Genomic DNA, 111,797 nt, shown 5'->3' with positions numbered 1-111,797 from the left:
TTCTTGACCTCGACGATGGCGCCGGCGGGCTTTTGCCACTGGGTGCAGGCATCGGGGATGGTGCCGAAGTCGAACGTGCCGGTGTAGCGCAGCACCAGGCCGGAACTGCCGTCGTAGGCGTTGAGGGCGGCCTGCATCGCCGCGGCGGTGCTGACGGTCACGGGCGTCTTGCTGCCGCCGCCGGTCACGGTGCCGGCATAGCCTCCGCTGGCGCCGGCCGGGGCGGGGGCGGGGCTCGGTGCGGGCGAAGGTGCCGGCGTGGGGGCCGGGGTGGGCGCTGGCGTGGGGGCGGGTGTCGGGGCCGGGGAAGGCGCCGGGCTGCCGACCGGGCCGACGGCGCACTTCTTGGTGATACCCGGATTGGGGTCGGAGCCAAAGGTGGCCACCGTGCAGGCGATGTCGCCGCTGAGGTTCTTGATGACCCATTTGTCCTTGATGCCGAAGGACACGGGACGGGTGGCGGTGCCGGCCTTGCAGGTCTCGCCTTCGTCGGCGCATTTGGAATAGCCCGAGGGCCAGTCGACGGCCTGGGCGGCCGTGGCGGCCAGCAGCAGCGACATGGCGGCGCCGGCGGAGCGCACGGCGGGCAGGGGCGGGGGGGTGAGTTTCTTCGTGATCACGGTTGTCTCCGGTCGTTGTGGGGCGCGCGGTTTCCTTCCGGATGCGCGCAGCTGTCCGTCGCAGGGCCGGGGAGTGGCCGCCACGAAGGCTGTCGGGGCAAGGGAGAAGAAAACCGGTGGAGACGTCAGGCCGCTACCGGTCGATCCGCGCGCATCGGCGCGGCGACTGCAGGTCGGTGCGGCATCGCCGCCGCACATCGCGAATCAATGATGGAACATCGTTCCGATTTAATGGATGCGTGGTTTCACGTAGCCGATGGCTGCGACGCCACAGCGTTCAGAGTTGCAGGGCCCGCTCCAGGAAACCGGTCATGCCCAGGCGCTCGAACTCGCGGCCGGCGCGGTCGCGGGCGGCCTGCCAGTGGTCGTCCAGGCGCAGCTCCGCTTCCAGCAGGGCCGTGACGGCGGCCTCGTGCAGGGAGTTGCGTTGCTCGCCGGCGCCGCGGGCCAGGCCCAGATAGCGCTTGGCGCGCCCGATGTCGCCCATCCGCGCCGCCAGGCGGGCCGCGGCGCGGTAGGCCATGGCGCCGCCAATCCAGTCATGCTGACGGCCACGCCGGAGGGCCTTGGCCACATGGTGGCGCGCCGCGCCGGCGTCGCCCTGGGTGGCCAGGATGTCGGCCAGCCAGCCATGCTGGAAGCTGCTGTACAGGCCGCCACCGCGCGGCGCCAGCCAGGCGGTGGCGTCCAGGATGTGCTGGCGGGCCGTGGGGTCGGCCTCCTGCATCCAGGCGCCGTAGGCGCCGGCCGCATGGCCCATGGCGCAGGTGAACATGCTGCGCACCTGGGCGCCGACGCGGTGGGCGACGAGGGCGGCCTCGCGGGCCTCGGCCCAGCGGCCCTGCCACAGCAGCACGGCGGCGCGCCAGCCCTGGATGCTGGCCTCGACCGCGTGCCCGCTGCCGTCGAAGGGCGCAAGGGCCTCGGCGAAGATCTCGTGGGCCTGGTCGAAATGGCCCTGGTCGCCCAGCACATAGGCGCGGCAGCACAGCGAGAAGGACAGGCCGATCTGGTTGACCGCGCTCTTGCGGGCGCGGGCGCGCTGGCGGGCGATGGCCAGGTCCAGCATGGGCAGGGCGTTGACGTAGTCGGCCGCGGCGGCCTGCAGCTGGCCAACGGTGCCGGGCAGCTGGGCCAGCAGGGCGTTGTCGCCGCAGTCCTGGGCCATCTCGACGGCGGCGCGGGCGTGGCGCAGGCTGTCGCGCGTCTCGCCCAGCGCGTAGCCGACATAGGACAGCCAGTATTCGGTGCGGGCGATGAGGCCGGTGTCACCGCTGGCCTTGGCCAGGTCGGCGGCATGCTTGAGCACGCGCAGGTCGTCCTGCGAAGCGTCGAAGACGCAGGCCATGCCCAGGCGCTGGGCGATGGCCACCCAGCGGCGGCGGCGCTCGCGTCCCTGGTCGTCCCCGTCGGGCAGGAACTCCAGCGCCGCCAGGGCGGCGCGAAACTGTTTCTTGGCGCGGTCCAGGGCCGAGGCGGCCAGGGCCTGGTCGCCGGCGGCCTCGGCATGGTGGGCCGCGGCGGGCCAGTCGTTGGCGGCGGCGTCGTGATAGGCCAGCTGTTCGTGCAGCTCGTTGCCGCCGTGGGCAGCCAGCTCGGCGCTGATGCGGCGGTGCAGGGCCTGGCGCTCGTGCAGGCCGGTGGCCTCGTAGACGACGTCGCGCGTGATGCCGTGCTTGAAGCGCAGATGGCCGGGTCGCTGGTCGGGGAAGATGAAGTCCTGGGCCGCCAGGGCCTGCACGGCCGGGTGCTGCTCACCGCAGCCGGCCAGGGCCTGCAGCAGCCAGACCGGAATGACATTGCCGATGACGGCGGCCACGCGCACCAGCTGGGCCTGTTCGGGCGGCAGGCGGCCGACGCGGGACTCCACCAGGGCGGCCAGCCAGGCCGAGCTGCTCTGGCCGGCGACCAGGCCTTCGCCGGTGTCGGCCGCGGCGTGGCAGAGCTCCTCGATGAAGAGGGGGTTGCCGCCGGCGTGGCGCTGCACTTCGGCGGCGATGAAAGGGTCGATCTGCGGCAGCAGCTGCTGCACGGCGCGGGCGGCCTCGGTCTCGGTCAGCGGCGGCAGCTCGATGAGGTCGGCGTCGCTGTCGTTGGCCCCAGGCAGACTCTGCAGGGCCGCGCTGGTGGGCAAGGGGCGGCTGGCGGTCAGCAGCAGCAGCGGCAGGCCCTCGCGCTCGGCGCCGGCACGCAGGCGGTGCAGCAGGCGCAGCGAGGCGTCGTCGGCCCATTGCAGGTCATCGATGAAGACGAGCTGGGGCGTGCGCCGCGCCAGCGCCAGCAGCAGGGTCAGCAGGGCGTCGGCGCGCTGGCCGGCCTGGCTGTGCTGGGCGGCGAAGAGCTCGGGCGGTGCGTCGTGCAGGCCGTCCAGGGCGCGCAACATCTGCAAAAAGGGCTGCAGGGGCTCGGCGCTGAGATAGCTCTCGCAATAGCCGCGGTGGACCTGGACGGGCCTCTCGGCCTGGTCGGCCGCGTGGCGCAGGAATTCCTCGGTGAGCCGGGTCTTGCCCACGCCGGCACCGGCGCGTATGCCCAGCCACAGCGTGCGGCCGTACAGGGTGCGGGCCAGGGCGGCGTCCAGCGTGGCCAGCTCGTGGCCGCGGCCGACGAAGGGGGCGAGGCCGCGGCGCATGCTGGCCTCGTAGCGCCGGCCCACCGGTGCGCGGCCGAACACGCGGTAGGCCGCCAGCGGCGTGGCGCGGCCGCGCAGCTGCAGCGAGAAGCGCGGGCCGGTGTCGAAGAACTGGCTCTGCAGGCCCAGGCTTTCCTCGCTGGCAATGATCTCGTCACGCTTGGCGGCTTCGGACAGGCGGGCGGCGATATTGGGCGCATTGCCCAGCAACTCGAAGCGGCCGCGCATCTGATCACCCTCGTTGACGAGGACGATGCCGGCGTGGATGCCGCTGTGCAGGGCCAGGCCGGGGAAGTCGGCGGGGCGGGGGCCGGGGGGCTGCAGTTCGCGCACGGCGGCGTGCAGCTCCAGCGCGGCCTCGGTGGCACGGCGGCCATCGTCCTCGCGCACTTCGGGGTGGCCGAAGACGGCCAGCATGCCGTCGCCCTGGATGCGCGCGATGACGCCGCCATGGTGGGGCACGATGCGCTCGTACAGCGCGCGCAGGCCGGCCAGCATGGCCGCGTAATGCTCGGCCTCCATCCATTCGGCCATCGCGGTGGAGCCGCTGAGGTCGACGAAAAGCAGGGTCAGCAGCCGGCGCTGGCCGACGGGGGCAGGTGTTGCAGCGATGGGAGCGGAGGACTCGGTCACGGCGCCGTCGATCCTAGCCGCTGCGCCTGGGCGGTAACCGCATGAACTGCCCGTTTTGGAGATCCGGCTCTAGCGCCTTGTAACCTGTTGACCTTCGTCAACCTTGCAGCGGCTGGAAATCGGTGTCCGCCACGGTGCGCGGTGCGTCGGGGGGCAGGTCTTCCTCGCGCAGGCCGAGATAGATGGGCTCGCCATTGCGGCGATGGATGTTGATCTTGGCGTTGTAGACGCGGTGGATCAGCCCATGCTTGTCGGCCATCTGGTATTCGCTGATGCCCCACAGGCCGGTGCTGTCGCGCCGGCCGGTCAGGTAGCAGGCGATCTCGTCGACCTCGGAGCCGGCGAGCTTCAAGCCGTTGAGGCTGCGCAGCGGGGCACGGGTGCGCTCGACGAAGTCCAGGCTGTCGATGCGCACGTCCTCGCCGCTGGCCTCGTCGTGCATCAGCGTGTTGAACTTGCCGACCAGGATCTGGCCCGGTTCGGCGCGCTCGATCATGCGGGCGAGCTCGATGGTGACCTGGCCGACCAAATAGCTGAACGAGGTCGGGTTCAGGCCTTCGGATTGGTAGAACTCGTAGTGCGAGCCGACGTGGAAGCACGCGCGCAGCTTGGGCACGGACTCGGGCCGCGTGGCGCGCTCGCGGGCCAGGGCGTTGTCGGCCAGGATGAATTGCATCAGCTGGTAGAGCTCGACATTGGCCTCGACGCCGCGCATGCGGTTCCAGATGTAGAAGCCATCGCCCGTCGTCGTGCGAGCGAAGTTGATGTTGATCTCGCGGTCCAGCAGCTTGGCATAGGCCGCATTGACCGAACAGGACAGGCTGTTGAGCTGCACCACCTGCTGCAGAGGCGTCAGCAGCGAGAAGCCGACGGCGTCGAACAGGATGACGGCGCGGTCCTCGACAAGGCGGATGCCGTAGCGCGCAGCGATGGCAGCGATCAGCGGCAGCCCCAGGCCCCGTTCGGGGTTGAAGGGCAGCTCGATGACCTTGGGCGTGACGCCCAGGGCGGCGGCCACGCTGTCGAAGGCCTGCTTGTCCAGGTGCTCCTGGTTGGACAGCAGCTTGTCCAGCAGCCGCGTGCGCCGCGTCACCTCGGTCAGCGGCGAGGTGCCGTCGCCCAGCGTGTACTCGGTCAGCATCTGGTGCGGCGCGACCAGCACGCGCAGGCCGCGGCTCTCTGGCGTCCAGGCGTAGATCAGGTTGTCGCCCAGGCTCCACAGCGTGTAGAGGGCCTGGTCGAGCAGGATGATGTTCTCGCGCAGGGCGGTTTCGCTCAGGCCGGCGGGGGCCGGATAAGCCATGAAGCCATCCAGCCAGGACCGGCGTTTGCGCAGCTCTTCTTTCACAAGCGGGCTCCAATCAGAAGCCCGGATTGTCTTTCAGAGCTGCGTGATTTTTTCACGCCAAGCCGACTCGTCGGCACAGCACCGGCCACCGGCCTGCTGCGCCGGCGACTCGGCTCGGGTGTCGGGGGTCATCTGAATCGTCATGCGAGGACTCAGGCGCGGCGTGCGGTGATGGTCACGCGGGGCAGTTGCTGCACTTGGGCGACTTCGCGGACGGCATAACCGGTGACGACGACACGCGGCAATTGAGCGACCTGAGGGGCGACTTCCTTGACGGCCTTGCCGGTGATGACGACGCGGGGCAGCTTCTGCACTTCCTGGGGAGCGGCGCTGGCGGCGAAGGCGGTGAACGCGAAGGCGGCGACGGCGGCGGCTTGGATCAGGACGGTGGCGGTGGTCTTCATGATGCTTCCTTTCGGGCTTGTCACAGCGGGATTGCTGTGTCGATGGAAGCAGTTTCGTCACTGGACCCCGGCGCCGCCACGCCGCTGCGATGAATCGCCAGACGCGGGCCGCGAGCTGCATGCGGCCGCGATGGACGGTCAGTTCCTGAGCGCCCGATGCATGGCCAGGAAGGCTTGAATCAGGGTTTGGCGCCGCTGCCGATGTTGCGATCCAGGAAGCGCTCGACGCGGCCCCAGAAGTCCTCGTTGGTCTTGAGGTTGAACCAGCCATGTCCCTCCTCGGTGTAGACGACCCATTCCAGGTCCTGGTCGGGGCGCAGCGAGGCTTTGAACTCGTCGCCATGCTTGAGGGGAACGCGCCTATCCATACCGCCATAGGCCACCAGCAGCGGCATCTTGATCTCGCGCGCGCGGGCCTTGGGTGAGGTGGCCTTGAAGCGCTCGGCGTCCGCCACCGGATCGCCAATGAGACGCTTCATGCCGAACTGCTTCCATTCTTCCGAGCTGTCGCTCCAGTTGATGCTGGACAGCAGGCCCAGATCGGTGACGCCGACCCAGGAGACGGCGCAGCGGAACAGGTCTGCCTGCTTGACGGCTCCCATCAGCGCTGCATAGCCGCCGTAGCTGGCGCCGGCGATGCAGACGCGCTTGGGGTCTACCCAGCCCTGCTTGACGGCCCAGGCCAGGGTGTCGGCGAGATCGTCCTGCATGGCCAGGCCCCACTGCTGCCAGCCGGCGCGAAACAGCCCCCAGCCGTAGCCCGTGCTGCCGCGGAACTCGGGCTCCAGCACGACATAGCCGCGCGTTGCGAGGAACTGGGCCTGCGCCTCCCACGTCCAATGGGTGCCCCGCACATTGGGGCCGCCATGCACCAGCACGACGGCAGGCCGCGGTCCCTGCGCCTGGCCGGGCGGCTGGGTCACGAGGACGGGCAGCTGCAGCTTGTCGCGCGCGGGAATTCGGTAGACGTCTCTCTGGCCCATCTCGGAGGCCTTGATCTCGGGGCGCAACGAGGCGATCAGGCGCAGGCTCTTGTCCGCGGGCTTGTAGAGGTAGTACTGCGGCGGCTGTTGGTCGGACAGCGCCGTGACGATGATGTGCTTGGCGTCCAGGCAGCGCTGGCATTCGATCCGGTTGACAGTGGACTGCAGGCGGGCGTCGATGTCGGCCTGCATGGCCTTCATCGCGGGGTCGAACCACACGCTGCCCGGCGCGTCGGTCTCGAACTGAGCGCCCAACAGGCGCTGCGACGGCGCATCGACGACCATGTGGCCGTCGAAGTCGTAGCCTTTCAGGTTCAGCAGCGGCTGGGCCTCGGGCTCCAGCGTGCCGGGGTCGATCTTGAACAGGGCGCCGTAGCCCTGATGGCTCTTTACCGCCAGGATTTCTCCCTGCGTACCGAACCATACGGGCGCGGCATGGGGGTCGTAGTAGTTCTTGACCTCCTGCCACAGCTTCCAGCGACCGTCGGCTTGACGCAGATAGATCTTGCTGCCGCCGCCGTGGCTGGCCGTGACGGCGCGCGGTTCTCCCTTGCCGTCGATGACCCAGCTGCCGACATAGTCGGGAATGCCTGTGCTGAGATTGCGAAGCTGGCCGTTGCGGGTGTTGAGACGGGCCAGCTGCAGGCCCACGGAGTCCGGCTCGTCGCCGTAGGGGACGCGCATGACCAGCACTTCATCTCCCCCCAGGGAGCCGGCGTCGTAGAGGCGCCAGTTGGCTTCCAGCATGCGTTCCATGCGGCTCGTCCCCGAGCTGCCGGCGCCGCCGAACTGGCTGCTGATCAGCTGGCGGCTGTCGCCACCGTCCCGGTTGACGGCCCACAAGCCGGGAGCCGCGACGGTCTGCGTGCCGTCCTGCGGACTGCGGACCTGGTAGACCAGTCGGTCTTCGCTGAGCCATTGGTGGCCCGTGATGTCGGAGTCCCTGAAGCCGGCCACGATCTTGCCCTGCTCCATCGTCTCCAGGTCGATGACGGCAAGCCGCAAGCGGCTGCCTTCGGCGGCCGCCTGGATGGCGAGGTAGCGGCCACTGGGGCTGAGCTTGGGCGCCTGCATGGCAGGCGTCTTGAAGAAATCGCGGATCGGTGGCGGGGCGGCCTGGGCGACGGAGGCGGCGGCCAACAGGGCGAGGGTCAGGGCTTTCATCATCATGGTTTTGTCGTGGCGCCGATGTGGCGGGCGAGGAAGCGTTCGACGCGCCCCCAGAAATCTTCATTCGTCTTCAGGTTGAACCAGCCATGGCCTTCTTCCGGGTAGATGACCCATTCGACGGGCTGGTCGGCGCGCAATGCGGCCTTCATGGCGCTGCCGTGCTTCAAGGGCACGCGCCGGTCCTCGCCGCCATAGGCCATCAGCAGCGGGATGCGGATCTCACCGGCGCGGGCCAGCGGCGAGGTCTTGCGCATCTGCTCGGCGTCGCTGTCCGGGTCGGCCACGAGCTGCTTCATGCCGTAGTTTTTCCATTCGTCGGACATGTCGCTCCAGTTGATGCTGCTCATCAGGCCGATGTCGGTGACGCCCACCCAGTTGACGGCGCACTTGAAGATGTCGCCCTGCGTGACCGCCCCCATCAGAGCTGCATAGCCGCCATAGCTGGCACCCATGATGCAGGCGCGCTTGGGGTCGGACCAGCCTTGCTTGACCGCCCAGGCCAGGGTGTCGGCGAGGTCGTCCTGCATGGCCAGGCCCCACTGTTTCCAGCCGGCGCGGAAGTGCTTGAAGCCGTAGCCCGTGCTGCCGCGGTACTCGGGCTCCAGCACGACATAGCCCCGGTTGGCGAGGAACTGGGCCATCGGCTCCCAGCGCCAATGCGTGCCACGCACATAGGGGCCGCCGTGCACGAGCACCACGGTCGGGCGCGGCGCCGGCTTGCCGGGCGGCTGCGTGACCAGCAGCGGGATCTCCAGGCCATCGCGGGCCTTGAATCGCACGACGTCGCGCTGGCCCATCTCGCGCAGCGGCAGGTCGGGCCGGGTGCCGGCCAGCGGCTGGATGCTCTTGTCGGCCGGCTTGTAGATCCAGTAGCGCGGCGGAATCTGGTCGGAGATGGAGGTGACGACGAGGTGGGTGGCATCCAGGCAGCGCTCGCATTCGATGCGATTGACGGCACCGGGCAGCTTGGCATCGATGTCGGCCTGCCTGGCCTTCATCGTGGCGTCCAGCCATACGCTGCCGGGCGCATCGGTCTCGAAGTGCAGGCCTAGCAGGCGCTTGGCCACGGGGTCGAAGATCAGCTCACCCTGGAAGTCATAGCCCTTGAAGCTGATCAGCGGCTCTTTCTCGGGCTTGTCGGTCTTGGGGTCGAGCCGGAACAGCGCCGAGTAGCCGTCATGGGAGGCTTCGACCAGGGTCTGGCCATCGGGCCCGAACCAGTAGGCGCTGAAACCCTTGCGCTCGTGGGCGCCGTCCTCGTACCAGAGCTTCCAGTTGCCGTCGGCCTCGCGCAGGTAAGCCTTGACGCGCCCCTTGGAAAGGGCTTCGACGGCGCGCGGCTCGCCGCGCCAGTCCACGGTCCAGTCGATGACGCCGTCCGGCAGGCCGCGGTTGAGGTTGCGTGTCAGACCGGTGCGGGTGTCCAGGCGCACCAGTTGAACGCCGGTGGACTCGCTTTCCTCGGACCAGGGCAGGCGCTTGACGAGGATTTCGTCTCCGCCATCCGGCAGCGTGGCGAAGAAGCGCCAGTTCGCCTCGAGCCGCCGGTCATTGATGAGGCTGCTGCTGTTGCTGATCCACTGCTTGTCGCTGTTGATCAGCTGGCGGTATTTGCTGCCGTCGCGGTCCACGGCCCACAGGCCCGGCTGGAAGATGCGGGTGCTGCCGTCGGGCGAATTGCTGACCTGAAAGACCAGACGGTCCTCGTTGACCCAGTGGTGGTTGCCGATGTCGGCGTCATGAAAGCCCGCGACGATCTTGGGCGTGGTCAAGTCCTGCAGGTCCATGACGGCCAGCCAGATGCGGTCGTCCCTGCCCGCGGCCAGCACGGCCAGGTAGCGGCCGCTCGGGCTGAGCTTGGGCTGGCTGACGGCCGGGCGCTTGAAAAAGGCGGTGATCGTCGGCGGATCGGCGGCGGCCGGTGCGGTGGCAAAGCCCAGAGCGGCGGCCAGCGCAAAGGCAAGCCCGCCGAGCAACGTCCTCATCGGGACCTCCCTGTCGGTGTTTGGACGCGGGCGATTGTGGCGACCTATCATGGCCGGTTCGCTCGTGAAAACTCCCATGTCGCCCCCTGAGTCGAAATTCATCCGCGTGCGCGGCGCGCGCACCCACAACCTGAAGAACATCGACGTCGACCTGCCGCGGCACGCGCTGGTCGTCATCACCGGGCTGTCGGGCTCCGGCAAGTCCTCGCTCGCCTTCGACACCCTGTATGCCGAGGGGCAGCGGCGTTATGTCGAAAGCCTGTCCAGCTACGCGCGGCAGTTCCTGCAGCTGATGGACAAGCCCGACGTGGACATCATCGAGGGCCTGTCCCCCGCGATTTCCATCGAACAGAAGGCAACGTCCCACAACCCGCGCTCAACCGTCGGCACGGTCACCGAGATCCACGACTATCTGCGCCTGCTCTATGCCCGCGCCGGCACGCCCTTCTGCCCCGACCACGACCTGCCGCTGGAGGCGCAGTCGGTCAGCCAGATGGTGGACGCCGTGCTGGCCATGGCCGACGAGTCCAGGCTGATGCTGCTGGCGCCGGTGGTGCGTGACCGCAAGGGCGAGTTCGTCGAGCTCTTCCAGGACCTGCAGGCTCAGGGTTATGTGCGCTTCCGTGTCGACGGCGCCACGGTGGAGGCTCCCGACGTCCCGGCCCTGAAGAAGGCCGAGAAGCACGACATCGACGTCGTCATCGACCGCATCAAGCTGCGCCACGACGCGGCGGATTCGCTGCGGCAGCGCCTGGCCGAAAGCTTCGAGGCGGCCCTGCGCCTGGCCGACGGGCGCGCCCTGGTCATGAATATGGACAACGAGCAGACGACGCTGTTTTCCAGCAAGTTCGCCTGCCCGGTCTGCTCCTACTCCCTGCCCGAACTGGAGCCGCGCCTCTTTTCCTTCAACTCGCCGGTGGGCGCCTGCCCGAGCTGCGAGGGCCTGGGCCAGGTCACCGTTTTCGACGCCGATCGTGTCGTGGCCTTCCCGACGCTGAGCCTCGCCAGCGGTGCCGTCAAGGGCTGGGACCGCCGCAACCCCTACACCTTCTCGCTGCTGGAGTCGGTGGCGGCCCACTACAAGTTCGACGTCGAGGCGCCCTGGGAGAGCCTCCCGGCCACGGCGCAGGAGGTGCTGCTGCGCGGCTCGGGCACCGAGGACATCAGCTTCGTCTACCAGGCCGAGACGGCCTCGGGCAAGAAGCGCTCGGTCAAGCGCCAGCATCCCTTCGAAGGCATCCTGCCCAATCTGCAGCGGCGCTACAAGGAGACCGATTCGGCCGCCGTGCGTGAGGACCTGGCCCGCTATATGGCGGCCAAGCCCTGCCCGTCCTGCGAGGGTTCGCGGCTGCGGCGCGAGGCGCGCAACGTCGTGCTGCAGCCGGCCGATGCACCCGCCGGCGTCAAGGGCCGGCCCATCTACGAGGTCGAGCATTCGACGCTGCGCGAATGCCTGGACTATTTCGAAGGGCTGAAGCTCAAGGGCAACAAGGCCGAGATCGGTGACAAGGTCGTGCGCGAGATCGCCTCGCGGCTGCGCTTCTTGAACGATGTCGGCCTGAACTACCTGAGCCTGGACCGCAGCGCCGAGACCCTGTCCGGCGGCGAGGCCCAGCGCATCCGCCTGGCTTCGCAGATCGGCTCCGGGCTGACCGGCGTCATGTATGTGCTGGACGAGCCCAGCATCGGCCTGCACCAGCGCGACAACGACCGCCTCATCGCCACGCTGCGGCGGCTGCGCGACCTCGGCAATTCGGTGCTGGTGGTGGAGCATGACGAGGACGCCATCCGCGCCGCCGACTGGGTGCTGGACCTTGGCCCCGGTGCCGGCGTGCATGGCGGCCAGGTCATGGCCCAGGGCACGCCCGACCAGGTGGCAGCCAACCCGAACTCATTGACGGGCCAATACCTCAGCGGCGCGGCCCGCATCGAGGTGCCGGTCAAGCGGCACCCGGCGACCGAGGCGGTGATGCGCATCGTCAACGCGCGCGGCAACAACCTCAAGGGCGTGACGGTCGAGATCCCGGTCGGCCTCTTCACCTGCGTGACCGGCGTGTCCGGCTCGGGCAAGAGCACCCTGGTCAACGACACGCTGTATGCCGCCGTCGCCAAGAAGCTCTACCAGAGCCATGCCGACCCGGCGGCGCATGACGAGATCGAGGGCCTGGACGCCTTCGACAAGGTCATCAACGTCGACCAGTCGCCCATCGGCCGCACGCCGCGCTCCAACCCGGCCACCTACACCGGCCTGTTCACGCCCATCCGCGAGCTGTTCGCCGAGATGCCGACGGCGCGTGAGCGCGGCTACGGCGCCGGCCGTTTCAGCTTCAACGTCGCCGGCGGCCGCTGCGAGGCCTGCCAGGGCGACGGCGTGCTGAAGGTGGAGATGCATTTCCTGCCCGACGTCTATGTGCCTTGCGACGTCTGCCAGGGCCGGCGCTACAACCGCGAGACGCTGGAGGTGCTCTACAAGGGCAAGAACATCACCCAGGTGCTGAACATGACGGTGGAGGACGCCTTCGAGCTGTTCAACGCCGTGCCCACGCTGGCGCGCAAGCTGCAGACGCTTTTGGACGTGGGCCTGGGCTATGTGAAGCTGGGGCAGAGCGCGACGACGCTGTCCGGCGGCGAGGCCCAGCGGGTCAAGCTGGCGCTGGAGCTGAGCAAGCGCGACACCGGCCGGACGCTCTACATCCTGGACGAGCCGACCACCGGCCTGCACTTCGCCGACATCGCCTTGCTGATGAAGGTGCTGCACCAGCTGCGCGACGCCGGCAACACCATCGTCGTCATCGAGCACAACCTGGACGTCATCAAGACGGCCGACTGGCTCATCGACATGGGCCCGGAAGGTGGTTCGGGCGGCGGCACCCTGCTGGTGGCCGGCACGCCCGAGGACGTGGCGGCCTGCGAGGCCAGCCACACGGGACGCTATCTGGCGCCTTTGTTGAGACGCTAACTCAGCGCCCTGGCTTTGCGGGCCGAGCGCCGGGCCTGCCACGGGCCAGAGGCCCATGGCCTTCCGTAGGCACAAGCAGTCCGCAGGGACTGCTTGTGTCCGACTCCAGTTCACCTAGCCGGCCCGCGTGGGGCGATGTGCTTGCGACTCGATGCCGCGAGCATCGCCGTCCCCTCGGGGGACCGGCTGGACTCGCCTGCGTTCAGCAGGGCAAGTCCGGACGAGGGGTTTCAACGCCTTTGGCGTGCGCGGTAGATGACGACCAGCACGCCCATGCAGATCATGGTCCAGGTGCCGGGCTCGGGCACGGCCGGCGTGTGGGGCAGGTCGATGGGACCGTCGGCCGGGCGCACGGTGCCGGGTGGCAGCGCGGGCATGCCGATGCTGCCCAGGCTCGGCCCGGGTGGCGTCGTGGGGCCGGGCGTGCTGCCGCCTGCCAGGATGCCGCCACCCTGGGCGGGCGAGCCGGTCAGCGCCGGCACGCCGGAGGTGGCGGCAAAGCTGTCAGGGGCCGCGGCGGCCGTCGGGCCGGCGGCCGGGGCTTCAAATTCCAGCGGCGTGGTGTCCTCGCCCTCGCGCGTCGACGAGGCGACGTTGGCGGCATGGGCCGGGGCCACCGCCGCGGGCTTGTCCAGGCGGCGGATGCGGCTGACGTTGCGGCAGACGGTCGGCACCAGGATGCACTGGCCATCCTCGCAATAGACCAGGCCGCGCTCCTGGGTCGTGGCTGTCCACTTCGTGCGCGTCACCGTGCGGCAGACGGCGCCGGGGCCGAAGTGCATGTCGCGGATCTCGGGCGCGTAGGTCGCCTGGCCCTTGATGGCGTCGCGCTCGATGACGGCGATGTCGTCATAGCTGCGCGCCTTCATGCGGGCCTTGAGCTTCTCGCGGGTGGCTGACGGGATGTCCTGGTAGCGATCGACGGCCGCCACCACGTCACCCATGAAAGGGTTGACGCCCGGGCGGTCCCAGCTGCACTGAGGCAGGGTGGCGCCGGCGGAGACGGCAAGAGCGAGGCTGGCGATCAGGGACATGACGGGCCCGGAAAAAAGAAGGCGCCCGAACCAGGGCGCATGCCCCTAGTATTAGGGAATGCAAGGGTTTGTACGCGTTGAAGACCCGCAAAGCGGGGGTGCGTGCGGAGTGCCATAAATCACGCAAATCCTTGAAAACGATTGGCAGTGGCACGCCGTCGGGCGAGGCGGCCATTGCTGCTATCGTGCCGACCGCTTCCTGCTGTCCCCCGAGTCCGCCATGCCCGACCGCGCCGCGCCGCTGGTGCTTTACGTCGAAGACGACCGCATCCACCTGATCCTGATGGAGGAGGTGTTCCGGCTGCTGCCGGATTGGGAGTTGCGCATGGTGGAGACCGGCGCCGAGGCGCTGGCGGCCCTGGCGGAATGTCCGCCGGCCCTGGTGCTGGTGGACATGAATCTGCCCGACATGACGGGCCTGGAGTTGCGCGAGCGCGTGGCCGCCGATGCTGGCCTGGCCGCTGCGCTGCAGGGTGTGCGTTGGGTCGCGCTGTCGGCCGACAACCCCGGCGCCGTCGTGCGCGCCGCCCGCGCCGCGGGTTTCGACGACTACTGGCTCAAGCCCATCGACGTGCCCGTCCTGCAGGCGGGGCTGCGCAAGCTGATCGGCTGAACTGGACGACCCCTTACCCATTCCGGCTTCGCTGAACGCGGGCCGGCGCCCCACCCGGGATGCGAGTCCGCTGCGGCTGATGGGGACGAAAAAAAGCCCGGCAGAACCGGGCTTGCGTTGACGAGGCCGCGGCAAGCGCGGCGTCGCTTCACTTCAGGTGGCTGTTGATCAGCTTGGTCATCTCGAACATGTCGGCCTTGGCCTTGCCGAAGATTTCCTTCAGCTTGGCGTCGGCGTTGATGACACGCTTCTGCAGCTCGTCCTGGAGCTTGTTCTTCTTGATGTATTCCCAGACCTTCTTGGTCACGTCGGTGCGCGGCAGGGGTGCCGAGCCGACGATGGCGGCCAGGGCCGCGCTGGGGGTCAGTGCCTTCATGAAGGCGGCGTTGGGCGTGCGCTTCTTGGCGGGAGCAGCGGCCTTCTTGGCCGGAGCTGCCTTCTTCGCAGGCGCGGCCTTCTTGGCCGGAGCTGCTGCCTTCTTCGCAGGCGCCTTGGCGGGCGCCGCCTTCTTCGCCGGGGCGGCCTTCTTGGCCGGTGCCGCCTTCTTCGCGGGCGCGGCCTTCTTCGCAGTTGCCATGTCGATTCACTCCATCAAAGGTTGTTGATGTGCCGGGTCCGGGTGAAGGCCGCGTAAGCCTTCAATACTCTCTAGCACCCTGCGGCGGCGATGGTACTGCTCTCCCTAGGGGAAGAGAAGGCTTTCATAGAGGGGATGACCCGCAGAGGCCCATGAAATCGGCCCTTTGGGGCCCTGCTTGTCGCTAGGCCGCATCACTTGGGCCTTCGCGAGGCTTGCAGTCAGTCAATGTCATCGCCTTCGGGAGCGCGCTTCTTGCCGCTGAACATGGCGCCGACGAGGTTCTCGCGATGCCGCCAGATGGTCACGCCGACGCCGCCGAGATGGCCGATGACGAGGATCGCGATGCCCCAGGCCAGCCAGGCATGCAGGTCCGACAGCCACTCATAGCCCCACAGCCAGTCGGTCGTGTAGAGCCAGCCGGTCAGGGTCAGGGCGGCCGCGGTGGACCACAGCGCCAGCACCATCCAACCACCCAAAGGGTTATGGCCGACATAGCGTGGCTCATGGCCGGCGCGCATCGCGCGGGCATAGGCCAGCACGGCGCGCGGGCCGCGCACGAACTGCGCAAAGCGCGCATAGCCACCACCGGCAAAGCCCCAGATCAGCCGCAGCGCCACGGCCGCGCCGGCCACATAGCCGGCGGTGTGGTGCCATGCGTCGAAATGGCTGGGCGGCCGGTGGCCGCTGATCCAGCTGGTGGCCACCGCGGCGGCCAGCGTCCAGTGCAGCAGGCGGACGAGGCCGTCCCAGACGCGGATGCGCATGTCGGTTTACTTCTTGTCGGCGGGCTGCTCGCCTTCCGGATAGACGCGCTCGAAGGTCTTGGGGTTGAAGAAGGCCTCGGCCTTCTTGCCGGCGCCGTCGAAGCCATAGACCTCGTAGCAGCCGTTGTAGTTCTGGACCTTGCGGACCTTCCAGCCTTCGCCCTCGAGTTTCTTTTGCAGTTCCATCTGCGGCTTCTTCTCTTCCTTGGGCATGGCCGGGCAGGAGACGTTGCCATGGGCGAAGGCCGCGCTGGCGCTGAAAGCGAGGAGCAGGGGGGCGAGGAATTTCATCTTGAGTCCTTCAACGGGGAGTTGCCAGGCCAGAGCAGCGCCGGGCCGGCGTCGGCGAGAGTCTTGCAGCCCGAGAGCGCCATGGCGATCTCGAGCTCGTCGCGCAGCAGGCGCAGCGCATGGGCCACGCCGAGGGCGCCGCTGGCGGCCAGCGCATGCACATAGGGTCGGCCCAGCAGCACGGCGTTGGCGCCGAGGGCCATGGCCTTGAGCACGTCGGTGCCGCGGCGGATGCCGCCGTCGACGAGCAGGGGTATGTCGGAGCCGAGGGCCGCGCGCAGCGGCGGCAGCAGCTCGGCGGTGGCGGGCAGGGTGTCCAGGGCGCGGCCGCCGTGGTTGCTGACGATGAAGCCGGTCACGCCACGGGCCAGGGCCTCGCGTGCATCGTCCGCGTGCGTGACGCCTTTCAGCAGCAGCGGCAACTTGCTTTCTGAACGCAGCCAGTCGATTTCACGCCAAGTGGCGGCGCGCGGCATCAGGCCGTCGAACAGGGCGCTCTGGCCAGGCTGCAGGTCCAGCGGCTTCTTGACGCCGCCGAGATTCACGGCACGGATGTCGTCTGGCAGCTTGAAGCCGATGCGGCGTTCGCGGTCGCGCGCACCATGCACGGGCGCGTCGACGGTCAGCACCAGGGCTTCAAAGCTGGCGGCCTCGATGCGGCGCAGCAGGGCGCGCATGAAGTCGCGGTCGTCGCGCCAGTAGAGCTGGAACCACAGCGGGCCGGCAGCGGCGTCGGCCAGCATGGGTGCGGCGACCGCCTCCATGTCGACACTGGCCTGGGCGCTGAGGATCAGCCCGGCCTCCTGGGCCGCGGCGGCATGGGCAGTCGCCAGCTCGCCGTCGGCATGGAAGAGGCGCTGGTAGGCGATGGGCGCGAGCAGGAGGGGATGGCGCAGCTCGCGGCCGAGCAGGGGCACGCGGGTGTGGCCGCCGGACAGGTCGCGCAGCACGCGCGGCTGCAGCTGGATGGCGTCCCAGGCGGTGCGGTTGGCGCGCAGCGTCAGTTCGTCGGCCGCGCCGCCGTTCAGATAAGCCCAGGCGGCGGCGTCGACGCGGGCCTGGGCGGACGCTTCGAAATCGGCCAGGTTGGCCAGGCCTTCCGGCAGGGCTTCGATGCGAGGGGCCGTCACGTGTCGGCCCACATGCGCAGGAGGTTGTGATATGTCCCGGTCAGCTGCACCAGCTCGTCGGTCTCGCCCCATTCGCCGCGCAGCTTCATCAGGCTCATGTCCATCTCGTAGAGCAGGCGGCGCTGCTCGTCGGAGCGCACCATGCTCTCGATCCAGAAGAAGCTGGCCAGCCGCGCGCCGCGCGTGACCGCCTCGACACGGTGCACGCTGCTGCCGGGGTAGACGACGAGGTCGCCGGCCGCGAGCTTGACGCGCTGCTCGCCGAAGGTGTCGGCAATGACGAGCTCGCCGCCGTCGTAGTCGGCAGGCTCGCTCAAGAACAGGGTGCAGGAGACGTCGGTGCGCACGCGCTGCACACCGCCGGGCAGATAGCGCACGGCCTGGTCGACATGGCTGCCGTAGGCGTTGGTGGCGCCGCTGTAGCGGTTGAACAGCGGCGGCAGCACACGCTTGGGGAGTGTGGCGGAGAAGAACAGCGGGTGCTTCTCCAGCGCCTGCAGCACCAGGGCCTGCAGCTCGCGGTGCTGCTCGCTGCCGGGTTGCAGCTGTTCGTTGTTCTTGACCTGGGCGGCCTGGCGGCCGGCGGTCGTGCGGCCGTCCGCCCAGGGCGCGATGGCCAGCAGTTCGCGGGCCCGAGCCAGGCCGGCAGCGTCGAGGATCTGGGAGATCTTCAGCAGCATGGCGTGGCGCGGGCCTTTCGAGGTCAGAACTTGTAGGTGCCCGTCAGCGCGACGATGCGACCCTTGCCCGGCACGTAGTGGCCGGTGTAGAGGGTGTCGGCATAGAGCTTGTTGGTCACATTGTCGACGTTGAGGCGGAACAGCAGCGTGTCCTCGACGACGGCGTATTCGGCCATCAGGTTGGCGATGACGAACTTGGGCGCGTAGAAGCCGGGGTTGCGGTTGGGCTGCTGGCCGCTGCGGGCGTTGAGGCCGCCGCCGACGCGCCATTGCGGCGTGATCTTGTAGGTCGTCCACAGGCTGCCGGAGTAGCGCGGCGTCAGCGACGGACGCGCGCCCTGGCCTTCGGCACCTTCGGCGCCGATGTCGATGATGGCCGTCGGCATCCAGGTGAAGGTGCCGAAGACTTCCCAGTCCGCCGTGATGCGGCCGGTGATATCGATGTCGATGCCCTGGGCGTGGCGCTTGCCGGACAGTTCGACCAACTGGGTCAGCGGGTCGGTGTTGCGCTCATGCAGCTTGGTGGCGCGGAAGATGCCGAAGCGCGTCGTCAGCTTGCCGTCGGCTGAGTCGTACTGGCCGCCGAACTCGAGGTTGACCGACTTCTCGGGCGGGATGTTGGCGTTGGCGGCGCTCAGGGAATAGGTATCGCCCGAGGTGTTGAAGGACGTCGCGGCCATCAGGTGCAGGGACAGCTGGGCGCTCGGCTGGAACAGCACGGCGGCGCGCTTGCTCCATTCCGAGACATTCATCTGGTAGCTGTCGGTCGTCGTGCGGCTGATCTTGTCGTAGCCCGGCGTGCCGGTGGCGTTGTAGCTGTAGTTGAAGTTGTCGTAGTCGCCCTTGAGCTTGTCGTAGCGCAGGCCGGCGACCAGCTTCCATTCCGGCGTGATCGACACCATGTCTTGCACATAGGCACCGGCGGAGCGCGAGGTGTATTCGCTGGCCTTGAGCGGCTGGCGGCGTGACTCGTCGATGCTGGCGCCGTCGTCGGGCCGCCCCACCAGGGTGTTGGGCTTGGTCAAGCCGAGCGCGGCATAGAAGCTCGCACGCTGCTGGGCGGTCAGGCCCGGGGTGTCGTTGTAGACCTGCTTTTTCTCCTGGGCGAAGTCCACGCCGGTCATGACATGGTGCTCCATGCCGGCGGCCTTGAGCTTGGCGCTCAGATCGCTCTGCACGGTGAGGGTCTGCAGGTCCTGGATCTTCAGCTGCGTGCCGCGCGTCAGTACGGTGTTCGGGCCGAAGGTGGCCAGCGACGCGGCGATGCCGCCGGGCTGCAGCGCGGCCGCCGCGAAGCGCACCGTGCCGGCGCGTTGGTCACGCGTGTAGGACGCATAGCGGGCCTTGGTGACCAGCTCGACGTCGGGGCTGAAGCGATGGGTGTGCGTGCCCATCACGTAGTTGGCTGAGCCCTTGTTGCGGTCGCTGGCCATGCCGTAATAGGCCGTCGGTTCCACTGGGATCAGCGTGGTGCTGCTGACGGGCGCGGTCGGCGTCGGCCGGACCCAAGGCATGCCGTAGTTCATGCCGTTGCCGTTCTGCAGCGCGTACAGCGTCAGACCGAACTCGTCGGTCTCGCCGATGCCGGTGCGCAGCGAGCCGGCGATGCCGGACTTGTTGATCATGTTGCCCGAGCCGTCGTTGTCGGCGCGGTTGACCATGGCGCCGATGCGCCAGGCCGTCGTCTCGCCGGAGCGGGTGTTGAAGTCACCGACGGCCCGCAGGCCGCCGTGGCTGGCGACGGTCACGTCGATCTGGTTCTGGTCGGCCAGCACGGCCTGCTTGGTGACCTGGTTGACGGCGCCGCCGCTGGAGCCGCGGCCGAACATCAGCGCACCGGACCCGCGCAGCAGTTCGATCTTGTCGAGGAAGAAGGTGTCGCGGTCGTAGAAGGCCGGGTCGCGCATGCCGTCGATGAAGATGTCACCGGTGCTCTGCAGCGAGATGCCGTGGATCTTGATGTCTTCCTCACCGCCCTCGGCGGCCTGGAAGGTGATGCCGGCGGTGTTCTTCAGCACTTCCTTGACGTTGTCGAGGTTGCGGTCATCGATGAGCTTCTCGGTGACGACGGTCAGCGATTGCGGGATGTCGCGGATGTCCTGCTTGCCCTTGCCGATGCGGGTCTCGGTGGCCTGGTAGCCGTCCTTGCCCTGGGGCTCGGCGCTGGCCTTGGCGCGCACGGTGGGCAGCACACTTTCTTCCTTGGCGGGCGCCTTTTGGGCAGGAGCGGCGGTCTGGGCCAGTGCGGCCGTGCTCAGACCGAAGCCGGCAGCCAAGGCCCCCAGGGGCAGTAGCAGCGGGGCCTTGTTCGACTTGTTCTTGCGGGACATGGATTTCTCCGATGGATCGTGATGAATGGGCATGGCTTTGCCCCCGACGGCGCAAAAGCGCCGCCCACGGCATGGCTACTCAGGGGGAAAAGGAGAGGGTCAGCGGTCGAGCTCGTAGGACACGGGCGCGATGACCTCCCACTCGACGGCTTGACCGTTTTCCATATAGGGCACGAAGCGGGCCGCACGCATGTCCTGCAGCGCCTGCTCATCCAGGCGGGCGAAGCCCGAGGATTTGGCCAGGGTGATCTCGCGCGGCTGGCCGCGCACGTCGACGACGATTCGCAAGTGCACGATGCCCGACTCGCGCAGCCGCCTGGACATCAGCGGCACCGCCGTGCGCGGCTCCTTCAGATAGCGCACGGCGCTGGCCGGGATCTGCTTGATCTGGGGCGCGGGCGGTGGCGTGACCGGGATGACGGGCGTCGGCGAGGTCTGCACCGGCACGGGGGCCGGCGGCGGCGTGGGGATGGCCGCGAACACCGGCGACGGCGCGGGAGCGGTGGCCACGGCGATCAGCGGCGGGTCGATCATGGTCAGCGCAGGCGCCTTCAGCTGCGGCATCGCGACCGGCGGGGGCGGCAGCGGCTTGGGCGGCTCAGCCGGTGCCACCAGCCGCACGACGACGGGCGCGACGCGGGCCACGGCGCGACGCACATCCTGCACCTGACTCAGGCCCCACAGCAGCAGCAGGTGCAGCCCGACGATGCCGGCCAGCAGCAGGCGGCGGCCGGCTGGCGGGCGCGACATCTCGGCAAAGCTCGGTCGCGGCTGATGCAGCTGCACCACCACAGCAGACCGCTGTGGGACAGCGACCGGCGCGGGAGCGGCCGACGTAGAGGCAACAAAGGCGAGAGCGGGCTTCACGAGCAAAGACAACAGGACCTGTTCGATCGAAAAATCTTAACACGAATGCGAACAATTCCTATTTGCGAGTCCGCCGCGGTGAGGCCGCAGCGCGACACCGTCGTGCCGGGCGCCCGATATGCTCGCGGCCATGACCAAGGTTCTCGTCCGTTGGCTGCTGCTCGCCGGCGCCCTGCTGCTGGTGGCCCACCTCTATCCCGGCGTCATCGTCAAGAGCTTCACGTCGGCATTGATCGCCGCCTTCGTGCTCGGCCTGCTGAACACGCTGTTGCGGCCGGTGCTCGTGTTGCTGACGCTGCCGGTGACCGTGCTGAGCCTGGGCCTCTTCCTCTTCATCATCAATGCGCTGATGTTCTGGATGGCCGCCACGGTGCTCGATGGCCTGGCCGTGACCGGTTTCGCTGCCGCGCTGATCGGCTCGCTGATCTACAGCCTGTGTGGCATGGTCATCGATGTCGTGATGGAACGCGTCTTCCCGAGCGACTGAAGCCCCTCGTCCAGCCTTGCATGGCTGAACGCCAGCAAGTCTGACCGGTCTTGCAGACCGCGCTGCGGCAGTGCCGCAGCTCTTCGGCAGGCACATGCCGCCCACTGGGCGCCATGTGTCCGGCCTCAGCCCCCGAGGGGACGGCGATGCTTGCGGCATTGAGCCGCAAGCACTTCGCCACGGCGGGCCGGCTCGGGAGCGGCCCAGCGCTCGGCCCGAAAACTGAGGCGTCAAGCGCAGACGAAGTGCAAGCTCGCGGTCGCAAAGGCGGCCACGTCCTCGCGGGCATCGCCGGCGCGGGCACGCAGCGCCATCGAGTGCAATACGGCCGAAGCGAGCTGGGCGCGCATCGCCACATCGGTGCCGGACGGCAGCTCGCCGCTGTCGACCGCCTGCTGCAGCCGCGCCTGGAAGGCGGCGTTGAAACCGCGCAGTGAGTCGCCGAGCTGCTCGCGTATGGCCTCGTCCCGCGGTGCCTCGGTGGCCGCCGTGCCGATCAGCAGGCAGCCGCGCGCCGCCTCTTCGGCCGGGTAGTAGAGCTGCAGGGCCAGTTCGTAGACGCGCAGCAGGCCGTCGCTCAGCGGGCGGTCATTGAACGCGGCGGCGATGGCGGCGTTGGACTGCTCGGTATACAGGCGCAGCACCCGCAGATAGAGCTCGTGCTTGTCGCCGAAGGCGCCGTAGAGGCTGGGCCGGTTCAGGCCCGTGGCCGCGCTGAGGTCATCCATCGACGTCGACGCATAGCCGCGCTGCCAGAACGCCAGCGTCGCCTGAGCCAGCGTGGTTTCGACATCGAAGCTGCGCGGACGCCCGCGCGGGCGCGGTGCCGGTTGGGCTGGGTCTTCAGATTTTTGTACCACGATGAATGAAATTCATTGACGACAATGAATTCTATTCAATACAGTACAAAAACACTGTTGGAGACCGAGATGGAGTTGTTCTTTTCCCCCATGGCCTGTTCGCTGGCGAGCCGCACCGTGCTCTATGAAGCCGGCGCCGATGCCCGCTTCACGCAGGTGGACGGCAAGGCCAAGCGAACCCTGGATGGGCGCGACTATTGGCAGATCAATCCCATGGGCCAGGTGCCCGCGCTGCGTACGGCCCAGGGCTGGCTGCTGACCGAGAACGCCGCCGTGCTGCAGTACCTGGCCGAGGCCTTCCCCGCCGCCGGGCTGCTGCCCCCCGACGCGGATGCGCGCGCCCGCGTGCGCCAGTGGCTGGGCTTCATCGGCACCGAGCTGCACAAGGCCGTCTTCGTGCCGCTGCTGGACCCCAAGGCCAGTACTGACGTGAAGGCCTATGCCATGGACAAGGCGGCGCTGCGCCTGGACACGCTGCAGGCGCATCTGCAGCAGCACGACCACCTCGAGGGTGGCTACGGCATCGCCGACATCTACCTCGCCGTCGTGCTGAACTGGGCGCCCTATGCGGGCGTGGACCTGGACGCCTGGCCGGCGGTGAAGGCCTACCACCGGCGCATCAGCCAGCGCGAGGCCGTGGCGCGCGCGCTGCGCGAGGAGTTCGCCCTCTACCAGGAGGAGCAGCGCCTGCGCGCCGCTTAGTTCGGCAGTTCGACGTCGGGCGGGATGTAGCGGCCCCTGTACATCTCGGCCAGGATGGACTGACGCTCGTAGACCAGGGTGCGCAGCCGGGCGTCGATGACCGAGGCTTCGACCTGGTCGGCGTCCGCGCCGCGTGACTGGCGCAGGCCGGAACGCAGGCGGTCGATGGCGCCATTGAGATCGCCGGCGGCGGCACGGGTCTCGGCCTGGGCGCGCACGGCGCGCAGGGGTTGGCCGAGCTTTTCCCAGACCAGCGAGAGCTCGTGCCAAGCCAGCGCATCGGTGGGTTCCAGGCTGACGTGGGTCTGCAGCGCATCCGCCGCCTCGCGCAGTGCCGGGCCGGAGGTGGATGCCGGGCCCGAGGCCAGGGCCAGGCCGACGCGCTGCATCAGCATCGGGCGGGACCTTTCGCCCTGCAGGGAGTCCAGCGCGGCGATGCCGTCCAGGGGGCGCCCGCGCGCCTCGGCCAGTTCGGCGCGCAGATAGGTCAGCAGCCGGCTGGCCGCGGCGGTCTCGGCGGGGCTGGGCTTGACCAGTTGCAGCGTCACCTCGGCGCTGCGCAGCGTGGCCTCGGCGCGGTCGAAATTGCGCAGCTTGATGGAGGCCAGGGCCGCGGCATAGCGGGCGCCCAGCTGCTCATAGCCACCGCTCTCGCGGATGTTGCGCGCGCCGGCGTCGTAGTTCTCCAGCACCTTCCAGGCGTCCACGCGCGGGTCCATCAGCACGCGGGCGCGCGCCGCCATCAGTGCATGCTCGGCCAGGCCGCGCGGGCGCTCGAAGGGCAGCAGAGCGAGCTTGGTGCGGGCGTCACCGATGCGCTCGCTGGTCAGCGGGTGGGAGCGCAGATACGGGTAGGCGCCGTTGTCCATCAGGTGGTAGGCCTGCTCCATGCGCTCGAACATGCTGACCATGCCGCTGGGCGCGAAGCCGGCCTCGGTCATCACGTTGAAACCGACGCGGTCGGCCTCGCGCTCCATGTCGCGCGAGAAGTTCAGCGACAGCTGCGTCGCCGCGGCCTGGCCGCCGACGATGCCGGCATTGGCCATCTCGATATTGCCGCGCGAGGCGGCCAGCACGCCCAGCAGCAGGCCGGCGATGGCGACCATGCTGTTGCGCGAGTCGCCGGCGATGCGCCGGGCGATGTGGCGCTGGGTGATGTGGGAGAGCTCGTGGGCGAGGACCGAGGCGAGCTCGTCGCGCGACACCGTCATCTGGATCAGCCCGAGATGGGTGCCGACGAAACCGCCCGGCAGCGCAAAGGCGTTGACGCTGCGGTCGCGCACGAGGAAGGGCTCCCAGGCGAAGCGGGCCTGGGTTTCGTCGCCGATATTGCCCAGCTTGCGCGCGGCCTTGACGAGGGGATCCCAGATGCTGTCCAGGTATTCCTGCAGCAGCGGGTCGAGCACATAGTCAGGGTCGATGCGGATCTGGCGCATGACCTGGTCGCCCAGGCGGCGCTCGGCACCGACGTCGAGGTCCTGCGAGACCGAATCGCCCAGGGCGGGCAGGTTGACCTGGGCACTCAAGGGGGCTCCGGGCAGGGCCAGCACGGCGGCCGCGAGCAGCGTGAGCAGAGGGCGGGTGGCGAGAGACTTCTTCATCAGGCAGGAACTCCGGCCGGCGCTGGCCGGCTGTCTATGATGCCTGCAACTCGGTTTCGTATTTGTTTCTCGGCATGACAACCCCCTTGACCCACTTCGACGCCCAGGGCCAGGCCCATATGGTGGACGTGTCGGCCAAGGCCGAGACCCACCGTGTCGCCGTCGCGGCCGGCGAGATCCGCATGCAGCCGCAAACCTTCGCGCTGATCGCCAGCGGCACGGCCAGGAAGGGCGATGTGCTGGGCGTGGCGCGCATCGCGGCCATCCAGGGCGCGAAGCGCTGCTCCGACCTGGTGCCGCTGTGCCACCCGCTGCCCATCACGCGCGTCAAGGTCGAGTTCGACCTCGACGAGGCCGGCAGCCGCGTGCTGTGCCGCGCCCAGGTCGAGACCCTGGGCCGCACCGGCGTCGAGATGGAAGCGCTGTGTGCCGTGCAGGTCGGGCTGCTCACGATTTACGACATGTGCAAGGCGGCCGACCGCGGCATGGTCATTGACCGCGTGCGCGTGCTCGAGAAGCAGGGCGGCAAGAGCGGCGACTGGCGCGCCGCCGTGTGATCAGCGCAGCGTGCGCCAGTCGACGACGCCGGAAGCCGGCTGGCATTGCGGCATGGCCGGTGCCGAGGCGGCGTCCTCGCAGCTGGCGAACCAGTTGTCGCCGGTCGGGTTGCGGAACTCGCGCAGGCGGTCGGCGAGAAAGCGCGCACCTTGCGTGTCGCCGGTCTTCTCCAGCGACTGCGACCAGTGCATCAGCAGCCGTGCATCGATGAGGTTGAAGGCGGTGCGGCGCGCGGCCTCCAGCGCGAGCGGCCCGGGCGGCTGGCTGGTGGCGGCGGCGTAGTCGGCCTGATGGCTGAAGAACACCGAGTGCTGACCGGTGGCGATACGCTGGCCCAGGGGGGCAGCGTCTTCGGCGGGGGCGTAGATGACGACGATGCGGTGGTAGTCCCACAGCGCGAAGGCGCAGCCGGTGATCAGCAGGCCGCCGAGGATCTCCCACAGCGCCGGGCCGGCCGGCCTGGCCGGCGCGTCCGCCGGCAGCGTGAGGCCAAAGGCAAAGCAGGCCGGCAGCAGGAAGTAGGCATACCAGAGCGGGTACTCGAGCAGGCTGTGCAGGCCGATGGTCAGCACGATCATCAATGCGGCGCGGCGCAGCGGCGTGTCTTCGTCATCACGCAGGGCGCCGCGCCAGGCCTTCCACAGCGCCCAGCCCAGCAGGGCCAGCACGGCGCCGGCCCAGGGCAGGCCGAGTTCGACGGCCAGCTGCGAGGGCAGGTTGTGGGTGTGGTCGAAGAAGGCGATGGGTCGGGTCGGGAAGGGGCTCAGGCTCCAGGCGAAATTGAATTCGCCCCAGCCGACGCCGAAGATCGGATTCGCCAGCGTCAGCGCCCAGGCGTCGCGCAGGATGGCCAGGCGCGACGGCGAACCGGCACCCTCGGACAGGCGTGACGCCGCGCCGAAGGCATGGCCGCTCTCGGCCGACCACAGCGAGATCAGCAGCCAGCTGACGCCCAGCATCAGCGGCGTGGCCAGCAGCGACAGGCGTGCACCGCGCGACAGCTTGCGGTCGATGATGCCCCACAGGGCCAGCATGCCGATGCCGATGAAGCCGGTGCGCGAGGCGCTCAGCACGACGGTGAAGACGCAGGCGAACAGCAGCGCCGGCAGGGCCTGGCGCCACTGGCGTTTCTCGGTGATGAAGACCGCGGCGACGGCGGCCCACATCATCAGGCTGGCGAGGTGGTTGGGCTGGCGCAGATTGCTGACGGCGCGACCCGGGATGCCCGAGCGCGCGATGACATCACCATCGGCCAGGCCGGGGATGAAGACCTGGACGAGGCTGACGACGATATTGAGCAGGCCCGCCACCAGCAGGCCCCAGCACAGGGCTTCGGCGGCGTGGCTGCGCAGCTCGCGCGGCAGGCCCTGCGCGATGAGCAGGACGGCCAGGCCGGTGCCGATGACCGCCGTGGCGCTGAAGCCCAGCGAGGCGGGCAGGTGGCGCCAGACCACCGACACCATGGGCGCCGCCAGCAGCAGGGCCAGGGCCGAGGCGGCGGGGCTTTTCAGGCCGGCGCGCCAACCGGGCGTGTGGCGCGCCCACAGCAGCAGGGCAGCGCCCCAGCCGGCGATGGCGAGCAACTGGTTGTAGAGCGTGGCCGCCGGCGTCTGGTTGAAGGCCAGCAGCATCGGCAGGGCCGCGGCCAGCGCGATGCCGGCAAAGGCGGGGGTCACAGGGGTAGAAGGAGATGTCGCGGCAGACATGGGCGCGCATGATGGCATGTGCGGGACCTCGCTGACCTTCAGTTCTTCTTCTCCGCTTCCTCGTGATAGTCGTCGTCGATGTTGACGGCCCAGATCGCTTCGCGACCCGCGCCGCCGTTCAGGATGGCCTGGGCGGCCAGGCGCGCCGACAGCATGGAATGGTCCTGGTTGTTGTAGCGGTGCATGCCGTTGCGGCCGCACAGATAGAGGTTGTCCAGGCCGTCCAGCCAGGCGCGCAGTTCGTCGAAGCGCTGGAAGGCCGCGCCGAAATAGCCCGGGTAGGCCTTGGGCTGGCGCAGCACGGTGGCGTCCAGCAGCTCGGCCTCGTCGGCCAGGCCCAGTTGCTGCATCTCGCGCACGGCCAGCTGCTTCAACGCGTCCTCGCTCATGGCCCACAGGTCGTCGTCATCGCGGGCGAAGAACTCCAGGCCGAGCCAGACGGTGTCCGGATCGGCCACCATATAGGGGCTCCAGTTGTTGAAGACCTGCACGCGGCCCACCTTCACACCGGGCTCCTGGATGTAGATCCAGTTGTCGTTGACATGGCGGGCCTTGCCGGACACCTTGGGGCTCATGCGGCGGTAGAGCAGGCCGACGGTGATGAAGTCGCGGTACTCCAGGCCCGAGGCAATGGCCAGGGCGGGCGCGTCGGGGGCCGGGCGCAGGGCCTGGGCGAGCTCGCGGATGGGCATGGTCGAGACGACGGCGCTGGCGTCAAAGCTCTGGCGCTGGCCGGCGGCATCACGGGCGACGACGCGCTCGACGCGGTTGTCCTGGCGATGGATCTCGTCCACTGCCCAGCCACGCAGCAGCCGCCCGCCGCGGCGCTCGAACTCGGCGGCCGCCGTCTCCCACATCTGGCCGGGGCCGTACTTGGGATAGAGGAAGCTCTCGATCAGCGAGGTGTGCTGGGTGTCGGTCTTGCCGGTGACGATCTTCTTCAGCGCCTGCTTGGCGGCGCTGCCGATGGACAGGCTCTTGATGCGCTGGGCGCCCCAGTCCGCGCTGATGTCGCGGCAGGGCACGCCCCAGACCTTCTCGGTGTAGTCCTTGAAGAACTGCAGATAGAGCTGGCGGCCGAAGCGGTTGATGAAGAAGTCTTCCAGTGTCTGCTCGGGCTGGATGGGGCGGGCCGCGGCGGCCATATAGCTGCCGGCGAATTGCAGGCAGCGCGCCAGGCCCATATTGCGCACCAGGCCCATGCCGGGCTTGAGCGGGTAGTCGAAGAACTTGCCGCCGAAATAGATGCGCGACTGGCGACTGCGGATCAGCATGACCGCGTCGTCGGCCTCGCGGGCGGTTGCTTCGTGGCTGCCGAGCAGGCGCTGCTGGCCCTGGTAGCCCAGGGGCATGTCGCCGTCATGCATGGGCCTGGCGACGGGCAGCACGTCGCGCCACCAGTCCATGACCCAGTCGGACTTGGAGAAGAAGCGATGGCCGCCGATATCGATGCGGTTGCCCTTGTAGGCCACCGTCTTGGAGATGCCGCCTATGGCATCCGTGGCTTCGAGGATGGTGACTTGCGGGTAGCCGGCGCGCAGCAACTCGAGGCCCGCGGTGAGGCCGGCAGGGCCGGCGCCGATGATGAGAGTGGGAGCTGGTGTCATCGTGACGTACTGATTGCCGCCTGGCGGGTTGTGAACAACAAGTTCTTGCGCAGGCCGAAATTGAACAGGAACACGCCGCAGGCGCTGCCCAGCTTGGCCGGCAGCGGCGCGACGCTCAGCTGCTTGACCAGCAGCCACAGCAGCACCTCGGTCAACAGCAGGCCAGCCACGCCGATCAGCGCGAAGAGGGCGAACTCGTTGCGGCGGTCGGCTACGCGATGCTGGGAGAACGCGTGCCGCGTGCTGATCGTATAGATCAACATGAGTCCGAGGCTGAAGCCCAGGCAGGCGGACAAGGGCAGGTTGACGCCCAGGCGCAGGCTCAGGTTGAACACGGCGGTGTCCAATGTCAGCGCCGCGGCACTGGCCGCGAGGTAGAGCAGGAATTCGCGCAACGTCGATGGCATGGCTAGTTTTCTAACGCGGTCAGCTGAGAACAGGCGTAGAGGGCAAAGGTGCTAGGCAGATCCCGCCTAGCGGGAGGCTGCCAGGTGGCCAGTGGCTGCAGCTTGAGCTGGTCGGGAAGCACGAGAAAGTCCGGTGAATCGGGTTGGCTGCACAGGGTTGCCAGGCGCGCCTGAGCGGGCATTTCGCACTGGGCCAGTGCGATGCGGTCCCGGCTGAGCAAGGCACCGTTGATGCATCGCTCGCGATCCTCGCCGATCAGGCGGTACGACTCCTTGCGGGGACCGAAGATCAGCGCGGTATGGCGGTTAAATACCACGCCTGCACCCTGTTGCTGCGAGAAGTGGCTGATGCGCCCGAGCAGGCCCCAGGTGGGCACCAACTGATGAGCCCAGTAGACCGACGCGTTTGCGGGTACATGAGCGACAAAGGGATGATCCGCTCCCGAAGAGGACTCCACGACCCGCGCAAAGTCGGAACGTTGGTCCCAGTTGGCCAGGGCGCCAAACAGCAACAGCGCGCTCAGCGGCACTGCGAGCCACGCGCCGACGCGGTGCCGGTGGCTGATGCACAGCAGCGCCGCAAAGCCGGCGACTGCCACCGTCGGGAAGGCTGCGACCTTGATGAAGCGGGCGCCCCACTCGGCGCTCTGAGACTTCCAGCCCTGCAGCTGCAGCAGGCCGTCGAGTTGATAGGCAGAGAGTCCGATGATGCAAAGCAGGATGCCAGCGCAGCTCAGCCACACCGTAGGACGGGAAGCATGACGAATGCGCGAGGCCGCCAGCGACGTGACCGCCCACAGCAGCAGTGTCGGCACGCCATGGTCCATGCCGATATGAAAGTTCAGCAGTGCCAGCCCCAGTGCGCAGGCACTGGCTCTCCAAAGCCCGTTCAGTCTCCAGAGCTGGGCGATCAGCCATGGTGCCAGCGCCATGGCCAACAGATGCGAGATCCAATGCGCGCGCCACAACTGCAGCTGCGTCAACAGCACTGAGTGAAAGACATCGGCACCGATCGCGGTCAGCCCAATCAGCGCCGCGGTTGTGGTGACGGCGGCAAGGACCAGGCGCGTCCACGCGTCCGACGGGCGTATGCGCGTCACGGTCAGCAGGATGGCGAGATCCAGTACCACCATCAGATGATCTTCAAGAGTCCAGTTCTCTAGCAGGAGATGATGGCTGCCGGTCTCGAAGACGGACCACCAGTACGGGTCATAGGTCTTCAGCAAGCCATTCCAGGGCGGCGCACCCGTCGCCGCCGCTACCAGGGCCAGAGGAACCGCAGCGAGCAGCCAGAGCCAGCGGCGGTCGGCTTGCACCAGATAGCACCAGCTCAATGACATGACAGGCAAAGCCATCAGCGGATGAAATAGCGCCGCAACAACCTGCAGGGCCCCAGTTGCAAGCGGCCGTCCGTCAAGCAGTGTCACCAGGCTCCACAGCAGCAGGGGCTCCGCAAAACTGCGCGCGGTGATGAAGGCTTCGCAGTAGCCGAACACCCAACTGCCACCGTAGATCGGTGACATCACGGCGAATGCCAGCAGGCCCCAACCGATGGACTGCCACGAGGCCTCGAAGCGCCTCAGCAACGCTGCCACGCCGCCAAGCATGAGAAGCCAACTGATCGTCAGCAAGGCGATGTGCGTAGTCAGTCGGCCCAGGTGCTCATACAAGGGCACCATCAGATGGGCGTAGATGGAATAGCGATCCTGCGAGCCGCTGGAAAAAAAGACATCCTGGCTCAGTTGGGGTGCGGTGGAATGAAGCAGCGCCTGCCCGAGGTAGAGAACGCCGTCGTGACGAAGACCTTCATATGGATGCGCCATGACCAGCCAGGCCAGGATGGACAACAAGGCGGCGAGACGACGCGATAGGGAAGAAGCGTGCATGCGTACAGGGCTGTTCCAACAAAAAGGTGCCGAAGCCCCTTCTCGAATCAAGGCGGCGAGCCGTCCCAAGGTGTCAGGAGGACACGTTGTTCTTCATTGCCGCGTCGGGCAGCGGGCCGGCGGCGACGATGCGGGCGGTCAAAGGCTGGGTTCCAAGCGGCTGTCGGTCGCGGGGCGACGGCGCGCAGGGTTGAACAGCAGCGCCTTGCGAACGCCGAAGTTGAAGAAGAACACCAGGCAGGCCGTGATCAGCTTGGCGTTGACGGGCGCCACATGCAGTCGCAGGACGAGCAGCCACAGCAGGGCCTCCGTCAGCATGAGGCCGGCGAGGCCGATCGCCACGAAGGCGGCGAACTCGCTGGAGCGATCCTGCAGGCGGCGCACGCGGAAGACGAATTTCACGCTGCACAGGTAGGCGCAGCTGACACCGGCAATGAATCCCAGCGCGGCTGCGGCTGCCAAGGGCAAGCCGAGAGCGAGGGCGCCGGCGTAGACGGCGGTGTCCAACAGCAGCGCCAGGGCGCTGCAGCCGAGATAGCCCGCCAGCTCACGGGCGGCGCGGGCTTGCATCCAGTGCTTAACGGAATGAAGAGCAGGCATAGAGGTATTGGGTCTTCAACGGTCCATGACCTTGGGGAATGTTCCAGACGGCCAGGGGGCTGTGCGAATAGGGCTCGGCGGAAACGACGAATTGCAGATCTGCCGCCATCTGACAGATGCCCTGGATCTCATGTTCCGCCAATGAATAGCAAGGCGCGGACCCGTTCGGCAATTTGCCCAGCAGCATCGTGAATACCTCGCAACTCGTGCGACGTCGGCCGAGGGCGCGAAAGGCCTGATGCCGTTGATCCCAGGCGCGAGCGGTGGCTTCGTTGAAAAGTGCGCCGGCGCCCTGGGCCGGCGAGTAGTAGCTTGGACGCTTGAGCAGGAACCACGCGGCGGCGAGGCTGTTGTCCCAGTACACCTCGGTGCCTTCGGGAACAAAGGCCTCGAAGGGATGGGGGGTGTGGAGATGACTCTCGAGATAGCGCTCGAGCGGCGGGCGCCGATCCCAGAGCAGGGCCCCCGTCAGCGCCAACGCGATCGCGGACGCGGGCAGGCCGTAAGCCAGGGCCTTGCGGATGAGCGGCGCCCTGGCGCGCCAGTGTGCTTGCCAGAGCCAGGCCAGGGCGGCGAGGGCGGGCAGGGCGGAGACGATGAGCGCGATGCCCAGCGGGCTGAAATCCAGGAAGATGGCGTCGTCGACGGGGATGGCGCGCTGGTGGAAGTAGTCGCTGACGCCGATGGCCAGGATGGCGAGCACTGACGTCGCGACGCTCACCCGCAGCATGAGGGTGCTGACGCTGCGCTGCGTGCGCCAGATCCACAAGTGCAGTGCGGGCCAGAGCATGCCGATCCACGCGGAGTCCCACTGCAGATTGGCCATGCTGACCACGGTCGCCATGCTGGCCGCGGTGGCCGGGCCCGAGCGGCCTTTGCGTGCGATGGCGAGCAGCAGGGTAGGCGTCAGAGCGACGGCCAAGGCCCTGACGAGCCACAGACCACGCCACAGCTGCAGTTGCGTGATCAGGACGTTGCGATAGATCTGCGAGCCCAGGACGACCAGTGCCAGCAACACGCCAACGCTGACCAGCAGCGCAGGAATCAGGCTCTTGTGCCGGTCGCGGTACAAGGGCCAAGCGCCCAACAGGATCGCGAAGCTGACGGCAATGGCGGCCCAGTTGCTGCTCCTCCAGTTCTTGACCAGCACCTGGTCGTTGGTGGCTACGAGCTTCCACCAGTCATCCGGGTACTGTTTCAGGAGGCCGTCGAAAGGCGGCTTGCCGAGAAGCGTCAGCGCGGCGACGACACCGCCCGCCAGCGGCAACAGGATCAGCCAGCGCCGGTCTCTGACGCAGCACATCAGCCAAAGACAGCCAGCGATCGGCAACGACATCAAAGGGTGTATCAGCGTTGCCAGCACCATCAGCAACCAGGCCGTCCATGGCCGGTCCTGTTGGTGCAAGCAGACCAGGCTCCAGAGCGCCAGAGGTTCCGCAAGGGTGCGTGCCGTCAAGAAGGGCTCGCAGTAGCTGAAGATGCTCAGGCCGCCGTAGAGCGGGCGCAGAAGCACCAGGGCAGCGAGGCAGAGCCAGCGTTGCCGCAAGCCCAACTGGTCGGGCAGCAGGCGCCAGATGGCGGCCAGGAAGGCCGCGTGGCAGGCTCCAAAGACAAGGGGTTGAACGAGCTGGACTTCGGCCTGCTCGAAGATGGGGCCAAAGATCAGCGCATAGATCGAGTAGCGATCCTGGGAGCCAAAGGCGAAGAAGATGTCTTGATTGAACTGGTCGGGCCGCGACCACTTGAGAGCCTGCGCCAGGTAGAGGATGGCGTCATGTCGCAAGCCCGAATAGGGCTGGGTGAGCATCCACAGGCCGATGACCGTTGCAGCGGCGCAGGTGTGGAAGACCCATCTGGTTTGCGAGGAAAGCATGTCCTGCGGAAATGAAAAAAGAGAGTTCCCGAAGGAACTCTCTTTGTGGCTCAGGCTGGCTGAAGGATCAGGAGGCCGTGTTCTTCGTGATGGCGTCGTAGACGGCCTTGTAGGCGGTGCTGTCGACGTCCGTGGAGATGGCCCAGGTCAGCGTGGTCGCCGAGGTGGAGATGTTGGGCGTGAAGGTGATGTGCTTGCCGGAGCCGACGCCAACGGTGTCAGCCAGGGTGGCCACGATGGCGCCGGTGGAGGCGGTGATCGCCACGCTAGTCACTTCCTTCGTCGCGTTGAAGTTCGGAATCGGGCCGCTGTTCAGGGTGGTGCACTGGGTCAGGTCGTTGCCGTTTTCCTGCAGGCAGACGGCCATGGCCGTCTTCAGCGAATCGACCGAGGCGAGGGCGTTGCCGACCTTGGCCTTGGCGGTGTAGTCCTTGTACTGCGGGATCGCCACAGCGGCCAGGATGCCGATGATGGCCACGACGATCATCAGTTCGATCAGGGTGAAGCCTTGTTGGGCGCGTGCTTTCAGGTTCATGTCAGTACTCCAGCGAAAGTGAGTGGTGGGAGGAGGGCACACCCCCTGAATGCAGGGGGCGTGCCAGCTTTTCGGACCGTCCAGACCGTGCAAAAGCACACGGATGGACGGCTTGAGCCCTTGATCTGACAAAAAACGTCACTTCGGGCTGACGCGTTCTGTCATTGCGCCACCCCGGGCCGCGAAACGTCAGGCAAGAAAATGGCGCCCCAAGGCGCCAGCTCCGATCTAAATTGGGGTCAGAGTGCCATTTCCTGGCCGGCCTGCAGGGCGCTGATGCGGTGCGGGCTGTTCAAGGCCTGCACGCCTTGCATGACGGCCTCGATCTCACCGGGCTTGATGTGGGTGATGCGCACATCGACGCTGCCGGCCAGCTGGGCCAATTCGTGGCCGAGGTCGGCGGGGCACAGATGCTGGCTGACATGCGCCACTTCGGCCTCGTCATCGCTGAAGGCGGTCTCGATGACGAGGTGGGACAGGCGCAGGCCGGCCAGGCGCTGCCACAGCGCCGGGTTGGGGCCGGTATCGCCGGTGAAGACCCAATGGGCATGGCCGCTGGCTGCGCCGGCATCCACGGCGAAGCCGACGGCGGGCACGGTGTGGGCGGCCGGCAGCACTTCGATGAAGCGGCCGCCGAGGTCGACGCGGTCGCCGATCTGGAAGGGATGCAGGCTCAGCACGGGCGCGTCGCGGCTGGGCAGGGCGGTGAAATCGGGCCAGATCACGCCATTGAAGATGTGCTGGCGCAGGGCGGCCAGCGTCTCGGGCAGGGCATGGACCTGGATGGGCGGGCGGCCGGCGGCGGCGCGCATGCGCAGCACGGCATCGGCCAGCAGCGGGATGCCCAGCACATGGTCCAGATGGGAGTGGCTGAGCAGGATATGGTCGATGGCCGCCAGGGCGTCCAGGGGCAGGTCGCCCACGCCGGTGCCGGCGTCGATGAGGACATCGGCGTCGAGCAGGAATGCGGTGGTCTTGTAGCCGGCGGCAATGGCGCCGGAGCAGCCCAGGACGCGGATATTCATGCGGGTGCGTGACTTGGATTGGGTGCCACGCGTCAGGCGAGGCAGAGCCAAGAATGTACGCACCCGCCCAGGCGGTCGGACGGTCGGATTACCGAGTTGGGGGTGTCGCTATCGTGAGGAAGTCACAGCAGCCGCGAAGCCCCGCGGCCGGCTTGCTCGACGGCGCCTAACCCTGGATGAACTGCATCTGCGTGCCGGCGAGTTCGATCAGGTCGCCGGTGCGCAATGCAATCGATTCGCCCGTCAGCGGGATGCCGTTGACGCTGGGGCGATGAGCGCCCTCGACGTGAGCGAAGACATAGCCGGTGGGCCGCTTGGTGATGGAGGCGACCTGCACGCCGGGCTTGCCCAGCGTCGTGACGACCTTGGTCAGCGCGACTTCGCGACCGGCGGCGGCGCCGGTCAGCACCTTGATGGAGGCCGGGCCGATGGCGGCGGCACCCAGCGCACCGAAGGAAGAGCCCAGGCCCAGGTTCGGCGGTGCGCCGGAACCGGGCTTGAGGATCATGGTCTTCTCGTAGTCGCCGCCGTCGTTGAGCAGGAACTTGATCTTGTACTTGCCGATCTCAACGGTGTCGTTGTCCGCCAGCAGCTGCTTCTTGATGGCCTTGCCGTTGATATAGGTGCCGTTGGTGGAGTTGAGGTCTTCGATGAAGACGTCAGCGCCGACCATCTGCAGCACGGCGTGCTCGCCGCTGACCGCGAGATTGTCGATGACGATGTCGTTGTAGGGACGGCGCCCGAGCGTCGTCTTGTCCTTGGTGATCTGCACTTCCTTGATCACGACGCCGTCGAGCGAAACCACCAGTTTGCCCATTTATGACCTCAAGTTCTGTTGTTCGTGCCGTGACTCAGTGCAGGAGCAAATCAATTGCCGCCTCGTCGACCGAAGGGCCACCAGCCCCGCCCCTCGGCTCGCTGGCGGCCTTCTGCGCGGGCCAGGATGAGCGCGATGTTATCGCGCCCGCCACTGTCATTGGCCGCGTTGATCAGAGCGCGTGCGGCTTCGGGCAAGGCCGGATTGCCGTTGAGCAGGTTCGCAAGGCTGTCGTCGTCGAGCATGTCGGACAGGCCATCGGAGCAAAGTAAGTAAGTGTCGCCGGGCTGGACCTCGTGCAGATGCAGCTCCATCAGCACCGTGTCCTCGACCCCGACGGCGCGCGTGACCAGGTTCTTGTTGCTGGAAAACGCCGCTTCCTCGACGGTCAGCAGACCGGCGTCGATCTGCTCCTGCAGCAGTGAGTGGTCGCGGGTGATCTGCATCAGGCGGCCGGCGCGCAGGCGGTAGGCGCGCGAGTCGCCGACGTGGCCGAGCAGCAGGCCTTCGGGGCGGAAGACGCCCAGCACCAGCGTCGTGCCCATGCCGGCATAGCGCGGATTGGTGTTGGCGGCATTGAAGATGGCGCGGTTGGCGTTGTCCACGCAGATGTCCATCGCGCGCTTGACTTCACCGGCCCGGGCCTCGCGGCCGGCGTCCTTGAGCCAGCGGCCCAGCTCGGAACTGACGAAGCTGGTCAGCATCTGGCTGGCGACTTCGCCGGCGTTGTAGCCGCCCATGCCGTCAGCCAGCACGGCCAGGCCCGCGGCCTCGTCCAGGGCGACGGAATCTTCGTTGTTGTCGCGCGCACGTCCCACGTCGGTGGCGCTGAAGAACTCCAGGGTCATGGGGTTTGCGGGGGCTCGTGGGGCTCGGCGGAGGAGCGGGGATTCTGCCCTGCTTCCCCGGGCGCCAAGCGCAGTGTTTGTGCGAAGGCCGCATCCTGGGGGGTGGCGGCCTCGGGCGGGGCGGGTTCCTCGGCCTGCATGCCCAGCACCAGGATGGCTTCCAGGTCGCGGGCCATCTGCTCGCCGCTGGGATAGCGCAACTCCGGGCGCTTTTCCAGGGCCAGGGCCAGCACCAGGGCGAGGGGCTCGGGCAGGCTGGGGCGGTAGGTGCGGATGTCGGGAGCGGGCTCGGTCGCAATTTGTTGCATCAATCGCGCCATCGACTCGCTCTGGTGCGGCAGGGTGCCGCACAGCAGCTGGTAGAGCAGCACGCCCAGGGAATAGAGGTCACTGCGGCCGTCCACGGTCAGGCCGGCGAGCTGCTCGGGCGACATGAAGGACGGCGTGCCCAGCACGAGTCCGGTGCGCGTGCGGCTGCCGTCGCCGACGCGGGCGATGCCGAAGTCCATCAGCTTGAGGCTGCCGTTGATGCGGTCCAGCATCACATTGGCCGGCTTGATGTCGCGGTGCACCACGCCCTGGCTGTGCGCATAGGCCAGGGCGCGGGCCAGGCGCGCGCCGATCTGCACGACTTCCCGGGCGGGCAGCAGCTGGCCGGCCTTGGTGAAGCTGCTGAGGTCGCGGCCGAGCACGTATTCCAGGGCCAGCCAGCTGTCGTTGCCGTCCTGGCCGGCGTCCACAACCTGCAGGATGTCGGGATGCTCGAGCTGGCGCGCCGCGCGGGCTTCGCGCATAAAACGCTCGCGCACATCGGCCAGGTCTTCGGCGGAGAACTCGCGGCTCAGCGCCAGGCGCTTGATGGCCACCTGGCGGCCGGTGGAGCGCTGCGTGGCCTTGTAGACGACGGCCATGGCGCCGCGGCCGATCTCGGCACCGAGCTCGAAATCATGCAGATCAGGCGGCGGAGCCACCGGCTTGGCCTGGGTTGGCGAGGCGCCGGGTGCCTGGGTCTGCTGGACGGCCGGCAGGGTCGACAGCTCGCTGGGTGGCGCATCGGCAGGGCCGGCCACCCGGCCGACGAGGCGCTGCCAGAAGCTTGTTTTGCCGCCGCTTGCCATGCGGCCGATCTTAGGCGCCCTGGGCCTTGCCGCGGCGGGCCAGGGCCATGCCGACGGCGACGACGAGAACGGCGCAGCTGATGCTGACCGCGTAGTCCAGGCCATGCATATGGGCCTCGAACCATTCGTGCACGGCCGCGTCCGTCGTCGCCATCTCGCCGGCGACGAAGCCCAGCAGGGCCGCGCCCAGCGTGATGATGACGGGGAAGCGCTCCATCAGCTTCAGCAGCAGCGTGCTGCCGAAGATGATGAGGGGAATGGACAGGCCCAGACCGATGATGAGCAGGATCAGCCGGGCGCCTTCGGGTGCGCTGTTGGCGGCCGCCGCGACGGCGATGACGTTGTCCAGGCTCATGACCAGGTCGGCGATCAGGATGGTGCGGATGGCTACCCAGACGCTGCTGCTGGCATGCACGTCGGCGTCGTCATCGCTGTCGGCCAGCAGCTGCACGCCGATCCACAGCAGCAGCACCGCGCCGATGAGCTTGAGCCAGGGCAGCTGCAGCAGCTGCACAGCGAACAGCGTCAGCACGACGCGCAGCACGATGGCGGCGCCGCTGCCGAAGACGATGGCCTTCTTCTGCTGGTCGGCCGCCAGGTTGCGCGCGGCCAGTGCGATGACGACGGCGTTGTCGCCAGACAGCAGGATATTGACCCAGATGATCTTCAGCAGGGCGATGAAGAAGGCGGCGTTCAGCAGGTCCATGGCGAATTCAGAAGGGTGACGCGCAAGTGTCGTTGCGCTCGAGGTGCATGTACCTGGGTGCAACTACGCAGGCAAAGGGAATGAAAAAGGGGCCGTTCGGTGAACGGCCCCCGTCAGCGGCACCAGGCCGGTTTACAGCAGCGCTTTCAGCAGCTTGCCCATCTCGGACGGGTTGCGCGTGACCGTGAAGCCGCACTCTTCCATGATGGCGAGCTTGGCATCGGCCGTGTCGGCGCCGCCGGAGATCAGCGCGCCGGCATGGCCCATGCGCTTGCCCGGAGGGGCGGTGACGCCGGCGATGAAGCCGACGATGGGCTTCTTCATGTTGGCCTTGCACCAACGCGCGGCTTCCGCCTCGTCGGGGCCGCCGATCTCGCCGATCATGATGACGGCGTCGGTGTCCGGGTCGTCGTTGAAGGCCTTCATCACGTCGATGTGCTTCAGGCCATTGATCGGGTCGCCACCGATGCCGACGGCCGACGACTGGCCGAGGCCGATCTCGGTCAGCTGGGCCACGGCTTCATAGGTCAGCGTGCCGGAGCGCGACACGACGCCGATGCGGCCCTTGCGGTGGATGTGGCCAGGCATGATGCCGATCTTGATTTCTTCCGGCGTGATCAGGCCGGGGCAGTTGGGGCCCAGCAGCAGCGTGCGCTTGCCGCCGGCGGCTTCCTTGGCCTTCATCTTGTTGCGCACTTCCAGCATGTCGCGCACCGGGATGCCTTCGGTGATGCAGATGGCCAGGTCAAGGTCGGCCTCGACGGCTTCCCAGATGGCGGCGGCAGCGCCGGCGGGCGGCACGTAGATGACGGACACGGTCGCGCCGGTCTGGCCGGCCGCTTCCTTGACGGTGGCGTAGATGGGAATCTCGCTGAACTTCTCGCCGGCCTTCTTGGGGTTCACGCCCGCGACGAAGGCGTTCTTGCCGTTGGCATAGGCCTGGCAGCCCAGGGTGTGGAACTGGCCGGTCTTGCCGGTGATGCCCTGGGTGATGACCTTGGTGTCTTTGTTGATGTAGATGGACATGTCTGATTCCTCTGGGCTGGCTTAGGCGACGGCGGCGACGATCTTGGTCGCGGCTTCGGCCATGGTGTCGGCGGCGATGATGGGCAGGCCGCTCTCGGCCAGCATCTTCTTGCCCAGTTCTTCGTTGGTGCCCTTCATGCGGACGACCAGCGGCACTTGCAGGTTCACGGCCTTGCAGGCGGTGATGACGCCTTCGGCGATGGTGTCGCACTTCATGATGCCGCCGAAGATGTTGACCAGGATGCCCTTGACGGCCTTGTTCTTCAGCATGATCTTGAAGGCCTCGGTGACCTTCTCGGCCGTGGCGCCCCCGCCAACGTCCAGGAAGTTGGCCGGCTCGCCGCCGAACAGCTTGATGGTGTCCATGGTGGCCATGGCCAGGCCGGCGCCGTTCACCAGGCAGCCGATGTTGCCGTCCAGCGAGATGTAGGCGAGGTCGAACTTGGAGGCCTCGATCTCGGCCGGATCTTCCTCATCGAGGTCGCGGTAGGCCACGATCTCGGGATGGCGGAACAGCGCGTTGGCGTCGAAGTTGAACTTCGCGTCCAGGGCCATCAGATTGCCCTTGCCGTCGCGGTTCAGCGGGTTGATCTCCACCAGCGAAGCGTCCGTGTCCATGTAGCACTTGTAGAGCTTGGCGAACAGGTCGACGGCCTGGTCGACCGTGTGGCCTTCCATGCCGATGGCGGCCGCGATCTTCCTGGACTGCTCGGTGGTGATGCCGGTCAGCGGATCGATCACTTCCGTGATGATCTTCTCGGGCGTGCTGTGGGCCACCTCTTCGATGTCCATGCCGCCTTCGCTGGAAGCGATGAAGGCGACCTTCTGCGTGGCACGATCGGTCACCAGGGAGATGTAGAACTCCTTGCCGATGTCGGCACCGTCCTCGATATAGAGGCGGCGGACCTTCTGGCCTTCGGGACCGGTCTGGTGGGTCTTGAGCTGCATGCCCAGGATGCCCTCGGCCTTGGCCTTCACGTCCTCGATGGACTTGGCCACCTTGACGCCGCCACCCTTGCCGCGGCCGCCGGCGTGGATCTGTGCCTTGACGACCCAGACCGGGCCACCCAGCTTCTGGGCGGCTTCAACGGCTTCCTGCACGGTGAAGGCGGGGATGCCGCGCGGCACCGGCACGCCGAACTGGCGCAGGATTTCTTTGCCCTGGTATTCGTGGATTTTCATGGCTGGGTCTCTCGGGTCGGGGAAGTCAGGATTCTGAGGTGGCGGGCTGAACAGCAGCTTGCTGGTGCCAGCGCGGGTAGAACTTGGCGACGGTGGCGCTGTCGCGGCGCAGCGCGTGACAGCGGTCGAGCTGGAAAGGCGGATTGCCGGCGGCATCGCCCTCGCGGGTGTCGATGACCGAGCCGGCCATGGCCTGGATGACGGCTGTCGGCAGGATCTGGCAGAGCTCGGTGATGTGGGTACAGCCCCGCGTGCCGCCCAGGCGCTCGGTCACGGCCTGGCGGAAACCCTTCATCAGGTTCAGGCCGACCAGCCGGCGGTAGGCGTCGCCGTGCTCGTTGCAGGCACCGGGATAGGGCATCCAGAGGGTGTCGGAGCTGGCGGCGGTGATGGTCAGCGTGGCGTCCACGGTCAGATGCAGGCGCATCTCGTGGATGGGGTCGCCGGCCTTGCGGGGCACGCCGGCCAGCGGCACGTCATGCGTCTTGGTATCGATGAGGCTGGCTTCGACATCGAACAGGCCGTCATCGCGCGCGAACACCTGCACATCGAGGGCGCGGCGGTGCAGCGGGCGGCGCGTGACGGACGGGTGGGCGGCAGGCATGGAACGGGGGTATGGCAAATCACCCCGGCCTGTGCCGGGACGGGGTCAACCCGGCTTTTGCAGCGCTTTGCCAGAGGGCAAAGGGGCATGTAACCGGGTGAACCCTCGTTTTTGGGGCAGGCGGCAATGTAGCACGGAGGGTGAAAACTCCCCCTGCGCGCTCGGTCAAGCAGGCCTTAGGCCCTCAGCAAGCGGCGCACCACCTCGGGGGCAAAACCCCGTGCCAGCAGGAAACGCGTCTGGCGTGCCTGCTCGGCCGGCTCGCGCGAAGGCTCGTCGCCAAAGCGCCTTTTCCAGACCTCGCGGGCGCGTTCCAGCTCGGTTGCACGCAGGCTGGCCTGCTGCTCGGCATCGAGCTTGATGCCGTGTTGAGCCAGTTCCTGCTGGATGCGCTGGGTGCCGAAGCGGCCGGCGCGCAGATGCAGCCGGGATTCGACAAAGCGGCTTTCGTTCAGATAGCCGGCGGCAGCGAGGCTGTCGAGCAAGGCGTCGACAGTGCTCTCGCCGGCTTCACAGTCGTCTTCAGCACCTGAATGCGGCTCTGTGGCGTCGGGGGCGTCGCCCGCAGCCGCAGCCGCTGTCGCAGCCAAGCCGGCCGCCGCGCGCTCGCGCTGCTGCCGCTCAATCCGCAGCAGCTTGCGCCGCAATTCCGTGCGGCTGTGCTCGCGCTGGGCCAGCAGGCCAATGGCCCGGGCCTTCAGTGACAGCGGCCCCCGGGTCGCCATGCCTGCCGGATGCGTTCCGGGGCCGCAGCCGGCTTACTCCTCGTCGCCCTCGGCAGCGCCCAGGGCGGCGACGCCGACCGTCTCGCGGATCTTGTTCTCGATCTCACGGGCGATGTCCGGGTTCTCGCGCAGGAATTCGCGGGCGTTGTCCTTGCCCTGGCCGATCTTCTCGCCGTTGTAGGCATACCAGGCGCCGGACTTGTCGACGATCTTGTGGACCACGCCCATGTCGACGATCTCGCCCTCGCGGCTGATGCCTTCGCCATAGAGGATGTCGAACTCGGCGGTCTTGAACGGCGGGCTGACCTTGTTCTTGACGACCTTGACCTTGGTCTCGGAGCCGATGACTTCCTCGCCCTTCTTGATTGAGCCGATGCGGCGGATGTCCAGACGCACGGAGGCGTAGAACTTCAGTGCATTGCCGCCGGTGGTCGTTTCGGGCGAGCCGAACATGACGCCGATCTTCATGCGGATCTGGTTGATGAAGATGACCGTGCAGTTGGCCTTCTTGATGGTGGCGGTCAGCTTGCGCAGGGCCTGGCTCATCAGGCGGGCCTGCAGGCCGGGCAGCTGGTCACCCATCTCGCCTTCGATTTCGGCCTTGGGCGTCAGCGCCGCGACCGAGTCGATGACGATGAGGTCCACCGAGCCGGAACGCACCAGGGAGTCGACGATCTCGAGGGCCTGTTCGCCGGTGTCGGGCTGGCTGATGAGCAGGTCCTGCAGATTGACGCCCAGCTTCTGGGCGTACTGGATGTCCAGGGCGTGTTCGGCGTCGATGAAGGCGCAGGTGCCCTGCAACTTCTGCATCTCGGCGATGACCTGCAGGGTCAGCGTCGTCTTGCCGGAGGATTCCGGGCCGTAGATCTCGATGACGCGGCCGCGCGGCAGGCCGCCAACGCCCAGGGCGATGTCCAGGCCCAGGGAGCCGGTGGAGACGACCTGGATGTCTTCGATGACCTCGCCTTCACCCAGGCGCATGATGGATCCCTTGCCGAATTGCTTCTCGATCTGGGCGAGGGCGGCCTGCAGGGCCTTGGCTTTTTCGGTGTTCAGGGATTTGACGGGGGCGTCCATGCAGTTCTCCAAAGGAATGTTTGAATTATGGGGCAATCTGTATGTTTGTACAGTAGTTCTGTCCCATGATCTGAGGAAGCAGTGACCTCAGGCTTGATGGGTATTCTGTGAGCCAGGTGGCTCAAGGCATGAGCTAGCTCCTCAACACCTAACATCGGCGGCGGAGACAAGACCTATGCGCATCCTGATTGCCGAAGACGACCAAGTGCTGGCCGATGGCCTGTTGCGAGCCCTGCGCGCTTCGGGCTATGCGGTGGACCGGGTCAGCTCGGGCACCGAGGCCGATACCGCGCTGGCGACGCACGAGTTCGATCTGGTCATCCTGGACCTGGGCCTGCCGCGCCTGCATGGGCTCGAGGTGCTGCGTAAGCTGCGCGCCCGTGGCTCGACCATGCCGGTGCTGATCCTGACCGCGGCCGACAGCGTCGAGCAGCGGGTCAAGGGGCTGGATCTGGGCGCCGACGACTACATGGCCAAGCCCTTCTCGCTGCAGGAGCTGGAGGCGCGCGTGCGGGCGCTGACCCGGCGCGGCCTGGGCACGGCCAGCAGCCTCATCAAGCATGGGCCACTGACCTTCGATGCGACCGGCCGCGTGGCCTATATCAATGACCAGATGCTGGAGCTGTCGGCGCGCGAGCTGTCGCTGCTGGAGGTGCTGCTGCAGCGTGCGGGTCGTCTGGTCAGCAAGGATCAGCTCGTCGAGCGCCTGTGCGAGTGGGGCGAGGAGGTCTCGAACAACGCCATCGAGGTCTATATCCACCGCCTGCGCAAGAAGATCGAACAGGGCCCCATCCGCATCGCGACGGTTCGTGGTCTCGGCTACTGCCTAGAAAAGATCAACTCCTAAATGCCCAAGGAAAGCAGCAGCCCCGAGCCGGGCTCGCTGGTTCGGGCGGGCGCACCGGCTGCGCAGGGCTCGCTGTTCGGCGAGATCCTCGATTGGATGCTCGCCCCGCTGCTGCTGATCTGGCCGATCAGCGTGGCCCTGACCTGGCTGGTGGCCCAGGGCATCGCGAGCCGTCCCTACGACCGCGAGTTGGGCGAAATGGCGCGCAGCCTCGGCCTGCAGGTCGCGGCCGAGTCCGCACCGACCAAGGGAAGGGACCGTTATGCCCTCGCGCCCGAGGCCGCGGCCCTGCTGCGCGCGGATGCGTCGGACACGGTCTTCTATCAGGTGCTGGGCCTGCGCGGCGAGCTGCTCAGCGGCGATGCGACCCTGCCGGTGCCCACCGAGGAGGCGCCCATCGTGCCGTGGGAGCTGCACTTCCGCGATGACGAGGTCGGCACGGATGCCGTGCGCGTGGCCTATCTGTGGATCGCGCCCGAGGGCCAGGCCGGGTCGACCAAGACCATGCTGGTGCAGGTGGCCGAGACCCTGGGCAAGCGAGCGCGGCTGACCAACGAGATCATCAAGGGCGTCATCCTGCCGCAGTTCGTCATCCTGCCGCTGGCCGTGCTGCTGGTCTGGCTGGCGCTGGCGCGCGGCATCTCGCCGCTGAACGAGCTGCAGCGCCGCATCCGCTCGCGCGAGAGTTCGGACCTGTCGCCCATCGACGAGCAGCGCGTGCCCGACGAGGTGGCTCCGCTGGTGCAGGCCATCAACGACCTGCTGGCGCGGCTGGACTCGTCGATGAGCCGGCAGAAGCACTTCCTCGCCGACGCGGCCCATCAGCTGAAGACGCCGCTGGCCGGTCTGCGCACCCAGGCCGAGCTGATCCAGCGCGAGATCGATGCCGGCCGCGCCTCGCCCGAGGAGATGAAGCGCTCGCTGGCCCAGATCGCCCGTGCCAGCGAACGGGCCGCCCATATGGTCAACCAGCTGCTGGCCATGGCGCGCGCCGAGGATGCCGAGCAGGCCCTGAAGCGCGAGCCGGTCAACCTGGCCGAGATCGCCATCGACACCGTGCGCGACTTCGTCCCGAGGGCACTGGAGCGGCGCATCGACCTGGGCTATGACGGCGTAGTGCCGGACGACAGCCGGCTGCGCGTCAACGGCCAGCCGGTGCTGATCGGCGAGCTGATCCGCAACCTCGTCGACAACGCCCTGCTCTACACGCCGGCCGGAGGCCTGGTGACGGTGAGGGTGGTCGAGGACCCCTTTGGCCAGGTGGTCGTGCTGCAGGTCGAGGACACCGGGCCCGGTATCGCGCCGGCCGAGCGCGACAAGGTCTTCCAGCCCTTTTACCGGTCGCTGGGCAGCGGTGTCGAAGGCTCGGGCCTGGGCCTGGCCATCGTGCAGGAGATCGTGCAGCAGCACGAGGCCGAATTGACGCTGGACGACACCCGCCTGCGCCGCGCCGCAGGTGGCGAGTCGCCCGACGGCCAGGGGCCGGGGGCGCGGTTCACGATCCGTTTTCCGGCTTCGACATCAGGGCTCAGCGCTTCCTGAACAGGGCCTGAACTGGATCGGGCGAACGCAGCGATGCCTCTAGCTCGGCGGCGGTCTGCAGGATTCGCGCACGCCGCTGTGGATCCGCGATATCCGACACGTCATCGTATCGGTAGCTGCATTCGCCGTCCATGAAGCAGCGGAAGGCCAGGCGAATGTCCTGATCGGCCGGCCCAGCGTCAGGTGCCGTGAACCGCATCTCCGCGATCCTGGCAGCGCGTCTTGCGTCGCTGGCGGCTTCCGGTGAGATCAAGCCGCGCCAGCCTTGCGAGATCTTGTACTGGCCGTGGAGCATGAGCATCACCTCGGGATGACCTTGCCGTACGGCTTCCGCCAGCGCGGCGTCCACCTCCCCGACGGACTTGCCCCTGGCGTCCTGCAGTACGAAGAACGCCTGGATGAATTTCTGTCCTTCGATGTCGCCTGCAGCGACGTCGACCAGCACTCCACCGCCGCCACCGGCTTGCATATGGCCGCAGCCGCTCGTGACCCGTTCCCGCGCAGCCAGTCGTTTGGCGTGATCCGGATGGTTGACGTCGGCGCGCTTGAGCGGATCGCGGTCGGGGTAGTGCGACCAGAGCGTGGCTGCTATGCAAGCCTCATTGAGCGCGCGCACCGCCGCATAACTGCCGGTCCGCCTTGCCTGATGCAACTGCAGTAGCCGTGGGAACAGGTCTGAAGCGGCATAGAGCTGGCGCCAGGACGATGCGTCCTCCTGCTTCTTGGGTGCAACGGAGGTCGTGTCGTTGGTAGCCGCTGGCACGGGCTGACGGGCGGTGTTCAGGTCGGATGCCGAAGGCGCATCGCCAGTAGCTGAGACGGCGACGGGTGCTGCGCCCTTATGAGGTGTTTCAGCAGGCCAGCCCGCCCACAGCGCGGCGACGCCGGCCAAGACCGCCAGTGCTGAAAGCACAATCTTCCTGGACTTCGCCATCCCATCCCTTCCATGTGAAGGGCAGACGGTAGCTGCGCCATGGCGCCGGGAACGCCGTTCATGACGTGCCGATTCACCAGTGCCAGTGCCCCACTGCCGTCAGGTCTTGACGAGCTTCTTGACCCGCGCAATCGACATCAGCAACCCCAGGCTCAGGCCCAGCGTCACCATCGCCGTGCCGCCATAGCTGATGAAAGGCAGGGGCACGCCGACGACGGGCAGGATGCCGCTGACCATGCCCATGTTGACGAAGACATAGGTGAAGAAGGACAGCGTCACCGCGCCAGCCATCAGCCGCGTGAACAGCGTCGGTGCGTCGGACGCGATCATCAGCCCGCGCAGGATCAGCGCCGTGAAGCCCAGCAGCAGGGCCAGGGCCCCCATCAGGCCGAACTCCTCGCCGAAGGCCGCGAAGATGAAGTCGGTGGTGCGTTCGGGGATGAACTCCAGATGGGTCTGGGTGCCCTGCATGAAACCCTTGCCCGTCATGCCGCCGGAGCCGATGGCGATCTCGCCCTGGATGATGTGAAAGCCCTTGCCCAGCGGGTCCTTGGACGGGTCCAGCAGCGTGCAGATGCGGTGCTTCTGGTATTCCTTCAGCACCGGCCACTTCAGGTCGGGCTGGCAGATGGCGTCCTCGCTGAGCACCAGGGCCGTCGCTGCGGCCGCGCCCAGCACCAGGGCCGGCAGGATGAGCTTCCACGGCAGGCCGGCAAAGAAGATCACGTACAGGCCCGCGGCCAGCACCAGGATGCCGGTGCCCAGGTCAGGCTGCTTGGCGATCAGCAGGAAGGGCACGAGCAGCAGCGCAAAGGCGGCGATGAAGTCCGGCCAGCGCAGCAGGCCCTCGCGCTTCTGGAACCACCAGGCCAGCATCAGCGGCGTGGCCAGCTTCAGCAGCTCGGAGGGCTGGATCTGCGTGACGCCGATATTGAGCCAGCGCGTCGCGCCCTTCTTGGTGACGCCGAACAGGGCCGTGGCGATCAGCAGGGCCACGCCGAAGCTGTACAGCGGGATGGCCAGGGCCATCAACTTTTGCGGCGGCACCTGGGCGACGATGAACATCAGGCCCAGGGCCAGCACCATGTTGCGGGCATGGTCGACAAAGCGCGTGCCATGGTCATAGCCGGCCGAGTACATGCACAGCAGCCCCCAGGCGCACATCCACAGCACGGCGATCAGCAACGGGATGTCGAAGCCGATGAGCCAGGGCCTGAGGCGCTGCCAGAGGGGCGGGCGTTCGATGACGGTCATTTCGAGGCTCCCGAGGCAGGGGCTGCTGCCGAGGCCGCGGGGCCCGGCAGCAGCGGCACGTCGGCCGCACGGCGCGGCTTGCCGACCGGCGCGAAGCTCTGGCCCTTCTGCGTCAGCGCGATGTCTTCCTCGCTGGGGTAGTTGCCCAGCAGCAGGTAGTCGAACACGCGGCGCGCGATCGGCGCCGCCGACATGGAGCCGAAGCCGGCGTTCTCGACAATGATGGCGAGGGCCACGGTCGGTTGCTCGACCGGCGCGAAGGCGACGTAGAGGGAATGGTCGCGCTTGCGCTCGTCGGCCTTGATGCTGCTGTACTTCTCGCCGGCCTTCAGGCCGATGGCCTGGGCCGTGCCGGTCTTGCCGGCGCTCTGGTAGCCCGCGTTCAGGAAGGCCAGCCGCGACGTGCCTTCCAGCGTCACGCCGTTCATCGCGTTATGGATGATGGCGACGTCCGAGGGCTTGAGCGGCAGCGGCTCCAGCGCATCGCTGGCGATGCGGCGCTGCTCGTGCTTGACCACATCCTCGATCTCGCGCACCAGGCGCGGCTTGTAGCGCTGGCCGCCCGAGGCGATGGTCGAGTAGGCCGTGGCCATCTGCAGCATGGTGAAGCTGTTGTAGCCCTGGCCGATGCCCAGCGAAATGGTCTCGCCGGGGAACCACTTCTGGTTCGCCGGACTCTTGCGGAAGTAGTTGCGCTTCCAGGCCTGCGAGGGCAGCACGCCGGTGACCTCGCCCTGCACGTCGATGTCGGTTTTGCGGCCCAGGCCGAAGGGCTCCAGCTGATCGTGAATCAGGTCCACGCCCATCTCATTGGCCAGGCTGTAGAAGTAGACATTGGACGAGGTGACGATGGCCAGGCGCATGTCCTTGGGGCCGGCGCGGTCCGTCTCGGGGCTGCCGAAGGTGCGACCGCCGAAGCTGTAGGTCAGGTTGTCCATGATGACCGTGCTGGGCGAGCGCTTGCCGCTGTTCAGCGCGGCCATGGCCATCAGCGGCTTGAAGGTGGAGCCGGGCGGGTAGGTGCCGCGCAGGGCGCGGTTCAGCAGCGGCTTGTCGATGTCCTCGTTGAGGTCGCGCCAGGAATCGGCATCGATGCCGTCGACGAAGAGGTTGGGGTCGAAGGTGGGCTTGGAGACGAAGGCCAGCACCTCGCCATTGCGCGGGTCGATGGCCACCAGGGCGCCGCGGCGCTCGCCGAAGAGCTGCTCCACCAGGGCCTGCAGCTTGATGTCGATGGACAGGTTCAGCGTGTTGCCCGGCGTGGGCGGGCGGTGGTCCAGCCGCCGCACGGCGCGCCCGCCCGCGCTGGTCTCGACCTGCTCGAAGCCCGTCGTGCCGTGCAATTCCTTCTCATAGGCCTGCTCCAGCCCGAGCTTGCCGATGTATTCGGTGCCACGGTAGTTGGCGAGGTCTTCCTCCTCCCAATCGTCCATGGTCTTCTTCTCGGCTTGGTTGATGCGGCCGATATAGCCGATCAGATGGGCGCCCACCTCGCCCAGCGGATAGGAGCGGAACAGCCGCGCCTTGATCTCCACGCCGGGGAAGCGAAAGCGCTGGGCCGTGAAGCGGGCCACCTCCTCATCCGTTAGCTTGGTGCGGATGGGCAGGGAGTCGGTGTGCTTGGCCTCTTCCAGCAGGCGCTTGAAACGGCGCTTGTCGCGGGCCTGGACCTCGATGACATGGCCCAGGGCCTCGATGGTGGCGTCCAGGTCGGCCACCTTCTCGGGGTTGATCTCGAGTGTGTAGGCCGAGTAGTTGCTGGCCAGCACAACGCCATTGCGGTCCTTGATCAGGCCGCGGTTGGGCACGATGGGCACGACGGCGATGCGGTTGGACTCGGCGCGTTCGGCAAAGCTGTCGTACTGCACCACTTGAAGCCAGACCAGGCGCGTGACCAGCAGGCCGAAGCAGAACAGCACGAAGGCGCCGGCGGCCAGCACGCGCAGCCGGAAGCGCGACAGTTCCTGGTGGAGGTTCTTGAGGACGACCACGGATCAGAGCGGGCGGTGGGCGTCGCGGTCCGGCGCACGGCGCTGCGGCGCCAGCAGCAGCACGCTGGCCACCGGCCACAGCACCGCCTCGAAGACTGGCGCCAGCAGCATGCCCCAGCCCGGCCACATGCCACCGACGATGATCCGCACGATCAGCGCCAGCACATGCGCGGCAAAGAACAGCGGCAGCACCTGCACGGCCTGGGCAAAGAGGGGGAACCAGGTCAGGCGGCGGTGCAGGGTGATGGCGCCAAAGCTCAGGCCGCTGTAGGCCAGGGCATGCTGGCCCAGCAGGGCGCCGTCATGCACGTCAATGGCCAAGCCGAAGATGAAGGCCCACAGCACGCCGACGCGCCGCGGCTGGTGCACACCCCAGAACACCAGCACGACGGCCAGCACATCGGGCATGGCCGCGATGCGGCCGGCCGGCACCATGTCGATCATCAGCGCGACGATCAGCGTCAGGCCGATGAACCAGGGGTTGGCCGGCAGCAGCAGCTGGTCGGCGGCGCGCGGCATGATCATTGCGAAGCTCCCGACGCTTTGGCAGCGGCTTTCTCGGCGGCCTTGGCGGCGCGTTCTTCCTTCTTGGCCGCACGCACCGCGGCCTTGGTGGCGGCGGCCGAGGCGGCTTCCTCAGCCGCGGCGGCTTCGGCCTCCTTCTTGGCAGCCAGGTGGCGGTCCTGCGGCAGCAGCACCAGCACGTGGCGGGCGCTGTCGGGCTGGGCGATAGGGGCCAGCAGCACCTGGGCGAAGCTGGAATCGCCGCGCCGCTCGACGACGCTGACCTTGGCGACCGGCAGTCCGGGCGGGTAGACGCCGTCCAGGCCCGAGGTCATCATCAGGTCGCCGACCTTGACGTCGGCGTTGGCGGCCAGGAAGCGCAGCTCCATGCCGGTGCCGTCGGAGCGGCCGGCCGCGGCATTGCGCATCTGGGTGCGGGCGTTCAGCAGCGGGATGGCGGCTTCCTTGTCGGTCAGCAGCGTGACCTCGGCCGACAGCGGATAGACCCGCGTCACCTGGCCGAGCACGCCGGCCTCGTTGATGACCGGCGAACCGGCCGCCACGCCCACCGCGGCCCCGCGGTCGATGACGACGCGGCGCGAGAAGGGGTCGGGTGCCTCGAACAGCACCTCGGCCGGGATGGACGGCACGCTCAGGCTGGGCAGCAGGCCCAGCAGCTTGCGCAGATGGTCGTTCTCGGCCTGCAGGGCCTCGGCGCGCGACAGGCGCTCGGCCTGTGCGCTGAGCTGCCGCCGGGCCTTGTCCTCGGCCTCCATGGCGCGCTTGGTGCCGCGCAAGTAGTCCCCAGCCGTCTCCCAGGCATCCACGGGCGTCAGCAGCAGGCGCTGCACCGGGTGAAGCACCAGGGCGAAGGTGGCGCGCACCGGCTGCATCAGCTTGAAGCGGGCATCCGCCACCATCAGCAGCAGGGCCAGTGCCGAGCACAGCGCGAGCTTGGTCAGCGCCGATGGACCCTGGCGGAAGAACGGCGGGGGTGTGCGGTCTAGGGTGCCGAGAGGCATCTTTAAAGGAAGGCGCGCGTCGCTGTCAACCGGCCCGCGGGCCGAGCGCTGGGCTCGCTCCCGAGCCGGCCCGCTCTGGTGATGTACTCTCGGCTCAATGCCGAGAGCATCGCCGTCCCCTCGGGGGACCGGCCAGACGCACCGCGTTCAGCGGTGTGCGACTGGACGAGGGGCTTCATTTCATTCCGACGTGAAGATGGAACCCAGGCGCTCCATGCGCTCCAGGGCCATGCCGCAGCCGCGCACGACGCAGGTCAGCGGGTCCTCGGCCACCAGCACCGGCAGGCCGGTTTCCTCGCCCAGCAGGCGGTCCAGGTCGCGCAGCAGGGCGCCGCCACCGGTCAGCATCATGCCGCGTTCGGCGATGTCTGCGCCCAGCTCGGGCGGCGTCTGCTCCAGCGCGTTCTTCACGGCGGAGACGATCTGGTTGAGCGGGTCGGTCAGGGCTTCCAGGATCTCGTTGGACGAGATGGTGAAGCTGCGCGGCACGCCTTCGGAGAGGTTGCGGCCCTTGACCTCCATCTCCTTGACCTCGGAGCCGGGGAAGGCGCTGCCGATGTTCTTCTTGATCGCCTCGGCCGTGGGCTCGCCGATCAGCATGCCGTAGTTGCGGCGGATGTAGTTGATGATGGCTTCGTCGAACTTGTCGCCGCCGACGCGCACGCTGCCCTTGTAGACCATGCCGCCCAGCGAGATGACGCCGACTTCCGTCGTGCCGCCGCCGATGTCGACCACCATGGAGCCCGAGGCCTCGGCCACCGGCAGGCCGGCGCCGATGGCGGCGGCCATGGGTTCCTCGATCAGGTAGACCTCGCTGGCACCGGCGCCGAGCGCCGATTCGCGGATGGCGCGGCGCTCCACCTGGGTCGAACCGCAGGGCACGCAGATGATGATCCTCGGCGACGGCTTGAACGTCTTCGAGTCGTGGACCATCTTGATGAACTGCTTGAGCATCTGCTCCGTCACCGTGAAGTCGGCGATGACGCCGTCCTTCATCGGGCGGATGGCCTCGATGTTGCCGGGCACCTTGCCCAGCATGGCCTTGGCCTCGCGGCCGACGGCCTGGATGGTCTTCTTGCCGTTGGGGCCACCCTCGTGGCGGATGGAGACGACCGACGGCTCGTCGAGGACGATGCCCTTGCCGCGCACGTAGATCAGGGTGTTGGCGGTACCGAGGTCGATGGCCAGGTCGGTGGAGAAGTAGCGGCGCAGGGATGCGAACATGGTGTGGCGCAGGGAGCCTCGCCAGCGGCGGCGCGGCTCGAAAACGGGGGGCTGAATAAGCATCGAGGCCGCCCGGCCTGCGACGAAATCCGTCGCTGATGGGGCAGCCTCGAGGGCCTTGAAGATGGGGGGCGATAATAACCGATCACCCCGTTCTGAGGCCCGCCAGCACTAGGTTTCTGGCCTCAGGCTTACATCTGAAAACCCTTCATGAGCCTCACCCCCGACGACGTGAGCCGCATCGCCAACCTGGCCCGGCTGGAACTGCAACCTGCCGAGTCCGAGGCGCTGCTGGGCAACCTGAACGACTTCTTCAAGATCGTGGACCAGATGAGCGCCGTGGACACCGCCGGCGTCGAGCCGCTGTACACGCCGCTGTCGGCCATCCAGCAGGTGCAGTTGCGCCTGCGTGAAGACGTCGTCACCGAAAGCAACCAGCGCGAGCTCAACCAGCGCAGCGCCCCGGCCGTCGAGGACGGCCTCTTCCTCGTTCCCAAGGTCATCGAATGAAGCCCGTTCACGACATGGGCGTGGCCGAGCTGGCCACCGCCCTGAAAAGCCGTGCCCTGTCCAGCCGCGAGGCCACGCAGGCCTTGCTGGAGCGCATCCAGGCCCGCGACCAGGCGCTGGGCGCCTTCCTGCACGTCGACGCCGACGGCGCCCTGGCCCGTGCGGCGGCTGCCGACGCGGTGCTGGCGGCCGGCAACGGCGGCGCGCTGACCGGCATCCCGCTGGCGCACAAGGACATCTACGTCACGGCCGACATGCCGACGACGGCCGGCTCCAGGATCCTGGCCGGCTATCGCAGCCCCTTTGACGCCACGGTCGTCGCCCGCCTCAACGCGGCTGGCACGGTGGCCCTGGGCAAGCTGAACTGCGACGAGTTCGCCATGGGCTCGGCCAACGAGAACAGCGCCTACTTCCCCTCGCACAACCCCTGGGACGTCTCCCGCGTGCCCGGCGGGTCGTCCGGCGGCTCGGCTGTGGCCGTTGCGGCCCGCCTCGTGCCCGCCACGACCGGCACCGACACCGGCGGCTCCATCCGGCAGCCGGCCAGCTTCACCGGCATCACCGGCATCAAGCCGACCTACGGCGTGTGCAGCCGCTACGGCATGATCGCCTTCGCTTCCAGCCTGGACCAGGCCGGTCCCATGGCCCGGTCGGCCGAGGACTGCGCCCTGCTGCTGTCGGCCATGAGCGGCTTTGACGAGCGCGACGCCACCAGCGTGCAGCAGCCGCCCCAGGACTTCCACGGCCAGATGCTGGCCGCGCGCGAAGGGGCGACGGCCGCGCAGCCGCTGAAGGGCCTGCGCATCGGCCTGCCCAGGGAGTTCTTCCCGGCCGGCCTGTCGGCCGACGTGGCCGCCGCCGTACGCGCCGGCTGCGGGGAGCTGGAGAAGCTCGGCGCCACGCTGGTGGACGTCAGCCTGCCCCGCACCGAGCTGGCCATTCCGGTCTACTACATCATTGCGCCGGCCGAGGCGAGCTCCAACCTGAGTCGCTTCGATGGTGTCAAGTTCGGCCATCGTGCGACAAAGTACGACGATCTTCTCGATATGTACAAGAAGACGCGTGCCGAGGGCTTTGGCCCCGAGGTCAAGCGCCGCATCATGATCGGCAGCTATGTGCTGTCGCACGGCTACTACGACGCCTACTATCTGCAGGCGCAAAAGCTGCGCCGCATGATTGCGGACGACTTCCAGCAGTGCTTCAAGCAGTGCGATTTGATCGCCGGCCCGGTGGCGCCCACCGTCGCCTGGAAGCATGGCGAGGGCAAGGACGACCCGACCCAGGCCTACCTCGCCGACATCTTCACGCTGCCCGGCTCGCTGGCCGGCCTGCCCGGCATGAGCGTGCCGGTGGGGACCGGCGCAGGCGGCATGCCCGTCGGCCTGCAGCTGATCGGCAACTACTTCAAGGAGGGGCAGCTGCTGCACGCTGCGCATGCCCTCCAGCAGGCGACCGACTGGCACCTTGCCGCGCCCGCAGGAATCTGACCATGCCCACGACATCCAAGCTCATCCGCGGTTATGAGGTCGTCATCGGCCTCGAAAACCACGTCCAGCTCTCCACGCAGAGCAAGATCTTCAGCGGCAGCTCCACCGCCTTCGGCGCGGCGCCCAACACGCAAGCCTCGCCGGTGGACCTGGCCCTGCCCGGCACGCTGCCGGTGCTGAACCGCGCCGCCGTCGAGCGTGCCATCCGCTTCGGCCTGGCCGTCGGCGCCAAGGTGGCGCCGCTGTCCATCTTCGCCCGCAAGAACTACTTCTACCCCGATCTGCCCAAGGGCTACCAGATCAGCCAGTTCGAGATCCCGGTGGTGCAGGGTGGCGCGGTGGAGTTCTTCGTCGGCGACGTCAAGCACAAGGTCAACCTGACCCGGGCCCACCTCGAGGAAGACGCGGGCAAGAGCCTGCATGAGGACTATCACGGCCAGTCGGGCATCGACTTGAACCGTGCCGGCACGCCGCTGCTGGAGATCGTCTCCGAGCCCGACATGCGCTCGGGCGCCGAGGCCGCCGAGTACGCCAAGACCCTGCATGCGCTGGTGATGTGGCTGGGCATCTGCGACGGCAATATGCAGGAAGGCAGCTTCCGCTGCGACGTCAACGTGTCGGTGCGCAAGCCCGGCGAGCCCTTCGGCACGCGCCGCGAGATCAAGAACCTCAACAGCTTCCGCTTCCTCGTCGATGCCGTGAACTACGAGGTCAACTGGCAGATCGACGAACTCGAGGACGGCCGCAAGATCAAACAGGCGACGGTGCTCTACAACCCGGACACCGGCGAGACCCGCGCGATGCGCAGCAAGGAAGACTCGGCCGACTACCGCTACTTCCCTGATCCCGACCTGCCGCCGCTGGTCATCGCGCCGGAATGGGTGGAGCGCGTGAAGGGCGAGATGCCCGAGCTCCCGTCGGTGATGGCGGCGCGCTTCGAGAGCGTCGACGGCCTGCCGGTCTATGACGCGACGATGATGACGCAGAGCCTGGCGACGGCGCGCTACTACGAGGCCGCCAAGGCCGCGGGTGCGACGCCCAAGCTGGTGGCCAACTGGGTCATGGGCGAGATCAGCAAGCGGCTTAACGCTGCCGGCATCGAAATCGACGCGGCGCCGGTCGGCCCCGAGCTGCTGGCCAGGCTGATTGGCCGCATTTCCGACGGCACGATCTCGAACAACGCCGCCAAGCAGGTCTTCGAGTCGCTGTGGAGCGGTGAGGCGAGCGACGTCGACGCCGTCATCGAGGCCAAGGGCCTGAAGCAGGTCAGCGACACCGGCGCCATCGAGGCCATCCTCGACGAGGTGCTGGCCGCCAACCAGAAGTCGGTCGACGAGTACCGCGCCGGCAAGGACAAGGCCTTCAACGCACTGGTCGGCCAGGCGATGAAGGCGACCAAGGGCAAGGCCAACCCAGCCCTGGTCAACGAGCTGCTGAAGAAGAAACTGGCTTAGGAAATCGGCCTCAGGGTTTCTCTGAGGCCGATTTCAGCGCTTGGGCGTCGGCGGCGGCGCCGTCTGGGGCAGCTCGCCCAGCGGCGGCAGCGAGCCCGGCGTGGCGCCGGCCCAGAGCTTCTTCAGCCGGGCGAGTTCAGCGTCGAAGCTCTTGTTGATGCGCACCAGCTCGGCCTTCTGGTTCTCGATGAGAACCTCCTGGGCCTCGATGCTGGCGTCATTGGCGTCCAGCGCCTGCTTGAGCTTGCCGGGCAAGGGCTTGCCTTTGTAGAACTCGGCCTCGTCCAGCAGCGGCTTGCGCTCGACGGTCAGGTCCTTGATGCGGCGCTCTGAGCTGCGCATGGCCTTGGTGGCGTCGTCCAGCGCGGCATTGCGCGCGCGCTGGTGCGAGGCCTCGTTGGGGTAGCGCAGCATCAGCGTGCGATCGCGGCGGATGGCGTCCTGCTGGGCGATGCGGTCGGCCGCGGCGCGGCGGTCGGCGGCGTCCTTGGCGGCCTTGTCCTCGGGGCTGAGGAAGGGGGGCAGCGTCGTGCGTTGCGAGCCGTCGGGGTTGAGCACGCGCTGTTCGCGTGCCAGGCATTCGGGAATCGGGCGGTCGCCCGTCAGCTTGCGGCCGTCGGCCGTCGTGCAGGTGTAGATGCCCTTGGCGGGCGAGGCGTCCTGCGCCAGCGCGCTGCTGCTGGCGAGAAACAGGCCGGCAAGAACGGGCAGGGCGGACAGGACGCGCATCACACCCCGTAACGCTCTCGATAGGCCAGCACGGCCGGGCGGTGGGCGGCCAGCTCGGGCGCGCCCTCCAGGAAGGCCAGCAGGTCGGCCAGGCCTGCCACGGCGACGACCGGCAGGCCGTAGCGCTCCTGCACCTGCTGCACGGCGGACAGCGGGCTGTCCACGCCGCCCTCGGCAGCCTTTTCCTGGCGATCCAGCGCGATGCTGACACCGCAAGGTGTGGCACCGGCGGCCTCGATCATCTGGATGGATTCCCGCACCGAGGTGCCGGCGGAGATGACGTCGTCGATGATGAGGACGCGGCCCTTGACCGGTGCACCGACCAGGGTGCCTCCCTCGCCATGGTCCTTGGCCTCCTTGCGGTTGTAGGCAAAGGGCCGGTTATGGCCGCGGCGCGCCAGCTCCATGGAGACAGCGGCGGCCAAGGTGATGCCCTTGTAGGCCGGGCCGAAGATCATGTCGAACTGCAGCCCCGAAGCGATCAGGCGCTCGGCATAGAAGCCGGCCAGCTTGCCGAGCTTGGCGCCGTCATCGAAGAGGCCGGCATTGAAGAAGTAAGGGCTGAGACGTCCGGCCTTGGTCTTGAATTCCCCAAAACGCAGCACGCCCGCCTCCACGGCGAAGGCGACGAAGGACTGGGCGAGGGGATCGGCGACGGACGGGGTGGGCGCGGCAGACATGTGACAAAGATTCTAGGGGTCAAAAAAACAGGCCCGACCCCTAGAAGGGGACCGGGCCATGCGTGGTTTTCACCAAGTCGCGGGCGGGGCCCGCTTGTCGTCTTGCGGGTCGTTGGTCAACCCGCTGATTCAAGAGCGCTCTGAATCAGGTGAGAACAGAGCAGCCCATGGGTACATGGTCTGGTCTGTCCCGCACGGTCAGAAATTGGCCTTGAACTGAACGCCGTAGCTGCGGGGCTCGTTGACGATGCCGGTCAGGTTGTCGAAGTCGATGGCGGCGACGGTCTGGCGGTGGTTGGTGATGTTGCGCGAGTAGGCGGCGACCTCGTACTTGCCGTTGGCCCAGCCATAGCCGACGCGCAGGCCGCCTTCCAGGGCCGACTTGGCCTTGTACTCGACGGCCTCGTACAGGAACATGTTGTACTTGTCCTTGTAGGCCCAGTCGGTCAGCACGGTCAGCTCGCCAGCGCCGATCTCGACGCTGTACTTGAGCGTCCAGTTCCAGGTGACCTTGGGCGCGCGCGGCAGCGGATTGCCGTTGATGCTGACGGTGCCGGCTAGCGGGCCGGCCGGGTCCAGCACCGTGCAGCCGGTGTTGGCTTCCAGGAACTGGAAGTTGGCATTGCCGCAGGGCTGCACGAAGAGGTTGGCGTCCTTGATCTTGGTGTCGTTGTAGGAGAAGCCCAGCGTCGTGCGCCAGTCGCGCGCGATGATGGCCTGGGCGTCCAGCTCGAAGCCCTGGCCTTCGGCCTTGGCGGCGTTGACGAGGCGGTTCTGGTTGGTCGAACCCGAGCCGGCCGTCAGCTGCATGTCCTTCACCCGGTATTTGAAGAGGGTGCCGCTGATGCGGGCCGTGTTGTCCAGCAGGTCGGCCTTGAAGCCGACTTCGGCGGACAGCACCTTCTCCGAGTTCGCCACCGAGATGGAGTCACCGAACAGCACGCGGCCCTGGATGGACGGGGCGCGGTAGCCGGTGGCGACGCGCGCGAACACGCTGGTCGCCTTGTTGATGTTGTAGTTGGCGCCGACGTCCCAGCTCCAGTTGGTGGACTTGGGATGGGTCTGGAAGGGGCCGATGATGTCGACGTTGGGCGCCTTGCCCGGCGTCCAGGTGCGCACGGCGTCGAAGTCCTTCTTGTCGTCGGTGTAGCGCAGGCCGGCGGTCAGCTTGAGGTCGGGCGTGACGGCGAACTTCACGTTGCCGAAACCCGCCCAGGACTTGGCCTGCTGGTGCTGCACGGCATAGCCGTTCTGCGGGTCGCCGACGGCGAAGCTGTCGAAGTTGAAGCTGTCCACCTGCAGCTTCTCGTTGAAGTAGTACAGGCCCGCGATCCACTGGAAGGGGGCGTTGGTGTTGGACTGCAGGCGGAATTCCTGCGTCGTCTGGCGCAGATAGGGGATGCCGTCGGCCGTCTGCGCATCGAAGGGGATGACGGACGGGTAAGGCGTCGCCGAGCCCGAGGGGTAGTACTTCGGGCCGTCCGGGATGCCGCAGAAGCGGCAGCCGAAGCCGCCGTCCACGTCGCCGCGGCTGTAGAACTTGGCGCGGTCGTGGGCGGTGATGGAGTACAGCGACACGCCGTCGAAGTCCCAGCGCAGGCGGGCACTGACCTCGCTGGACTTCAGCGTCTGCGAGTTGTAGCCGTCGGTGGGGTAGGAGCTGTCGTCGTAGCCGTCGACGAGGTCGTTGGTGCCGCGCTTCATGATGTTGGCGCGGAAGGTCGTGGCCGTGCCCTTGAAGTCACGGGCCTGGACCTTGAAAAGACCCTCGAAGTTGCCGTTCTTGTACAGGGCCTGCAGGCGCAGGGCCTTGTCGTTGTAGCCCTCGAGGTCCGCCGTCCCGCCCTTGGTTGCGGCAACGGGGTTGTGCACGCGGTCGTCCTGGCGTTGCACGATGCCGGCCACGCGCATCTGCCAGTCCTGGCTCAGCGGCACGTTGACGGCCGTCTCCAGGTTGACGGAGTTCCAGCGGCCGTAGCCGATGTTGGCGTAGCCCTCGAATTTCTTGCCCGGCTTGGCCGAGTCGAACTTCATGACGCCGGCCGGCGAGTTGCGGCCGAACAGCGTGCCCTGCGGGCCGCGCAGCAGTTCCACCTGCGCCATGTCGAAGACCGGGAAGCCCTTCAGCGCGATGCTTTCCTGCACCACATCGTCATAGACCAGGCCCACCGGCTGGGAGGCGTTCATGTCGAAGTCGGTGTTGCCCAGGCCGCGCACATAGAAGCGCGGGAAGGTGCGGCCGTAGTCGGACTCGATGTTCAGGCTGGGCACCTTGCCGGACAGGGCGCGGATATCCTGGCCGCTGGCGTTGTAGGTGTCCAGCTCCTCCGACTTGATCGCCGAGATCGACAGCGGCACTTCCTTCAGGTTCTCGGCCCGGCGGCTGCCGGTCACGATGACGGCCTCGAGCTGGCTGACGTCCTTCTTGGCTTCCGTTCCTGACGCAGCCTGGGCCAGTGCGGCCTGCATTGGGAAGGCCGCGCCCAGCGCGAGCGCGAGCAGGGTCGGTGAAAGGCGATGGTTCGGCATGAGAAATCCTCGGGTTGACGGGGGGAAAGGCATGCGGGAGGCGAAAAAATGGGCGCTTGTCACGCCTCTGATTCCTACTGGATCGTAAAGATCACGTGACCGTTTGATGATGAAAGCGTGCGGCAGGTGTTGTTCATTTGCTGCACTGCGATACTTCTCCAGATCAACCCTCTCCCTAGTTCAAATGCGCTTCATCACGGCCAACCTCAACGGCGTGCGCTCCGCCGCCAGCAAGGGCTTCTTCGAGTGGCTTGACCAGCAGCAGGCCGATGCGGTCGGCGTGCAGGAACTCAAGGCGCAGGCCGACGTGGTGGAGGCCAAGTTCCGCCACTGCGACAAGCTCGCCGGCCACTTCCACTACGCCGAGAAGAAGGGCTATTCCGGCGTCGGCCTCTACACCAAGGAGGAGCCCAGCGACCTCGTCACGGGCTTGGGGCTGCCAGAGTTCGACAGCGAGGGCCGCTGGGTCGAGAAGCGTTTCGACAAGCCCGGCCGCAAGCTCAGTCTCATCAGCGTCTATTTCCCCAGCGGCACCAGCGGCGAGGAGCGCCAGGCGGTCAAGTACCGTTTCCTGGCCGCCATGCATCCGCATCTGATGGCGCTGAAGGCCGAGCGCGAGTTCATCCTGGTGGCCGACGTCAACATCGCCCACAAGGAAATCGACCTGAAGAACTGGCGCGGCAACCAGAAGAACAGCGGCTTCCTGCCCGAGGAGCGTGCCTGGCTGACGACGCTGTTCGACGATGGCGGTGTCGTCGACGTGTTCCGCACGCTGAACGACAAGGCCGAGCAATACACCTGGTGGAGCGCCCGTGGCGCGGCGCGTGCCAACAACGTCGGGTGGCGGCTGGACTACCACCTGGCCACGCCCGGCATTGCTGCCCGCGCCAGGCGCGAGGCCATCTACACCGGCCAGATGTTCAGCGACCATGCACCACTGACCATCGACTACGACTTCAACTTGTAACGGCTACGTGGCGTAACCGGTCGCTACGGACTGGGGGAGCCTCCTACATGAAATGACGCTCGGCACCGACGCCGGGCGCGGCGCGCGGCTCCTAGAGTGGACCTCAGCCGGTGGGGAAAGGCCGGCGCAGCCTCCCGGTTTTCGCCGGTCCACGCTTTCACAAGGAGTCCACCATGTCCACCCTCAAGACCGCCACCAGTGCACTGACCGCCGCCGTCCTGGTGACCAGCATCGGCCTGGCTTTCGCCCAGACCGAAGACCAGCCGCAACAGCAGCCGGCCGAACCCACGACCGCTGCCGTCATGCCCAGCGAGCAGACGCCGGCCGATCCGAATGCCGCGCCCGCTGACGTCAACACCATGCCCGCGGACAGCACGGCCGCCATGCAGCAGCCTGCCGATGACCCGGCCAAGGTGACACCGCCGGTCGACAGCACGGCCGCATCGAGCACGACGACAACGACCGACACGACGACGACCACGACGACGACGCCGAGCCCGTCCTACGACCAGCCGGCCACGCCCGCCCCCCGCGCCGACCGTCACTGATCGACGTCGGCTGAGCGCGGCCTCCGTCAGCTGCCATGCGTTTCGGAGCAAGCGCTGAACTCGCCGCCGCGGCCCGGCGGCGTGACATCCTCATCGGCCTCGGCCAGGGCGGCCTCATCGCTGCCCTGGCCCTGGCCGTCTTCTTCACCTTCTTCGGCGGCAGCTTCAAGCGCAAGCCCGCGGTGGCATCCGCCCATCGGCCGGTGGCTGTCGCCCAGGCGCCCGCGCCGAACCAGCCGCCGCCGCCCATCGACCGCCGCCTCGATTTCGGCAAGGTCCGCGCGCCGCTGGACGTGACCCGTGTCGCCGCCTGGGCCGTGCGCGAGGGCGACAACGGCAGCAGCGCCTTCGCCATCGTCGACAAGCGCCGCGCCCAGGTCTATGTCTTCGCCCCCGGTGGCCGCCTGCTCGGCACCAGCCCCGTGCTGCTTGGCTATGCGTCTGGTGACACCACCGTTGCCGGCATCGGCAACAAGAGCATCGAGGAGATCAGGCCACAGGAGCGCACGACGCCTGCCGGCCGCTTCGTCTCGGCTCCCGGCCGCAACGCCGACGGCAAGGAGGTCGTCTGGGTCGACTACGACGCGGCCGTCTCCATGCATCGCGTCATCAACAGCAACCCCGCGGAGCGCCGCCTGGAGCGCCTGGCCACCAAGACGGCGGCGGACAATCGCATCAGCTGGGGCTGCATCAACGTCCCCGTCGTATTCTTCGAGCGCACCGTGCTGCCCAACCTGGGCCACAGCCGTGCCGTCGTCTATGTGCTGCCCGAAAAGCAGCCGCTGGTGGCCTTCTTCCCCGCCGCAGCGCCGCCCCAGGTGCTGGCGCAGGCGGGTTCACGGCGAGGTAACAACGCCAAACCGTGAAGTCCTTGTCTGTCGGTTACAAGCCCCGCTTCCTAGACTGCCGGTCAAGGCAGGCGCGAAGGTTGCGCCGCCCGGGACAAGGGGCGTCGTGTGGGCAGCAGTTGGGCAGTTCGGGCCAGGGCAGTCATCTGTGGCATGGCCACGGTGTGGAGCGTTCTTGCGGCCGCTTGCGCGAGCGCGCAGGTCATCTCACGCCCGGTCGCGAGTGACGCGGGGGACGCCCGCCCTTTTGCCATCGTCGACAAGCGCCAGGCGACGCTGTCCATCTACGCCGCCGACGGCAGCCTGGTCGGCCGTGCGCCGGTCCTGCTCGGCCTGACGCCGGGCGACCAGGAACCGACGAGCGCCCGCGGCAAGGATCCGCTGGCGCTGAAAGTCAACGAGCGCGTCACGCCGGCCGGCCGTTTCGAGGCCCAGCCGGGCCGCAACCTGAACGGCGAGCGTATTGTCTGGTTCGACTACGAAGCCAACCTTGCCATCCACCGTCTGCGGCCGGCGCCGGCCAGCCAGCGCCGCCCGGAGCGGCTGGCCTCGGCCAGGCTGGAAGACCGCCGCATCACGCTGGGCTGCGTCGTCGTCGACCCTGAATTCTTCGATCAGGTCGTGCTGCCGACGCTGGGCACCGGCAAGAGCCTGGTCTACATCCTGCCGGAGCGCGAACCCCTGCTGGCCGCCGCCGCGGGCTCGAACCACGCCGCAGCGCCCTGAGCCGACCCAGGGCATACCCTGGGCCGCCTCGCCGTGGAAAACGCCTTGTCGGCCGGACAATTCCGGGCTTGCGCGGTGGGCTACCGCCCCCCTTTCCGGTTATCCCCGGTTCACCTGGAACGACTGACGTGACTACCACTTTCCCCGTGGCCGACCCGGCCACGTCCGGCCGAGCGGCGACCCCGCAAGCCGGCGCGGCCATCCTCGGCCAGCCCAACCAGCTGTTCGTGCTGTTCTTCACCGAGATGTGGGAGCGCTTCTCCTACTACGGCATGCGGGGCCTGCTGGTGCTCTTCCTCGTGTCCGAGGCTGCCAAGGGCGGCTGGGGCTGGACCCGCGCCGAGGCCACCTCGCTGTACGGCTGGTACACGGGCATGGCCTATCTGCTGCCGGTGCTGGGTGGCTATCTGGCGGACCGTTACCTGGGCACGCGCCGCGCCGTCCTGTTCGGCGGCTTCGTCATCGCGGCCGGCCACATCTCAATGTTCCTGAACACGGTGCCGAGCTTCTATATCGGCCTTGGCCTCGTCGTGCTGGGCACGGGCCTGTTCAAGCCCAATGTATCGGCCATCGTCGGCCAGCTCTATGGCCCGAAGGAAGACAACGCGCGTGACGGCGGCTATACGCTGTTCTACATGGGCGTGAATGCCGGTGCCTTCTTCGGCATCCTGCTGTGCGGCTATATCGGCGAGAAGGTGTCCTGGCACCTGGGCTTTGGCCTGGCGGGCCTGTTCATGATCCTGGGCGCGCTGCAGTTCTATTTCAGCCAGCACCTGTTCGGCGACATCGGCGCTCCGCCCAAGGCCGAAGACCGCGCCAAGGTCGCCGCAGCAGCCGCGGCCGAGGAAGCGCCGGCCCATGTCGTGGCCGACCGCCTGAAGGCCATCTTCGTCTTCTCCTTCTTCACCATCTTCTTCTGGTTCGCCTTCGAGCAGGCCGGCGGCTCGATGACCATCTTCGCGGCCGACTACACCGACCGCACCCTGGTCGGCACCAGCGGCTTCGCCTTCAAGGTCGTCAACTCGCTGATGACGGTGCTGCCGGCGTTGATCCTGACCTGGCTGCTGTGGAAGCTCAACCGCAGCACCGGCAGCCGCTATCTGCTGGCCAACACCCTGCTGGGCCTGGCCTTTGCCGTCATCTGGGGCCTGGTAATCTGGATGCTGGCGCGCGAGTTCGCGCTGGAGCAGTCCGAGGTGCCGGCCAGCTGGTTCGGCGTGCTGAACAGCTTCTTCCTCGTCATCCTGGCGCCGATGTTCTCCAAGATGTGGGAGAGGCACTGGAACCCGGCCGGCCCGGTCAAGTTCGGCGTCGGCCTGGTGCTGCTGGGCCTGGGCTTCGCCGCCCTGTCCTATGGTTCGGCCGGCATCCCGACGGGCGCCAAGACGGCCCAGGTCAGCATGATCTATCTGAGCCTGGCTTATCTGCTGCACACCATGGGCGAGCTTTGCCTGTCGCCGGTGGGCCTGTCCTATATCTCCAAGCTGGCACCGGCGCGCCTGCTGGGGCTGATGTTCGGCGTCTGGTTCCTGAACACGGCCATCGCCAACAAGCTGGCCGGTGTGACCGGCTCCTACATCGACGAGATCTCCAACCAGTACTCGATGTCGATCTTCTTCATGATCTTCACGGCCATTCCCATCGGCGCCGGCGTCGTGTTGATGCTGCTCACGCCCTGGATGAAGAAGAAGATGCACGGCGTCCACTAAGAAGTCATCTGCACGGGGTCATGAAACCCGTGCGTTACTGCCAAAGCCGCCCGGTCCTATGCCCGGCGGCTTTTTTGTTCACAGTTCCGTGCTGTTGACAAGGAATGTCAGCAGCCTGGTCGGGCTTTAGGTTTTGGGGTAACGATGTCATTGCGATGTGCTTACAGTCGCCGGCTTGCATTCGGAGCCCCCCATGTCCAAGAAGAATCTGGCGCTGACCCTGTCTCCCGCCCTCATCGCCCTGCTCGCCGCCTGCGGCCAGAAGCCGGATGGTGCCGGCGGCCATGGGGGCCCTGGCGGCCCGCCGCCGGTGTCGGTGGCACCGGCCACCCAGCGTGAGGTGCAGGAGTTCGACGAATTCACCGCCCGCCTGGAGGCGCCGGACACCGTCGAGGTGCGCTCCCGTGTCGCCGGCACCGTGGACGCGGTGCGCTTCAAGGAAGGCCAGCTGGTCAAGAAGGGCGAGCCGCTGTTCACCATCGACGCCCGCGCCTTCAAGGCTGACGTGGCCCGCGTCGAAGCCCAGATCGCTGCCGCCAGGACCCAGGCCGAGCTCGCCAAGGCCGACCTGGCCCGCTCCGAGAAGCTGATCAGCATCAACGCCGTCAGCCAGCAGGAGATCGACCAGCTGCGCTCGGCCCTGCGCTCGGCCGAGGCCAACCAGAAGGCCGCCGAGGCCGCCCTGGTGCAGTCCAAGCTGAATGTCGAATACGCCAGCGTCACGGCCCCCGTCAGCGGCCGCACCTCGCGTGCCAATGTGACGCCGGGCAATCTTGTCGGCGTCGGCGACCCGGTGCTGACGACCGTCGTCTCCAGCGACAAGGTCTATGCCTATTTCGACGCCAGCGAGGCCACCTATCTGAAGTACATGCGCGCCGCCCGCGACGGCAGCCGCCCCTCCTCGCGTGACGTCGCCAACCCGGTGCAGATGGGCTTGTCCAACGAGCAGGGCTATCCACACGCCGGCAAGATGGACTTCGTCGACAACCGCCTGAACCCGGCCACCGCCTCCATCCGCGGCCGCGCCGTGTTCGACAACAAGCAGGGTCTGTTCACGCCGGGCCTGTTCGCCCGCATCAAGCTGATCGGCAGCGGCAGCTACAACGCCGTCGTCGTGCCCGACCGCGCGATCTCGACCGACCAGACCCGCAAGATCGTCCTCATCGTCGGCCCCAACAACATCGTGCAGCCCCGCCCCGTCACGCCGGGTGCACTGATCGACGGCATGCGTGTCGTCGACGGCGTGAAGCCAGGCGAGATGGTCATCGTCGACGGCCTGCTGCGCGCCTTCCCCGGCGCGCCGGTCACGCCGCAGGTGCTGAAGGTCGACGACAAGGGCATGCCGATTCCTGCTGCGCCTGCGGGTGCACAGGGCGCCGCCCCCGCCCCCGCCCCCGCCCCGGCCTCCGCCGCCTCGAAGTAATCCCAAGGCGGACGCCCCATGGACATCTCACGCTTCTTCATCGACCGGCCGCGCTTCGCGACCGTGTTGTCCCTCTTCATCTTCCTGATTGGCGCGCTGGCCATCCCGCTGCTGCCGATCTCCGAATACCCCGAGGTCGCGCCGCCCCAGGTCGTCGTGCGCGCCCAGTACCCCGGCGCGAATCCGCGCGTCATCGCCGAGACGGTGGCGACGCCGCTCGAGGAGCAGATCAACGGCCTCGAGAACGTGCTGTATTTCGACAGCCAGGCCACCGGCGATGGCGCCATGACGCTGACGGTCACCTTCAAGATCGGCACCCATCCCGAGGCCGCCGAGACGGCGGTGCAGAACCGCATCAACCGCGCCCTGCCGCGCCTGCCCGACATCGTGCGCCAGATCGGCGTGACGACCGAGAAGGCCGCCTCCAACCTGACCATGGTGGTCCACCTGGTCAGCCCGGACAACTCGCGCGACGCTCTCTATCTGCGCAACTACGGCACGCTGAACGTGCGTGACGACCTGCTGCGCGTGCCCGGCATGGGCTCGGTGCTGAGCTTCGGCGCCGGCGACTACGCCATGCGCATCTGGCTGGACCCGCAGAAGCTGGCCGCCCGCAACCTGACGGCCGGCGAAGTCGTTGGCGCCATCCGCGAGCAGAACACCCAGGTGGCCGCCGGCGTGCTCGGTGCGTCGCCCTCCCCCAAGGGCACGGACTTCCAGCTCGCCATCAACGCCCAAGGCCGCCTGGCCACCGAGGAGGAGTTCGGCAACATCATCGTTCGCAGCGAGCCCAGGACGGGCGCCATGGTGCGCGTGAAGGATCTCGGCCGCGTCGAGATCAGCGCCAACACCTATGCGCTGCGCAGCCTGCTGAACAACAAGGAGGCCGCGGCCATCGCCGTCTTCCAGGCGCCCGGCTCCAACGCGCTGGCCATCTCCGACAACGTCCGCAAGACCATGGAGCGCCTGAAGCCCAGCTTCCCCAAGGGCGTGGACTACGACATCGTCTACGACCCGACGCGCTTCGTGCAGACCTCCATCGAGAAGGTCGTGCACACGCTGTTCGAGGCCGTCGGCCTCGTGGTGCTCGTCGTCATCATCTTCCTGCAGACCTGGCGCGCCTCCATCATCCCGCTGGTGGCCGTGCCGGTGTCCATCGTCGGCACCTTCGCCGTGCTGCTGCTGCTGGGCTTCTCCATCAACACGCTGACGCTGTTCGGCCTCGTGCTGGCCATCGGCATCGTGGTGGACGACGCCATCGTGGTGGTGGAGAACGTCGAGCGCAACATCCAGGACGGTCTCACGCCGCATGCGGCGACGGTCAAGGCCATGCAGGAGGTCTCGGGCCCCATCATCGCCATCGCCCTGGTGCTGTGCGCGGTCTTTATTCCGCTGACCCTGGTGCCGGGCCTGTCGGGCCAGTTCTACAAGCAGTTCGCCGTCACCATCGCCATCTCGACGGTGATCTCGGCCTTCAACTCGCTGACCCTGTCGCCAGCCCTGGCCGCCATCCTGCTGCGCCCGCATGACGCGCCCAAGGACGCGCTGATGCGCGGCATGGACAAGGTCTTCGGCCGCTTCTTCCACTGGTTCAACCGCTTCTTCCACCGCCGCTCCGAAGACTATGGCCGCGGCGTCACCGGCATCCTGAAGCGCAAGTCGGTGGCCCTCATCGTCTATGCCCTGCTGCTTGGCGCCACGGCCCTGCTGATGTCGCGCATCCCGAGCGGCTTCGTGCCCGCGCCGGACAAGCAATACCTCATCGGCATCGCACAGCTGCCGGCCGGCGCCAGCCTGGACCGCACCGAGGAAGTCATCCGCCGCATGAGCGCGATCGCGCTCAAGGTGCCCGGCATCAAGGACTCGGTGGCTTTCCCCGGCCTGTCGGGCGCCGGCTTCTCGGCCGCGCCCAACGAGGGCATCGTCTTCTTCGGCCTGGAGGACTTCGACAAGCGCACCTCGCGCGACCTCAGCAAGGAAGCCATCCTTGGCAAGGTCAATGGCGCCATCCAGGAGATCCAGGGCGCGCGCATGTTCGTCGTGCCGCCGCCGCCGGTCGACGGCCTGGGCATTGCCGGCGGCTTCAAGGTGCAGGTGCAGGACCGCAGCAGCCAGGGTGAGCAGGCCCTGTACGGCGCCGTCTGGGCCACGCTGGGCCAGGTCTATGGCAACCCCAACACCAGCATCGGCACGCCGTATTCCAACTACGACATCAACGTGCCCCAGCTGTTCGCCAACGTGGACCGCACCAAGGCCAAGCAGATGGGCGTGCCGCTGGCCTCCATCTACGACACGCTGCAGATCAACCTCGGGTCCCTCTACGTCAACGACTTCACCAAGTTCGGCAAGACCTACCAGGTCATCGTGCAGGCCGACGCGCCCTTCCGCGCCAAGGCCGAGGACATCACGCAGCTGAAGACCCGCAACGACGCCGGCGAGATGGTGCCGCTGGGCTCGCTGATGAGCGTCGAGCCCACTTTCGGCCCGACCCGCGTGACGCGCTACAACGGCTTCCCGTCGGCCGACATCAATGGCGCGCCCAAGCCCGGCTTCTCGTCGGGCCAGGCCGAGGCCGAGATCGAACAGCTGTTGAAGACCCTGCCGCGCGGCTTTGGCTATGAATTCACCGAGCTCAGCTACCAGGACCGCCTGACGCGCGACGTCAACGTGCCGGTGCTGAACGTGAAGATCCCGACGCTGGCCGCGGTGCTGGCCTTCTCGGTGCTGCTCGTCATCCTCGTGCTGGCTGCCCAGTACGAGAGCTGGAGCCTGCCGCTGGCCATCATCCTGATCGTGCCGATGTGCATCCTGTCGGCGCTGTTCGGCGTCTGGCTGTCGCACTTCCCGCCCTTCATGCAGGCGGGGGACCTGAACATCTTCACCCAGGTGGCCTTGGTCGTGCTGGTCGGGCTGGCGTGCAAGAACGCCATCCTGATCGTCGAGTTCGCCAAGGAGCTGGAGGAGCAGGGCAAGTCCATCTTTGATGCGGTCACCGAGGCCTGCCGCCTGCGCCTGCGCCCCATCCTGATGACGTCCATCGCCTTCTGTGCCGGCGTCATCCCGCTGATCCTGGGCAGCGGCGCCGGCAGCGAGATGCGCCGCGCCATGGGTATCGCCGTGTTCGCCGGCATGCTGGGCGTGACCTTCTTCGGCATCTTCCTGACGCCGGTCTTCTACAGCCTGCTGCGCAAGGGCACCGAGAAGCGCCGCGCCCACGCCGCGGCGGTGCGGGCCCAGATCGACGCCTCTGCGCATGCCTTCCATCCCGGCATCGACGACGAAAAGGAGGGCCACTGACATGCTCGCTCGCTTGACCCCCCTCGCCCTCGCGGCCCTCGTCGGCTGCGCCGCACCGGGCCTGTCGTCCGGCCCCGCCAATCTGGCCCCCGAGAAGTTCGCGCAACTGCCGCCAGCCAACCCCGGCGCCGCGACGATGACGCAAGCCTTTGTCGACAGCGCCCAGCTGCAGCGCGTCGTCGACGAGGTGCTGGCCAACAACCGCGACCTGCGCGCCTCCGCGGCGCGGCTGAAGCAGGCCGAGGCTCTGGCCACCGCCGCCGGCGCCCAGCGCCTGCCCACGGTCGGCCTGGGCGCCAGCGCCAGCCGCCAGCGCGCGCCCAACGACCAGGGCGTGTTCCGCAACTTCACCAGCTACGGCGTCAATGCGACGGCGGGTTGGGAGGTCGACCTGTGGGGGCGCGCCGCGGCCAATGCCCAGGCCGCCAGCCGTGACGCCGAAGGAGCGGCGCTGGACCGCGATGCGGCCCAGCTCAGCCTGGCCGGCACGGCGCTGAACCTGCAGACCCAGCTCATCGGCCTCGGCCATCGCCTCAAGCTGGCCAAGGAGACCCTGGTCGTGCAGAACCAGCTGCTCGACCTCGTCAAGGCCCGCGTCGGCGCCGGCCGCGGCACCGCCCTGGACCAGGCCCGCGCCGAAGCGCTGGTGGCCCAGACCTCGGCCAGCGTGCCCGCGCTGCGCAACGCCGCCTGTCTCACGCGGCTGCAGCTCGACGTGCTGCGCGGCCAAGCGCCGGCCGATTGCGACAAGGCCGACAGCGACCCGCTGCCGGCCATGCCCGAGCCTCGCCTCGTCAGCCTGGGCACGCTGCCCGACCCGGCCGGCCTGCTCGCGCAACGTCCCGATGTGAAGGCCGCCGCCGCGCGCGCCCAGGCCGCCGCCTCGCGCGCCCATGTCGCCTGGGCCGCGCGCTGGCCGAGCATCGGCCTGACCGGCCAGATCGGCTGGAGCGCCGGGAGTGCCGGTGACCTGTTCAAGAGCGGCACGCAGATCCACAGCATTGCTGCCGCGCTGAACTGGAACTTCCTGGACTTCGGCGCCCGCAAGGCCGAGGAAAGCGCGGCCCGCGCCGGTTATGAAGCAGCGGTCGCGAATGCGGAGCAGGCCCAGCTGACGGCCCTGCAGGATGCCCAGGGCAGCCTGTCGACGCTGCGCGAAACCGAGCTGCAGGCCACGGCCCAGGCCACGGCCGCAGAGGCAACGGTGCGCGCCCGCGAACTGGCCCTGAAGCGCTTTGATGCCGGCGTGACCGACTTCTATGCCCTGCTCACGGCCGAGCAGGATCGCCTGGCGGCAGCGGATGCGTTGATCCAAGTGCAGACGCAGCGCGCCGCAGCCCTGCTTGGCGTGCACAAGGCCTTCGCCGCACGGCTCACCGCAGCGCAGTGATGCAGGGCCGGCGCCGCCGGCCCTCTTTCATCAGGCCGCTGCGGTCGCCGGTCCGGCCGAGCTCTTGCGCCAGCGCCAGATCAGCAGGGCCAGGCCGATGAGGAACATGACGGCGCCGATCCAGCGTGTTTCGCTGGTGTTGTCCTGCATGTCGGCCAGGCGCACGACATTGGGTTCATTGGGCAGATAACGCACCTTGACCACGGGGTCGGCCTTGCCGTCCTTCATGGCCTGGCCCTGCTGCTGGGGCAGGCCGATCTCGGCATTGACCAGGTTGCCGGCCTCCGTCTTGAAGACGATATGGCCGCGGAAGCCGCTCTCCGAGCCGCTGCGCTTCTTGCGCCATTCAATGCTTTCCACGACGGCCATGGTCTCGCGGCCATTGGCCTGCAGGCGCTTGATGTCGCGCGCATCGCTGGCGCCACTGAACATCACATAGGGCCCGCCGATCAGCAGCGCCAGCAGAAAGATCCAGGACCTCAAGCCACTCAACATCACTCACTCCCTTGGCGCCCTCGGGCGGCCCGGGCGCGATTTTTTTGTCAGCGAGGCAGCCGCCCCTGCGGCGGCGATTGTTCCAGCGCCTTCGCGGCCCTTTCCTCAGGGTCTGCCTGAAGCCGTCCAGGCGACGGCGTGTCGCAGTTCACGAGGCTGAGACGATGCGCGCAGCCAGCTGCACGATGCTGCGCCGGTGGGCGTCGGCCAGAGCGTCGGCCTGCGCCACGCAGGGCAGCATCAGCTCCGCGGATCCCGCTGCCGGCAGGGCCGTGCCGGCTGGCGCATGCAGAGGCGTCCAGCGCCAGCGTGCGCGCAGCGTCAACCTCAGACCGGCGCCGTCGGGGCGGGCCAGCCATTCATCCACCTGCACCAGAAGGCGCAGCGATTCGGCATCGTGGTCGGGTGCCGAGGCCAGGGCGACGGGATAGGGTTGGCGCAGCCGTCCCAGATCCTCGGCCAGCAGGCGCGGCAGGGCCTCGCGCAAGGGTTCGGCCCAGCGCGCCTCGGGCCAGGCCCGCAGGCCGGCACTGCCTTCAGCCACCAGGATCTCGTCGCGGTCCAGCAGCTCCGGCAGGGCGATCTGCGGGCTCAGCACCCAGGTGCGGCCGTCCTGGCCGGGCTTGGCGTCGGGTGGCAACGGCGGCGCGCCGGTCAGGCCATAAAGACGTCGCGGCGGTGTGTCGCGCGTGGCGCAGCCAGCCAGGGCGGCCGCGGCCAGCAGCACCAGGTCTCGGCGGTGAAGGGCGATGGACTTCATCGTGCGGGCTCCCTGGCTGGCGCGGGTGGACTCGGATCGGGCTTGCGGCCGCGCAGCAGCGCCTCGGGCTGCGCGTCCAGCGTGTTGGCGAGCTGGCGCAGGGCTCGCGCCGCCTGCGACAGGTCGCGCATCGTGCGCTCGGTCTGCTGCAGCAGCGGCCCGTCGCCGTCGGCCGCTTCGCGCAACGAGGCGCTGGCGCGCTGCAGCTCGGCCAGCGTCTTCTGCAGATCCGGCACCAGCGGGCCCTTGGGATCGAGCAGCACGTTGACCGTGTCCGCACCTGTGCCGACCTTGTCGGCCGCACGGGATACCTTGTCGCCCGCGCGGTCCACGCTGGCCATGGCGTGCTCTGCGCTGCGTGTCAGAGGCGTGGCGCGTGCCTCCAGCTGGGCGGCCAGCTTGCGCGCATGGCCGGCCGTGGCGGCAAAGTCCTGCATGCCCTGCTTCAGCTCGGGCGACGCGATCAGGGTGCGGGCGGAATTGGCGATCTGGCTCAGGTCGTCGAGGATCTTGCGCAGGTCCACGCTCTCGAGCTGGTTCTTCAGCGCCTGGAAGACGGTGGCGCTGGTCGGGATCTCGGTGGCGTCGCCGCGATAGCCGCCATGCAGCACGCCCTTGGGCTTGGCGCGGATGTCCAGGTCGACGTAGAGCTGGCCGGTCACCAGGCTTTGCGTGCCGAGCTGGGCGGTCAGGCCGCGCTCGATCAGCGTCGGCAGCGCATGGGCGATGTCGCCGTGCGAGCGGTGCCCATCCAGGTTGCGCACCGCGTCGTCGTCGAGCTCGGCGACGACGGGGATGGCGAAGCTGTCGGTCTTGCTGTCGTAGTAGACGCGGATCTCGGTCACGTCGCCGACATGCACGCCGCGGAACACGACCGGCGCGCCCTTCTGCAGGCCGAACACGGAGCCGCTGAAGAACATGACGACGCGCTGCGGCTGCTTGAACCAGTGCTGGCCCGGCAGCAGGATGAGGGCGGCAACGAAGATGGCCAGGGCGCCGACGACAAAGGCGCCGATGACCAGGGGGCTGGCGCGGCGGCGCTTCACGCGGCCTCCTTCTCGGCGTTGTGCCGGCCGCGCGTCAGGAACTCGCGGACCGCGTCGGGACCGTGGTCGCGCAGTTCGGCCGGCGGACCCAGGGCTGTCGCCGTGTGCGCCTCGACGTCGAGGAAGAGCAGGCGGTCGGCCACGGCGAACAGGCTCTCCAGCTCATGCGTGACCAGGACGATGGCCCGGCCCATCTCGTCCTTGAGCTTCCTGATGAGGTCGTCCAGCCGTGCCGAGGTCAGCGGGTCCAGGCCGGCCGACGGCTCGTCCAGGCACAGCAGCGGCGGATCCAGCATCAGGGCGCGGGCTATTGCTGCACGCTTCTTCATGCCGCCCGACAGCGCCGACGGCTCGGCGTCGAAGGTGGCGGGGTCGTCCAGCCCGGCCAGGGCCAGCTTGAAGCGGGCCTGGCGCTCGCGCTCGGCCTCGTCGTGCTCGGTGTAGAGCTCCAGCGGCAGCATCAGGTTCTCGCCCACCGTCATGCTGCTCCACAGCGCACCAGCCTGGAAAGCCACACCGATCTCGCGCCGCGGCGGGTCGTCGCCATGCACGTCGCGCTCGGCGCCGCCGGCCGTCCACAGCACGCGGCCGGTCCTGGGCGTCTGCAGGCCGATCATGTGGCGCAGCAGCGTGCTCTTGCCGCAGCCGCTGGCGCCGACGATGGCCAGCACCTCGCCGGCCTTGACCTCGAAGTTCAGGCCCTGCTGCAGCTCGCGGCCGCCGGCATGCAGGCTGAGGTTCTCGACGCGCATCAATACCTCGCCCTTGTCCATCACACACCCAGGCGTTGGAAGATCACCGTGAGCGCCGACGCGGCAACCACCATCCAGACAATGGCCTGCACGACGGCCGCCGTCGTCGCCTCGCCGACCGCCTGGGCGCTGCGCCCGGCGTTCAGGCCCTGGCGGCAGCCGGCCAGGGCGACCAGCATCGCATACACGCTGCCCTTGAGCAGGCCGACGAACAGGTCCCAGCCCTCCAGCGCGTTGCGCGTCGTCGTCAGATAGGCCATGGCGGGCACGTCGTAGAGGCCGACGGCCACGGCGCAGCCCACGGCGAGGCCGGCGATACCGGCGCACAGCGTCAGCAGCGGGCCGGTGACGAGCAGGGCCAGCATGCGTGGCAGCACCAGGTGCTCGACCGGGTTCACGCCCAGCGTCGTCAACGCGTCGATCTCCTCGCCGGCACGCATGCTGCCGATCTGGGCCGCGAAGGCCGCGCCCACGCGCCCGGCCAGCACGATGCCGACGACCAGGGCCGCGATCTCGCGCACGACGCCGATGGTGACGAGGTTGGCGATGAAGCTCTGGGCGCCGAAGCGCTGCAACTGCTCGGCGCCCATATAGGCCACGATGAGCCCGACCAGGGAGCTGACCAGCAGCACGATGGGCAGGCTGCGCGGGCCGGTCTGCTCGATCTGCCACAGCCAGTCGCTCAGCCGCATCGCGCTGCGGCCGCGCGCCAGCCGCCCGACGGCGGCCAGCGTGTCGCCGATGAAGATCAGGGTCTTGCGCCATTCGGGTTCCGGGGCGTCTTCGTCAGCGTCGGCCTTGCTCTTCTTGTGCACCTCGCCTTGCGGCAGGCTGAGCTTGAGCAGCGGCTGCAGACCGCGCGGCAGTCCTTCGAAGTCGAGCTGCACGCCGCCGCGCGCCAGCGGTGCCAACAGCTGCCACAGCGCGCCGGCCAGCGGTGGCTGCCAGTGCGACAGGGCGGAGCTGTCAAAGCTGAGCCGCGTTCCTTCGGCCACCGGCAGTTGGGTCGGCGGCTTGGGCAGGTCGACGGCGGCCGGATCGCCGCACAGCACGAGACGCCACTGTTGGCCTTCGCCCTCCCAACGCGATTGCCCCGCGCCGGCGGTGTCGGACGGAGGCAGGGGGGAGGACAGGGCATGGGACATGACGCCCCATGCTCTGTCCCGCCTGCGCGTTCGCGGCCCGGACGCCGACGGCGCGATTTGTAGGACGGCGCGCCGCCGCGCCCACCCTGTCGGTGTGGGCCGACACGTCAATGGAGGCATGGACGACCGCGCCCGCGTGAGGCAGCGACGAAAGTTGTCTTCATCCCGTCCGATCCTGGAGCGCGCCATGAAATCCACCGCCAAGACCCCCATCCCCGGCGACGGCCTGCAAGGCGAGGGCAACTACGCCGCCGCCCGCCGCCACCGCGAGTCCACCGAGCAGTTCGTGAAGAGTGGCGCCGTCGAACCCGCCGCCCGCAAGGCCGCGCCGCACGACATCGACGAGGCCCGCGAGATGCGCGACGCCGAGAAGGCTGGCAAGAGCCACGCCAAGCGATGAGCAAGACCGTCAACCCCGACGCCGCCCGGCCCGAGGGCAAGCCCTCGTTGCCGCATGAGCGTGATCAGCAGAACACGGCGACCAACCCGGAGCCGGACCCGCAGGTGCATCGCGCCGCGCGCGATCTCAAGGAGGGCCAGGTCGACACGGATCTGCGCGCCACGCCCGGCCTGGACGCCGACCGCCGCGGCGGCATGGTGAAGGGGGGCGCCCAAGGGGCGGGCGACCAGAAGCCGCGCGACTAGGACGCCGCGAGCCGTTGCACCACCTGGTTGCGGCCCCGGGCCTTGGCCTGATAGAGCCCTGCATCGGCGCGGTTGATCAGGCTGTCCAACGTGTCCTCGAATTGCGCCGTGGCCACGCCGATGCTGACGTGGCAGCGGGGCAGGGCCGCGTCGGCGGCCGGGCTGGCGCGCAGGCGCTCGGCCACTGCGAGCGCTTGCTCGGCATCGGTGTCGGGCAGCAGGGCGACGAATTCCTCGCCGCCGTAGCGGCCCAGCACGGCCGGGCGGCGCAGCACCGCGTGGGCGCGCTCGACGAAGTCCGCCAGCACGCGATCGCCTACCAGATGGCCGTGCTCGTCGTTGATCTGCTTGAAATGATCCAGGTCCAGCATCAGCACCGACAGTGGGCGGCCTTGGCGCCGCGCGCGCGACAGTTCTGCCTCGCCGGTGGTGAACAGCGCGCGGCGCGTCAGGGCACCGGTCAGGCTGTCGTGCGTGATCAGCCGCTCCAGTTCCTGGCGCAGATGCTCGGCGGCCATCAGCACCGTGCCTATGCTGGTCAGCAGCGTGCCGAAGGCCAGTCCGAGCAGATAGACGACCTGCATGGGCGAGGGCGTGAACAGGCCCTCCTGCGGTGCCATGAAGGGGGCCGTGACCGCACGGGCCAGGATGATGATGCTGCTCAGCAGCAGCACGACGCCGGTGAAGCGGGTCGCGAAGCTCTGCACCGGCTGGCTCCAGATGAGGCGCGCATGCCAGACGCCCACGCCGCCCAGCAGCAGGCCCATGAACAGCACCCGATAGCCGTAGGGCCCGGTGAAGAAATGCATGAAGGCGATGATGGCCAGCCCGGTCAGGCCCAGCAGCAGCCCGGCGCGCGCCGACAGCGGCCGTTCGAAGAAGCGGTAGCTGCCGGCCACGAACAGCACGGCGCCGGCGAACATCAGCGCATTCGCCAGGCCCAGCGACAGCAGATCCGGCAGCTTGCCGCGCAAGGTGAACAGCACGGCCGACGCAAAGGCCACCAGCGGCGCGGCGGCCCAATGGCCCAGGCCGTGGATGGACGGCGGATAGCTGCGGCGCTGGAAGAACATGACCAGCGCCATCAGGCAGCCCATCACCCCGGTGACGCCGCTGATGGTGCGAAGCTGCAGCATGTCCAGCACGGTCTGACCTTCCGCCAGTCGAACCGCGAGTCTAGGGTGGATGCGGCAAACTGCGGCCGCCGCGCAATACGGATTGATGCGTCGCCCGGACGGGGGCTGGCTGGGGACAAGGCGCCGCGCCACACTGCGCGCCCTCATTGCCGTGCCGCCCCTTGACCTGCCCTGACGCGTCCCTGTCCGAGCCCAGCGTTGCGCATTGGCGCCAGCAGTTCCTGCGCGAGCTGGCCCAGCCGCTGCCCTGGGTGGAGGGCCTGTTCGACCGTCAGCCCGACATGGTCTTCTCCATCAAGGACCGCAGCGGCCGCTATGTGTCGATCTCCCAGGCCTGCGCCGAGCGCTGCGGCCTGGTGCACCGGGGCGACGCCATCGGCCGCACCGCGCGGCAGCTGTTCCCGGCCCATATGGCCGAGCGCTATACGGCGCAGGACGAGCAGCTGTTTCGCACCGGCGAGCCCGTGCTCGACAACCTCGACCTGACGCTGTTCACCAACCGCGAGCCCGGCTGGTGCCTCAGCACCAAGCTGCCGCTGCACGACCGGGTGGGCCGCATCATCGGCCTGGCCTGCCTGTCGCGTGACCTGGAGGAGCCCAGCCGCTCCGGCATGGTCGACGCGCGCATGGCCGCTGTCGTGGACCTGATGCTGGCGCGGCATGCCGAGCCGCTGGGCGTCGAGATGCTGGCCGACCATGCGGGCCTGAACGTCGCGCAGTTCGAGCGGCGCATGAAGAAGATCTTCCGCCTGAGCCCCAGCCAGTACCTCACCAAGCTGCGCATCGACGCCGCGGCGCGGCTGCTGCAGGCCAGCGACCGCCGCATCAGCGACGTTGCGCTGGACTGCGGCTTCTGCGACCAGAGCGCGCTGACCAAGCAGTTCCGCGCGCTGACCGGCCTCACACCGCTGGCCTTTCGCCGCTGGGTGCGCGACATCCACCCCGAGGCCGCGGCCCAGGCGTGACGCCTTGTATCCGCGCCGCTGGCGGCGCGCCTGGGGCCAACCCGGCCCGGGACAACCCGCGCCGTGCCCAGGGAAGCTGAGCTTGAAGCCGCGCCCGCGCAGGGCCTTTCACCTCGCCGATCGCAGCGAATCCGCACAAGACGAGGCTCCTGGCCGCACGTACGGTGCGCCGCTGCCGCATCGCCTCATCAGCGGCGACGGCTCAACAAAGGAGACACCCATGAGGACATTGCACCGCCTGGCCACGAGCCTGGCGCTGGGCGCCCTGGCCACGCTGGCCCAGGCCCACGACGACCCGCAGCAGCAGGCGCCGCGCCCCAGCCAGCGCAGCGCCCTGCCACCCTCGCCCGAGCAGGCGCAGTACCGGCTGCAGACGGCGCCGCGCGACACCGTCAAGCCCGTCGCCGGCCGTGTGAAGGCGCTGGCCGCGCGGCCCTGCGAGGACATGAGCGTGCTGGCCGGCCTGCAGGGCAGCGCGCTGGCCGACTACATCGCCAATCTGCCGGCCTTCGACTGCCACTACGGCCTGTTCTCGCTCGGCGGCACGCGCGCAGCCAGCGTGTTCAGCGCCGCCAACGCCACGGCCGTGGCGCAGCGCTTCGCGCAGGAAGCCGCCAGCTACGACGCCACCAACATCCGCCTCGTCAACCTGACGCTCTATCTGCGTGCCGGCTATTACGTGGCCAGCGGCGGCAACGGCCCCACACTGCCTGCCGCGGTGCGCGACGTCACGCGCAGCGCCATCGGCGGCTTGCTCGACAACGGCTGGCTGATGCGCGCCAACACCCCGGGCTACACGACGGCCGGCGAGGTGATGACGCTGCTCACCAACCAGAACGACGAGCTGTACTACATGCCGCGCCTGCGCAGCCTGGTCACGCGCTTCACCAACACGCCCGCCAACCCGAGCGCCGTGCAGGCGCTGAGCGATCGCACCGTGGCCGCCGGCTTCACCGGCGCGCTGACCGTCATGTACTACGTGCACTGGCGCGACGGCGCGGCCGCCGCGCTGCAGAACGATCCGAGCTACACCCAGGCCCTGTACGGCTTCGTGCGCGGCAACCGTGCCGCCCTGCTGGGCACGGCCAATGATTACCAGCTCAATGACGCCTTGCGCGAAGCCCTGCGCTACGGCCAGTACCCGGCCCTGCTGCCCACGGTCAGCCAGGAGATCCGCGACACGCTGGCCAACAGCCGGCCGGGTGACAACAGCGTCTCCTTGTGGGCCGCCGCGGCCGAGGCCGTCAGCTACTACGACAACGCCAACTGCGCCAGCTATGGCACCTGCAACTACAAGACGACGCTGGCCGATGCGGTGCTGAAGTTCTCGCAGAGCTGCAGCGGCACGCTGCGCGTGCGCGCCCAGTCGCTCAGCGCCACGCAGTTCAGCGACACCTGCAGCCAGCTCGCCACCGAGGAGGCCTATGCGCACACCATGCTGAAGACGCAACGCAAGCCTGTCGCCAACGACAACAACGGCGCGCTGGAGGTGGTCGTGTTCGACGACTACGCGAACTACCAGAAGTACGCCTCGCTGATCTACGGCATCAACACCGACAACGGCGGCATGTACCTCGAAGGCAACCCCGCCGATGCGGCCAACCAGGCCCGCTTCGTCGCCTACAAGGCCACCTGGCTGCCCGACTTCCAGATCTGGAACCTCAAGCACGAGTACATCCATTACATCGACGGCCGCTTCGACATGGCCGGCGACTTCACCCTGGGCACGTCCAAGCCCACGGTCTGGTGGATAGAAGGCATTGCCGAGTACCTCTCGCTGGGCAACAACAACCAGGCGGCCATCGACGCGGCGCGCTCGGCGCAGTACAGGCTCAGCGACATCTTCGGCAACACCTACGGCATGGCCGACTACGTCAACCGCGCCTACCGCTGGGGCTATATGGCCACGCGCTTCATGGTCGAGCGCCACCGCAGCGACGTGGACGCCAACCTCGCCCTGTTCCGCCAGGGCGACTACGCCGGCTACCAGGCGCGCATGCAGGCCATCGGCACGCGCTACGACGCCGAGTTCGCCAACTGGGTGGCCAGCGCCACCACGGCCGGCCAGCCCCCGCTGCCCACCGAGCCGGCCCTGCCCGCCTGCGCCGACAAGTACACGCCTTACCTCGGCCGCAACTGCTCGGTCTTCCTGCCCGCGGCCACGGTCAACTACCTCTACCTGCGCCTGCCGGCGGGAGCGAGCAATGTGCGCATCTTCAGCAGCGGCGGCAGCGGTGACCTGAGCCTGTCGGTGGACTACGGCCGCTGGCCCACCGCGAGCCAGTACCTGGCCCGCTCCGCTCAGCCCGGCACGGCGCAGAGCGTCAGCCTGGCCCAGCCCAGCTCCACCGATTGGTACTACGTCGTGCTCGGCTCCAAGGACTCGCGCGCCAGCTACAGCGGCGTGAGCATCGCCGCCACCTACGACGTGCCCAAGCCCTGAGGCGAAGGGGCGAAACGCGGTCCTGCCGGGGCGGATCGCGGCGGTGGCGGATGCAAAGCCCGCTACGCTGCGGCCCATGTCCCTGCTGCCGCGCCGCTGGCGCCTTCCCTATTTCGCCGTGCTGGGCATCATCGGCCTGCTGCTCAGCATCTCGGCGCTGCAGTCCTACCGGCTCTCGGGCGGCACACGCCCCTGGGAGCCCTTCCTCTGGGAGTTCAGCTCGGTCGTCGTCATCGGCACGCTGGCCCTCGGCGTGCATGCCCTGGTGGGCCGTCTGCAGGGGCGGCCCTGGCCGCGGCAGTTGGCGGCTCATGCGATCGCCATGCCGCTGTTCAGCCTGCTGCACATTGCCGGCATGTTCGGCCTGCGCTTCGCGGTCTACGGCCTCGCGGGCGTGGGCTACCACCCGGACGACCTGGGCACGGTGCTGGTCTACGAAGGCGGCAAGGACGCGGTCAGCTATCTGAGCTTCTGCCTGATCTCGCGCGGCGTCTGGATGGCCCAGGCCGCCGCCGCGCGCACCCAGGAGCTGGACCGCGCCCGCCGCGAGCTGGCCGAGGTGCGCCTGGCCCGTCTGGCCGACCAGGTCCAACCCCATTTCCTGTTCAACACGCTGAACCTCATCAGTTCGGTCATGTACGAGGACGTGGCGCGCGCCGACCGGCTGCTCTGCCAGCTGGCCGACCTGCTGCGCCAGACCCTGGCCGCTCAGCAGCGCTCCGAGCACACGGTGCGCGAGGAGCTGGCCCTGGTGCAGCCCTTCCTGGCGCTGATGCAGGCGCGCTTCGGGCCGCAGCGGCTGGTCGTCGAGATTCAAGCCGATGAGGCAGCGCAGGCCTGCCGCCTGCCCGCCCTGCTGCTGCTGGCGCCGGTCGAGAACGCGGTCAAGCATGACGTGGCGCGCCATCGCGGCCGTGTGACTGTCAGCGTGCGGGCCGAGCGTGTGGGCGAACGGCTGAAGCTCCAGGTCAGCAATCAGGGCGATACACCGGTGCCCGAGTCGCCGCCCGACCCCGATGGCGGCTTCGGCCTGCGCAATCTGCGCGAGCGGCTGGCCGCGCGCTATGGCGATGCCGCCCATGTCGAATTCGGGCCGAGTGGTCAAGGCATGGTCTTGAACCTGGAGCTGCCATGCGCGTGCTGATCGTCGACGACGAGCCCGCCGCGCGCGCCAAGCTGCGCCGCCTGCTCGCGACCGAGGTGGACGTGGCCGAGCTGCTGGAGGCGCCGGATGCGCCAGCCGCCTTGGCCCTGGTGGGCGCGCTGCCAGCGCCACCCGACCTGGCCCTGCTCGACATCGAGATGCCGGGTGGCAATGGCGTGCAGCTGGCCGCCGCACTGCGCCAGGCCGGCGTGCGCTGCATCATCTTTTCCACCGCCCATGCCGAGCACGCGCTGCAGGCCTTCGAGCTGGCCGCCCTGGACTATCTGCTCAAGCCCTACACGGCCGAGCGGCTCGCGGCCGCGCTGGTGCGCGTGCGCGAGCTGCTGGAGCGGCCGGCGCCGCCCGTCGGCGAATGGTGGGTGGAGGGCGAGCGCATCCAGCTCGCCGAAGTGCACTGGATCTCGGCGGCCGACAACTACATCGAGCTGCACCTGCCGCCGCGCAGCCTGCTGGAGCGCGCCACGCTGGCCGATGCGCTGGCCCGCCCCGGCTGGGCGGCGCGCTTCCTGCGCGTGCATCGCAGCCATGCGGTCAATCTGGCCCAGGTGCGTCGCATCGAGCGCCTCGCCAGCGGCGAAGCGGTGCTGACCTTGAGCGGCGGGGAAACCCTGCGCGTGTCGCGCGGCTATCGCTCCGTGCTGGACTCGTTCACCCCTTAGTCCTCACCACTCGCCCCAGCCCGCTCGCGGCGCGAGGCGCTCGCCGCGAAGCTGGCGCCCATGAACACCTCCACCCCCTCACGCCTGCCGTTTCTCGACGGCCTGCGCGTCGCCGCCTTCGCGCTGCTCATCCCCTATCACGTCGGCATGTACTACGTGAGCTGGGACTGGCATGTGAAGAGCCCGGCCGCCAGCAGCGCCCTCGAGCCCTTCATGCAGCTCAGCTCGCCGTGGCGGCTGGGTCTGCTCTTCCTGATCGCTGGCGCGGCCTGCCAGGGCCTGTTCGCCAAGCGCGGCGCACTCGGCACGTTGAAGGACCGTTCGCTGCGCCTGCTGCTGCCGCTGATCTTCGGCATGGTCGTCATCGTCACGCCGCAGGCCTACTTCGAGGTGGCGACCAAGGCGCCCGACGTGCTGCCGGGCGACGGCGGCTACCTGGACTTCTGGCGCTTTTACCTGACGGCCGGCAAGGCCTGCCGCGGCAATGACTGCATGGTCATGCCGACCTGGAACCATCTGTGGTTCCTGCCCTATCTGTGGCTGTATGCGGCGCTCGGCGCGCTGGTGGCGCGCTTCGCCAGCACTTCCCGCGAACTGAAGCTGCCGGCCTGGGCCTGGCTGCTGCTGCCCGCGGTGCCGCTGGCGCTGATGCGCATCTTCATCAAGCCGCTCTTCCCCATCGAGCACGACCTGGTGCACGACCTCTACAACCATCTGCAATACGGCTGGCTGTTCGCCATCGGCTGGGCCAGCCGCACGCCGCTGGCCCAAGGCTTCTGGGCTGCGGCGCTGCGGCTACGCTGGGTGGCGCTCGGCGTCTCGCTGGCAGGCTGGGCCGTGCTGCTGGTCTTCAATAGCCACTATGACGAGTTGAAGGACGTCGACGGGCTGCTTGCCGCCGCTCGCACGCTGCGCGGCTCCCTTACCTGGTTTGCTATCGTCGCCGCGGCCGGCTGGTCCCAGCGCGCCTTCACCCGCGAGTCGCCGTGGCTGCGCGAGGCGAGCAAGGCGGTGTTCTGCCTCTACATCCTGCACCAGAGCGTCATCGTCGTGCTGAGCCAATGGCTGAAGCCGCTGGCCCTGCCCTGGGGGGTGGAAGCGGTGCTGCTGATCGCACTGACCGCCATCGTCAGCGGCGCGGCCTACCTCGTGCTGCGCCGCGTGCCGGGCCTGGCCCTGCTGGTCGGCATTCAGCGCACGCCGCGCAAGGCGACGCCGTCCACGCCGCGCGTGATGGGGCAGTTGACGACGATGCCGGTCACGTCGAACTCGACTTCGCCCGAGGCCTGAGCCGCCAGCAAGGCCTCTTCCGAGCGCAGCTCGCGCGCCGGTTTGCCAGGCTTCCAGCGCACCAGCACAAGCCGCCACAGCGGGCTGTAGTTCGGATCCGGCCGCGCCGCGCCCACGGCCGCCGGCCCGGAGGCGAAGACGCTGATCTGCGCGCCGTCGGCGAACTTGTAGACGCGCTCGGTCAGCGAGGCGCTGCCGACACCGACGGCGCCGGCCAGGCGCGGCACATGGTTGATGCCGGCCTGGGCGGCCATCGCGCCGTCGGAGATGTCCGTCGTCACGTACTCGACGCGCCGGCCGTCGACCCAGGCCTGCTCGCGCGGCAACGTGATGCCGGTGGCGCAGGCGCAAAGCAGGGCGGGGAGCAGGAGCCAGAGGAGTTTTTGCATGGCGTGGCAGTCGGCGCAGGCCGGTCAGCCCTTACGGGTTTGGCGTGAGTGCTATGGTGCCCGCCCGTTCAACGCCCAGCCGCCATGATCGAGAAATTCCTGCCCGCCGTCGTGCTGTTTGTCGCCGGTCTGGCCGCCGCCGCGGATGAGCCCGTCGCACCGCCGCCCGCCGAGCCGGCCTACGCCACCGTGAGGCCCATGATTGCCGAGCAGCAGCGCCTGGTCGCGCCCAACGCCATCGAGGTCAGCGAGGCCGTCGAGCTGGGCGGGCTCAAGCAGTGGATCACCATCCGCGGCGCCGACAAGGCCAACCCCGTGCTCATCTATGTGCATGGCGGCCCGGGTGCCGCCGAGATGGGCCGCAGCTGGCCCTATCAGCGTGGCTGGGAGGACTTCTTCACCGTCGTGCAGTGGGATCAGCGCGGTACGGCCAAGACGCTGCGTGCCGGTGGCGAGGCCGCCAACAAGGCCGAGCTGACGCGCGAGCGCATGGCCAAGGACCTGGTCGAGCTGATGGCCCTGGTGCGCCAGCGCCTGGGCGTGGAGCGCGTCGTGCTGCTGGGCCATTCCTGGGGCAATGTCATCGGCCTGGACGCGGCCATGGCCAGGCCGGAGTGGGTCAGCGCCTATGTCGGTGTCGGCCCCTTGTTGGCTCTGCAGGCCAACGAGAAGGCGCAGTACGAAGGCCTGCTGGCGGAGGCGCGCAAGCGCAAGGATGCGACCGCGCTGGCCGAGCTGGAAGCCATCGCGCCCTATCCGGGCGAGGGCGACATCCCTTTCGCCAAGGTCAATGTGGCGCGCAAGTGGGTGCAGGCCTATGGCGGCCTGGCCGCCTATCGCGACAACGCCAACTTCTATTTCCGCGCCGCGCGGCTGTCGCCCTACTACGAATTCGAGGACCGCCTGGCCATCGATGCCGGTGGCCAGCTGTCGGTGCCGGCCCTGCTGCCCGACATGAAGCGAGCCGACCACAGGCGCATCCCCGAGACGCGCTTCCCGGTCTTGATGTTCCTGGGCCGCCATGACCTGACGACGCCGGCCTCGGTCATCGAGCCCTGGCTGACCCAGCTGAAGGCGCCCGCCAAGAAGCTGGTCTGGTTCGAGCACTCGGCCCATCTGGCGCCGCATGAGGAGCCGGGGCGCTTCCTGGTTGCCCTCGTCGAGCACGTGCGGCCGCTGGCCAGCCGCTAGTACCAGTACGTCGGATAGACCCGCCGCGTGGCCCGGTGGTAGATCACCGCGACCACCACCATCGTGATCGCGCCGGCCAGCGTCGGGAAGAACAGGAAGCCCCAGTGGGGTGCGGCCAGGAAGACGATGATGGGGTTGGAGCCGGCGGGCGGGTGCATGCAGCGCGTCAGCATCATCAAGGCCGCCGACACCGCGGCCGCCGTGGCGAGCGACCACCAGCTTGGGCCGAGCAGCGCCAGCGCCGCCAGGCCCACCGCCGTGCAGATGAAATGGCCGCCGATGACGCTGCGCGGCTGGGAGAAATGCAGCTCCGGGAAGGTGAACATCATCACCGCCGTGGAGCCGAAGGAGCCCAGCAGCAGCAGCCAGCCCAGGTTGTAGGTGCCCAGGGCCAATACCCCGATGATGGTGAAGACGCCGGCGCAGGCGACGATGCCCGTGCGCAGGCCGTAGCTCGGCGCCTGGCTGGGTTGATGGGCGGTGGGCGCCGGCTCGGAGGGACGCGCCACGACGCCGAAAGCTTGTTCGCTCATGGAATTGCAAGTCCTGGGCAGGTTCCGGAGATCTAGCAAGGATCACGCCGGACCGCGGCAAAAAAACAGGGGCAGGCCTGCGGCCACGCCCCCTGCAAACGCCGCCGACACCTCAAAGCGGCGGCGTGGAGATCAAGGATCAGGCGGGATGGGCGGCGGTGCTGCCCGGGACGGCCTCCAGCTCGCCCGAGGCGCGCGCCTTGCGGCCATAGAAGATCTCGAACAGCGGCGTGGCCATCATGGTGGTCACCACGGCCATCAGCACCAGCATGGAGAACAGGGCCGGACCGATGATGCCCTTCTGCAGGCCGATGTTGATGATGATGAGCTCCATCAGGCCGCGCGAGTTCATCAGCGCGCCGATGCCCAGGGCCGTGCGGTTGTCCTCCCCGGCCATGCGGGCCGCCAGATAGCAGGCACCGAACTTCGCCAGCACCGACGCCACCAGCACACCGGCAGCGATCAGCAGCAGTTCAACCGAATTGATCATGTCCAGGCGCGTGTTCAGGCCCGAGTAGGTAAAGAACATCGGCAGCAGCAGGAGGACCGTGAGCGGCTCGACCTTCTTCTTCAGCTCGGCGGCGAACAGGCCGCGCGGCATGACGGCGCCGAGGATGAAGCCGCCGAAGATGGCGTGGATGCCGACGGCGTCCATGATGAAGGCCGAGGTGCAGAACGCGATCAGCGTGATGCCCAGCACCGTGTTGCTCATGTGGCCGTCGCGCTCGACCCTGCGGCCCAGCGGAGCCAGCAGCTTGCGGCCGAACAGCATGACGAAGGCCGCCCACAGCACGCCGCCACCGATGGCCAGCACGGCTACGCCGGGGCCTGCACCAAAGGCTGCCAGTACCAGGGCCAGCACGCACCAGGAGGCGGCATCGTCGAAGGCGCCGGCCGTCAGCGTCAGGGTGCCGAGCGAAGTGTTGGCCAGGCCCTGCTCATTGATGATGCGCGCCAGCATCGGGAAGGCGGTCAGTGCGATGCAGGCTCCCATGAAGAGCGTGGCATTCGTGGTCGAGATGCCTTCGGCGAACAGGCCCGGAATGGTCAGCAGGATGGGCGTGATCAGGAAGGCGATGAAGAAGGGCGCGGCGATGCCGGACACCGACACGCCGATGGCGCTCCTGGCCTTGGTGGCGAAGTGGTCCAGGCGCAGCGTTGTGCCGACCAGGAACATGTACAGGCCCACGCCGAGCTGGGCGCCGGAATACAGCACGCTGCGCATCTCCTTGGGGAAGATGGCCGCCTGCACGTCGGGGAAGAACAGGCCCAGCAGCGACGGGCCGAGGATGACGCCCGCGATCATTTCGCCGACGACCTGGGGCTGGCCGAGGAACTTGCGGCCGGCCCAGCCCACCACGCGGCAGGCCAGCATGATCAGCCCGAGCTGCAGGAAGAAGTGGACGCTGAAGTCGCCCGGCGCATAGGTCTTGGCGGCGGCCGCCGCCGCGGGGCCATGCTTGGCGAAGACGTCGCCCAGGATGGCAAGAAGGTCGAATTCCATGGGTGTTCCTGTTGATGTTCTTTGTCGTTGCACCGCACCGAGGGTCGGCATGTACAACGTTGTCTGCCTCTTTTGGTGAAAGCGCATTCACCGCGTAGAACACTTTGCCAGCCGGGTTTCTGGTGTCCATTGGGTCGAACCGATCCGAGCCTAGGTACCTACATCCCAATTGCGCGATTGAAGGTACGTAGGTACATTCTTCTCGCCATGAAGCTCCTCACCAGCCGCGAGTTCAACCGGGACGTCAGCCTGGCCAAGCGGGCCGCCCAGGTCGAGCCGGTGCTGATCACCGACCGCGGCCAGCCCACCCATGTGCTGATGAGCATCGGCGAGTACCGCCGCCTGACCGGCGAGGGCGAAAGCATCCTGGAGCTGCTGGCCATGCCCGAGGTGGTGGCGATTGACGCGGCCGATGCCGCGGCCGACGGGGCCTGGGACCACCGCGAGAACCTGGGCTGAACCATGTTCCTGCTCGACACCGGCATCGTTCTGGAACTGCGCAAGGCCAAGGCCGGCCAGTCCGATGCCGGCCTGGCGGCGTGGGCCGCCGGCCTGCCGCGGCACAAGCTCTTCATCTCGGCACTGAACCTGCTGGAGTTGGAGAACGCCGCCGCCCGCCTGGGCCGCAAGGACCGCGCCGCCGGCCTCGTCGTGCGCGACTGGATAGACAACCGCGTGCTGCCCGCCTTCGAGGGCCGCGTGCTGCCGGTGGACGCGGCAATAGTGCGCCGCCGCGCCCAGCTGCCCTATGCCAACACCCGCGACGGCCTGCTCGCCGCCACGGCCCTGGAACACGGCCTGACCTTCGTGACGCACCGCGTCTCGGCCTTCCGCGTCGGCCGCGTCAAGCTGCTCAACCCCTCCGGCTATGTCGCCCAGCCCAGCGAAGAGGACGAGGACTGGGCCCATGGCGCCCAGACCGGCCACCAGTGGCTGAAGAACCTCTATACGAGAGCATGAACAAGCGACGCATCCTTATCGTGGGAGGCGGCACGGCCGGCTGGCTGACCGCTGCCTACCTGGCCAAGGCCCTGAAGCTGTCCGAGCGCAGCCACCTCGAAGTGACGGTGCTGGAGTCGCCCGACATCAGCAGCGTCGGCGTCGGCGAAGGCACCTTCCCGACCATTCGCAGCACGCTGCAATTCCTCGGCATCGATGAAGCCCGCTTCATCCGCGAGACCTCGGCCACGCTGAAGCAGGGCATCCGCTTTGTCGACTGGGCGCGCACGCCCACCGCGGGCCAGCACCAGCAGTTCTTCCATCCCTTCGAGGCGCCCTTCTACACGGAGGACCTCAACCTCGTGCCCTACTGGCTGCTGCAGGACGAGGCCGCTCGCATGCCCTTTGCCGAGGCCATGACGCTGCAGGTGCGCGTCGCCGAAGCCCATCGCGCGCCCAAGCGCGCAGGCGAAGCACCTTACGCCGCGCCGCTGAACTACGCCTATCACTTCGACGCGCTCAAGCTCGCCAAGCTGCTGGCCGCGCGTGCGCTCGAACTTGGCGTCAGGCATGTGCAGGGGACGGTGACCGACGTGACGCTGGATGCAACGGGCGCCATCGCCCATCTCGACACCGCCCAGTTGGGGCGTTTCGAAGCCGAGCTCTACATCGACTGCACGGGCTTTCGCGCCGAGCTGATCGGCCGGGCCCTGGGCGCGAACTTCAAGTCGGTGCGCCACCAGCTCTTCGTCGATCGCGCCCTGGCCTGCAAGGTGCCGCTGGATGCCAACGCGGTGATGGAAAGTTCCACCATCGCCACCGCCCACGAGGCCGGCTGGCTGTGGGAGATCGGCCTGAACGGTGCGCGCGGCATCGGCTGCGTCTACTCCAGTGATCACCTCAGCGACGACCGCGCCGCCGACATCCTGCGCGACTACTGCGGCGCGGGCCACGAAGACTTGGGCGTGCGCAGCATCCCCTTCACGCCCGGCTACCGCGAGCAGCAGTGGGTCAGAAACTGCGTCGCCGTCGGCCTGTCGGCCGGCTTCCTGGAGCCGCTGGAGGCCACCGGCCTTGTCCTCATCGAGGCGGCCGTCGGCATGATTGCCGAGATGCTGCCGCACAGCGGCCCCATCCATGCACCGGCGCGGCGCTTCAACGAGCTGATGACGGCCCGCTTCGAGAACATCATCAACTTCCTGAAGCTGCACTACTGCCTGAGCCAGCGCCAGGAGCCCTTCTGGCGCGACAACGCCCAAGCTTCCACCATCCCCGAGCGCCTCGCAGGCCTGCTGGAGGAATGGCAGCTGCGCCCGCCAGGCCGTTTCGACTTCGTGCTCGACACCGAGACCTTCGCCTTCTTCAACTACCAGTACATCCTCTACGGCATGGGCTTCGCGACCGACCTCAGCGCCGGCCGCAGCGACTTCCCGCAGACAGCGGATGCCGACAAGCTGTTCGCCAAGATCCAGCGCTTTGCCGACCGCGCCATCGCCGACCTGCCCAGCCACCGGGCGCTGATCCAGCAGATCAACGCGGGGCGGTGAACTCGAGCTGGTCCCTCAGGCCGGTGCGGGCCGACGACGCCGCACAGGTTGCCGCCCATGGCTGCTACCGCGATGACGACGCTGCGCGTCGGCCGGGCTATGCAGCCTGGGTGTGCCCACGCATCCAGGCTGGCCTCTATGTCGGCTGGTTTGCCGTGCAGGGAGATGCCGTGGTCGGCGGCGCCGGAGCGGTACTGCTGGATTGGGGCCCGACACGAGCCAACCCGGGTGGCCAGATGGCGCGCATCGTCAACGTATTCACCGTGGATGCCTTGCGTGGCTGCGGCATCGCACGCGAGCTGCTGCAGGCCGTCCTGCGTCAATGCGAGGAGCGGGGCGTGCGCGAATTCAATCTCGGCGCGACGCAGCAGGCGCGCGGCCTGTACCGCTCGCTGGGTTTCGAGGACTACGCGGCGGAAATGCGGCGGCGGGTCGCGACCTAGCCCATGAAGAGTTTCGGCGGAGCGGGCTCACCGGGCTCACCCAGCGCCTTCTGCCACCAGCCGACGTCGCGCCATGCGCCGTGCTTGAAGCCGACGCTGCGGTACACGCCGATGGGCTGGAAGCCGACGGCCTCGTGCAGGCCCACGCTGCCCGCATTGGGCAGGGCCACGCCCGCGAAGGCCTGGCAATAGCCCAGCTCGGCCAGCAGCGGCAGCAGCTTCCCGTACAGCGCCCGGCCCACGCCCCGGCCGCGCATGTCTTCGCGCACGTAGACCGTGGTGTCGACCGACCATTGATAGGCGGCGCGTTCGCGGTGCTTGCTGGCATAGGCATAGCCGCAGACGGTGCCGGCGGCGTCCTCGGCGACCAGCCAGGGCAGGGCGGCCAGCGTCTTCTCGATGCGCGAGCGCATCTCGGCCGCATCGGGCGGCTCGGTCTCGAAGGAGATCGTCGTGTGCTGCACGACGGGGCGGTAGATGGCGGCGACGGCGGCTCCGTCGTCGGGGGTGGCGGTGCGGATCTTCAAGGGGAGGTCTCCACGGTTTCAGCAAGGGTGCGGGCCGGCACCCGGATCAGCAGCAGGGCCGCCAGGGCGCTCAGGGCGAGGGCGGCGGAGAACCACAGCACGCGCGTGCCCAGGCCGGCCAGCAGCAGGCCGAACAGCCAGGGCGACAGCGCCTGGGCCAGGCGCGCCGGCAGCACCAGCAGGCCCTGGCGCTGCCCATAGCCCTGCGAGCCGAACAGCGCCAGCGGCAGCGTGCCCTTGGCAATCGTCAGGATGCCGTTGCCCGCGCCATGCAGCAGTGCAAAGGCGGCCACGGCCGGCGCGCCCAGCACCGCCAGCAGGGCCGCGCCGAGCGGGTGCATCAAGGCCGCAGCGCGCGCCGAATGCAGGGGATGCAGATGCCGCAGCAGGCCGAACTCCAGCAGCCGCCCGGCCACCTGGGCCGGCCCGACCAGGGCACTGACGAGGATGACGGCCGTGGGCGCCGCGCCCACCGCGCTCAGCAGCCGCGGCAGATGGGCCGCCATGGCCGTGCTGATGAACCAGCTCACCGCAAACACCCAGGCCAGCAGGGCCGCCGTCAGCGCCGGCGGCTTGCCCGACGCGCCTGTCGTCGTGTCGGTGGCGGCCGCAGCGGTGGTGGGCAAGGCGCGCGGCAGCCATGCATTCAGTGGCAGGCCCAGGACCAGATGCAGCCCGGCCCAGGCCCAACAGGCGCCGCGCCAGCCGAAGGCGTGCTCCAGCGCGGCCGTCAGTGGCCAGCCGACGGTGCTGGCGAAGCCGGCGATCAGCGTGATGCCGGTGATGGCTCCGCGCGCCTCCTGGCCGTACAGGCGCACCAGCGAGGCAAACGCGGCCTCGTACAGCCCGCTGCCCATGGCCACGCCCATCACCAGCCAGGCCGCGAACAGGCCGATGGGTCCGCTGGCCAGGGCCATGGCGGCCAGGCCCAGCGCGAACAGGCCGCTCGTCGCCATCAGCACCGGCCGGCCGCCCCAGCGGTCGATGCGCCGCCCCGAGTGGGGGCCGACCAGGGCCGACACGACCAGGGCCACCGAGAAGGCCGCGAACACCGTGGGTTCGGCCACGCCCAGCTCGGCCGCCATCGGCCGGGCCAGCAGGGCCGGCAGGTAGTAGGACGAGGCCCAGGCCAGGGTCTGGGCGGTGCCCAACGCGGCGACGACGCGAACGCGGCTGCCGGCCATCGTCAACCGCAGCAGCGCGAGGCCCGCGGTTCGGTTTCGGGCAAGGGCTTGGGCCCGCAGCTCCGCTTGGGCGCGGCCACGGCCACCGGTTCCGGCGCCGGACCGCAGCAACTGCCCGCAGCGCCCTCGGCCGCCAGGCTGACCGAGCACACCCCCGTCTCCGGCAGCTCCAGCTCCACCCGATCCGCCGCCACTCCATCGCCGGCGATGGCGGCGACGACGGAGCGCGCCTGCTCGAAGCCGGTGGCCATCAGGAAGGTCGGCGCGCGGCCATAACTCTTCACGCCGACGGTGTAGAAGCCCGGCTCGGGGTGGGCCAGTTCGCGATGGCCATGCGGGCGCACCGTGCCGCAGCTGTGCAGATTCGGATCGATCAGCGGGCCCAGGGCCTCGGTCGATTCCAGCCACGGGTCGAGCTTCAGGCGCAGCTCACTGGTGATGGTCAGGTCGGGGCGTTGGCCGGTGGCGCAGATGATTTCGTCGATGCCATCCACGACGACTGGCTGCTGCTTCGCATCGAGCCCGTGCACGCGCAACTGCTCGCCCACGCGCTCGATGCGCGTGACGCGCAGACCGCCGAAGAACTCCAGCGCGCCGCCATCGCGCAGCCGGCGCAGCGAGGCGCCCAGGGCACCGCGCGCGGGCAAGGCGTCCGCATCGCCGCCGCCAAAGACGCGCTGCAGGGCGGGTGACCGGACCGCCCACGCGAGCTGCGTGCCCGGTGATTGCCTGGCCAGTTCGGCCAGGGCCAGCAGCGCGTTCGCGGCGGAGTGGCCGGCGCCGACGACCAGCGTGCGCCGGCCTTCATAGCGGCTGCGCAGCGAGCCCGCCACGTCGGGGATGCCGTAGAAGATGCGGTCGCGCGCCTGGGCCTCGCCGATGGCCTGCAGCCCGTTGGCGCCGATCGGGTTGGGCTGGTTCCAGGTACCGGTCGCATCGATGACGGCGCGGGCGCGCAGCTCCTGCACCTCGCCGTCCTGCGCGTAGCGAACCAGGAAGGCCGCCTGCTCGCGGCCGGCGCTCTTGACCTTGTCGAAACCCTCGCGGCTCACCGCGAGCACGCGAGCACCCAGCTTGATGAAGGGCGCCACCTCGGGCAGGGTGGCAAAAGGCTGCAGCACGCGCTCGACGATCTCGCCGGCGCGCGGCAGTTCGGCAGCCGGCGGTGCGGTCCAGCCGGTCGGTGCCAGCAGCCGGGCCATGGCGTGGTCGATGTCGTATTGCCAGGGCGAGAACAGCTGCACATGGCCGTAATCGCGCAGGTTGGCACCGACTTGCTCGCCAGCTTCCAGCACCACGAAGGGCAGGCCGCGCTCCACCAGCTGGGCCACCGCGGCCAGGCCGACGGGGCCGGCGCCCAGCACGGCCGCGGGCAGGCCGGCATCGGCGACTGGCGCGTCGCGCAGTGCCAGCGTCATCAGCGCCGCACAGGCCGGGCAGGCGCCCTGGAACTCGGCCGAGGCCTTCAGCGCCTGCGGGGCATCCTCGATCTTGATGCGCTTGAAGCCGTACTGCGCAAAGTACTCGGGCGCGGTGACCGTCAGCAGGTAGAGGGCCGAGATGTCGCGCAAGCGGGCTTCCTGCAGCAGGCGCTCGACGAGCAGCCGGCCTATGCCCTGCTTTTGCAATCCGGGCGCGATGGCGACCGAGCGCAGCAGGGCGACGGAGCCGTAGACCTCGGCACCGGCGCAGCCGACGACTTCGCCACCGCTGACGGCAAGCAGATAGGTGGACAGATGCGCCTGGGCGCCCTCGGTGGGCAGCTTGTTGGCCAGCAACAGGGCCTGGACGGCGGGCCAGTCGGAGGCGCCGGCCTGGCGCAGCGAGATATTCGGGTTCAGCAACATGATTTGGAATCCTGGGTGGGCTCCTTCGGCTCTGGCGGCAGGCAGCACATCGCTGCGGCGTCTTCGCGCAAGGCCTTCAGGAGGGTCAGCAAAGAGGTTTCGACGGCGTCACGCTCCCGCGGGCTCAAGGCGGCCAGCAGGGATTCGGCGTGGTCATCGAGGCTGCGGTTCAGCTCATGGACGGTGCGCTCGCCGTCGGCGGTGAGCGTGACGAGCCAGCTCCTTGCGTCTTGCGGGTTCGGCTCCTTGCTCACCAGCCCACGGGCTGCCATGGCCTCCACGGCACGCGACACCCAGCTCTTCTCCAGGCTGACCCGCGTGCCCAACTCCGACAGCGGCAGCGGCCCGGCGCGGCCCAGCTCGGTCAGCAGATGGCATTGGGTGCTGGTGGTGCGGCAGCAGTCGGCCACGACGCGCTGGGCGCGGGTGTAGATGCGGGCGACTTCGCGCAACAGGCTGCCGGCGGAGGATTCGGACATTTGGATGTGAATAGCAACTATCTGGGCGCATGGTCGGGTCCGAAGTCTTGGTTGTCAATAGCAACTACCTGGGTCAAAGAAACGGGGCCGTGGCCCCGTGCCGTTCGCGCCTTGCTCAGGCCGCGCGTGGAGCCTTGGCCTGCGAGAGCAGCCGGTCGACGACGACGGCCAGTGCCGCGCCGACCAGTTCGGCGGCGACAAAGCCCGGCGCGCTGGCTGGCGCAATGCCGGCAAAGCTGTCGCTGAACATGCGGCCGAACACGGCGGCCGGGTTGGCGAAGGAGGTCGACGCCGTGAACCAGTAGGCCGCGCCGATATAGGCCGCCACCATGGCCGAGGCGCGGCCCGCCGGTGCGCGCAGGATGACGAGCAGCAGGCCGAAGGTCGCGACGCCCTCGGCGATCCACTGGCCGGTGCCGCTGCGCAGCTTGGCCGAGAACTGCAGGAGGCTCATGTCGAACATCGCGTGCGCCAGCCAGGCGCCCAGCATGGCGCCAACGAGCTGGGCGGCGACATAGGGCAGCAGGGCGGCCACCGCCAGCTCGCCGCGCCACGCCATGACGGCACTGACCGCCGGGTTGAAGTGGGCGCCGCTGATGGGGCCGAAGACCTCGATCAGCACATACAGCCCGCCCACGGTGGCCAGGGTATTGGCCAGCAGGGCGAGGGCGATATTGCCGCCCGACAGGCGCTCGGCCATGACGCCGGAGCCGATGACGACGGCCAGCAGCAGGGCCGTGCCAAGGCCTTCGGCCAGGAGTCGGCGCTGCAGGCTCATGACTTCGAGATCGCGACGAGGGCCTGCTGCAACTCGGCTTGGCCCATCGTGGCCAGCGGCAGGGCCAGCAACTGCAGCATGCGATAGCCGATGGCCTGGCGCGTCAGCTCGAAGGCGCGGCGCCTGCCTTCGTCGCCACCCTCGGCGTTGGACGGGTCCGGGTAACCCCAGTGCACCTTCACCGGTTGCCCGCCGCCGCCAAAGAACACCGGGCACTGCTCGGCCGCGGCGCTGTCGCAGACGGTGATGACGATGGACAGCGGTGCGGCGCCAGGCGTCGTGAACTCGTCCCAGCTCTTGCTGCGGGTGCCGGCCGTGTCGACGCCGGCGTTGCGCAGCGCCTCGATGGCCAAGGGATTGATGCGGCCGCTGGGCGCGCTGCCGGCGCTGTGGGCCTGCACGTCCTTGCCGAGCTTGCCGGCCCAGTGGTTGAGCATGCCCTCGGCGAGGACGCTGCGGGCGGAGTTGTGGGTGCAGAGGATGAGGACGTGGGTGGTCATGGTCGTTCAGCCGCAGCAAGGGACGCTGGCGCCGCTCGGCACGGCGCAGGCCGCGCCCTGGCAGCAGTTCTCGGTCAGATAGCCCAGCAGACCGTTCATCTGCTCGTAGTGGGCGCGGTAGATCAGGTTGCGGCTGGCGCGCTCCTGGGTGACGAGGCCGGCGTTGACCAGCTCCTTCAGGTGGAAGGACAGCGTGGCCGGCGCCACGCCCAGGCCTTCCTGAATGGCCCCGGGCGTCAGGCCCGCGTCCCCGACGACGACGAGGGCGCGGAACACCTGCAGGCGCAGCGGCTGGGCCAGGGCGGCCAGGGCCTTGACGACGGCTTGTTCATCCATGATTCCATTATTATCGAATTATCGGATGAAGCGCAAGCGCCGCGCCCAAAGCCGGTCAATGCGGCGGCCCGAACTGCCGCGCGACGAAGCGCCACACCATGCGCGACGCGTCCGGCCCGTTGGCGTCGCTGAAGCGCTGGCGTGCCGCGCCGCCGCTCCAGGCATGGCCCAGGCGGTCCACTTCCACCAGCGTGGCCACCACTTCGCGCGCGCGCTTGTACTGCGTCACCCGCATCGGATAGCGCTTGCCGCGGCGCTGTTCCTGTGCCGGCTCCTGCTGCGCGCCCGCCGCCTCGGACCACATCAGCGCCGCCGAGCCGGCATTGCGGGCCGACACGACACGGTCGGCATCGCCGTGGATGACCATCAGCGGCGGCCAATCGCGCCTGGCGCCGGTGGGCAGTGGCTGTCGCCAGCCCTGCATGGCACGCACGGCCGACGTGGGCGTGCTGGCGGCCCCGGGCGGCACGCCCGAGTGCATGACCAGGGCCTTGAAGCGATCCGGGTAGCGCGTGGCCAGCAGGGCGGCCATGCTGGCGCCGGCCGACAGCCCCGCCACGGCGACGCGCTCGCGGTCGGCTGAGAACAGCATGCAGCTCTGGTCGACGGCCTTCATGATCCAGGCCGCCTCCGCGAAGGCACGGCCTGACTGGGTCTCGAACCAGTTCCAGCAGCCCTGGGCGTTGCACAGCCGGGGCTGCTCCGGGTAGAGCACCAGGAAGCGCTCGCGCGTGGCGACGGCATTCATGCGCGTGCTGTCGGCAAAGCTCTTGGCATCCTGGTGGCAGCCGTGCAGCATGACGAGCAGCGGCAACTTCTCGCCAAAGCGCACGCCTGCGGGGCGGAACAGGTAGTAGCGGCGCGGCCCGTCGGTTGCCATCACCAGGCCCATCAGCCAGCTGCCTGCGCCAGAGGGTGGCCGGTGGCGCTCGCGCAGCGGCTGGACGACCTGCTTGAAGAGGGCGGCGTTGCGATTGAACAGCGCCGACCAGGAGGGCTGCCTCATCCGCCCGCGCTGTCGTTCGCCGCCTGCGCCAGTTCGGCCGGGTCCGGATGCTCGCGCAGCAGGGCGTTGAGCTGGTCGATCTGCCCGCACCAGTCGCCGTCGTCCTGATGCCATTGCTCGCGGATGAAGGCCACCTGGCTGGCGTTCCAGAACGGCGCCTCCGACAGGTTCAGCGTCTGCGGCAGCGGGCGGTGCAGGCGGATGAACTGCTTGATCTCGGCCGGCGAATCCGGCAGGCCGAGCTGGCAGAACAGGGCCGGCAGATCATGGTGGGTGGTGGTGTCCATGGCGCGTCCTCTCACGGGCGGTCGGTGATGAGCAGAACTTAGCCGGCGCCGCTGCCGCCCGGTGTCAGCCGACACCCCGTCCGGCGCCGTCCGGCGCCCCCCTGTCAGCCAAGGCCCACAGTCCCCGCTGCCGCCGGCTGACAGACCGACGGCCTCTCGCCGCCTACCGTCTGTGAATGAAGATCGAAGGAGTCTCTCGATGACCTGGACCGAGCTGATCGCCCGTGCCGAGGCCGCCTGGCCCGACGTGGGCTGGACCGACGTGCTGCCCGCCGTGCTGGCCGGCGCCCTGACCCTCATCGTCATCAAGCTGGGCCTGCGCTTTGTCGTGCAACGGCTGCGCAGGCTGTCTCAGCGCACCAGCAGCACGCTGGATGACGGCCTCGTCAGCGTGCTGGAGCGCACCAATGGCGCGTTGATCTGGATCGTGGGCCTGCTGGTGGGCCTGAACATGCTGCCGCTGGACGACCGCTGGCATGGCCGCGTGTCCCAGCTGTGGTTTGCCGTCGTGGCCCTGCAGCTCGGCCTGTGGGCCCAGCAGGCCGTGGCCCAGGTGCTCACCGCCCAGCAGAGGCGCCACGGCGGCACGGCGGCGCTGTCGGCTTCGGCCACCCTGCTCAGCTGGGGCCTGCGCGGCGCCCTGTGGGTGGTGGTGGTGCTGGCCGTGCTGTCCAACCTCGGCGTCAACATCACGGCCTTCGTCGCTTCACTGGGCATCGGCGGCATCGCCCTGGCCCTGGCCGTGCAGAACATCCTCAGCGACCTGTTCGCGTCCCTGGCCATCGCGGTGGACAAGCCCTTCGAGGTGGGCGACTCCATCACTGTCGGCGATGTGACCGGCACGGTGGAGCGCGTGGGCCTGAAGACGACGCGCATCCGCAGCCTGGGCGGCGAGCAGATCGTCATGTCCAACGCCGAACTGCTCAAGCGCACCGTGGCCAACTTCAAGCGCCTGCAGACGCGCCGCGTGGCCTTCACCTTCGGCATCACCGCCGACGCTTCTGCCGACGACGCGGCCGCCGTGCCGCCGCTGGTCAAGGCGCTGATCGAGGCCGATCCCAAGCTGGAACTGGTGCGGGCCCACTTCAAGGGCTTTGGCGAGAGCGCACTGAACTTCGAGGTCGTCTACCGCGTCAACGACCCGAGCTACGACGTCTACATGGACCACCAGCAGGCGCTGAACCTGGCGCTGATGCGTGAGTTGGAGCAGCGCGGCATCCGCCTGGCGTTCACGACCAACACGGTGAACGTCGTCGGCCTGCAGGCCCCGGCCGCACCCGCGGTGCCCCGCAAGGGCTCATCGCCCGATGCGCCCGACATCATTCCCGCCGCAGGCTGATCCGTGATCCACAGCGCCGCCGCCGGCCCCGAGTTGCTGACGGCGGCCATTGCGGCCCTGGTCATCATCGCCATCGCCGGCGCCCTCTACACCCACCGTCTGGGCCTGTCGCATCTGCTCGTCTTCATGGCGGTCGGCATGCTGACCGGCGTGGACGGCCCACTGGGCCTGCCCTTTGATGACCACCGGCTGGCCGTCACTGTCGGCAATCTGGCGCTGGCCCTCATCCTCTTCGACGGTGGCCTGCGCACGCGCTGGAACGAGGTGCGCCGCGCCATGCTGCCGGCCAGCCTGCTGGCCACGCTGGGCGTTGCAGTCACGGCGTCCATCGTCGCCGGCATCGCGAAGCTCGTCTTGGACATGCCCTGGACCGAAGGGCTGCTGCTGGGCGCGGCCGTGTCGTCCACCGACGCCTCGGCCGTGTTCGCGCAGTTCAGTGCCAGCAAGCTGAACCTGGAGCCGCGCCTGGCGGCCACCATCGAGGTGGAATCGGCCCTCAACGACCCCATGGCCATGGTGCTGACCATCGGCCTGATCACCTGGCTGACGCCTTTCGGCCAACCGGGAGACGCGCAGGTGAACAGCCTGCTCGACCTGCTGCCGCTGCTCGGCGAGCAGCTCGGCCTGGGGCTGCTGGTGGGCGCGCTGGGCGGCCTGCTGGCGGCCTGGTGGGTGAGCAAGCTGCCGGTCACCGACGATCACGACGGGCTGATGGCACTGCTGATGGCCGCCCTGGGCTTTCTGCTGTTTGCCATCACCAACCGCTGCGGCGGTTCGGGCTTCCTGGCCGTCTATGTCGCCGGCCTGCTGGTGCGCCACCGCGCCGAACGGGCAGCCACGCTGAGCCTGCCCGGGTTGAACGGCTACACCTGGCTGGCGCAGGCGGTGCTCTTCCTGCTGCTGGGCCTGCTGGTCACGCCGCACGAGGTCTTGCGCCTGATTGGCCCGGCCCTGCTGCTGGCCGCCGGCCTGATGTTCATCGCCCGGCCCGCGGCCGTCATGCTGTGCCTGACGCCGCTGGGCTTTGGCTGGCGCTCGCAGTGCTTCGTGGCCTGGTCGGGCCTGCGTGGTGCCGTGCCCATCGTGCTGGCCACCTATCCGGTGCTCGCCGGCCTGAAGGACGGCTGGCGCTTCTTCGACGTGGCCTTTGTCGTCGTGCTGCTGTCCCTGCTGGTGCAGGGGCCGACGCTGGCGCCGCTGGCGCGCTGGCTGGGCCTGAATCGGCTCGAAGACTAGGACACGGGCGCCAGCAGGTTGGCGTCGCGCGCCAGCTTCCAGCGGCCCTGGTCCCGGCGCAGCACGGTCAAGGTGTGGCCTTCGCGGCGTGTTGGCGGCGAGCCGTCGAGCGGCGTCATCGTCACGCTCAAGCGGCTGCGCATGAAGGCCCAGTCACCCATCAGCTGCACTTCCAGGATCTCGCTGTGGCCGTCGAACTTCGGCGCCTTGCCGCGAGCCTGGCCCTCGGCGGCCTTGGCGAAATCGGTCTTGGTCATGGGCGCGCGGCCCGGGGTCAGGAAGACGGCGTCGTCCGTCATCAGGGCGAGCACGGTGGCGGTGTCGCCCTCGCGCGTGGCATCCATCCAGGTCGCGACCAGGTCGCGGATGGCTTGTTCATCGCTCATGCTTTCACCTAGCGCGCCAGCGGCGCGCACTGTTTCAGGTTGTGCCGGCGAGGGAGTCCGCCTGCGTGACCAAGCTGCCCGGTGCGACGCTGCGCGTCAGCCAGACATTGCCGCCGATGACGGCGCCACGCCCGATGGTGACACGTCCGAGCACGGTGGCGCCGGCGTAGATGACAGCCTCGTCTTCGACGATGGGGTGGCGGGGCTGGCCCTTGACGAGATTGCCGTCGCCGTCGGTGGGGAAGCTCTTGGCGCCCAGCGTGACGTTCTGGTAGATGCGCACACGCTCACCCAGGATGGCGGTCTCGCCGATGACCACGCCGGTGCCATGGTCGATGAAGCAGCCGCTGCCTATCGTGGCGCCGGGGTGGATGTCGATGCCGGTGTCGGCATGGGCCAGCTCGGCGATGACGCGCGAGATCAGCGGCAGGCCGAGCTTGTAGAGCTCATGGGCGATGCGGTGGCTGATCAGGGCGCGCACGCCGGGGTAGCACAGCAGCACCTCGTCGACGCTGCGCGCCGCCGGGTCGCCCTGGTAGGCGGCCAGCACGTCGCTGTCCAGCAGCACGCGCACCTGCGGCAGGGTGCGCAGGAAGCGGCTGGCCAGTTCGGCGGCGGCTTCGAGGCTGGGAGCGTCGTCACCGCGCTGGCGGGCGTCGTGGCGTAGCTCCAGCGCAGCCTGCTGACGCAGCGTCGTCATGGCCGCGCCGAGGGTGTGGCCGACGTAAAAGTCCTCGTGCTGAGGCTGAAGCGTCGGCGGCCCCAGGCGCATCGGAAAGAGGGCGCCCGACAGGCACTGCACCATGCCGGCCAGCAGCTCGCGCGAGGGCAGCTCGCGGCCGTCGCCGCCGCGGCGATGCGCCTCGCGCCAGCGCCTGCGTTCGTTGCGCAGGGCCTCGACGACGGCCTGCAGTTCATCGGCCGGCGCGGGCGTTGACGGGGGAAGGGGTGCTTGGGTCATGGCGGGCGCCGCGCAGGCGTTGGGCAAGGGCGGCCAGTATAGAAATCCACCTTTTCCCCACGAGGGCGAGGGCCGCCGTCACGGCCAGCATGGCCGCCATGTGCACGGCCACGGCGGCCAGCGCCAGCAGCACGGAACCCGAGGCCGTGATCTCGCGCGCTGGCGAGGCGCTCAGGCAGATCGGCACCAGGGCCGGCACCAGCATCATGCCGCTGCCATGGGCGCTGGCCACCAGGCAGGACCACAGGGCCAGGCCGGTCTTGGCGTGTCGCAGCACCAGCGCGAGCAGCAACAGGGCGCCGCAGCCCCATTGCCCGGCACTCATGGAGCCGCCGAAGGCCACCAGCAGCGCCACGCCGCCGACGGCCGCCGCATGCCCGAGCGCGATCGGCAGCAGGGCCGAGCGCGCGTCACGCGAACAGGCCGCGAGGCCCCAGCCGGTGGCGGGGTTGAGCCCGTGCAATGCGCCAGCACCTGCCAGGGCGAGCCAGGGCCAGATGCTCATGACGTTCAGGCCTTGGCGCCGCCGCAGCAGGCCGCCGGTGCGGGTGCGGCCGACTCGTAGCGGTCGTGGTGGCGCACCCACTCCATCGTGTAGCTCAAGGCCCCCTCGTCGCGGCCCTTGGGCGTCAGGTCGATGAGGTTGTAGGTCCCCATCATCACTTCCACGCCGCGGCCGAAGGTCGAGTAGGTGTGGAAGACCTGGCCGGCCTCGTCCTTGCAGAAGATGCTGATGCCGGGCGCCTCCTCGTTCGGGAAGGGCGTCATGTGGAAGTTGTAATAGACGGCGCCGTCGACGCGGTCGGCCGGCGTGAAGCTGACGTGGAAGTCGCGGTTGAAGTCGTTGCCGTGGGACGAGGCCCAGGCGAACTGCCAGCCCATGCGGCGCTTGAAGGCCTCGATCTCGGCCAGCGGCGCGCGCGACACGGCCAGCAGCGTGATGTCGCGCTGGGCCAGGTGGGGCGCCATGCCGTCGAGATGGTCGGCCATGAAGGAGCAGCTCTTGCAGCCCTGCTCCCAGCCGGGGGCGAGCATGAAGTGCTGCACCAGCAGCTGGCGCCGGCCCTGGAAGAGCTCGCTGAGCTTGCGCGGGCCGGCGGGCGTGTCGAAGACATAGGCCTCGTCGTCCAGACGCACCCAGGGCAGGGCGCGGCGCTCGGCGGCGATGCGGTCCTGCTGCTGGGTCAGTTCCTTCTCGCGGGCCAGCAGGGCCTTGCGTTCGGCGATCCAGCGGTCGCGGCTGACAACGGGGTGGGGGGCGGGGGCATTCATGGTGGGGAACTCCTTGGGGTGGTGAAGGCAATGCAGCGGCTCCACCCGGGACCGGGTGGTTGTCTGCTCAGGGGGAAATCAGCGCTTAGGCGCGCTTGGGTCGGCGAACAGCTCTGACCTTGCCGGTGCCGCCGCCGCCGGCGTAGAAGAGGTCGGCGCCGTCGGATTCGAGGCCGCTGACATTGGTGCCGGCGGGCATCTGCAGGCTTTGCAGCACGGTGCCGTCGGCGGGGTCGATGCGGCGGATCTCGCTGGCGTCTTCCTCCCAGGTGCCGTGCCAGAGCTCGCCGTCGACCCAGGTCACGCCGGTGACGAAGCGGTTGGACTCGATCGTGCGGCGGATGGCACCGGTGGCCGGGTCGATCTGGTAGATCTTGCGTTCGCGGTAGTGGCCCACCCACAGGCTGCCCTCGGCCCAGGCCAGTCCCGAGTCGCCGCCCTGGCCGGGCGCGGGAATGGACGCGACGACCGCGCCGCTGCTCGGGTCGATCTTGTCGATGCGGGCCTCGGTGATCTGGAACAGATAGTGGCCGTCGAAGGCCGTGCCGGCGTCGGCCGGACGGTCTATGCGCCGCTGCGGCTCACCGCTGACCGGATCGAAAGCCAGCAGGGCCGGGCCGGTCGCGGCCCAGACGCAATGGCCGTCATGGGTCACGCCGCCGACCTTGTCGACGCCCTCGAAGGGACCATATTCACGGACGATTTCTGCGGGACGGGATTCGATGCTCATGGCGGTGTGCTCCTTGCGATGGCTCAACCTTAGCCAAGCGGCAGCGCGGCGGGGAGTAACAAGATCGTCGTGAATCCGGTCAGCGGTGGTGCCAGCCAGCGCCGCGCCCGCGTCTGGCCGATGGCGCGCACGCGCCCCAGAGCCTCCAGCTCGGCCAGTTCGCGCTGCACATTGCGCTGGCTTTCGCCCAGCGCGAGCGCCAGGGCTGAGGTGGACCAGGCCGCGCCGTCGGCCAGCAGGGCCAGCAGTTCGCTGGCCTCGCCTTCCATGGGTGGGGCGAGCACCGCCACACCGGGTGCGCGCAGCGCAAAGCCGCGCGCGGTGGCCTCGATGCCGGCGACGGGCTTGATGAGGGCGCGCAGCCGGCCGATCTCGACGCGCAGCCGCGCCCGGTGGGTCTCGTCGGCCTCGCGGATGCGAAATGCACGGGCGATCAGTGCGTCGCGCTCGGCCTCGCCCGGTGCCGCTTCGGCCAGGGTGCGCAGCAGCGTGAACAGGATGGGGCGGCGCGCCAGGTCCAGCGTCCACGCCCCGGCGCGCAGGCGATGGCGGCAGGCGTCGACGACCAGGCTGCCCGAGTCCATCAGCGCGGCCACGTCCTGCAGGCGCAGCGGCTGCCATTCGCCATCGACCAGCCGGCGCGCGGCGGTGCGCTCCAGCGTGGCGGCGGCTTCGTCGACTTCGGCCTGCAGGGCCGGCACACCACTGCGCAGGGCCGCTTCTTGTGCACGTGCGAGAGCGGTGCGCACGTCGGCCAGGCGCAGCGATCGAAGTGCCAGCTCGGCCGTGGCCAGGGCCGCGACGGCGGCGGGCAGGGGCGGCAGGGCTTGGCCGTCCAGCGGCGCGAGCAGGGCTGCGGCCTCATCGAGGCGACCGAGCAGCAGCTGCCGGCGCGCCGCAATCAACCGGGCCTGCAGGGCATTGCTGCGGTCACCACGCGCTTCCAGCGTGGCCATGGCGGCTTCCAGCGACCGCGGCGAAGCGCCGAGGTCGCGCAGGGCCAGGGCGACCTCGGCTTCCGCGACGACGCAGCGCGCCCGCGCCAACGCCTCATGGGGGCCGAAGCCCTGGGCCGCGCGCTTGAGCAGCTCGCGGGCGCGCGCCAGCTCGCCGAGCTGGGCCATGGCGATGCCGCGCAGGGCCAGGGCCGGTGGGTCCTCACGCAGGGCCACGCGCTTGAGCGCCGCCAACGCATCCCCGGCGGCCAAGGCGCGGGCGGCGGCGGAGATCAGCGAGTCCACGGTCTACTTGCCGGTCCGTGGCGCGAGCAACAGCAGGTCGCCGTTGCGGTCCTCGGTGATCCACAGCCGCCCCTGCTCGTCCTGGTCGACGTCGGTGGGTGCGCCCATGGGGTGCTTGCCCTTCAGCGCATCCCAGCCGTCGATCAGCGGCAGCGCCTCGCCCGCGGGTTGGTGCTTGTTGTCGTCGAAGCGCCAGGCCATCAGGCGGTGGCCGCTGGGCTGGTAGCCGTGCCAGGCCATCACGAGGCTGCCCTGCCATTTGGCCGGCCCGGCGTTCTTGTAGAACAGCATGCCCAGCGGTGCGGCATGGGCCGGGATCAGCCTGGCCGGCGCGGTGAAGTCCTGGCAGCTCTTGGCGCCGTAGCTCTTGTCCAGCACGTCGTTGCCGGTGCAGTGCGGCCAGCCATGGTGCCTGCCGGCTTCGACGCGGTTGAGTTCGTCGGGCGGCGAGCCCTTGTCGTATTGGTCGCCGGCCAGCGTGTCGCGGCTGTTCTCGGCCTGCCAGAGCTCGCCGGTTTCGGGGTGGATGGCCAGACCGACGGAGTTGCGCAGGCCCCAGGCCAAGGGCCGACCCTCCCAGGCGGTGGCGTTCTTGGGCGTGTACTTCCAGACTGCCGCCCAGGGCGCCTTGCCACCGGTCTGCGGGCAGCCCTTGTCGGTGCCGGCCTCGACGCCGTCGAAGGCCTCGCAGTGGTCGCTTGGCGAGCCGACGTTGACGAAGAGCTCGCCGGCCGCATTGACGACGAAGGATTTCAGCGGGTGGCGGCCCTGGGCCGGCAGCTCGGTGATGAAGGGGCTCAGTTTTGCGGGGTTCAGCTCGACCAGGCTGATGCGGTGAGTCTCTGCCAGCATGATGCGACCGGCGGAGTCCTTGCGCAGGCCGTGCGGCCGGTCCAGCCCCTTGAGCAGCACCGTCACCTTGAAGGGCTTGCCGGGCTCGCGGTTCAGCTCCAGCAGGCGGCCGCGGCCGGGGTTCCAGTTGCCCATGTCGGTGACGAGCAGGCGGTTGGGGCCGAGGGCCAGCACGCCGCGCGGGCGACCCAGGTTGGAGGCGGCCAGCGCCAGGCAGAACTCGGGCGCGACCTGCAGCGAGGTGATGGCGGGTAGGCCGTCGCACTGGCCCTGGGTGCGGTAGGCGGGCGGCTCCGCCCAGGCGGGGATGCCCAGCAGGGCAGCGATGGCGCAGAGGCTGCGGCGAAGGGAGGCGGTCATGCGGCCATTGTGTCGGTCCGCACGCTGATACAGCGCGCCGCGCGGCGCCCCAGGCTGTAGCTTCACGCCATGGCGGTCAGCCGCTGCAATCGCGGCATGAACGAGATGCTGCCCCTGCTGGCCTATTGCGCCCTGATGTCCGGCACGCCCGGGCCCAACAACATGATGCTGGTGGCCAATGGCGCCCACTACGGCTACCGGCGCACGCTGCCGGCCATCCTGGGCATCAATACTGGCGGCGCGGTGCAGACCTTTGTCACCTGCATGGGTCTGGGGGCGCTGTTCGTCGCCTGGCCCGTGCTGCATGAGGCGCTGAAGCTGGCCGGCACCCTCTACATGCTGTGGCTGGCGTGGAAGCTGGCCGTGGCGCCCGCAGCGAGCGACCGGCCGCCTGAGCGCCTGAAGTTCTCGCAGGCGGCCCTCTTCCAGGCCGTGAACCCCAAGAGCTGGGTGAAGGCGGTGACGATCGCGTCGGTCTTCATGCCGACGCAATGGAGCGTGGCCTCGGGCGCCCTGTTCGTCAGCGCCGTCGGCGCCGTCATCGGCTTCCCCTGCATCTCGATGTGGGCCCTGTTCGGCGTGGGCATCGGCCGCTTCCTGTCGAGCCCGGCCAGGCGGCGGGTGTTCAATACGATGATGGCCGTCTCCCTCGCCTTGCTCGCTCTCCTTTTGCTGCGCTGATGTTCTCCCTGGACCGCGACTCCTCCATCCCGCTGGCCGAGCAGATCGAGCTGCGCCTGCAGGCCTTGATCCACAGCGCCCAGCTGCCGCCCGGCGCGCGGCTGAACTCCATCCGCCAGCTGGCATCGAGACTGGGCGTCAGCCCCAATACCGTCGTTGTCGCCTACGACCGCCTGGTGGCCGCCGGCGTCATCGATTCGCGCGGCACGGCCGGCTTCTTTGTCGCCGAGGGGCCGCCTGACGTCATGCCCGATGCGGCCCGTGTCGAGGCCGGCGAGGAGCAGGAGGCCGTCTGGCTGGCCCAGCAGGCCAATGACCAGCGCTCCGGCGTGCTGCTGGCCAGCAGCGGCGCCCTGCCGGCGACCTGGCTGGAGGAGGCCATCCCGGCCGCCGCCGTGCAGCGCGGCCTGGCGCGGGCCCATGCGGGCATGGCCTCGCGCTGCCCGCCCCAGGGCCTGCCCGAGCTGCGCGAGCGCATCGCCACCCTGCTGCGCAGCCAGGGCATGGCGGTGGACGCCGGCCGCATCCTGACGACCTATGGCGGCACCCAGGCCATCGACCTGATCTGCCGCGCCTTCCTGCGCCCGGGTGACTCGGTGGCCGTCGAGACGCCGGGTTATTTCCTGCTCTTCGACCGCCTGCGCCAAGCCGGCGTCAACATCGTGCCCATCCCGCGGCGGCCCGATGGCATCGATCTGGAGGCGCTGGACGCGGCCTGCACGCGGCATCGGCCGCGCCTGCTCTTCATCCAGAGCGTGCTGCACAACCCCACCGGCTGGGGCAGCACGGCGGCCAATCTGCATCGCGTGCTGATGCTGGCCCAGCGCCACGACTTCCTCATCGCCGAGGACGATGTGCAGGGTCATTTCCACCCCGGCGCGCCGACCCGCCTGGCTCAGCTCTCGGGTCTGGAGCGCGTCATCTACTACTCCAGCGTCTGCAAGGCCATGAGTCCGGCCCTGCGCCTGGGCTATCTGGCCGCCGAGCCGGCGCTGCTGAAGGCCTTGATGCGCGAGAAGATCATCTCGGTGCTGACGACCTCGGCCCTCAATGAGTTCGTGCTGCTGGAAGTGCTGGCCGCCGGCCGCTGGCGCAAGCACCTGGACCGCCTGCAGCAGCGCCTGGCCGTGGCGCGTGGCCAGGCCACCCAGCAGCTGCGCCAGGCCGGCGTGCTGCTGGAGCACCCGGGCGAGGGCGGCCTCTTCCTGTGGGGCGCGCTGCCGGCGGGTGTGGACGTGGACAGCGTCGTGAAGGAGGCCTTTCGCAACGGCATCCTGCTGGTGCGCGGCGCCACCTTCGCGGCAGACGGTGCGCACGATCCGCATATCCGCTTCAATGTCGCCTTCAGCCAGCAGCCGCGGCTGGCGAGCTTCCTGCAGCAGCAGTTGAGTGCGGCCACCAGCGCCCAGGCGGCGGTGGAGAGGGCGCGCACGCGGATGACCGCGGGTGGCGGCGTGTGAAGCTTCACCATGGGACTTGAACGGGCCGGGGCCGTCATGCGGCCGCGCTAAGCTGCCTGCAAACGCCGCGTTCAAGCGGTATGCAGGGGGAAGAATGAAGCAATGGTTGGCCTGCGCCTTGGGCCTGGCTTTGGTGGCCTGCGGCGGTGGGAGTGGAGACAACGGGCCGGCGCCGGTGCCGGACTCGGTCGTCAAGGCGGCGTCGCTCGCCGAGTTGCAGGCCTACTCGACGCCGGCCACCCGGAAGGCCGAATTGCGCTGGACGGACTGGGTGGAGGGCGAGACGGGGTTCCGGGTCGACAAGTCGGTCAACAACGCCTGGGCGCCCGTCGCGACGCTGCCGAGCACGCCGGGCGGCTCGCTGTTCGGCGCGCCCAACACCTGGACGGGCCCGCTGGATGCGCAGCCCACGTCCTACCGCGTGGTGGCCTTGCTGGCCGACGGCCGGGAGGTTGCCCTGAAGGCCCTCTCGGGCGCGGCGGAGCTGAAGCTGGGCGTGCCGCCCGAGATGGCGGCCACCGCCATCGCGCTGGACCAGCCCGAGCCGGTCAGGGGCAATGTGAAGCTCAGCGTCGCGGGGGCGCCCGCCGGGGCCGTCTCGGCGCGCTTCACCACCAACCAGCCCTACTCCCAGGTCGGTCCGGTCTCCACGGCCGGCCCGAAGTTCGAGACCTCATGGAGTGCCGGCACTGAGGCCGAAGGCGACTACCAGGTCAAGCTGCAGTTGCAGTACGCGCCGGGCAGCTTTGTCGAGCTCGAGCGCACCGTGGCCGTTCGCAACCAGGACCTCTGGGCCAGCTTTGTCAGCAACATCGGCAATGACGCGGCGCGGATCACGGTCTACGTGATCCCATCCAGCCGGTCCGGCGCACCGCTGGTATCGGCCAGCCTGAGCGTCGACGGCAAGCCCGTCGGCATGCTGGACAAGACGAGCTGCCACGTCGTCACCGTCGGCAGCGCCTGCGTGCAGGCCTTTCTCTTCGATTTCCCTGGCTTTGACTACGAAGTGGGCCCGCATGTGCTGCAGGTGGCGCTGGCCGACGCGAATGGCCAGCGGGCTCTGGTGACGGGCCGCATGGTCAAGGCGGCGCCGTTGAAGGTCACGCTGACCAGCCCGTTGCAGAGCCGCTTCACGACGGGCAAGGTCGACGTGCGTGGCGAGATGACGGGTGATCCCAGCTACTCGGGCACTCTCAAGGTGCTGCTGCGCTACCCCGACCTCAGCGAGCGCGTGCTGCTGGAGCGCAGTGGCTACGGCCCTTTCAGCGCCGACATCGACATGACCGGCCTGCCCGATGGTCGCTACGACATCTCCGCCACCGGTTTTCCCACGGTCAAGTCGGGCGGCATCGCCACCGCCTCGGCAGCCGTGTTGTGGCAGGCCAGGCCGGCCATGGCCTATGAGCGGGTCAGGGATCTGCCCTTCAAGGGCTTCCTGACGGCGTCCGGCGCCGGTGGCGTGCTGCTCGACAACAACTTCACGGCGGAATGGGTCGTCCCTGGCGCCATGCCGGCGGGCGTCGTGCTGCCGACGGCCATCTCCACCAGCGAAGGCCAATGGAAGTTCGCCGGCAACCGCTGGCTGGCTCGGGCCGTGGGCGGTGGCACCACCGTCTACGCCTGGCAGGCTGACGGCTCGCGGCAGGCGGTCTCCAATGGCAATGCCGGCGCGTTCTCGGCGGCGGGCACCCTGGCCGGCTGGCTGCAGGACGTGGGCGGGCAATCGACGCTGTGGCTTTCCAACCTGGCAACCCCGGCGCCGGTGGCCATCCCCTTGAGCGGCGGCGCCATGACAGTCCTGGAGAACGAGGGCGCCGGTCTTTCCCTCGGGCTGGGCACGGGCGGCAAGGTCGTTGCGGCCTATGCGGCCGTGCAGCGCAGCCTGGTGGACGGGGTCAAGGCCTCGGCGGTGTATGTCTACGACGAGGCCAGCCACACGCACCGCCGCATCTCCGCCGAGGGCAGCATCGCGAGCCTGCCGGTGACCGATGGCAGGCGTGTCGCCTGGGGCGTGGCCGCCCTGGCCAACACCCAGCCGAGCGAGTTGTGGCTGGCGCCCGCGGACGGCAGCGGCCCGTCAACGCGGCTGTCCTCGTCGCTGTCCGGCGCGCCCCAGTGGGCCGATGACCTGCTGGTGTGGAGCGAAGCCCTGGGCGGCAGGACCTTCGCGATCAAGGCCTGGCATGATGGCGCGACGACGACGCTGCGGACCGAACTGGGCGCCGTGGTGCTCGCCGTCGGTGGCGGCGCCGCAGCCTATTCGGCTGGGAGCCGCCTGTACGTATGGACGCCCGCCAAGGGCGAACGGCTGGTGCACAGCGTCGGCGATTTCGACAGCGCCGCCATCGCCGAAGGCTGGCTCTATTTCACCGCGGGCTACCCGACGACCCTGTACCGGGTGCAGCTCTAGAACGGTCAAGCCACGCTCAACATATCTCCGACGCGGATGGCGCCGCCCTCCAGGATGCGCGCCGTCATGCCCCCATGGCCGCGCATCGCCGCGTAGCCGCCCGGACCGATGACCTCCTCCATGCGCGAGCAGGGCGCGCAGGGGCCGACGATCTCGATCAGGGCCGCGCCGACGCGCACCTTGGCGTTCTTCAGCGTCAGCAGGTTGATGCCGGAGATGACGAGGTTGCGGCGCAAGTCGACCGGGTCAATGGGGGCGCTGCGCGCGAACGCGGCGATCAGTGGCAGGTGTTCCTGCTGGATCAGCGTGACCTGGCGCGTCGACAGCTCGGCCTCGCCGCGCTGGCCGAGGCGGTCGTCGGCCAGGCCAATGCCGGCCAGCGCCGTCGTCTGCTCGACGAGGCGGGCCCGTTCGCGCGGCGTGGCGCGCACGACGATGGCTTCGACGCGGCCCTGGATATGGGGCGGCGGGGTCATGAGGTCGCGGAGGGTCTTCATGGAAACACATTAGGCCAGCCGAGGCCCGCAAAGTTCACGGACGCCCGCTGCAGCGCCGTCAAGCCGCGGGTCATCTCGGCCGAAGATGGGTTCACTGCTGGAGTGTCTGCCGTGCCGCGTCGTTTTCTTGCCGTCCTCGCCCTTGCGGCTGCCGCGCTGTCCCCGGCCGCCCACGCCGCCGACCTGACTGCGCTGGAAATGCGCTGGCTGCAGGGCATCGCGCCCGTGGTCGGCCATGCCCGCCAGGTGCTGGGCCTGCCGCTGGACATCGTCGTGCAGCCCCAGGATTCGCCGGGCGTCGCGCCGCTGGCCCTGGGCTTTGTCGAGGGCCGCTGCAAGCTGGTGCTGTCCATGCGCGGCAACCCCGAAGGCCAGCGCCAGGTCGACGCCATCGACCCGGCCCTGCTCGGGCCGACGCTGGAACTGATGGCAGCCCACGAACTGGGCCACTGCCGCCGCTATCTCGACGGGGCCTGGCATGGCATGCCGGCCGGCTTCGTCGCCGCCAAGGCGCCGGACGGCCTCAGCGCCGATCTGCAGCAAGCCTGGCTGGACATGCGCTCCACCCGCCGCGAGGAGGCCTACGGCGATCTCGTCGGCCTGGCCTGGACCCGCGCGCGTCATTTCGAGCTCTATGCCCGGCTGCAGGCCTGGCTGGTGGCCGAGCGCTCGGCGGATCTGGTTCCCGGCAGCCACCATGACACCCTGGCCTGGCTGGCCCTGGCGCGCGATCCCGCCGCGCTGCAGGGCCGCACGATGTTCGAAGCCGCGGACCGGCTCTGGGCCAGCGGCCTCAGCGACTGAAGCCGGGCACTGCGCGCCTGCCAAAAAAGCCCAGCGGCCCTGAAGGCCGCCGGGTTGGAACGCCTGGTGTGCACCTCGCACCCTGGCAACTGCAGTGCCGCATGATACTGGTTATTTGTACAGTGTCAGACGCCGGGTCAATGAGCCTGCGGCAGCGGCTCGTCGTCGCGGGTCTGGCGCGCCGCCGCTTGGGGCGCGGGCCAGAGCGTGCGCAGCCTTTCGACGGCGGCCCCTTCCTGCAGGCCTTCGGCGAGCAGTTGGGCCACGCTGGCAATGAATTGCGGCCGGGCGACTTCCTGCGGCGTCGCATGCGCCCGGCTGACGCGCTCGGCGCGTGAGGGGACGGCGACGTCGATCACCTCGATCGAGGCGCTGACCCAGCGCTTCCTGACCGACATCACGCAGGCCGGCGCACCGTCCGCCATGGCCAGGCGGGCCGAGCTTGCCGCTGCACCCGGCGGCGCAAACACCGGCCCCACGGACACATTCATGACTGAGCTGTGCGCCCGCTTGCGAAAGTGGGGCAGCAGGGCGCCGGTCAGTTGCTGCACGCCCAGCCGCCGGGCCTCCAGCTTTTCGCCGCTGTCGTCGGCGTCCAGCAGCGCATTCAGCCCCGGCAGGTGCTTCACCGGGAAGGCGATGGCGATGTTGACGAGCATGTTCAGGCCAGGGCAGCCGGCCGCGACCTGCTCACTGAAGCCGGCGACGTTCCAGGGGTTGGACAGATCCAGGTCCAGGACGCGCAGGCCCGCGCCGGCGGCGCCCGGCCGCTCAGCGAGGATGATGACCTCGTTGCCCAGCCGGTGCAGCAGCTCGGCCAGTCCGCGCCCGATGCCGACATCGCCACCTGCGACCAATATGGTGTTGCCTTGCATCCTCATTGCGACCTCCTTGCACGAAGGCCCGCATTGAATCGGCAGGCGGCGAAATTCAGCAGCCAAATCCGGTCATGTCATTGCACGATTCGCCCATCGGGCGACTCATCGCGG

The 111,797-nt window shown here is 68.7% G+C and carries 105 protein-coding genes (1 of these 105 cut by a window edge); 36 read left to right on the top strand and 69 right to left on the bottom strand.

What is annotated here, in order from left to right; all coding sequences use genetic code 11:
- From J2X20_RS16250 to J2X20_RS16225, 6 genes are all read right to left on the bottom strand, one after another.
- Positions 1-620, bottom strand: partial view of a pectate lyase family protein gene (locus tag J2X20_RS16250; protein ID WP_310266649.1) — the start only. Its footprint begins 799 nt before the window's first position; the window shows 620 of its 1,419 coding nt (coding positions 1-620); its start codon is at positions 618-620; its stop codon lies beyond the left edge, outside the window.
- Positions 621-897: 277 nt separating this feature from the next.
- Positions 898-3,885, bottom strand: a complete 2,988-nt coding sequence (locus J2X20_RS16245; RefSeq protein ID WP_310266648.1) for an ATP-binding protein — start codon at positions 3,883-3,885, stop codon at positions 898-900.
- A 97-nt stretch (positions 3,886-3,982) separates the two neighbouring features.
- Complete coding sequence (locus J2X20_RS16240; protein ID WP_310266646.1) at positions 3,983-5,188, bottom strand: hypothetical protein; 1,206 nt, start codon at positions 5,186-5,188, stop codon at positions 3,983-3,985.
- A 197-nt stretch (positions 5,189-5,385) separates the two neighbouring features.
- Complete coding sequence (locus tag J2X20_RS16235; RefSeq protein ID WP_310266644.1) at positions 5,386-5,637, bottom strand: hypothetical protein; 252 nt, start codon at positions 5,635-5,637, stop codon at positions 5,386-5,388.
- 179 nt (positions 5,638-5,816) lie between these two features.
- On the bottom strand, positions 5,817-7,790 hold the full coding sequence (locus J2X20_RS16230; RefSeq protein ID WP_310266642.1) for an alpha/beta hydrolase family protein: 1,974 nt from the start codon (positions 7,788-7,790) through the stop codon (positions 5,817-5,819).
- Complete coding sequence (locus J2X20_RS16225) at positions 7,787-9,775, bottom strand: alpha/beta hydrolase family protein (RefSeq protein WP_310266640.1); 1,989 nt, start codon at positions 9,773-9,775, stop codon at positions 7,787-7,789. Before J2X20_RS16225 ends, J2X20_RS16230 begins: the two co-directional genes overlap by 4 nt.
- A 76-nt stretch (positions 9,776-9,851) precedes the next feature.
- Between J2X20_RS16225 and uvrA the strand changes: the two genes are divergently transcribed.
- On the top strand, positions 9,852-12,734 hold the full coding sequence (uvrA, locus tag J2X20_RS16220) for an excinuclease ABC subunit UvrA (RefSeq protein ID WP_310266638.1): 2,883 nt from the start codon (positions 9,852-9,854) through the stop codon (positions 12,732-12,734).
- 230 nt (positions 12,735-12,964) lie between these two features.
- On the opposite strand, the gene J2X20_RS16215 is transcribed toward uvrA, so the two are convergent.
- A complete protein-coding gene (locus J2X20_RS16215) occupies positions 12,965-13,768 on the bottom strand; it encodes an MHFG family PEP-CTERM protein (protein ID WP_310266635.1) in 804 nt (267 codons plus the stop codon).
- Positions 13,769-13,988: 220 nt separating this feature from the next.
- Here J2X20_RS16215 and J2X20_RS16210 point away from each other — a divergent pair, with 220 nt between their 5' ends.
- Positions 13,989-14,381 (top strand): response regulator, encoded by a 393-nt coding sequence (locus J2X20_RS16210; RefSeq protein WP_310266633.1) that lies wholly within the window; start codon positions 13,989-13,991, stop codon positions 14,379-14,381.
- A gap of 148 nt (positions 14,382-14,529) precedes the next feature.
- On the opposite strand, the gene J2X20_RS16205 is transcribed toward J2X20_RS16210, so the two are convergent.
- The 7 genes from J2X20_RS16205 to J2X20_RS16175 form a co-directional block, all read right to left on the bottom strand.
- Positions 14,530-14,958: an SWIB/MDM2 domain-containing protein gene (locus J2X20_RS16205; protein WP_310266631.1), complete on the bottom strand. Its 429-nt coding sequence runs from the start codon at positions 14,956-14,958 to the stop codon at positions 14,530-14,532.
- 221 nt (positions 14,959-15,179) lie between these two features.
- Entirely contained in the window at positions 15,180-15,725 is a 546-nt protein-coding gene (locus J2X20_RS16200; RefSeq protein WP_310266629.1) for a cytochrome b/b6 domain-containing protein, read from the bottom strand.
- Positions 15,726-15,731: 6 nt separating this feature from the next.
- Entirely contained in the window at positions 15,732-16,016 is a 285-nt protein-coding gene (locus J2X20_RS16195; RefSeq protein WP_310266627.1) for a PepSY domain-containing protein, read from the bottom strand.
- The gene (locus J2X20_RS16190; RefSeq protein ID WP_310266626.1) at positions 16,013-17,146 is read right to left on the bottom strand and encodes an alpha-hydroxy acid oxidase; all 1,134 of its coding nucleotides are present in this window, start codon (positions 17,144-17,146) and stop codon (positions 16,013-16,015) included. The genes J2X20_RS16195 and J2X20_RS16190 overlap by 4 nt, the downstream gene beginning before the upstream one ends.
- Positions 17,143-17,826, bottom strand: a complete 684-nt coding sequence (locus tag J2X20_RS16185) for a Fe2+-dependent dioxygenase (protein WP_310266624.1) — start codon at positions 17,824-17,826, stop codon at positions 17,143-17,145. Before J2X20_RS16185 ends, J2X20_RS16190 begins: the two co-directional genes overlap by 4 nt.
- A gap of 23 nt (positions 17,827-17,849) precedes the next feature.
- Entirely contained in the window at positions 17,850-20,156 is a 2,307-nt protein-coding gene (locus J2X20_RS16180) for a TonB-dependent receptor (protein ID WP_310266623.1), read from the bottom strand.
- A gap of 99 nt (positions 20,157-20,255) precedes the next feature.
- Positions 20,256-20,906 carry an energy transducer TonB gene (locus J2X20_RS16175; RefSeq protein WP_310266621.1) on the bottom strand — a complete coding sequence of 217 codons (651 nt, stop codon included), beginning with the start codon at positions 20,904-20,906 and terminating at the stop codon, positions 20,256-20,258.
- A gap of 247 nt (positions 20,907-21,153) precedes the next feature.
- Between J2X20_RS16175 and J2X20_RS16170 the strand changes: the two genes are divergently transcribed.
- Positions 21,154-21,510: a phage holin family protein gene (locus J2X20_RS16170; protein WP_310266619.1), complete on the top strand. Its 357-nt coding sequence runs from the start codon at positions 21,154-21,156 to the stop codon at positions 21,508-21,510.
- A 230-nt stretch (positions 21,511-21,740) separates the two neighbouring features.
- On the opposite strand, the gene J2X20_RS16165 is transcribed toward J2X20_RS16170, so the two are convergent.
- Entirely contained in the window at positions 21,741-22,370 is a 630-nt protein-coding gene (locus J2X20_RS16165; RefSeq protein WP_310266617.1) for a TetR/AcrR family transcriptional regulator, read from the bottom strand.
- A gap of 69 nt (positions 22,371-22,439) precedes the next feature.
- On the opposite strand from J2X20_RS16165, the gene J2X20_RS16160 reads away from it, so the two are divergent.
- Positions 22,440-23,072 (top strand): glutathione binding-like protein, encoded by a 633-nt coding sequence (locus J2X20_RS16160; protein ID WP_310266615.1) that lies wholly within the window; start codon positions 22,440-22,442, stop codon positions 23,070-23,072.
- Here J2X20_RS16160 and J2X20_RS16155 read toward each other — a convergent pair.
- A complete protein-coding gene (locus tag J2X20_RS16155; protein WP_310266613.1) occupies positions 23,069-24,673 on the bottom strand; it encodes a M48 family metalloprotease in 1,605 nt (534 codons plus the stop codon). The two genes, J2X20_RS16160 and J2X20_RS16155, sit on opposite strands and share 4 nt — an antisense overlap.
- Before the next feature lie 74 nt (positions 24,674-24,747).
- Between J2X20_RS16155 and moaC the strand changes: the two genes are divergently transcribed.
- On the top strand, positions 24,748-25,230 hold the full coding sequence (gene moaC, locus J2X20_RS16150) for a cyclic pyranopterin monophosphate synthase MoaC (RefSeq protein WP_310266611.1): 483 nt from the start codon (positions 24,748-24,750) through the stop codon (positions 25,228-25,230).
- Here the strand turns inward: moaC and J2X20_RS16145 are convergent, their stop codons facing one another.
- The 17 genes from J2X20_RS16145 to recA all read right to left on the bottom strand — a co-directional run bounded on the left by J2X20_RS16145 (position 25,231) and on the right by recA (position 42,973).
- Positions 25,231-26,907, bottom strand: coding sequence for a PglL family O-oligosaccharyltransferase (locus J2X20_RS16145; protein WP_310266609.1), 1,677 nt, complete (start codon positions 26,905-26,907; stop codon positions 25,231-25,233).
- A gap of 68 nt (positions 26,908-26,975) precedes the next feature.
- Positions 26,976-28,544, bottom strand: coding sequence for an NAD(P)/FAD-dependent oxidoreductase (locus J2X20_RS16140; protein WP_310266607.1), 1,569 nt, complete (start codon positions 28,542-28,544; stop codon positions 26,976-26,978).
- Positions 28,541-28,951 carry a GtrA family protein gene (locus J2X20_RS16135; protein ID WP_310266605.1) on the bottom strand — a complete coding sequence of 137 codons (411 nt, stop codon included), beginning with the start codon at positions 28,949-28,951 and terminating at the stop codon, positions 28,541-28,543. The genes J2X20_RS16140 and J2X20_RS16135 overlap by 4 nt, the downstream gene beginning before the upstream one ends.
- A 2-nt stretch (positions 28,952-28,953) precedes the next feature.
- A complete protein-coding gene (locus tag J2X20_RS16130; protein ID WP_310266604.1) occupies positions 28,954-30,837 on the bottom strand; it encodes a hypothetical protein in 1,884 nt (627 codons plus the stop codon).
- 138 nt (positions 30,838-30,975) lie between these two features.
- The gene (locus J2X20_RS16125) at positions 30,976-31,407 is read right to left on the bottom strand and encodes a GtrA family protein (RefSeq protein WP_310266601.1); all 432 of its coding nucleotides are present in this window, start codon (positions 31,405-31,407) and stop codon (positions 30,976-30,978) included.
- Between the two features lie 7 nt (positions 31,408-31,414).
- Entirely contained in the window at positions 31,415-33,310 is a 1,896-nt protein-coding gene (locus J2X20_RS16120) for a hypothetical protein (RefSeq protein WP_310266599.1), read from the bottom strand.
- Between the two features lie 67 nt (positions 33,311-33,377).
- Positions 33,378-33,845 carry a pilin gene (locus J2X20_RS16115; protein WP_310266597.1) on the bottom strand — a complete coding sequence of 156 codons (468 nt, stop codon included), beginning with the start codon at positions 33,843-33,845 and terminating at the stop codon, positions 33,378-33,380.
- A gap of 239 nt (positions 33,846-34,084) precedes the next feature.
- Complete coding sequence (locus J2X20_RS16110) at positions 34,085-34,870, bottom strand: 3',5'-cyclic-nucleotide phosphodiesterase (protein WP_310266595.1); 786 nt, start codon at positions 34,868-34,870, stop codon at positions 34,085-34,087.
- Between the two features lie 166 nt (positions 34,871-35,036).
- Positions 35,037-35,687, bottom strand: a complete 651-nt coding sequence (locus J2X20_RS16105) for an FHA domain-containing protein (RefSeq protein ID WP_310266592.1) — start codon at positions 35,685-35,687, stop codon at positions 35,037-35,039.
- Positions 35,688-35,737: 50 nt separating this feature from the next.
- Positions 35,738-36,535: a Stp1/IreP family PP2C-type Ser/Thr phosphatase gene (locus tag J2X20_RS16100; RefSeq protein WP_310266590.1), complete on the bottom strand. Its 798-nt coding sequence runs from the start codon at positions 36,533-36,535 to the stop codon at positions 35,738-35,740.
- Positions 36,532-37,653 carry a serine/threonine-protein kinase gene (locus J2X20_RS16095; protein WP_310266588.1) on the bottom strand — a complete coding sequence of 374 codons (1,122 nt, stop codon included), beginning with the start codon at positions 37,651-37,653 and terminating at the stop codon, positions 36,532-36,534. Before J2X20_RS16095 ends, J2X20_RS16100 begins: the two co-directional genes overlap by 4 nt.
- A gap of 10 nt (positions 37,654-37,663) precedes the next feature.
- Positions 37,664-38,359 carry a TerC family protein gene (locus tag J2X20_RS16090; protein ID WP_310266584.1) on the bottom strand — a complete coding sequence of 232 codons (696 nt, stop codon included), beginning with the start codon at positions 38,357-38,359 and terminating at the stop codon, positions 37,664-37,666.
- 132 nt (positions 38,360-38,491) lie between these two features.
- Positions 38,492-39,385: a succinate--CoA ligase subunit alpha gene (gene sucD, locus J2X20_RS16085; protein ID WP_310266581.1), complete on the bottom strand. Its 894-nt coding sequence runs from the start codon at positions 39,383-39,385 to the stop codon at positions 38,492-38,494.
- 21 nt (positions 39,386-39,406) lie between these two features.
- Entirely contained in the window at positions 39,407-40,567 is a 1,161-nt protein-coding gene (gene sucC, locus J2X20_RS16080) for an ADP-forming succinate--CoA ligase subunit beta (protein WP_310266579.1), read from the bottom strand.
- Positions 40,568-40,592: 25 nt separating this feature from the next.
- A complete protein-coding gene (locus J2X20_RS16075; RefSeq protein ID WP_310266576.1) occupies positions 40,593-41,171 on the bottom strand; it encodes a DUF2889 domain-containing protein in 579 nt (192 codons plus the stop codon).
- Positions 41,172-41,347: 176 nt separating this feature from the next.
- Positions 41,348-41,896, bottom strand: coding sequence for a RecX family transcriptional regulator (locus J2X20_RS16070; RefSeq protein WP_310266573.1), 549 nt, complete (start codon positions 41,894-41,896; stop codon positions 41,348-41,350).
- A gap of 33 nt (positions 41,897-41,929) precedes the next feature.
- Complete coding sequence (gene recA, locus J2X20_RS16065; RefSeq protein WP_310266570.1) at positions 41,930-42,973, bottom strand: recombinase RecA; 1,044 nt, start codon at positions 42,971-42,973, stop codon at positions 41,930-41,932.
- Positions 42,974-43,148: 175 nt separating this feature from the next.
- Between recA and J2X20_RS16060 the strand changes: the two genes are divergently transcribed.
- On the top strand, positions 43,149-43,820 hold the full coding sequence (locus J2X20_RS16060) for a response regulator (protein ID WP_119040402.1): 672 nt from the start codon (positions 43,149-43,151) through the stop codon (positions 43,818-43,820).
- Positions 43,821-43,916: 96 nt separating this feature from the next.
- Positions 43,917-45,362, top strand: a complete 1,446-nt coding sequence (locus tag J2X20_RS16055) for a sensor histidine kinase (protein WP_310267860.1) — start codon at positions 43,917-43,919, stop codon at positions 45,360-45,362.
- On the opposite strand, the gene J2X20_RS16050 is transcribed toward J2X20_RS16055, so the two are convergent.
- The 6 genes from J2X20_RS16050 to J2X20_RS16025 form a co-directional block, all read right to left on the bottom strand.
- On the bottom strand, positions 45,349-46,296 hold the full coding sequence (locus J2X20_RS16050; RefSeq protein WP_310266563.1) for a hypothetical protein: 948 nt from the start codon (positions 46,294-46,296) through the stop codon (positions 45,349-45,351). The two genes, J2X20_RS16055 and J2X20_RS16050, sit on opposite strands and share 14 nt — an antisense overlap.
- A gap of 99 nt (positions 46,297-46,395) precedes the next feature.
- Complete coding sequence (gene rodA, locus J2X20_RS16045) at positions 46,396-47,550, bottom strand: rod shape-determining protein RodA (protein ID WP_310266560.1); 1,155 nt, start codon at positions 47,548-47,550, stop codon at positions 46,396-46,398.
- Positions 47,547-49,541, bottom strand: coding sequence for a penicillin-binding protein 2 (gene mrdA, locus J2X20_RS16040; RefSeq protein WP_310266559.1), 1,995 nt, complete (start codon positions 49,539-49,541; stop codon positions 47,547-47,549). The genes rodA and mrdA overlap by 4 nt, the downstream gene beginning before the upstream one ends.
- A 3-nt stretch (positions 49,542-49,544) precedes the next feature.
- Complete coding sequence (gene mreD, locus J2X20_RS16035) at positions 49,545-50,066, bottom strand: rod shape-determining protein MreD (protein WP_310266557.1); 522 nt, start codon at positions 50,064-50,066, stop codon at positions 49,545-49,547.
- Positions 50,063-51,067 carry a rod shape-determining protein MreC gene (mreC, locus tag J2X20_RS16030; RefSeq protein WP_310266553.1) on the bottom strand — a complete coding sequence of 335 codons (1,005 nt, stop codon included), beginning with the start codon at positions 51,065-51,067 and terminating at the stop codon, positions 50,063-50,065. Before mreC ends, mreD begins: the two co-directional genes overlap by 4 nt.
- Before the next feature lie 180 nt (positions 51,068-51,247).
- On the bottom strand, positions 51,248-52,291 hold the full coding sequence (locus J2X20_RS16025) for a rod shape-determining protein (protein WP_056191483.1): 1,044 nt from the start codon (positions 52,289-52,291) through the stop codon (positions 51,248-51,250).
- A 210-nt stretch (positions 52,292-52,501) separates the two neighbouring features.
- Between J2X20_RS16025 and gatC the strand changes: the two genes are divergently transcribed.
- Genes gatC through gatB form a run of 3 tightly spaced genes read left to right on the top strand, consistent with a single transcriptional unit; the run spans position 52,502 to position 55,742 of the window.
- Entirely contained in the window at positions 52,502-52,801 is a 300-nt protein-coding gene (gene gatC, locus J2X20_RS16020; protein ID WP_310266549.1) for an Asp-tRNA(Asn)/Glu-tRNA(Gln) amidotransferase subunit GatC, read from the top strand.
- Positions 52,798-54,288 (top strand): Asp-tRNA(Asn)/Glu-tRNA(Gln) amidotransferase subunit GatA, encoded by a 1,491-nt coding sequence (gene gatA, locus J2X20_RS16015; protein WP_310266547.1) that lies wholly within the window; start codon positions 52,798-52,800, stop codon positions 54,286-54,288. The genes gatC and gatA overlap by 4 nt, the downstream gene beginning before the upstream one ends.
- 2 nt (positions 54,289-54,290) lie before the next feature.
- Positions 54,291-55,742, top strand: a complete 1,452-nt coding sequence (gene gatB / locus J2X20_RS16010) for an Asp-tRNA(Asn)/Glu-tRNA(Gln) amidotransferase subunit GatB (protein ID WP_310266545.1) — start codon at positions 54,291-54,293, stop codon at positions 55,740-55,742.
- Between the two features lie 33 nt (positions 55,743-55,775).
- Here gatB and J2X20_RS16005 read toward each other — a convergent pair whose 3' ends face one another.
- From J2X20_RS16005 to J2X20_RS15995, 3 genes are all read right to left on the bottom strand, one after another.
- On the bottom strand, positions 55,776-56,471 hold the full coding sequence (locus tag J2X20_RS16005; RefSeq protein ID WP_310266543.1) for a hypothetical protein: 696 nt from the start codon (positions 56,469-56,471) through the stop codon (positions 55,776-55,778).
- Positions 56,471-57,151 carry an orotate phosphoribosyltransferase gene (gene pyrE, locus J2X20_RS16000; RefSeq protein WP_310266542.1) on the bottom strand — a complete coding sequence of 227 codons (681 nt, stop codon included), beginning with the start codon at positions 57,149-57,151 and terminating at the stop codon, positions 56,471-56,473. Before pyrE ends, J2X20_RS16005 begins: the two co-directional genes overlap by 1 nt.
- A 198-nt stretch (positions 57,152-57,349) precedes the next feature.
- Positions 57,350-59,680, bottom strand: a complete 2,331-nt coding sequence (locus J2X20_RS15995) for a TonB-dependent receptor (protein WP_310266540.1) — start codon at positions 59,678-59,680, stop codon at positions 57,350-57,352.
- 184 nt (positions 59,681-59,864) lie between these two features.
- On the opposite strand from J2X20_RS15995, the gene J2X20_RS15990 reads away from it, so the two are divergent.
- The 8 genes from J2X20_RS15990 (at position 59,865) to J2X20_RS15955 (ending at position 70,588) form a co-directional block, all read left to right on the top strand.
- Positions 59,865-60,647: an exodeoxyribonuclease III gene (locus J2X20_RS15990; RefSeq protein ID WP_310266538.1), complete on the top strand. Its 783-nt coding sequence runs from the start codon at positions 59,865-59,867 to the stop codon at positions 60,645-60,647.
- 173 nt (positions 60,648-60,820) lie between these two features.
- On the top strand, positions 60,821-61,195 hold the full coding sequence (locus J2X20_RS15985) for a hypothetical protein (RefSeq protein WP_310266536.1): 375 nt from the start codon (positions 60,821-60,823) through the stop codon (positions 61,193-61,195).
- A gap of 35 nt (positions 61,196-61,230) precedes the next feature.
- A complete protein-coding gene (locus J2X20_RS15980) occupies positions 61,231-62,061 on the top strand; it encodes a hypothetical protein (RefSeq protein WP_310266534.1) in 831 nt (276 codons plus the stop codon).
- Between the two features lie 135 nt (positions 62,062-62,196).
- Complete coding sequence (locus tag J2X20_RS15975) at positions 62,197-62,769, top strand: L,D-transpeptidase (protein WP_409034167.1); 573 nt, start codon at positions 62,197-62,199, stop codon at positions 62,767-62,769.
- 128 nt (positions 62,770-62,897) lie between these two features.
- Positions 62,898-64,478 (top strand): peptide MFS transporter, encoded by a 1,581-nt coding sequence (locus J2X20_RS15970; RefSeq protein WP_310266530.1) that lies wholly within the window; start codon positions 62,898-62,900, stop codon positions 64,476-64,478.
- Positions 64,479-64,671: 193 nt separating this feature from the next.
- Positions 64,672-65,901, top strand: a complete 1,230-nt coding sequence (locus tag J2X20_RS15965) for an efflux RND transporter periplasmic adaptor subunit (RefSeq protein ID WP_310266528.1) — start codon at positions 64,672-64,674, stop codon at positions 65,899-65,901.
- 18 nt (positions 65,902-65,919) lie between these two features.
- Positions 65,920-69,198, top strand: a complete 3,279-nt coding sequence (locus tag J2X20_RS15960) for an efflux RND transporter permease subunit (protein ID WP_310266527.1) — start codon at positions 65,920-65,922, stop codon at positions 69,196-69,198.
- Positions 69,199-69,211: 13 nt separating this feature from the next.
- Positions 69,212-70,588: a TolC family protein gene (locus J2X20_RS15955; RefSeq protein ID WP_310266525.1), complete on the top strand. Its 1,377-nt coding sequence runs from the start codon at positions 69,212-69,214 to the stop codon at positions 70,586-70,588.
- A gap of 30 nt (positions 70,589-70,618) precedes the next feature.
- On the opposite strand, the gene J2X20_RS15950 is transcribed toward J2X20_RS15955, so the two are convergent.
- The 5 genes from J2X20_RS15950 to J2X20_RS15930 form a co-directional block, all read right to left on the bottom strand.
- Positions 70,619-71,083: a DUF3592 domain-containing protein gene (locus J2X20_RS15950; protein WP_310266524.1), complete on the bottom strand. Its 465-nt coding sequence runs from the start codon at positions 71,081-71,083 to the stop codon at positions 70,619-70,621.
- Between the two features lie 148 nt (positions 71,084-71,231).
- The gene (locus tag J2X20_RS15945) at positions 71,232-71,843 is read right to left on the bottom strand and encodes a PqiC family protein (RefSeq protein ID WP_310266523.1); all 612 of its coding nucleotides are present in this window, start codon (positions 71,841-71,843) and stop codon (positions 71,232-71,234) included.
- The gene (locus tag J2X20_RS15940) at positions 71,840-72,889 is read right to left on the bottom strand and encodes an MlaD family protein (protein ID WP_310266521.1); all 1,050 of its coding nucleotides are present in this window, start codon (positions 72,887-72,889) and stop codon (positions 71,840-71,842) included. The genes J2X20_RS15945 and J2X20_RS15940 overlap by 4 nt, the downstream gene beginning before the upstream one ends.
- Complete coding sequence (locus tag J2X20_RS15935) at positions 72,886-73,662, bottom strand: ABC transporter ATP-binding protein (protein ID WP_310266520.1); 777 nt, start codon at positions 73,660-73,662, stop codon at positions 72,886-72,888. The genes J2X20_RS15940 and J2X20_RS15935 overlap by 4 nt, the downstream gene beginning before the upstream one ends.
- Entirely contained in the window at positions 73,662-74,786 is a 1,125-nt protein-coding gene (locus J2X20_RS15930; protein ID WP_310266519.1) for an MlaE family ABC transporter permease, read from the bottom strand. The genes J2X20_RS15935 and J2X20_RS15930 overlap by 1 nt, the downstream gene beginning before the upstream one ends.
- A gap of 187 nt (positions 74,787-74,973) precedes the next feature.
- On the opposite strand from J2X20_RS15930, the gene J2X20_RS15925 reads away from it, so the two are divergent.
- Both J2X20_RS15925 and J2X20_RS15920 read left to right on the top strand, forming a co-directional pair.
- The gene (locus J2X20_RS15925; protein WP_310266517.1) at positions 74,974-75,186 is read left to right on the top strand and encodes a hypothetical protein; all 213 of its coding nucleotides are present in this window, start codon (positions 74,974-74,976) and stop codon (positions 75,184-75,186) included.
- Complete coding sequence (locus tag J2X20_RS15920; protein ID WP_310266515.1) at positions 75,183-75,431, top strand: hypothetical protein; 249 nt, start codon at positions 75,183-75,185, stop codon at positions 75,429-75,431. Before J2X20_RS15925 ends, J2X20_RS15920 begins: the two co-directional genes overlap by 4 nt.
- On the opposite strand, the gene J2X20_RS15915 is transcribed toward J2X20_RS15920, so the two are convergent.
- Positions 75,428-76,567 carry a GGDEF domain-containing protein gene (locus tag J2X20_RS15915; protein WP_310267857.1) on the bottom strand — a complete coding sequence of 380 codons (1,140 nt, stop codon included), beginning with the start codon at positions 76,565-76,567 and terminating at the stop codon, positions 75,428-75,430. The two genes, J2X20_RS15920 and J2X20_RS15915, sit on opposite strands and share 4 nt — an antisense overlap.
- Before the next feature lie 161 nt (positions 76,568-76,728).
- On the opposite strand from J2X20_RS15915, the gene J2X20_RS15910 reads away from it, so the two are divergent.
- From J2X20_RS15910 to J2X20_RS15890, 5 genes are all read left to right on the top strand, one after another.
- Positions 76,729-77,532, top strand: a complete 804-nt coding sequence (locus tag J2X20_RS15910; RefSeq protein ID WP_310266513.1) for an AraC family transcriptional regulator — start codon at positions 76,729-76,731, stop codon at positions 77,530-77,532.
- A gap of 220 nt (positions 77,533-77,752) precedes the next feature.
- A complete protein-coding gene (locus tag J2X20_RS15905; RefSeq protein ID WP_310266511.1) occupies positions 77,753-79,975 on the top strand; it encodes a M9 family metallopeptidase in 2,223 nt (740 codons plus the stop codon).
- A 76-nt stretch (positions 79,976-80,051) separates the two neighbouring features.
- The gene (locus tag J2X20_RS15900) at positions 80,052-81,119 is read left to right on the top strand and encodes a sensor histidine kinase (RefSeq protein ID WP_310266509.1); all 1,068 of its coding nucleotides are present in this window, start codon (positions 80,052-80,054) and stop codon (positions 81,117-81,119) included.
- Positions 81,107-81,799: a LytR/AlgR family response regulator transcription factor gene (locus J2X20_RS15895; RefSeq protein ID WP_310266506.1), complete on the top strand. Its 693-nt coding sequence runs from the start codon at positions 81,107-81,109 to the stop codon at positions 81,797-81,799. The genes J2X20_RS15900 and J2X20_RS15895 overlap by 13 nt, the downstream gene beginning before the upstream one ends.
- 60 nt (positions 81,800-81,859) lie before the next feature.
- A complete protein-coding gene (locus tag J2X20_RS15890) occupies positions 81,860-83,089 on the top strand; it encodes an acyltransferase family protein (RefSeq protein ID WP_310266505.1) in 1,230 nt (409 codons plus the stop codon).
- Here J2X20_RS15890 and J2X20_RS15885 read toward each other — a convergent pair.
- Positions 82,990-83,478, bottom strand: coding sequence for a DUF7482 domain-containing protein (locus J2X20_RS15885; RefSeq protein WP_310266501.1), 489 nt, complete (start codon positions 83,476-83,478; stop codon positions 82,990-82,992). The two genes, J2X20_RS15890 and J2X20_RS15885, sit on opposite strands and share 100 nt — an antisense overlap.
- A gap of 84 nt (positions 83,479-83,562) precedes the next feature.
- Between J2X20_RS15885 and J2X20_RS15880 the strand changes: the two genes are divergently transcribed.
- The gene (locus J2X20_RS15880; RefSeq protein ID WP_310266499.1) at positions 83,563-84,669 is read left to right on the top strand and encodes an alpha/beta fold hydrolase; all 1,107 of its coding nucleotides are present in this window, start codon (positions 83,563-83,565) and stop codon (positions 84,667-84,669) included.
- Here the strand turns inward: J2X20_RS15880 and J2X20_RS15875 are convergent.
- Together J2X20_RS15875 and J2X20_RS15870 are read right to left on the bottom strand one after the other, a co-directional pair.
- The gene (locus J2X20_RS15875) at positions 84,666-85,202 is read right to left on the bottom strand and encodes an HPP family protein (RefSeq protein ID WP_310266496.1); all 537 of its coding nucleotides are present in this window, start codon (positions 85,200-85,202) and stop codon (positions 84,666-84,668) included. The two genes, J2X20_RS15880 and J2X20_RS15875, sit on opposite strands and share 4 nt — an antisense overlap.
- A 139-nt stretch (positions 85,203-85,341) precedes the next feature.
- Positions 85,342-86,706 (bottom strand): cation:proton antiporter, encoded by a 1,365-nt coding sequence (locus tag J2X20_RS15870; RefSeq protein ID WP_310266493.1) that lies wholly within the window; start codon positions 86,704-86,706, stop codon positions 85,342-85,344.
- Positions 86,707-86,913: 207 nt separating this feature from the next.
- On the opposite strand from J2X20_RS15870, the gene J2X20_RS15865 reads away from it, so the two are divergent.
- From J2X20_RS15865 to J2X20_RS15850, 4 genes are read left to right on the top strand one after another with little or no spacing between them, the layout of a single operon-like run.
- Positions 86,914-87,165, top strand: a complete 252-nt coding sequence (locus J2X20_RS15865; protein WP_310266491.1) for a type II toxin-antitoxin system Phd/YefM family antitoxin — start codon at positions 86,914-86,916, stop codon at positions 87,163-87,165.
- 3 nt (positions 87,166-87,168) lie between these two features.
- Positions 87,169-87,666, top strand: a complete 498-nt coding sequence (locus tag J2X20_RS15860) for a PIN domain-containing protein (RefSeq protein ID WP_310266489.1) — start codon at positions 87,169-87,171, stop codon at positions 87,664-87,666.
- Positions 87,663-89,192, top strand: a complete 1,530-nt coding sequence (locus J2X20_RS15855; RefSeq protein ID WP_310266487.1) for a tryptophan halogenase family protein — start codon at positions 87,663-87,665, stop codon at positions 89,190-89,192. Before J2X20_RS15860 ends, J2X20_RS15855 begins: the two co-directional genes overlap by 4 nt.
- Positions 89,189-89,635, top strand: a complete 447-nt coding sequence (locus tag J2X20_RS15850; RefSeq protein ID WP_310266486.1) for a GNAT family N-acetyltransferase — start codon at positions 89,189-89,191, stop codon at positions 89,633-89,635. Before J2X20_RS15855 ends, J2X20_RS15850 begins: the two co-directional genes overlap by 4 nt.
- Here J2X20_RS15850 and J2X20_RS15845 read toward each other — a convergent pair.
- The 9 genes from J2X20_RS15845 to J2X20_RS15805 form a co-directional block, all read right to left on the bottom strand.
- Positions 89,632-90,162, bottom strand: a complete 531-nt coding sequence (locus tag J2X20_RS15845) for an arsinothricin resistance N-acetyltransferase ArsN1 family B (protein WP_310266484.1) — start codon at positions 90,160-90,162, stop codon at positions 89,632-89,634. The two genes, J2X20_RS15850 and J2X20_RS15845, sit on opposite strands and share 4 nt — an antisense overlap.
- Positions 90,159-91,346 carry an MFS transporter gene (locus J2X20_RS15840; RefSeq protein ID WP_310266482.1) on the bottom strand — a complete coding sequence of 396 codons (1,188 nt, stop codon included), beginning with the start codon at positions 91,344-91,346 and terminating at the stop codon, positions 90,159-90,161. Before J2X20_RS15840 ends, J2X20_RS15845 begins: the two co-directional genes overlap by 4 nt.
- 2 nt (positions 91,347-91,348) lie before the next feature.
- Positions 91,349-93,193 (bottom strand): arsenic resistance N-acetyltransferase ArsN2, encoded by a 1,845-nt coding sequence (arsN2, locus tag J2X20_RS15835; RefSeq protein WP_310266479.1) that lies wholly within the window; start codon positions 93,191-93,193, stop codon positions 91,349-91,351.
- Positions 93,184-93,672, bottom strand: a complete 489-nt coding sequence (locus J2X20_RS15830) for a MarR family winged helix-turn-helix transcriptional regulator (protein ID WP_310266477.1) — start codon at positions 93,670-93,672, stop codon at positions 93,184-93,186. The genes arsN2 and J2X20_RS15830 overlap by 10 nt, the downstream gene beginning before the upstream one ends.
- Before the next feature lie 115 nt (positions 93,673-93,787).
- Positions 93,788-94,450: an MIP/aquaporin family protein gene (locus tag J2X20_RS15825; RefSeq protein ID WP_310266475.1), complete on the bottom strand. Its 663-nt coding sequence runs from the start codon at positions 94,448-94,450 to the stop codon at positions 93,788-93,790.
- Entirely contained in the window at positions 94,447-94,950 is a 504-nt protein-coding gene (locus J2X20_RS15820; RefSeq protein ID WP_310266473.1) for an arsenate reductase ArsC, read from the bottom strand. Before J2X20_RS15820 ends, J2X20_RS15825 begins: the two co-directional genes overlap by 4 nt.
- Positions 94,951-94,956: 6 nt before the next feature.
- Complete coding sequence (locus J2X20_RS15815) at positions 94,957-95,286, bottom strand: ArsR/SmtB family transcription factor (RefSeq protein ID WP_310266471.1); 330 nt, start codon at positions 95,284-95,286, stop codon at positions 94,957-94,959.
- A gap of 55 nt (positions 95,287-95,341) precedes the next feature.
- Complete coding sequence (locus tag J2X20_RS15810; RefSeq protein ID WP_310266468.1) at positions 95,342-96,292, bottom strand: extracellular catalytic domain type 1 short-chain-length polyhydroxyalkanoate depolymerase; 951 nt, start codon at positions 96,290-96,292, stop codon at positions 95,342-95,344.
- Complete coding sequence (locus J2X20_RS15805; RefSeq protein WP_310266466.1) at positions 96,289-96,579, bottom strand: DUF2789 family protein; 291 nt, start codon at positions 96,577-96,579, stop codon at positions 96,289-96,291. Before J2X20_RS15805 ends, J2X20_RS15810 begins: the two co-directional genes overlap by 4 nt.
- Before the next feature lie 199 nt (positions 96,580-96,778).
- Between J2X20_RS15805 and J2X20_RS15800 the strand changes: the two genes are divergently transcribed.
- Both J2X20_RS15800 and J2X20_RS15795 read left to right on the top strand, forming a co-directional pair.
- A complete protein-coding gene (locus J2X20_RS15800) occupies positions 96,779-97,918 on the top strand; it encodes a mechanosensitive ion channel family protein (RefSeq protein ID WP_310266464.1) in 1,140 nt (379 codons plus the stop codon).
- 3 nt (positions 97,919-97,921) lie between these two features.
- On the top strand, positions 97,922-99,154 hold the full coding sequence (locus J2X20_RS15795) for a potassium/proton antiporter (protein WP_310266463.1): 1,233 nt from the start codon (positions 97,922-97,924) through the stop codon (positions 99,152-99,154).
- Here the strand turns inward: J2X20_RS15795 and J2X20_RS15790 are convergent.
- From J2X20_RS15790 to J2X20_RS15760, 7 genes are all read right to left on the bottom strand, one after another.
- Positions 99,151-99,540: a YybH family protein gene (locus J2X20_RS15790; protein ID WP_310266462.1), complete on the bottom strand. Its 390-nt coding sequence runs from the start codon at positions 99,538-99,540 to the stop codon at positions 99,151-99,153. The two genes, J2X20_RS15795 and J2X20_RS15790, sit on opposite strands and share 4 nt — an antisense overlap.
- A gap of 34 nt (positions 99,541-99,574) precedes the next feature.
- Complete coding sequence (epsC, locus tag J2X20_RS15785; protein ID WP_310266460.1) at positions 99,575-100,501, bottom strand: serine O-acetyltransferase EpsC; 927 nt, start codon at positions 100,499-100,501, stop codon at positions 99,575-99,577.
- Positions 100,455-101,006: a hypothetical protein gene (locus tag J2X20_RS15780; protein ID WP_310266457.1), complete on the bottom strand. Its 552-nt coding sequence runs from the start codon at positions 101,004-101,006 to the stop codon at positions 100,455-100,457. Before J2X20_RS15780 ends, epsC begins: the two co-directional genes overlap by 47 nt.
- 5 nt (positions 101,007-101,011) lie before the next feature.
- Positions 101,012-101,773 (bottom strand): DUF899 domain-containing protein, encoded by a 762-nt coding sequence (locus tag J2X20_RS15775; RefSeq protein WP_310266455.1) that lies wholly within the window; start codon positions 101,771-101,773, stop codon positions 101,012-101,014.
- Positions 101,774-101,858: 85 nt separating this feature from the next.
- Positions 101,859-102,503, bottom strand: coding sequence for an NHL repeat-containing protein (locus J2X20_RS15770; RefSeq protein WP_310266452.1), 645 nt, complete (start codon positions 102,501-102,503; stop codon positions 101,859-101,861).
- Between the two features lie 29 nt (positions 102,504-102,532).
- Positions 102,533-103,744, bottom strand: coding sequence for a helix-turn-helix domain-containing protein (locus J2X20_RS15765; RefSeq protein WP_310266449.1), 1,212 nt, complete (start codon positions 103,742-103,744; stop codon positions 102,533-102,535).
- A 3-nt stretch (positions 103,745-103,747) separates the two neighbouring features.
- Positions 103,748-104,956 carry a PQQ-dependent sugar dehydrogenase gene (locus J2X20_RS15760; RefSeq protein WP_310266447.1) on the bottom strand — a complete coding sequence of 403 codons (1,209 nt, stop codon included), beginning with the start codon at positions 104,954-104,956 and terminating at the stop codon, positions 103,748-103,750.
- Between the two features lie 96 nt (positions 104,957-105,052).
- Between J2X20_RS15760 and J2X20_RS15755 the strand changes: the two genes are divergently transcribed.
- The 3 genes from J2X20_RS15755 to J2X20_RS15745 all read left to right on the top strand — a co-directional run bounded on the left by J2X20_RS15755 (position 105,053) and on the right by J2X20_RS15745 (position 109,507).
- Entirely contained in the window at positions 105,053-105,637 is a 585-nt protein-coding gene (locus J2X20_RS15755) for a LysE family translocator (RefSeq protein WP_310266446.1), read from the top strand.
- On the top strand, positions 105,637-107,097 hold the full coding sequence (locus J2X20_RS15750) for an aminotransferase-like domain-containing protein (protein WP_310266444.1): 1,461 nt from the start codon (positions 105,637-105,639) through the stop codon (positions 107,095-107,097). Before J2X20_RS15755 ends, J2X20_RS15750 begins: the two co-directional genes overlap by 1 nt.
- A gap of 94 nt (positions 107,098-107,191) precedes the next feature.
- The gene (locus tag J2X20_RS15745; protein WP_310266442.1) at positions 107,192-109,507 is read left to right on the top strand and encodes a TolB-like translocation protein; all 2,316 of its coding nucleotides are present in this window, start codon (positions 107,192-107,194) and stop codon (positions 109,505-109,507) included.
- A 5-nt stretch (positions 109,508-109,512) separates the two neighbouring features.
- Here the strand turns inward: J2X20_RS15745 and J2X20_RS15740 are convergent, their stop codons facing one another.
- The gene (locus tag J2X20_RS15740) at positions 109,513-110,004 is read right to left on the bottom strand and encodes an MOSC domain-containing protein (RefSeq protein ID WP_310266439.1); all 492 of its coding nucleotides are present in this window, start codon (positions 110,002-110,004) and stop codon (positions 109,513-109,515) included.
- A 111-nt stretch (positions 110,005-110,115) separates the two neighbouring features.
- Between J2X20_RS15740 and J2X20_RS15735 the strand changes: the two genes are divergently transcribed.
- The gene (locus J2X20_RS15735; RefSeq protein ID WP_310266438.1) at positions 110,116-110,808 is read left to right on the top strand and encodes a hypothetical protein; all 693 of its coding nucleotides are present in this window, start codon (positions 110,116-110,118) and stop codon (positions 110,806-110,808) included.
- 137 nt (positions 110,809-110,945) lie between these two features.
- Here the strand turns inward: J2X20_RS15735 and J2X20_RS15730 are convergent, their stop codons facing one another.
- Positions 110,946-111,689, bottom strand: coding sequence for an SDR family NAD(P)-dependent oxidoreductase (locus J2X20_RS15730; protein WP_310266435.1), 744 nt, complete (start codon positions 111,687-111,689; stop codon positions 110,946-110,948).
- Positions 111,690-111,797: the final 108 nt, after the last annotated feature.

This window comes from Roseateles saccharophilus (genome assembly GCF_031458095.1).
GTDB classification, from domain to species: domain Bacteria; phylum Pseudomonadota; class Gammaproteobacteria; order Burkholderiales; family Burkholderiaceae_C; genus Pelomonas; species Pelomonas saccharophila_A.
This window is presented reverse-complemented; position numbering and strand designations above follow the sequence as displayed.

Bases quoted from the DNA above. Each gene is read 5' to 3' on its own strand.
- J2X20_RS15870 (WP_310266493.1), bottom strand. From the start codon at position 86,706: ATGGAATTCGACCTTCTTGCCATCCTGGGCGACGTCTTCGCCAAGCAT.
- J2X20_RS15760 (WP_310266447.1), bottom strand. From the start codon at position 104,956: ATGACCGCCTCCCTTCGCCGCAGCCTCTGCGCCATCGCTGCCCTGCTG.
- J2X20_RS15985 (WP_310266536.1), top strand. From the start codon at position 60,821: ATGTCCACCCTCAAGACCGCCACCAGTGCACTGACCGCCGCCGTCCTG.
- J2X20_RS16025 (WP_056191483.1), bottom strand. From the start codon at position 52,291: ATGTTCGCATCCCTGCGCCGCTACTTCTCCACCGACCTGGCCATCGAC.
- J2X20_RS16230 (WP_310266642.1), bottom strand. From the start codon at position 7,790: ATGATGATGAAAGCCCTGACCCTCGCCCTGTTGGCCGCCGCCTCCGTC.
- J2X20_RS15745 (WP_310266442.1), top strand. From the start codon at position 107,192: ATGAAGCAATGGTTGGCCTGCGCCTTGGGCCTGGCTTTGGTGGCCTGC.
- J2X20_RS15780 (WP_310266457.1), bottom strand. From the start codon at position 101,006: ATGAGCATCTGGCCCTGGCTCGCCCTGGCAGGTGCTGGCGCATTGCAC.
- J2X20_RS16100 (WP_310266590.1), bottom strand. From the start codon at position 36,535: ATGACCCTGGAGTTCTTCAGCGCCACCGACGTGGGACGTGCGCGCGAC.
- J2X20_RS16195 (WP_310266627.1), bottom strand. From the start codon at position 16,016: ATGAAATTCCTCGCCCCCCTGCTCCTCGCTTTCAGCGCCAGCGCGGCC.
- J2X20_RS15825 (WP_310266475.1), bottom strand. From the start codon at position 94,450: ATGAGCCTGCAGCGCCGACTCCTGGCCGAAGGCCTTGGCACGGCCCTG.
- J2X20_RS16185 (WP_310266624.1), bottom strand. From the start codon at position 17,826: ATGCTGCTGAAGATCTCCCAGATCCTCGACGCTGCCGGCCTGGCTCGG.
- J2X20_RS15890 (WP_310266505.1), top strand. From the start codon at position 81,860: ATGAACACCTCCACCCCCTCACGCCTGCCGTTTCTCGACGGCCTGCGC.
- J2X20_RS16170 (WP_310266619.1), top strand. From the start codon at position 21,154: ATGACCAAGGTTCTCGTCCGTTGGCTGCTGCTCGCCGGCGCCCTGCTG.
- sucD (WP_310266581.1), bottom strand. From the start codon at position 39,385: ATGTCCATCTACATCAACAAAGACACCAAGGTCATCACCCAGGGCATC.
- J2X20_RS15805 (WP_310266466.1), bottom strand. From the start codon at position 96,579: ATGGACACCACCACCCACCATGATCTGCCGGCCCTGTTCTGCCAGCTC.
- J2X20_RS16200 (WP_310266629.1), bottom strand. From the start codon at position 15,725: ATGCGCATCCGCGTCTGGGACGGCCTCGTCCGCCTGCTGCACTGGACG.
- J2X20_RS15905 (WP_310266511.1), top strand. From the start codon at position 77,753: ATGAGGACATTGCACCGCCTGGCCACGAGCCTGGCGCTGGGCGCCCTG.
- pyrE (WP_310266542.1), bottom strand. From the start codon at position 57,151: ATGTCTGCCGCGCCCACCCCGTCCGTCGCCGATCCCCTCGCCCAGTCC.
- J2X20_RS16060 (WP_119040402.1), top strand. From the start codon at position 43,149: ATGCGCATCCTGATTGCCGAAGACGACCAAGTGCTGGCCGATGGCCTG.
- J2X20_RS16055 (WP_310267860.1), top strand. From the start codon at position 43,917: ATGCTCGCCCCGCTGCTGCTGATCTGGCCGATCAGCGTGGCCCTGACC.
- J2X20_RS15790 (WP_310266462.1), bottom strand. From the start codon at position 99,540: ATGAGCGATGAACAAGCCATCCGCGACCTGGTCGCGACCTGGATGGAT.
- J2X20_RS15740 (WP_310266439.1), bottom strand. From the start codon at position 110,004: ATGAAGACCCTCCGCGACCTCATGACCCCGCCGCCCCATATCCAGGGC.
- J2X20_RS15880 (WP_310266499.1), top strand. From the start codon at position 83,563: ATGATCGAGAAATTCCTGCCCGCCGTCGTGCTGTTTGTCGCCGGTCTG.
- arsN2 (WP_310266479.1), bottom strand. From the start codon at position 93,193: ATGTTGCTGAACCCGAATATCTCGCTGCGCCAGGCCGGCGCCTCCGAC.
- J2X20_RS15885 (WP_310266501.1), bottom strand. From the start codon at position 83,478: ATGCAAAAACTCCTCTGGCTCCTGCTCCCCGCCCTGCTTTGCGCCTGC.
- J2X20_RS15990 (WP_310266538.1), top strand. From the start codon at position 59,865: ATGCGCTTCATCACGGCCAACCTCAACGGCGTGCGCTCCGCCGCCAGC.
- J2X20_RS16175 (WP_310266621.1), bottom strand. From the start codon at position 20,906: ATGTCGCGCCCGCCAGCCGGCCGCCGCCTGCTGCTGGCCGGCATCGTC.
- J2X20_RS15820 (WP_310266473.1), bottom strand. From the start codon at position 94,950: ATGACCACCCACGTCCTCATCCTCTGCACCCACAACTCCGCCCGCAGC.
- J2X20_RS16205 (WP_310266631.1), bottom strand. From the start codon at position 14,958: ATGGCAACTGCGAAGAAGGCCGCGCCCGCGAAGAAGGCGGCACCGGCC.
- J2X20_RS15995 (WP_310266540.1), bottom strand. From the start codon at position 59,680: ATGCCGAACCATCGCCTTTCACCGACCCTGCTCGCGCTCGCGCTGGGC.
- J2X20_RS15950 (WP_310266524.1), bottom strand. From the start codon at position 71,083: ATGTTGAGTGGCTTGAGGTCCTGGATCTTTCTGCTGGCGCTGCTGATC.
- J2X20_RS15840 (WP_310266482.1), bottom strand. From the start codon at position 91,346: ATGGCCGGCAGCCGCGTTCGCGTCGTCGCCGCGTTGGGCACCGCCCAG.
- J2X20_RS15860 (WP_310266489.1), top strand. From the start codon at position 87,169: ATGTTCCTGCTCGACACCGGCATCGTTCTGGAACTGCGCAAGGCCAAG.
- J2X20_RS15975 (WP_409034167.1), top strand. From the start codon at position 62,197: ATGGCCACGGTGTGGAGCGTTCTTGCGGCCGCTTGCGCGAGCGCGCAG.
- J2X20_RS15980 (WP_310266534.1), top strand. From the start codon at position 61,231: ATGCGTTTCGGAGCAAGCGCTGAACTCGCCGCCGCGGCCCGGCGGCGT.
- J2X20_RS16235 (WP_310266644.1), bottom strand. From the start codon at position 5,637: ATGAAGACCACCGCCACCGTCCTGATCCAAGCCGCCGCCGTCGCCGCC.
- J2X20_RS16115 (WP_310266597.1), bottom strand. From the start codon at position 33,845: ATGAACCTGAAAGCACGCGCCCAACAAGGCTTCACCCTGATCGAACTG.
- J2X20_RS15915 (WP_310267857.1), bottom strand. From the start codon at position 76,567: ATGCTGCAGCTTCGCACCATCAGCGGCGTCACCGGGGTGATGGGCTGC.
- gatB (WP_310266545.1), top strand. From the start codon at position 54,291: ATGCCCACGACATCCAAGCTCATCCGCGGTTATGAGGTCGTCATCGGC.
- J2X20_RS15965 (WP_310266528.1), top strand. From the start codon at position 64,672: ATGTCCAAGAAGAATCTGGCGCTGACCCTGTCTCCCGCCCTCATCGCC.
- J2X20_RS15945 (WP_310266523.1), bottom strand. From the start codon at position 71,843: ATGAAGTCCATCGCCCTTCACCGCCGAGACCTGGTGCTGCTGGCCGCG.
- mreD (WP_310266557.1), bottom strand. From the start codon at position 50,066: ATGATCATGCCGCGCGCCGCCGACCAGCTGCTGCTGCCGGCCAACCCC.
- J2X20_RS15810 (WP_310266468.1), bottom strand. From the start codon at position 96,292: ATGAGGCAGCCCTCCTGGTCGGCGCTGTTCAATCGCAACGCCGCCCTC.
- J2X20_RS15930 (WP_310266519.1), bottom strand. From the start codon at position 74,786: ATGTCCCATGCCCTGTCCTCCCCCCTGCCTCCGTCCGACACCGCCGGC.
- rodA (WP_310266560.1), bottom strand. From the start codon at position 47,550: ATGACCGTCATCGAACGCCCGCCCCTCTGGCAGCGCCTCAGGCCCTGG.
- J2X20_RS15900 (WP_310266509.1), top strand. From the start codon at position 80,052: ATGTCCCTGCTGCCGCGCCGCTGGCGCCTTCCCTATTTCGCCGTGCTG.
- J2X20_RS16140 (WP_310266607.1), bottom strand. From the start codon at position 28,544: ATGACACCAGCTCCCACTCTCATCATCGGCGCCGGCCCTGCCGGCCTC.
- J2X20_RS15815 (WP_310266471.1), bottom strand. From the start codon at position 95,286: ATGGATGAACAAGCCGTCGTCAAGGCCCTGGCCGCCCTGGCCCAGCCG.
- J2X20_RS15875 (WP_310266496.1), bottom strand. From the start codon at position 85,202: ATGAGCGAACAAGCTTTCGGCGTCGTGGCGCGTCCCTCCGAGCCGGCG.
- J2X20_RS15800 (WP_310266464.1), top strand. From the start codon at position 96,779: ATGACCTGGACCGAGCTGATCGCCCGTGCCGAGGCCGCCTGGCCCGAC.
- mreC (WP_310266553.1), bottom strand. From the start codon at position 51,067: ATGCCTCTCGGCACCCTAGACCGCACACCCCCGCCGTTCTTCCGCCAG.
- J2X20_RS16225 (WP_310266640.1), bottom strand. From the start codon at position 9,775: ATGAGGACGTTGCTCGGCGGGCTTGCCTTTGCGCTGGCCGCCGCTCTG.
- J2X20_RS16070 (WP_310266573.1), bottom strand. From the start codon at position 41,896: ATGGCGACCCGGGGGCCGCTGTCACTGAAGGCCCGGGCCATTGGCCTG.
- J2X20_RS15750 (WP_310266444.1), top strand. From the start codon at position 105,637: ATGTTCTCCCTGGACCGCGACTCCTCCATCCCGCTGGCCGAGCAGATC.
- J2X20_RS15960 (WP_310266527.1), top strand. From the start codon at position 65,920: ATGGACATCTCACGCTTCTTCATCGACCGGCCGCGCTTCGCGACCGTG.
- uvrA (WP_310266638.1), top strand. From the start codon at position 9,852: ATGTCGCCCCCTGAGTCGAAATTCATCCGCGTGCGCGGCGCGCGCACC.
- J2X20_RS15865 (WP_310266491.1), top strand. From the start codon at position 86,914: ATGAAGCTCCTCACCAGCCGCGAGTTCAACCGGGACGTCAGCCTGGCC.
- J2X20_RS15755 (WP_310266446.1), top strand. From the start codon at position 105,053: ATGAACGAGATGCTGCCCCTGCTGGCCTATTGCGCCCTGATGTCCGGC.
- J2X20_RS16215 (WP_310266635.1), bottom strand. From the start codon at position 13,768: ATGTCCCTGATCGCCAGCCTCGCTCTTGCCGTCTCCGCCGGCGCCACC.
- gatC (WP_310266549.1), top strand. From the start codon at position 52,502: ATGAGCCTCACCCCCGACGACGTGAGCCGCATCGCCAACCTGGCCCGG.
- J2X20_RS16075 (WP_310266576.1), bottom strand. From the start codon at position 41,171: ATGCCTGCCGCCCACCCGTCCGTCACGCGCCGCCCGCTGCACCGCCGC.
- J2X20_RS16130 (WP_310266604.1), bottom strand. From the start codon at position 30,837: ATGCACGCTTCTTCCCTATCGCGTCGTCTCGCCGCCTTGTTGTCCATC.
- J2X20_RS16105 (WP_310266592.1), bottom strand. From the start codon at position 35,687: ATGGGCAAACTGGTGGTTTCGCTCGACGGCGTCGTGATCAAGGAAGTG.
- J2X20_RS16110 (WP_310266595.1), bottom strand. From the start codon at position 34,870: ATGAATATCCGCGTCCTGGGCTGCTCCGGCGCCATTGCCGCCGGCTAC.
- J2X20_RS16135 (WP_310266605.1), bottom strand. From the start codon at position 28,951: ATGCCATCGACGTTGCGCGAATTCCTGCTCTACCTCGCGGCCAGTGCC.
- J2X20_RS16180 (WP_310266623.1), bottom strand. From the start codon at position 20,156: ATGTCCCGCAAGAACAAGTCGAACAAGGCCCCGCTGCTACTGCCCCTG.
- sucC (WP_310266579.1), bottom strand. From the start codon at position 40,567: ATGAAAATCCACGAATACCAGGGCAAAGAAATCCTGCGCCAGTTCGGC.
- J2X20_RS15895 (WP_310266506.1), top strand. From the start codon at position 81,107: ATGCGCGTGCTGATCGTCGACGACGAGCCCGCCGCGCGCGCCAAGCTG.
- J2X20_RS15830 (WP_310266477.1), bottom strand. From the start codon at position 93,672: ATGTCCGAATCCTCCGCCGGCAGCCTGTTGCGCGAAGTCGCCCGCATC.
- J2X20_RS15920 (WP_310266515.1), top strand. From the start codon at position 75,183: ATGAGCAAGACCGTCAACCCCGACGCCGCCCGGCCCGAGGGCAAGCCC.
- J2X20_RS16155 (WP_310266613.1), bottom strand. From the start codon at position 24,673: ATGAAGAAGTCTCTCGCCACCCGCCCTCTGCTCACGCTGCTCGCGGCC.
- J2X20_RS16120 (WP_310266599.1), bottom strand. From the start codon at position 33,310: ATGCTTTCCTCGCAAACCAGATGGGTCTTCCACACCTGCGCCGCTGCA.
- J2X20_RS15775 (WP_310266455.1), bottom strand. From the start codon at position 101,773: ATGAATGCCCCCGCCCCCCACCCCGTTGTCAGCCGCGACCGCTGGATC.
- epsC (WP_310266460.1), bottom strand. From the start codon at position 100,501: ATGACCCAAGCACCCCTTCCCCCGTCAACGCCCGCGCCGGCCGATGAA.
- J2X20_RS16240 (WP_310266646.1), bottom strand. From the start codon at position 5,188: ATGGCTTATCCGGCCCCCGCCGGCCTGAGCGAAACCGCCCTGCGCGAG.
- J2X20_RS16095 (WP_310266588.1), bottom strand. From the start codon at position 37,653: ATGGCAAGCGGCGGCAAAACAAGCTTCTGGCAGCGCCTCGTCGGCCGG.
- J2X20_RS15935 (WP_310266520.1), bottom strand. From the start codon at position 73,662: ATGGACAAGGGCGAGGTATTGATGCGCGTCGAGAACCTCAGCCTGCAT.
- J2X20_RS15730 (WP_310266435.1), bottom strand. From the start codon at position 111,689: ATGAGGATGCAAGGCAACACCATATTGGTCGCAGGTGGCGATGTCGGC.
- J2X20_RS16125 (WP_310266601.1), bottom strand. From the start codon at position 31,407: ATGCAAGCCCGCGCCGCCCGTGAGCTGGCGGGCTATCTCGGCTGCAGC.
- J2X20_RS16210 (WP_310266633.1), top strand. From the start codon at position 13,989: ATGCCCGACCGCGCCGCGCCGCTGGTGCTTTACGTCGAAGACGACCGC.
- gatA (WP_310266547.1), top strand. From the start codon at position 52,798: ATGAAGCCCGTTCACGACATGGGCGTGGCCGAGCTGGCCACCGCCCTG.
- J2X20_RS16050 (WP_310266563.1), bottom strand. From the start codon at position 46,296: ATGGCGAAGTCCAGGAAGATTGTGCTTTCAGCACTGGCGGTCTTGGCC.
- J2X20_RS16090 (WP_310266584.1), bottom strand. From the start codon at position 38,359: ATGGACCTGCTGAACGCCGCCTTCTTCATCGCCCTGCTGAAGATCATC.
- recA (WP_310266570.1), bottom strand. From the start codon at position 42,973: ATGGACGCCCCCGTCAAATCCCTGAACACCGAAAAAGCCAAGGCCCTG.
- J2X20_RS16160 (WP_310266615.1), top strand. From the start codon at position 22,440: ATGGAGTTGTTCTTTTCCCCCATGGCCTGTTCGCTGGCGAGCCGCACC.
- J2X20_RS15855 (WP_310266487.1), top strand. From the start codon at position 87,663: ATGAACAAGCGACGCATCCTTATCGTGGGAGGCGGCACGGCCGGCTGG.
- J2X20_RS16005 (WP_310266543.1), bottom strand. From the start codon at position 56,471: ATGCGCGTCCTGTCCGCCCTGCCCGTTCTTGCCGGCCTGTTTCTCGCC.
- moaC (WP_310266611.1), top strand. From the start codon at position 24,748: ATGACAACCCCCTTGACCCACTTCGACGCCCAGGGCCAGGCCCATATG.
- J2X20_RS15770 (WP_310266452.1), bottom strand. From the start codon at position 102,503: ATGAGCATCGAATCCCGTCCCGCAGAAATCGTCCGTGAATATGGTCCC.
- J2X20_RS15925 (WP_310266517.1), top strand. From the start codon at position 74,974: ATGAAATCCACCGCCAAGACCCCCATCCCCGGCGACGGCCTGCAAGGC.